Here is a 115,343-nt window from a genome sequence, read left to right on the forward strand (position 1 = left end):
AAACGCTCACGATGCGCGTGCCACAAGCTCTGGGTCGCGGGGTTGTCCGAATAGGCGGTCAGCGTGTCCTCGTAGGAGGTCGCTGGCCGATGAGGCACCCCAGAGCGCCGCTCGATCCGGCGGATGGCTTCTTCGCGCGAGGGCCAGGGAACACGTCCGGCGTAGACGGCTGCCACTAGGGCTGCGGCCGCAAATAGTCCGATCACAAGCGCGTGGGTCTGCGCCGACATCGTGGCGAACACACCCGAAAGCGACAAAACGAGCAACAATGCTCCGATCGCGACCAGCAGCCACAGTCGCGGCCAAAGACGCTCAAAGAACAAAGCCCACGACGACAGGCGCACTTTGCGTGCAAAGACGCGCGAAAGCGGAGGCTCGGGAAGATTTGGATCAGGGTTCGCCATGTTGTCGAATTTATCATGGGCACCCAAGCCCGCACCTTAACAAACCGCAACAATAGCCCCCGACAGAAGCACTAGCCGGAAGCCCGATTTCAGGGCGTTTTGGGGCAACCAACGCTGTCGGATTTGCGACTGCGGGCGGCTCAACCCCGACTTAGCCAAGGTGCGAGTACGTCGGCCCCGATCAGGTCTTCGTAGGATGGGCGCGGGCGCACGACGGCATAGGCGTCACCCTTTACCAAAACTTCCGGGATGAGCGGCCGCGTGTTGTAGGTGGACGACATGACCGCGCCATACGCCCCCGCCGTCATAACCGCCATCAGGTCGCCGGCCACAAACGGCGGCAACGGGCGATCCACAGCGAGATAATCCCCTGTCTCGCAGACCGGTCCCACAATGTCCTGCTGCACCGGAGCCATATCACCAGCCTGCTCCACAACCGGCCAGATATCATGGTGGGCCTCGTACAGCGTGGGGCGAATGAGATCGTTCATCGCGCCATCCACGATCGTGAATGTCTTGTCCGCGCCTTCCTTGACATAGATGACGCGCACGATCAGGACGCCGGCGTTGCCGACAATCATGCGGCCCGGCTCCAATACGATCTTAAGCCCGAGGTCGCCAAGCGCCTCCCGCACGACGGCTGCGTATTCATCTGGATGCGGGGGAACATCGTTGACACCGCGATAGGGCACACCTAGTCCCCCACCGATGTCGAGATGCTCAAGGGCATGACCATCGGCTTTGAGGTTTAGCGCCAGTTCGCGCAGAAGCCGGAACGCATCGCGAAACGGCTGCAGATCCGTGATCTGGCTGCCGATGTGCATGTGAATGCCCGCGACCTTGATGCCGGGCAGTTTAGCGGCCTGCGCATAAAGCGCGCGGGCATCGGTATAGGGGACGCCGAATTTGTTTTCCGACTTGCCGGTCGAGATCTTTGCGTGCGTCTTGGCATCGACATCGGGATTGACGCGAATGGCGATGCGCGCGGTCTTACGCATGGCATGCGCCACTTCGCTCAACGCCAGCAACTCAGGCTCGCTTTCGACGTTGAACCCAAGGATTTGCTCCTCCAGCGCATAGGCCATCTCACCGCGCGTCTTGCCGACGCCCGCAAAAATAATCTTGGACGCAGGAACGCCAGCGGCCCGCGCACGGCGCAATTCGCCTTCGGAGACAACGTCCATTCCAGCGCCCAGCCGCGCCATGGTCGCAAGCACCGCCTGGTTCGAATTGGCTTTGACAGCAAAGCAGATGAGCGCGTTCTGTCCGGCAAACGATTTCGCCAGCACCTCGTAATGCCGTTCCAGAGTGGCGGTCGAATAGCAATAGAACGGCGTGCCGACGGCTTGCGCGATGTCCGCGAGGTTGACGTCCTCGGCGTGCAAAATGCCGTTCTTGTAGTGGAAGTGGTGCATGGAGGAACCTGCTTGTTCGGTTCCGAGCCCATACACCAGTTCGTCAGTCCTGCGAAAGGGCAGGATTGCAAACGGGTTAGCGTTCGTTGCGCGCAAACAAAAAACCGCCGGGGAGCTGTGTAGCTCCCGGACGGTCCAGCACCTGTTACAGCGCCTTACGAGCGTTGAGCGCCCGTATGGGACAAAAAACACCCGACGCAGCCTTTTGTTCCCTGCTGCGTTTCACCTTCTGGCAGGCACACAGGCTTGGCAAAGCTCTTCATGTATTTCGGAGGTGAGCGATGCAATCGATCGAACAAGGCTACATGGCATTTTTTCGCGAAGGCACCGAAGGCATCGGTGCGGTGACCGACGTCAGCAACGACGAAGTCGTGGTGTACGTTGAGAATTTCGGACCCTTCACCGTTCCGATGTCGGCGGTCAGAGAGGTCCACGACAGCAAGGTTATTCTTGAAAAAGAGCGCGTCAGCTCGATGTTTCTCAAAGCCGTTGCACACGCGCACGACGCTGAAGATGCCAAAACGGCAGGCTGATTTGGACGAAGCCGGGAGCTAGCGCAGCAGCGGATCGAGGATAAAGTCTTCATGCGGCTTGGGCGGTGCCGCTGAGTTTTCGCCCGAAGCGCCTGCCTCGGCGGATTTGGCGACGCCTTCCGCAGATGCTGATGGCGGGGGATCCAGCGGACCGCGCACGCCGCACCCGGCTATGCCAGCCGCCAGGGCCAGCGCCAGGACAAGACCAAAAGGCTTTGCGTCAACGCACTTCAAAGTCTGCCAATCCCAACTCGCGATTGGGGAATTCCGGCTGGTGCCAGCATGACCGGCGACGAGCTCATGGTTCGCGGAATTTCCCCCTAGTCAGCTCAGTCTTAGACCTTCCCCCGGTCCTTTTCCAACTTCTTGAGCCAGGCCCGCGCCATTTTTGTGACGTTCTGTGGCGCGGTTCCCCCATAGCTGGTCCGGCTTTTGACAGAATTTTCAACGGAAAGCACCGAAAACACGGCTTTCGTGATACGCGGCTCGACCCTTTGCATCTCTTCGAGTGAAAGGGCGTCGAGGTCGCACCCCTTCGTTTCCGCCAGCTTCACAATCGAGCCGGTGACGTGATGCGCGTCACGGAAGGGCATCTTAAGCTCCCGCACCAGCCAATCGGCGAGATCGGTCGCCGTCGAGTAACCGCGACCAGCCGCGGCCCGCATCTCTTCGGGCATGGGCTTCAGATCGCCCACCATGCCGGACATTGCGGCAATCACCAGTTTGAGGCTGGCGAGAGCGTCGAAGGTGACCTCCTTATCCTCCTGCATGTCCTTGGAATAGGCCAGCGGCAGGCCCTTCATGACCATGGCTAGGCTCTGGAAAGCGCCCGCGATGCGTCCAACCTTGGCGCGCGACAGCTCGGCTGCGTCCGGATTGCGCTTTTGCGGCATGATGGAGGAGCCGGTGGAGAACTTGTCCGACAGCTTCACGAAGCCGAACTGAGGCGTCATCCATATGATGATCTCCTCCGATAGCCGCGACATATGGATGGCGCAGATCGTCGCCGCCGCCAGCGTCTCAAGGGCGAAATCGCGGTCGGAGACACCATCGAGCGAGTTGGCCATCGGCCGGTCGAAGCCGAGTGACTGAGCCGTCATGTGCCGGTCGATGGGAAAAGACGTGCCAGCGAGCGCGGCAGACCCGAGCGGACTCTCGTTCAAGCGCTTGCGCGCGTCGGCGAGCCGTCCCCTGTCGCGCGCGATCATCTCGACATAAGCCAGCAGATGATGCCCGAATGTCACCGGCTGGGCGGGTTGCAGATGCGTGAATCCAGGCATGACGACGTTGGCGTGAGCTTCCGCCTTACGTGCAAGCTCAAGCTGCAGCCCAGCGAGCGCGGAATCGAGTCCGTCGATCTGATCGCGGACCCAGAGCCTGAAATCGGTCGCGACTTGATCGTTACGCGAGCGCGCGGTGTGCAGCCGCCCCGATGCCGGCCCGATCAGGTCCCGCAGCCGGCTCTCCACGTTCATATGGACATCTTCAAGCGCCCGCGAGAACGCAAACTTGCCGCTTTCGATTTCCGACAGAACCTGGTCCAGTCCCTTGGAAATCTCTCGCGCATCGGTCTTGGTAATGATGCCTGCCTCGGCCAGCATGGCCGCGTGCGCCTTGGAACCGCGGATATCTTGAGGCGCCAAAACCTTGTCGAAGCCGACGGAGGCATTTATCTCCTCCATGATCTCGGCGGGCGACATGGAGAAGCGGCCACCCCACATCTTGTTGGCGGATTTGTCGGTCACGAAAATCTCTCCATTGGCGCGAAACGCTAGCGGCTAGGAAGGTGCACGGTGCAATGAACGATAAGAGCGAAGCAAACGGTTCGGCCCCCAACGGCTCAGGTTCGATTGGCAAGAGCTTGGGAATACTGGCGCTCTTCGCGCTCATCGGCTTTGGCGCGGTATACGTTACGTTGGGGCGGCCTGACAACGCGGCAATTCAGGAAAAAGCCGCTAACAAGGTCGGCGAAGGGGGTGAAACCGGCAACGCAGACGCCAAGGATGCGCCAGGCGATAAAATGGCGGCTTTCGTGCGCAAGAAGACGCCCGAAGCACTGCCCGAGATCACGTTCAACGACGCTGACGGCAAGACGCTCACGCTCGCCGATTTCAAGGGAAAGACGATCCTTCTCAATCTGTGGGCAACGTGGTGCGCGCCTTGTCGCGAGGAAATGCCTGCACTCGACCGGCTTCAGTCGACGCTGGGCGGCGATGACTTCGAGGTCGTCGCTCTGAGCCTGGACCGCAAGGGCGCGGCGGCCAGCAAGAAGTTCCTCGACGAAACCAAGGCCACACACCTCAAACTCTACACCGATGCGAGCGGAAAGCAGGGGACTGTGCTGAAAATCGTCGGGATGCCGACCACCATCCTGATAAATAAGGAAGGCCAGGAGATTGGACGGCTTGCCGGACCTGCGGAATGGGACTCGCCAGACGCGAAAAAGCTCATCGAGGCAGCACTCAAGTGAGGGCCCCGATGAGCTCAAGTCTAATTAGACGGAGGACCGTTTAGGCCTTTTTCTTCTTAACTGCTTTCTTTTTGACTTTTTGCGTCAGCGCAGAGGCCGCGACCGACTTCGCCTCTTTGGAGGCCTTGGGATCCTTGAGGATCTTGGCGGCCTTGGAGGCAACTACTTTGCCCGTGGTCTCCTTCGGGCTATTGGTCTGCGTCAGCGCGGAAGCGGCAACCGCTTTCTCCGCCTTGCTCGCAGTCTTGCTCTTCAGCACCTTGGCCGCAGCCGAGGAGACATTTTTGCTGGTCGTTTCAGGTTTCTTCGCCATGGATGGATGTCCTGTTAGGAGCGGGAATCACTGACACGCCCGTCGGGCTCTCTCATATCGAGATTCGCAGAAATCCGTAAGCGTTCTGTTGGCCATTCGAACCGAGCACACGAACCATTGGCCATTTCTCGGCACTCCATCTCATTTCAACGATCGTATGATGCACCCCAACAACGCATAATCCCAATCTTGTCCGCCTCGCGTCCTCGATGACAGAAACGGCTTGGCCCCGCAGGGGCTGCCTCGTAGGCAAGATTAGCTAAGTACGTACCTAGTCGAATCATCGGGGTTACTCACGGCATGATTGCGTGGGGTATTTCCCGTGTAGCGCGGGTTGTCGCGTTGGCTCTACTCGCCTGCACGTTCGCCATACCGATGCCAGCGGCCGCCGCCGATCTGGGCGGTTCCTGCTGCGCCGACTTGGAACAGCGCATCGCCGAGCTTGAGGCCGCCACCGCGCGCAAGGGGAACCGGAAAGTTTCCCTTACGATATCCGGCATGGTGACGTGGCCGCTGATGGTCTGGAACGACGGCGCCCAGACCGGAGCCTTCGTCGTGTCCGACGAAATGAAGCGCCCGCGCCTTCGCTTTGCAGGCGAAGGCAAGATCAATTCCGATTGGAGCGTGGGCTATGTCATGGAGATTGGCCCGCACACGGACCCGATATCGCCCATGGACCAGTATGCCTACGATGGCTATCGGGGCGCGCTTGAAATGCGCTACTCCTATTGGTCGGTGAAGAATACTGAGCTAGGACAGCTCTCCATGGGTCTGCAATCGCAGGCAACCGATGGCATCACTGAGATCTCGCTCGCCAACACGTCCACCGTCATGACACCCGGCTTGCCACTGATGCTGGGATACGTTTCGCACGGGTGGTACATGCGCCGCGACGCGGACAAGGTGCTCACCGGTCTTCGCTTCGGCGACATCCTGCTCAGGGGCCGCACCGACATCTGGGGCGAAGGTCATCGCTGGAACGTGGTGCGCTACGACACACCAACGCTGGCTGGCTTCACGCTCTCGGCCGCCTGGGGCGAGGACGATGTCTGGGACGTTGCCCTGCGCTACGCGGGCCAGTTCAGCCGCTTCAAACTTTCTGCCGGAGCGGGATTTGCAAAGTGGACAGGTGACGGCATTCCAAACGAACGAGGCTGCGCACGGCCTGCAGGCACCACCAAGATCGACTGCTGGGAAATCGGCGGCGCGCTTTCCGTGATGGACACCGCAACCGGATTGTTCGTCAACGCCGCTGCGGGACTAGGCGACGACAAGAAACTTGAATCCCTCTACGACTATGTCCCCGGTATCGATAAGACGCTGAATTTTTATTATCTGGTCGGCGGCATCGAGAGGAACTGGCTTCCTTTCGGAAAGACAACGCTGTTTGCGCAATACTGGCGGCGCAACATGGGTGCAGGCGTGCTCTACAACGGCAATCGCATCGATGCGACGCCGCTCGGCGCAAATCCATTGGTGTCGGGCGCTGAAACTTCGATCTGGGGAGCTTCGGTGGTCCAGGAGCTGGCCGACGGCGTCGAAGTCTATGCCTCGTTGAACCGCACGCAGATGGACATCTCGACCAGCGCAACAGGCGGCGTAGGTGGTTCGGTTAACACCAAGATCGCACCCTTCGATTTCCTTTTTGCGGGCATGGCCGTGCGGTTCTGAGCGCGCTCATCTCACGTGCCCGGTTGACACCCGCGCGGTTTGCACGCCACAAGGCGGCTTCGATTTACCCAGAGAATGGAGCCGCGCGGCCATGGCGCACACAGCCTTGCAGAAGACCATCGAAGAAGCCTGGGAGGCGCGCGACACCATCGGCTTGGGAACCAAGGGTGCAGTGCGGGAGTCCGTCGACTATGCCTTGGGCCTGCTCGATGCAGGCAAGGTTCGCGTGGCCGAAAAGCAGGACGGAACCTGGCACATCCATCAGTGGCTGAAGAAGGCCGTGCTGTTGTCGTTTCGACTGAACGACATGGAGACGATCAGCGGCGGCCCGGCAGGAAGCTTCTATTGGGACAAGGTGGCGCCGAAGTTCAAAGGCTGGAACGACGAGCACTTCCGCAAGAGCGGATTTCGCGTACTGCCTGGCGCGTACGTCCGCAAATCTGCCTATATCGCACCGGGCGTGGTGCTGATGCCTTCATTCGTCAATCTCGGTGCTCACGTGGACAGCGGTACCATGGTTGATACCTGGGCCACGGTCGGCTCATGCGCGCAGATCGGCAAGAACTGCCACATCTCCGGCGGCGCGGGGATCGGTGGCGTACTGGAACCTCTCCAGGCAGGCCCGGTCATCATTGAGGACAATTGCTTCATCGGCGCGCGCGCCGAGGTGGCCGAAGGTGTGCAGGTTGGCGAGGGGTCGGTGTTGTCCATGGGCGTCTATCTGGGCGCATCGACAACGATCATCGACCGCGCAACGGGCGAGAAATTCTTCGGCAAGGTGCCGCCCTATTCGGTGGTGGTTTCCGGCACCATGCCAGGTAAGCCGTTGCCCAACGGTGAGCCGGGCCCCAATCTCTATTGCGCCGTCATCGTGAAGCGCGTGGACGAAAAGACCCGCAGCAAGACATCAATCAACGAATTGTTAAGGGACTAAGTAATTAGGATCAAAAAGTGCCACGGTAAAGTTGCGTTTACGGTCGTTCGGTAACATTTTCAGAATTCTGACGCTGAAACGGATTGTCCAACCGTGAAATTGTTCAAGAGACTTTTTGATACCGCTGAACCTCCTCAGTTCAACGCCGAGGATCCAGAAGAGATGCCCGCCAGCTTTGCGGCAGCCATCGAAGCCATCGATCGGGCTGCGCGTGAGCATCAGGCGCAAAGCGAGAGGCATTTGGTCGACCGCCGCGTCGGCGCTCCCGACACGCGCCCGGCCGGCTCGCCAGAGCGCCGCAGCGGCATTGACCGTCGCTCGGGACCGGCTCAGAGCTTTGGAAGACGCCGCGCCACAGCCTAATTGGTATGTAGTTCGGTTTTACTCAGCCCACGCAACAAAATCTTAGGTGCGCCCGTGCGACCTTGTCGCCATCACGCGACACTGTGGGCTTCCGCGATATGTCTTGGATTGAATTGTTCTTCGGATTTCATGGGCGGATCGGCCGCAAGACCTTCTGGGTTGCGTCGATCCCACCGACCGTCGTCCAGGTCGTCGCGTGGGTTGGATACGGAAGTTTTCCCGTTCCTCCTCCTGTATTGGCATTCTCCGCAGGTGTTGCTGCATTCGCGATGGCGATGCTCAATACCAAGCGCCTACACGATGTTGGCAAATCAGGATGGTGGCAGATCATCTCTTTGCTAAGTCTTCCTCTGATTGCCGGTGCTTATGCGGCCCTGTACCAGGACAGCCCGGTTCTCGCGCTCATGCTGTCGCTTGCCGCCACCGTGTTTTCGCTCTGGGGACTGTGGATCCTCTTTGAGATGTGGTTCAAGCAAGGCCACACAGACAATAACCGTTTCGGGGCTGCCCCAAAAATCGAGAACGTCGAACAGCGGCTCAACGACGAAATCAGCCAGATGCAGCCTACAACGGCAAGGCTTGCTCTGATCAATATGCCCCCTCCCAGCGGCGTTATCGACCGCAAGGCGAAAGTGGCGGCGCGAATGTCCAGAGAGAGCGGCTTCGGGCGGCGAGACGCACGCTCCGGCTGACGCTTTCCGCGCCATTGACCGCAACAGTCTGCTGGCGCATTGATGGCGCATGTACCTCTACCGTCGGCTAGACCCCAATCAAATAATCAAGACGCTCGTGACGTTACACGGGCGCGTGGAAACTCGTTTTCCCAAATCCGGCCTGAGCCGCGTATGCTCCGAGCTTATTGACGTCGCACGCGAGACCGAGGCACGCGTAAACGAGACGGCCAAACCGAACCTGGTGTTGCGTCTTGCAATTTTTGCGGTGCTCGCCCTGGGCATATTCATGCTCTCAAAAATCAACACCATCGTGGAACTCAAGCGCGAGAGCGAAAACCTTTCTGGGATTCTTCAAGGCATCGATTCCGCCTTCAATATCCTGCTGCTGATGGGCGGTGGCATGATCTACCTGTCTTCACTGGAGGCGCGCTGGAAGCGTCACAGCGTAATGCGCCAGCTGCATGAATTGCGCTCCATAGTCCACGTTATCGATATGCACCAATTGCCGAAGGATCCAAGTTCGGACCATCCCGCAACGGTCGCGACCGGCGGGCCCGACAATGAGCAACGTCTGATGTCGTCATTCGAACTAGGGCGCTATCTCGACTATTGCTCTGAGTTGCTGTCGCTCACCGGCAAGGTCGCCGCGCTCTATGCTCAAAACACGCAGGATTCCATCGTGGTCGATGCTGCCAACGACATCGGCCAGCTTACAAACAGCCTGTCCAACAAGATCTGGCAGAAGATCACACTGGTCCAGGATCGCGAAGGTCTCGACGTACCGCTGCCGTCTGCAAGCGTCATGATCCCTTCATCCGCGCCGCTGCCTCAGTCACATATCTCCCGTCCGGAAAGCGTCTGACAAATGACATTCGATCCTACCGACGTGGTGCAACTCACCCAAGCCCTTATCCGATGTGAGAGCGTAACACCCCACGAGGGCGGTGCGCTCACGCTGCTCCAGAACGTGTTGGAACCTGCCGGCTTCCAGTGCCATCGCCTTGTGTTCAGCGAACCTGGAACACCCGATGTCGATAATCTCTATGCGCGGCTCGGCCAGGGCCGTCCGCATCTGTCATTTGCCGGGCATACCGACGTTGTGCCCGCAGGCGACGAGGATGCGTGGACGTTGCCGCCTTTCGCCGGCGAAGTCCGCGACGGTATTCTCTACGGACGCGGCGCCGTGGATATGAAGGGATGCGTTGCCGCTTTTACCGCAGCAGCTATGCGCTATCTACATCGCCACGGCGGATCATTGCCGCGCGGATCGCTCTCGTTCCTGATCACGGGCGACGAAGAAGGACCGTCCATCAACGGCACTGCGAAAATTCTGCAGTGGCTTAAAGACCGCGACGAGGCCATTGATGGGTGCCTGGTTGGTGAGCCTTCAAACCCGAAGGCGCTCGGCGACGAAATCAAAATCGGTCGACGCGGTTCGCTCAACGCGGAGATCGTCGTAAAGGGCAAGCAGGGGCACGCCGCCTACCCACAGCTTGCCGATAATCCCGTGCCCAAGCTCGCGCGCATCATCGACAGGCTGGCTTCGCAAGAACTCGACAAAGGCACCAGCAATTTCCAGCCGTCGAACTTACAAGTTACAGTGATCTGTGTGCCCAATACGGCAACCAACGTGATCCCTGCATTCGCCACTGCCAAACTGAATGTCCGCTATAACGACGCATGGACGCGGCAAAAGATGGAAGCCTGGATCCGGGAGACAGCCGCGACAGCTGCCAAAGAAGTCGGCGCCGAGTTCGACATCTCGTTTGCAGGAACGGGGGACGTGTTCCTTACCAAACCCGGCGTGCTCGTCGACACTTTGAAGGGAGCGGTGAAATCCGTTACCGGGCGCACACCTGCCTTGACCACCGGCGGAGGAACTTCCGATGCACGCTTCATCAAAGACCACTGCCCGGTTGTCGAGTTCGGTCTCGTGAACGCGACGATCCATCAAGTCGATGAACACACGAGCCTGAAGGATCTTGAGCACCTCACCGAGATTTACGACCGCTTTATCTCAAACTTTTTCACCAGCGAGTGATTGCGCTGACCAACGCACATCCGCACTGACATCGAACATACATGCGCAACAAAAAAGGGCCGCTCCATTCGAGCGGCCCTTTCGTAATCTGACACAAGAGCGATTGATTAGATCGACTCTTTGAGTTCCTTGGCGGCGCGGAACGCGATCTTCTTGGACGCCTTGATCTTGATAGCTTCGCCGGTTGCCGGGTTACGGCCCATGCGAGCAGGACGCTTGCGGACCTGAAGAACGCCGAGGCCGGCAACGCGGATACGAGCGCCCTTTTTGAGGCTCTTCGCGATCTGCGCGACCATGTCTTCCAGCATCGCAACAGCCTGCTTCTTGGGCATCTCGTGCTGCTCGGCAAGCGTGGCCGCGATGTGCTTGAGCGTAATCGTTTCAACTTTCTTGGGTGCGGCAGGTGCCTTTGCCATGTGGGTTATTCCCTCTTGAGGTACGAATCATTCGATGAAGCGGAGAATACATAGATCGTGCAAGAAAACTCGCGTTTTCTGGGGGCTTTTTAAACTCCCTGGTCAAAAAGCCGCGTTTTGTGGCCGTAAAACACGATTTTTGCACCGCGGGGGCTGAGTTTTAGGGCTTTTGCATGCTCTTCAGGTAGGCAGCAAGTTCGTCGATCACCTTGTGGGAATCGCTTCCGACCTCCTCATTGAAGACCTTACCCCAGGCCAGCATCGCCATCATGCCATGGCCCTTGGGGCCTCCCTTTTCGATGATCTCCTTGACCCGCGCCTCGGGGAAAGTGCCGTCATTACGGGCTGCCAGTTTTGTAAGGTCAGGCGGGGGTGTCTGCAGCGACTCCGTCAGCGGCCCGTCGCCGGTGGCGCTTAGCCCATGGCAGAGCGCGCAATAGCGCACAAAGGTCCGCCCGCCGGCCTCGATCGTGGCCGCGTCATCGTCGGCAAACGCGGGAAGCGCCACCGTGGATGCTGCAAGACTGAAGGCAACGGCAACGATGAAACGCTTTGGATTTTCGCGCTTCGACATGAATAGGCACTCCCCAAATGGCTGTCTGTCTGACTGGCTTTGAAAATTCCAGGCTTGAAGAACGTGCTCGTAGAACAAGCCAGCTACCTCATGCGCAATTAATCTTAGACTATTCCCAGCTTGCGCCGCACCTTCGTTCATAAACGTCAACCATCGTGCGGCGGTCCACTTCCGCCCCCATCTACTTAAAGTGTTTGGACAGTTTAAGGCCCTGTCCCTGATAGTTGGAACCCAGATCCCTTCCATAGATGATGTCGGGCACCTCGGTCATCCGTTCGTAGATCAGACGGCCGATGACCTGCCCATGCTCCAGAATAAACGGCACCTTGTGCGAGCGCACTTCCAGCACGACGCGCGATCCGTGCCCGCCCGCCGGTGCATGTCCAAAACCGGGATCCATAAAGCCCGCGTAATGCACCCTAAACTCACCAACCAATGGATTGAACGGTACCATCTCAGCTGCGTGTGACGGCGGCACATGCACCGCTTCCTTGGAAGCGAGAATATAGAATTGATCTGGGTCAAGAATGAGCTGCTGGCGTCCGCCCGTCACGTGGATCGGATCCCAATAATCGACAACAGGGCAGCTTGCCGGCTTATCGACGTCCACCACGCCAGTATGACGCCGTGCGCGAAATCCCACTAGTCCGTCCCCATCGCCCTTCAGATCTACCGACAGCGCGATACCGCCTGCGATATCCGCAACCTCACTGGCGTCCTCGGTAAAGACCAGCTTTTCGCGCGCGTGCAGTTCTGCCAATTGAGCGTCCGTATCGCTCGCCGGGCCGACGCGGAAGCGGATCTGCGACAGGCGCGATCCTTTTCGCACAACGATAGGAAATGTCTGCGGACATATCTCCGCGTAAAGCGGTCCGGAGTAACCGGCCGGCACCTGATCGAACGCGCCGACACCATCGGCGATCACGCGCGTGAACACGTCAAGCCGTCCAGTGGAGCTCTTGGGATTGGCGGCTGCCGCCATGTCGGGAGGCAATGCGAGGCTCTCAAGCAAAGGCACGATGTAAACGCAGCCGGTCTCCAGCACCGCCCCTTGGCTCAGCGAGATCGAGTGCAGTTGCAGATGATCGAGCTTGGACTGCACGGTCGTCCCCGGCCCCGAGAGGAACGAGGCTCGTACCCGATAGGCGACATGGCCCAACCGCAAATCGATGCTGGCCGGCTGGAGCTGATTTTCCAGCATCGGCTCGGCAAGCTTCAAGCCGCCGGTCTCGATCAAGCCGCGGATTGCCTGGCTCGGCAGAATGCCCGCCCCTGTCAAAGCTTCACTGCCAGCTTCTGACTTCGAGATCTGCTGCTTCTTTGCGCTCGATTTCACTTAGCTCGCCCTTATGCATGCCCCCGCTCCCGGTATGCGCCGAGATCGAGAAGCGTGGAAGGCCGCTCTAGCCGATGCTGGCGGCCACGCCAAGAGTCCGAAATCTGCAAACCGCCATGCACTTTTGCGCAACGACCGGTCGCAGACCATCGGTCAGGACAATGACATCATAGACGAAGGCAGCGTTTTACCAGCAAAAACCTTCATTTTTTTAGGCGCAATCGATTGGACCAAAGGCCATGGCGGGTTCGATACGCGCAACGCTTGACGCAGACCGAACGTGCCGGTAATCCCCAAGGTCATCTCCTTCGTGGTCCTTTGGCCGGCCGGCTTGCAGCCACGTTAAACAACTCGCTAAAGAGGCCGTGCGCGCCCGGTTTCCCGCGCCCGGCCTATCGGCCGGAGCCAGATGTGGAGCCGGTTTTTTATTGCGCTCAAGGACGCCTCGTTCCGATGACAAACGCTTCAGACAGCAAGCCGCGCTGGCAGCCCGAAACCGAGCTGGTTCACGGCGGGACCCTGCGTTCCCAATGGGGTGAAACGTCGGAAGGAATGTTCCTCACACAAGGGTTTGTCTACACCTGTGCCGAACAGGCCGAGGCGCGTTTCAAGAATGAAGATCCTGGCTTCCAATACTCGCGGTTCGGCAACCCCACAGTCGCGATGTTCGAGGAACGGCTGCGTCTATTCGAGGGCGCTGAAGCTTGCCGTGCGACGGCAACCGGCATGGCTGCGGTGACGGCTGGCATCCTCTCCTACCTCAAGACCGGCGACCACATCGTTTCGGCGCGCGCTTTGTTCGGCTCGTGCCGCTACATCGTGGAGACGTTGTGCCCGCGCTTCGGCATTACCTGCACGCTTGTTGACGGCCGCGATCTCGATGCGTGGAAGGCAGCGGTGAAACCTAACACCAAGATGTTCTTCTTCGAGACGCCCTCCAATCCGACACTGGAGCTTGTGGACATCGCGGCCGTTTGCGCACTCGCCAAGAAGCACGACATCCTGACGGTCGTCGATAACGTGTTCGCAACTCCCTTGCTGCAACGACCGCTCAAGCATGGCGCCGACATCGTCGTCTATTCCGCCACCAAGCACATCGACGGCCAGGGCCGCTGCCTTGGCGGCGCGGTGTTGTGCAGCAACGACTTCCTGACCAAGTATTTACAGGACTGGGTCCGCCAGACCGGGCCTTCGCTGAGCCCCTTCAACGCCTGGGTCATGCTCAAGGGACTGGAGACCTTGCCGCTGCGTGTGAGGGCCCAATGCGCCACCGCCGCGAAACTCGCCGATCTCCTCGCTCAAACGAACGGCGTCACGCGCGTGCTCTATCCCGGGCGGGCCGACCATCCTCAGGCGGATCTGGCCGCCAAACAGATGCCCGGCGGCGGTCAGATGATCGCGTTTGAGGTCGAAGGCGGCAAGGAAGGCGCATTCCGTTGCCTCAATGCCCTGCGCCTCATTTGCATCTCCAACAACTTGGGCGACGCCAAGAGCCTCGTGACCCATCCGGCGACCACCACCCACCAGCGAATTGGGGCGGAGGCGCGCAAGGAACTGGGGATTACCGACGGCATGATCCGCCTTTCGGTTGGGCTTGAAACCTATGAAGACCTCGCAAGCGACCTGACTGCCGCAGCCGCTGCGGTTACCGGCCGATCTTGAACCTGCTTGGAAGCGAACCTAAAATTGTCACGACGGAAATCTAGAAAGAAGGCTGCGGCCATCATTACGGGCGAGCACATGTACGAGGCCATTACCCGCGGCATCCGAATTCGTGTCGAGCCGCAATACATGGAAGAGCAATCCTCGCCCGACGAGGGTCATTTTGTCTGGTCGTATGAGGTGGAAATCTCCAACGACAGCAGCGAAACCGTGCAGCTAAAGACACGCGCCTGGCGCATCACCGATGCGTGGGGCCGCACCGAGGAAGTGCGCGGGGCGGGTGTTGTCGGGCAGACGCCGGTCATCCCGCCGGGCGGCACGTTTTCTTATACCTCAGGCTGCCCCCTCAAGACGCCGCAGGGCATCATGGTGGGCAGCTATCAGATGGAGGACGAGGATGGCAAATTGTTCGATGTTGCCATCCCGGCATTCTCTCTCGATAGTCCATACACCCAGCGCAGCATGAATTAGCGGCTGCCAGAAACCTTGCAAACAGCACGGATTAAAGAGGCCTGATGGCGGGACCATCTTACACTGCGATCGAATTGCTTGCCCGCCTCGTGGCCTTCGATACGACGAGTCACAAGAGCAACCTCGAAATTATCGCCTTCATTGAGGACTATCTGCTTCAGCATGGCGTGCGCAGTCATCGCATCGTCGGCGACGAGAAGCACAAGGCCTGCCTGTTTGCCACGATAGGACCGGATCATGTCGCAGGCGTCGCGCTGTCGGGACATACCGACGTCGTGCCGGTAGACGGCCAAACCTGGACCAGCGACCCGTTCGTCTTGCGTCAGGAAGATCACAAGATCTATGGCCGTGGCGCGTGCGACATGAAGGGGTACCTCGCATGCATGCTCGCCTCGGTGCCCGACTTCAAAGCGCGCAGGCTCAAGGTGCCAATCCATCTCGCGTTTTCCTACGACGAGGAGGTCGGATGTCTGGGCGTGCGTCCGATGATCGCCGAATTCGGCAAGACGCTGCAGACACCGCGACTGGTCATCGTGGGCGAACCGACCAATATGTTGGTCGTTGATGCCCACAAAGGCCCTGTGCGCTGGCAAGTCGAAGTCACCGGCAGAGCAGCGCATTCGAGCATGGCGCATCTCGGCGTCAACGCGATCACCTATGCCGCCCGCATGATCTCGGAGCTTGAGCGCATGGAGGCGGAACTCAAGATCACCTCGCGCAACGAGCGGTTCGATCCGCCCTATGCGACGTTGCAGGTCACCAAGCTCGAAGGTGGCACTGCGAGCAACATCATTCCAATCTTCTGCCGCTTCGGCTTTGAAGTTCGGGCTCTGGCTGGAGTCGACGTCGATGCTATCGAGCGACGGTTGCGCACGTTCGTCGGAACGCAATGCTTGCCTGAGATGAAGGCTGTCGCGCCGGAAGCGGACATCACCATCACGCGCGTCAATACGGTGCCGCCTTACGCTGCCAGCGAAGGCTCTGAGGCGACGTCGCTTGCGCTACAACTGACCGGCCAGAATACCACCCACGCTGTCTCGTACGCCACCGAAGCAGGTCTGTTCCAGGACGGCGGCGCGCCATCGATTGTGTGCGGGCCCGGCGACATCGCGCAGGCGCATACGGCTGACGAATGGATCCTGGAAAGCGAAATAGAGAAGTGTATGGCTTTCATGTCGCGTCTAGCCGACTGGGCGGAGCGCTGAGGTTTCAGGCGTTCGTTCCGTGTTCGCCAATGCGCTCCAATGCTTCTTGCAGCGCATCTCGATCCATCTTCTCGACGGGAAGCGCGACCATCTCTCGAATGCACTCTTCAAGTCGCGCGTAAGCCCTTCGGAAAGCGTCGCGCTCGGCGGGGAGACCGCCTGCCACTCCTGCGGGATCTGCAATGCCCCAATGCACGCTGACCGGAGCGCCCTCCCACACAGGGCAAGTCTCGGCTGCCGCCGCATCGCAAACCGTAATGACGATATGCATGCGCGGGGCGCCCGGTTCTGCGAAAACCTGCCAAGACTTGGAGCGCAACGCGCCGGTAGGATGGCCTTTGGCCTTCAGCAGCTCCAGGGCCAACCGATTTGGCGTGCCCCTGGGATGGCTTCCCGCAGAGAAGGCGCGAAACCTGCCCTTGCCCAACTTGTTCAAAATTGCTTCGGCCAGAATCGATCGCGCCGAGTTGGCGGTGCACAAAACGAGGACGTTAATCATGCCATTCCGCTTGAAGCTGACGTAACCTGACAACCCAATACCAAACACCTACAAAAGGACGGATATGGTCTGCGCAAGACCTCCACAAGATGTGACACTGTTGCGACACAGTTGCAGGTGTTTACAATCTCCCCAACTGGGTTAGCCCTTTGCCACGACCGCGCGGCAATTTCCGGCTAGAGGGACAAGAATCGACACACTAATGCGGCCAATCCAGGCCTGCAGGGAATTTCGCTCATGGTTTTGCTCGACAAACGTATGATCGCGCTTGCTGCGGCAGTCGCTTTGCCGATGGCAGCAGGCGGATGTTCAGGCGCCAAGCTGCCGAGCGTCGGATCGATCAATCCATTCAGCTCCAGCAAATCGATTTCAGATACCGATCGCGTATTCCTGATGGCGGCTGGAAGCTGGGACCGCAATCGTGACAACCAAGTCACCTGCGACGAGTGGAAAGCCTATGCCAACGAACTGTTCGACCGCGCGGACGCCAACGGCGATGGCGAAGTGGATACGACTGAATGGGCCAGCATCGTTGCCGTTGACCGCATGTTCGTAACCGCCAATCTCGACTATTTCGACACCAACCACGACAACAAGGTCTCGCGCGCCGAATTCGTCGATCGTCCCAATCCGGCCTTCACTCTGCTCGACACCGCCAACACATGCGTGTTGACCGGCGATCAAGTCGCAGGCGCGCGCTCCCAGACCGAATACGACGTTTCTGGCAAGCCGAAGGAATCACAAGACCCGACGGCCACGAAAAATCCAGACGTGCTTAATCGCGACTAAGCGCGAGTTCGCTTAGTAAACATTGGTGTCTGTCCTGCCTATTCGCGGCTACGCGCCCAGACACCACGCGAGAATGGCCTTCTGCGCATGAAGGCGATTCTCCGCCTCGTCCCAAACGACGGACTGCGGACCTTCAAGCACGCTTTCGCTCACCTCCAGGCCACGATAGGCCGGAAGGCAATGCATGAAGATGGCGCCCTTGGCTGCCTTGCCCATCAGTTTGGCGTCGACTGCGAACGGCGCCAGCGTCTTCTTGCGCTTGGCGGCATCCGACTGGCCCATGGAGACCCAAGTATCAGTGACAACGCAATCGGCGCCTTTGACCGCCTTCTCCGGATCGTTCGACAACGAGATGTCAGCCTTCTGCGCTTTCGCCCACTCAAGGGCCTCGTCCTCGGGCTTCAACTGATCGGGGCAGGCCAGACGCAGCGAGAAGCCGAACCGGGCAGCAGCATGCATCCACGAGACGGCCACGTTGTTGCCGTCGCCGATCCAGGCCACGGTGCGGCCCTTGATGGATCCCAGGTGCTCCTCGAAGGTCATGACGTCGGCCATCACCTGACAGGGGTGACTCTTGTCCGTCAGGCCGTTGACAACCGGAATGGTCGCGTAGCGAGCAAGCTCCAGCAACGTATCGTGCGTGTTCGCGCGGATCATGATGCCGTCCGCATAGCGCGACAGCACGCGGGCCGTATCGGCCACGCTCTCCCCGCGACCAAGCTGCAGATCAGTATGATTGAGCGACAGCGCACCGCCTCCAAGCTGACGCATGGCGATATCGAAAGATACCCGCGTGCGCGTCGACGGCTTCTCGAAGATCATCACCAAAACGAGGTTCTCGATCCCCTTGGGGCGCAGCGCGGCGGGAACACGTTTGCCCGCTTTCTTCATCGCATGCGCGTTGTCCACGATGCGGCGCAGGGTCTTGCTGTCGAGTGCTGAAATATCGAGAAAATGACGTGGGCTTTTTTGAACGGCCATGGCTTTCTTACGCCCGTTTTGCGGGCGGTTCCGACACTTAAGAGTTTCGTTGGGTTTCTAGCTGGCTAAAGGCGCGCGACAGGCGCTCGACACCTTCAGTCAAATCCTCGTGCGTGACATTGAGCGGCGGCAGCACGCGCACCGTATTGTCACCCGCTCCCACGAGAAGCAGCTTTTGCGCATTGGCAGCCTTGACGACTTCCGCAGGTGTCACGCTGGCATTAAGTCTCAGGCCGGTCAGCAGACCGCTGCCACGCACCTCCTCGATCAGTGCCGGAAACTGATCGCGGATGGCCGCAAGCTTCTGCTTGAGCCGCAGAGCCGTCTCCTGCACGTTGGAGAGGAAATCAGGTTCCGCAACGATGTCGATCACCGTGCCTGCCACCGCCATCGCCAGCGGATTGCCGCCGAATGTCGATCCGTGGGTGCCGGGCGTCATGCCTTTGGCGGCTTCTGCCATTGCGAGAACCGCGCCGACCGGGAAGCCGCCGCCGAGCCCCTTGGCAACCGCCATAACATCGGGCGTCACGCCCGCCCATTCGTGCGCAAACAGCTTGCCGGTACGCCCGACGCCCGTCTGAACTTCGTCGAGAACAAGCAGCAGGCCGTTATCGTCGCAAATCTCTCTCAGCGCCTTGAGATCTTGCTCGCTCATGGAGCGCACGCCACCTTCGCCCTGGATCGGCTCGACTAATACCGCAGCGGTTTCGGGACCAATCGCGGCTTTCACGGCCTCCAGATCGCCGAAAGGCACTTGATCGAAGCCGTCCGCCTTGTGGCCAAAGCCTTCAAGATACTTCTCGTTGCCACCGGCTGCGAGCGTTGCCAGCGTGCGGCCATGAAAGGCGCCCTGGAACGTAATGATGCGCCAGCGCTCCGGATTGCCGGACACGTAATGATAGCGTCGCGCGACCTTGATGGCGCCTTCGCACGCCTCCGCGCCGGAATTGCAGAAGAAGACCTGCTCGGCGAACGTGAGACGTGTCAGCTTGTCGGCAAGCGCCTCTTGCCCCTCAACACGATAAAGATTGGATGTGTGCCAGAGCTTGGCAGCCTGTGCAGTCAGCGCCTCAACCAAGCGAGGGTGAGCATGTCCCAAAGCGTTGACGGCGACGCCAGAGCCGAAATCCAGGTATTGATCGCCCTCGGCGGTAAAAAGCCAAGGGCCTTCTCCGCGCGTGAAAACCACGTCTTGACGAGCATAAGTGCCCATCACGGCGTTGTTCGACCTGCCGTCTTTCGAGACTGTGGCCGCGCTCTGGCGCGTCGCCTCGGACCCAGACATAACCGCTTCTCTTCCCACCTGCTCAAAATCAAAAAGCCGCCAATCCTGGCGGCCCATGCGGCATTTTGATACGAAAGCAGCGCCGTCGTGTCAATGAAATGCGCGAGATCGGCTCCACTGCCTCAGCGCAAGTGAAGCCATGACGCAATCTTGGTTTCCCCGTTGAAAACTTGGCGGCCCCCTCGGAACGCGCCGGGTTTATTGGGCGGCGGCGAATCGATTATGTGGCGCATCCGCAACTGGCGCATGTCAATGCCCGTGTTGAGCAGCACGCTCGGCTTGTAGGCCTAATTCATGATGTTGTAAGTTCTCCTCGTTGGGCCACGAGATGTGGCGGCCAGTTGGCTGCTCTCTTCAGCGTAAATAGGTTGGCCCACCATGCCCCGGCGACCTTGTCAGGTTGCCAGCGTACCTCAAGGGCATGTTGTAGCTGCGTCTCCATCGAGTTTTTGCGTTCACCACCACGGCCGGGTTCGTGCCCTCGACCGCGCAGTCGTTATGCGCATCAGCGGGTTCGTTCGTGGCCGATCAAGCGGGCACCGGGGGGTGTTTTCCGCACGCGCGGCTCGATAAGGAGCGAACACGATTATGTCTTGGACGGATGAACGCGTGGAGCTGTTGAAGAAGCTCTGGGGCGAAGGTTTGAGCGCAAGCCAGATTGCTGGGCGACTGGGATCGGTTACCCGCAACGCCGTGATCGGAAAGGTCCATCGCCTGGGTCTGTCAGGGCGCGCCACGACATCACGCATGAAAACAGTCCGACCGCGCTCGCGCATGGCAAACGCCAAGCGCGCCGCCACGAAGCCGCGCTTTGCCCAGATCGGCAATCCCGCCGTCCGCGCACTTTACCCGGCCGATGCCGAGCCGGCGCTGCCGGTCGTCGAGGAGCTCGTCATCCCGATGGCGGAGCGCAAGACAATTCAGACACTGACCGAGTGCAGCTGCCGCTGGCCGATCGGCGATCCGCAAACGCAGGAGTTCCACTTCTGCGGCAAGAACAAAGTCGCCGGCCTGCCATACTGCGAATTTCATGCGCGCCGCGCGTTCCAGCCGGCCGTTCCTCGCCGCCGCGAGCGTGGCGATGTGGAAGCACCCGCACAGATCACCACGGCAACGGTTCCAGCCAAGGAAACGGCCTGAACACCGTTTGAGGGCGACAGACGTGCCACGCATGTCTGTTCGACGGGGGAGAGAGCCGGTGGCTGGGGGGCCGCCGGCTTTCTTATTTTGAGCTGACCCCAAGTCTCGCTCGACTTGACCATCGGCAGAGCTGCGGCGGGCCCGGAAACCATGGCGCCGCCAGGTCATGCGATGCTAGCCTGGACCGACATAACCAATAATCGTTGGGCCAGGAGACTGGAATGGGAAAGAACGGCAAGGACAAGTCCAAGGACAAAGACAACGGCAAGGACGAAAAGTCCGCTTCATCCGGCGCTATGCCGGCAGTTCTCGACCAGCCAGTCAAAAATGCCGTCATTGCCTATCCTGGCCTGCCAAACGGTTTTGATCTCAACGATCCAGAATTCCCGAAGCTGCTCGATGACGCCGCGTTGGGATCGGGGGGCTATCCCTACGACAAGCGGATGAAGAGGGAGGAATTCGAGCAGAAACTCGAACTGCTACAGATCGAACTCGTCAAACTGCAAGCGCACAACCTGAAGACCGGCGGCCACATCCTCAGCCTGTATGAGGGCCGAGACGGAGCGGGCAAAGGAAGCTGCATCGGCGCGTTCGTCGAGCACCTCAATCCACGCAACACACGCGCCGTTGCTTTGACCAAGCCGACAGAGACGGAGCGCGGCCAGCTCTACTTCCAACGCTACGCGGTGCATCTGCCAACGGCAGGTGAAATGGTCCTGTTCGACCGCTCCTGGTACAATCGGGCAGGCGTCGAGCGGGTCATGGGTTTCGCCACCCCCGATCAAATCGCGGCATTTCTGCGTGAAGCGCCCGAATTCGAAGGGCTTCTGGTTCGTAACGGGATCAAGCTGTTCAAGTTCTTTCTGGCAGTAGGGCGCGAGATGCAGTTCAAGCGCTTCCACGAGCGCCGCCATAATCCCTTGAAGCGCTGGAAGCTGTCCGACATCGACCTTGCCGCGCTCACGCGGTACGATGATTACACTGCGGCGCAAGTCGATATGTTTCGCTTCACGCACACCGCCATCGCGCCATGGACAGTCGTGCGCGCCAACGATCAGCGCCGCGCACGATTGGAGACGATCCGCGTCGTGCTTTCGGCTCTCGACTACGAGGGTAAGGATCCAAAGGCGGTTGGCGAGATCGATCCGAAGATTATCGGAACCGGTCCTGAGTTCTTCTCCAGCTGACCTAGTGGGTCCACAGACTACAAGGGCCCTGCCCTAACGGACAAGGAGAACCGGGGCTTGCGCGAGAGCGACTGTGCGAGCCAGGGCGCGCGCATTCGGAAGCAAGGTGCCACCGAGGCGTGCCACGATGAAGCTCGTTTTCAACCCGCGCAACGCTTCATCCAAGGCCCCTGCGACGCCCATGACAGGAGAGGCCGTTTCCACCACAAGCCCGCGATGGTTTGCAGTCGTCAGTCGAATATGCGCTTCCAGCTCTTCCATGTCCTTGCGGCGGTCGGCGGCAACAAGAACATGGACCCTGCCGCAAAGTCCCTTGAGGCGGCTCGCGGCTCGCAGCATTGCGGGCAGGCGCTCTGCATCCTCAACGACGATGGCGATCGGGCCCGCATCGTGCGCGATCCGCTTGGGCGCAGCCACGACCCCGGTCGCGCCACTCACATTGGCGAAAATCGTGCTGGCTGCGTGTCCCGACGCTTCACAGGCCGGGCGCGACAGCACAACAACGTTCCACGGTCCTCGGCTCAAGCAAAGTCCGTCGAGCTGGTCGATTACCTCGCCTGTGACCGCGGTGTGATAAACCGGAACGCCTTGGCGGCGCGCGGCCCGTTCGATGGCGCGCAGCTGTCGCATCTGCAAAAGGACATATTCGGCGATCGAAGGTGCCTCGTTAGCAGCGGAGTTTGGACGCGCGGGGCACCAAGCCGCCACCGGCAACGAGCAGGCACGATCCAAGGCGTCGGTGTTGACGATGACGGTTTCGATCTCGGCATTGAAGGCGGAGGCAAACCGGCTTGTGACCTGAGCCGGTATTGAAATGTCGCCGCTGCCCGGCTCGATCACGAACAGCACCCGGCCGCTGGCTTCGGAAGCTTCCGCAACGTGGGCCATCATGTCAGGCGCGCCTCCCCGGCCCGCTTTGCCGCAGTCTCGATGTCGTGTGCCCGAATGTGAGAGGCGCCAGATGCCGCCGCTTCCACATCCGCATCATGAAGAAGATTGACGAGCGCGTGCGTGTCGAGTTTCAGCTGATCGTTGTCGCCACTATCGGCCAGAGCCGAACGATAAAGTGCTTCTGCGGCGTTGGACGCAATCGAGCGCAGGCCCGATTGTTGGGCGACCCGGGCGGCGAAGGCAGCATAGTCTGCCACATCGAAAGCCGAGCGCGGCAGACTCGCGCGGAAGCGGACGACGTGCGGAAAATGCCGGCGCGCTCCTGGATCGAGGGCAAGGAGTTTGTTGTGGGACGCCTCGTCCGCCACCACGATGAGGCGGCCGGAGAACGGCAGAGCGTCTACTTCAAGCATGAGCCCGCCGCGCACGAGCGGACGCATGGCGCCTTCTGCGAGTACACGGCTGAGCACGCACCAAGCGGATGGATCGGCAACAAGCCGCCAAGCCTCAAGGACAAGATAGCCGCCATTGGCGCGTGCAAGGGCGCCCGGAGCCAACACCAACTGCCCAGCGGCATCGACACCGATTTCTCCCAGTAAACCGGCCGGTGTCACATCCTGCGCCAAGACAACCGGAGCAGGCTGCGAAAAATCTGCCGCCGTCTGCACGTTGAACACCTGAACAGATGCCAGCGCCGCCGGAAGGGTGCGTGAACCAACTCCCTCCGCACTTCGTTGCGCTGCTGCGGTTGCTGCAATGAGTGAAGCCTGCAACTCGTCGACGAAATCCGAACAATCGTTGAAGGCAAGTCGCACGGGCTCCAAGTGGGGCTTCACCGCGCGGGCGGCGGCATCGCGGTTGAACGATGCAATGCGCTCGGCGTGGTGAGTGTCATCGTCGGGAATGGCCTCGATAAAGGCTTTCAGTTCGCCTTCCAGATCGGCGATCTTGGCTTCCACGTCACGTTGGAGTTTTTCAGGCAGCGCGCGAAATACGTCGTTGCGCACAACCTTGCCTTCATGCATCGGCGCCAGAACGAAGCCATCCGGCGTCTTCACCAGAGCGATATTCTGCTCCTCGGCGCGGCGCTTCAATGTCTCTAACGTCTTACCTGACTTGTGGCGGAACTCTTCGTCAATGATCTCCAGCCCAAGTCGGAACTCGTCACTCGCGACGAGACGTTCGTGATTTGCTCTAGCTTTGGAAATGGCCGCTTTCGCCTCGCGCGCCAGCAACTTGCCTTGCCCATGCGGCATCGCAAACGACCGCAACCGCCCGCCCTCCGCCGCAGAGACGACATACAGCCAGTCGTGAGGCCGAGGCATCACATCGCGATGCCGTTCAAGTTGCGTTTCGATTGCCCGCCGACGGCCCGAGCCCATCGGGCCGAGCACGAGGATGGAACCAGCGGCCCGAGGATTGGCAAGTAGACGGTCGAGCAGGTCATAGGCGGCTTCCTGTCCCGGTAGCGGCCCGGCCGCGCGCGGCGTGATGATGTCCGCATCGTTGGCGACGGTGGGCATTGGCGAGGGCGCGCGTTGCGGAACACTGGCGACAGGCTCGCTTGGAGTTAGCGTTGTTACCGTTTTCACCGCAGCCGCGGCGATCCGCTCGGTCAGACGCGATGGCTGAAGCGCGACCACATTACTTTCGTGCGCCGTTCCAGCGCTGTCGCTGTCATTTCGCGAGGCATCCTGCTTCTCAGCGTCTTGCTTCGCGTCGACTTCGGAGTTCTCGTTGGCGGCAGGCGCTTGGCTGTTGGCCATGTCGCCTTTTGAACCAGCCTCTTGTGTCGATTCGGTCGTCTCCGACGCCCCCTCATCGGCTGCGTCGCTCTGCGTCTTCAATAACGCCGCGCTTTGCGCGTCGTCTCTCTTGGCGCGCCAGAAAAATTTCACAGTCTATTGCCCCGTCATCTGCAGCTTGTTGCTGAGCTTCATACGACGGCCGCCCCCGCAGGTGGCCAAATCCAGCTTGAGCGCAAACATCTCACGGCCATAATGGCGGCACCATGACCAAGCCTCCGCAACAAGTCGCTTCGCGAACAGAAATCGAGATCGAGGCCAAGTTGCCGCCGGCAGCCCAAGAGATCCTGCGCGGTGTTCAGAGGCTATTGAGAGCATATGGCTATGAAAGCTTGTCTGAAGTCGTGCTCGCGAACGGCAGACGGGCAGATGTGATGGCGCTTGGTCCCAAAGGAGACTGCTGGATTGTTGAAATCAAATCGAGCATTGCGGACTTTCGCTCAGACTTCAAATGGCCCGAGTACCGCGACTATTGCGACCGGCTCTTCTTTGCCGTGGCGCCAGAATTTCCAAACGAGATACTCCCGCCTGACACAGGTCTGATCCTGGCCGACCGCTATGACGGAGAGATTGTTCGGGACGCGCCTGAAGCTCGTATGGGCCCGGCGCGCCGCAAGGCTGTTACCCTGGCATTTGCCCGAGTTGCCGCCGCGAGATTGTTGAACGCGACCGAACAGCCGATTCCAGCGTTGTCCCAGTCCACGTGAAACATGGCCCGTAGGCAATCAGCCTCGGGAGGCAAAGAGCGGAGTTACGCGAGAAGGCTAGCCTACTTGGGCGCTCGCTTTGCCAAAATACGCTGGAGGGTTCGCCGATGCATGTTGAGACGGCGCGCCGTCTCAGAGACGTTGCGGTTGCACAACTCATAGACGCGCTGAATGTGTTCCCAACGCACCCGATCCGCGGACATGGGGTTTTCTGGCGGGGGCGCTTTGGAATCGGCCGGTGCAAGCAAAGCGTCGGTCACATCGTCGGCGTCGGCAGGTTTGGCGAGATAGTCGACCGCGCCGAGCTTCACCGCGCTGACCGCCGTCGCTATGTTGCCATAACCCGTCAGAACGATAGCCCGCGCATCCGGCCGCGCGCGCGCCAGCTCGGCGAGCACATCCAGACCGTTCCCGTCTTCCAGGCGCATATCAACGACGGCAAAGGCCGGCGCCTTCTGTCGGATCAGGTCAATTCCCTCGGCGACCGAGAAGCCGCTACGGACCTCAAACCCGCGAGTCTCCATGGCTCGCGCGAGGCGCTGCAAAAATGCGCGGTCGTCATCGACGATCAATAGCGATCTGTCTTCTGGCAACTCGTCCTGGCGGAATGAAAGATCTTCGGTCGTCACGTTGAGCCTCCGCGGGCCATTTTTGTTGTTTGCTCCGATGAAGCGCCTTTGTCCTACGTCAACACACCTAGCGCAATAGGGTCAAAGACGGAAAATAGTTAAGGACTACCGACTTTTGCGCGCGCGCCGCTATAGATTGCGGCGCAAAACAAGGCCTGGCTCAAAATTTCGTTCGCGCGCCTACATGGTTCGCAGGAAAATATTGCGCCGCTCGAAGGCCTTGCGCGGCCAGGTTACTACGATGACAGCACCGTGCTGCGGTGCCGGACGGTTGGAAAAATTAACGCTGGCGCCAGACCGTTCCAGCAAGGTTTTGGCAATAAAAAATCCCAACCCCAGCCCGGAATGTTCTTTTTCACGCTTTTCGTGCAGCCGACGTGTGGAAACATAGGGCTCACCGATGCTGTCCATCAGGTCCGGCGAGAAGCCAGGGCCATCGTCCGCGATGGTCACCGAAACGTCTTCCGCGCTCCAACGCGCCGAGACCTCGACCTCGGATGCGGCGAAGTCGATAGCGTTCTCGATGATGTTGCCAAGTCCGTATATGACACCCGGCTTGCGCTCGCCGACCGGCTCGAGCCGGCCATCACCCTCCGCTCCCAAGATCGGATGCGCGCTAACCACGATACGCTTGCTGGAAACCTTATGAGATTCGACGCTCTCGTCGATAATTTCACGCACGGTCACGCTGGCGTGCATTGGATCCTGCTCGTCGGGCTTCTTGGTCAGTTTTTGGAGAATCTCGCGACAACGCTGCGCCTGCGAGCGCAAAAGCGTCAGATCCTCCCCGTAGCGGCTGTCCGGGCCAAGCTCCCGTTCGAGTTCCTTGGAAACCAGAACGATCGTGGACAATGGGGTACCAAGTTCGTGCGCGGCGGCCGCGGCAAGACCATCGAGCGCGTGCAGACGCTGCTCGCTGGCCAGCACCATATCGGTTGCGGTGAGCGCAGCAGACATCATCCGTGCTTCTTTGCTTATCCGCCAGACGTAAACGGCCGTGAAGATCATGGATGATGCGATTGCCGCCAAGAGGCCGATCTTGTAGTCGCGCGGCAGCTCGAAGCGGAAACCTTCGATCCAGGGTAGCGGATAGTATTGGGTGACGAGAAATGTCACGGTTGCGAGGGTAATTACCCCAAGCAAAATCGTGGAGCGGCGCGGCTGGGTCGCAGCCGATACCGTCACGGGTGCGACGATCAGCGGAGCAAACGGATTTTGAATGCCGCCCGTGAGGTAGAGCAGCGCTCCGAGTTGGAGTGTGTCGTAAGCTAACAGCGCCGTGGCGAACCGGGTTCCGATGCGATAACGCGCCGGAAAGCGGATAGACAAGTAAACATTGAGCCACGCCGAAAGAGCGATGAGAACAAGGCAGATACCCACCGGCATGGCAAATCCGTAGAACCCCGTTACGATCGCAACCGCAGCCAGCTGTCCGAGGATTGCGATCCAGCGCAGACGCACGCTCGTCTGCAGCCGGAGCTGGCTTTCGCGCTCGCTTGCGATGTCTCTTAGAATCTGGTCGTCCTGTCGCAGTTCCACTGTTCTTTTTCTCTTTTGACTCGAACGACACAACCCGTAAGAAGGGATCCGATTTCGGAGCTCGGCAGGGTGGGACACTAGCACAGCTTGCACCCATGCAGCCAATCCCCCACGTTCGGCAGAAGCGGCAGGACTTCTGTCTCAAGAGACTGCCAAACAACTGTTTTTTGACCATATGCCGGGGTCATAACAAGCGCGCAAGATCTACTACTGAAGGCGACGCGCACCTCACAAACCAGGGAGTGTTTTGACAATGACCAGTCGCGGTCCGCTGTTGGCTATTGCTGGATTGATCATCGGTGGTCTCGCCGCCGTTCTCCTCCTGGCACCGTCTTCGACAACACTGCCGCAGGGAAGCGTCGAAACCGGCAAGGCTCTGGTCGGTGGTTCCTTCACGCTAATCGATCAGACTGGCAAACGGGTCACAGACAAGGACTTCCGTGGCAAATACATGCTGGTCTTTTTTGGTTTTACACATTGTCCCGACATTTGCCCTTCCGCTCTCCAGGTGATTTCGGCCGCACTGGGCAAATTGGGTGATAAAGCCAAGGACATCGTTCCGGTTTTCATAACGCTGGATCCCCAGCGCGACACGCCTCAAAAGCTCGGCGAATATCTGAGCAGTTTCGATGCTAAGTTCGTTGGCCTTACGGGAAGCAAAGAAGAAGTAGAAAGCGCGGCCAAGGCTTATCGGGTCTATTATCAAATCGTTCCGGACGACAAGACGCCGGGCGAATACACCATCGATCATGCTGCGATCATCTATCTGATGGGCAAGGACGGCGAATTCGTCACCCATGTGCCTCACACAAACGATGTCGATCAGGTCGTTTCCACACTCGACAAAGCGCTGTGAGAATCACTGCGCATCATCACGCAACTGAAACAATTCGTGCGTCCGCAACGCCACAGTTGCACCACACGCGAACGTCACGCTACATTCTTGCTTGGAGACACGCGCGTAAGCTTGCTAGTTGATGCGTTGTAGTCCTGAGCTTCGAACAATTCAGATCGCGATCGAAACGCGGCACGGCAGCGCCAAGAGTTCTCTGGCGCATGAGGTTCGGCACTTCCTATTTTGGGGGCACTGCAGATGGCGAAGTCCAATGGATCGGTTTCGTTGCGGAAGCGATCTGGCGGGATCGAGGATGTGGGCGCGCGAGTCGAAGTTCGCCGCCATCCCGGCGCGCGCCGATTGACCTTACGTGTGAGCCGTACGCAGCGCGCCGTTATCGTCACCCTGCCTCTGCAATGCGATCTTGACGAAGCCGGCTCTTTCCTTTCGCGTCACATCGATTGGGTCCGTGAGCGTCTCGACAGCCTCCCCGATCCTGTGCCTTTTGCCCACGGCATGGCGATGCCGCTGCGCGGCGAACCCCACGACATCGTCTTTACCGGCGCGACGCGCACACGTCTCGTCAGCGTGCAACCCGGCCAAAACAATCGCCGAGAGATCAGTGTTCCAGGCAGTCTCGACAGCGCACCGCAACGGTTGCGTAACTGGCTTGTCGATGAGGCCAAACGCGATCTGGACGGCCGCGTTACCTTCCATGCCAAGCGGCTTAACGTGCAGCCCAAACGTATTGCCGTGCGCGACCAGGCGAGTCGCTGGGGCTCATGTTCCACAACACGTGTTCTATCTTTCTCATGGCGACTGTTACTGGCGCCGCCCGCGATTCTCGATTACGTGGCCGCCCACGAGGTGGCGCATCTGGCCGAAATGAATCACGGCCCCCGCTTCTGGGCCCTGGTCCGCAAGACATTGCCCGACTACGAAAGCGCCAAGCGTTGGCTACAGGTCTATGGACTTGATTTGCATCGCTATGGCGTCTCGGCCTTCGACGAGGCCTGAAGCTGCGCCCGATTCGGGAAGCGATGGGCCATCGGAACCGATCCTTTCGAATCACCACCATCCACCGAGAGACATCATCCCTCTGGGCCGATCTGGCGCCGGAAGAGGAGTTTTAGTTGCGTCGGCGACGACTTCGCCAGAATTTTCCTCGGTACCTGCTAGCGCACGGGTAATGAAATCGTCCGCAATCCCTTCTTCCGGGTGCCGGGACTGGTTCGGGTCCGTTCCGAAGTCAGCAGCTTGACGATCCAGCGGCTTATGCTGCCGCTTAGCTGGGACAGGTGCGGGTGGAGCGGTCTGCTGAGGCTGCGGCGGCGTGGCAGCATCTGACGGGGCCTCCACCGCATCCGTTGAGGAAACCAACGCAGCCGGCGGACGTGTGGCGGACACTGTACCGGGAAGCGCGAGCGGTGCTTTTCCCGCATGTGCCGTCATCATGAGTTCGTGCCAGATCTCCGCCGGGAGACCTCCGCCAACCGCGTGCTTCATAGGCGCGCCATTGTCGTTACCGACCCACACTCCTGCTGTGAGATGCGCGGTGAAGCCGACGAACCAAGCATCGCGAAAGTCTTGTGTGGTGCCAGTCTTGCCGCCAGCGGGATGCCAGGGGATCGCCGCACGCCGTCCCGTCCCGCTCATCATCGCGCTGTTGAGCATCGAATTCAGCTCCCCCACGAGAGCCGGATCGGCGACCTGCCGTATATTCATTCCAGCACGCGCAAAGACCACGCGACCCGAACTTAAGCGCACGCGGCGGATGGCATAGGGCTCCACCGACGCGCCGCCATTGGAGAACACCGCATAGGCGCCGGTAAGCTCCAAAAGCGAAACCTCCGATGTGCCCAGCGCAATCGAGGGATCCTCTCGTAGATCTGACGTGATCCCCAGACGCCGCGCCACACCGATTGTGCGCGTGGTGCCGACAGTCTGATTGAGTTGCACAGCTACCGTGTTGATGGATTGGGCCAACGCCTGCCGCAGCGTGGTCTTTCCCGCATAAGCACCGTTGTCATTCCGGGGTGACCAACCATCGATGTTCAATGGCAAATCGTAAACGGACGTCTCGGGCAACATGCCACGCTCCAATGCCGCCAGATACACCACCGGCTTGAACGCCGACCCTGGCTGACGACGCGCCTTTACGGCGCGATTGAACTGACTTTCAGCATAGCTGCGCCCGCCTATCATGGCGCGGATGGCGCCTTCGGAATCGAGTAACACCAATGCCGCCTGCGAGGCGCCAAGCCGGCCGCCTTGTCGCGCCAGTGCCCTTTCGACGACTTCGCCGGCCTTCTTCTGCAAGCCTGAATCCAGCGTCGTTTCCACGATCACTTCGCCGTGGCCGCCACCAATAAGAGGCGGCAGCCGCTCGAGAACGAAATCGATCGCATATTCGAGACCATCGGGAGCGGAGGCCGCCTGCGGGTTGGCGAAGGCGACCCGTTCAGCAAGTGCCATACGCGCTTGCTGCGCCGTGATAACGCCTGTCTCAGCCATTTTTTCAACGACGACGCGCGCGCGCGCGCGCGCCAGATCCGGGCTCGTGAACGGCGAATACTTCGATGGGGCTTTCAGCAGGCCCGCAATCAACGCTGCTTCGCTCACAGAGAGTGCGCGCGCAGACTTATCGAAATAGCGTTGGCTTGCCGCCTCGATGCCATAGGCTCCGGCCCCGAAGTAAACGCGGTTGAGATATAATTCCAAAATTTCAGCCTTCGACAGGCGCAGCTCAAGCCAGAAAGACAGCGCCAGCTCCTCCAACTTGCGCGAGAAAGTCCGTTCCGGCGAGAGAAACAGGTTCTTGGCAAGCTGTTGGGTCAGGGTTGAACCACCTTGCGCGAGACGGCCTGCGCGTAGATTGGCCATGACAGCGCGCGCAAAGCCCCATGGATCGACGCCATAATGATCGAAGAAGCGGCGGTCTTCGATGGCAACCACAGCGCCGACGACGTGCTTGGGCAGCAGATCGACGGGCATGTAGTCGTGCGCCGCCCCACGCTCCGCCAGCACCGAACCATCTCTCGCGAGGATACGGATGACGGGCGCGCGCTCCTTGGCGCGCATCACCAAAGGATGCGGGAAGGAGACGGTGTAGTAGACCATTAAGAATGCAAAAACGGGCACACCGACTGCTAGACCGGCAAGCGGAAGACCTATGAGAACACGCCATTTCCACGACAGACGCCGAATAGTTTGGGCGATCAATTGACGGATGCGGCCCCACTTGGGTGCATCAACGCCACGCAACGGCGGTTCGTCAGCAATGTGAAGTGCATCGAAGGGAGGCGGCAGCGGGGAGTGCGGGGTAGCATCCGATATAGCAGCCGGCGCGCGCATAGATGCACCGTCGCCACCGGCACGGCTCCGCCATAACGCCAAAATCGCCTCTAGGAATCGCATTCTCTGTCTGCCGCGCCCAACAGATGGCGCTCGCCCAGCGCCCAATAAGGTAAATCTAACCGCCAGCGACTAAGCTCCGGTTAACCACCGCGGGAAATCTTCCCCGCTCCTCCACGACGCCGCCGCTTCACGTCAACCTGGAGGTGGCATCCGGTTTCAACACGAGCGCAAGTTGCGCGGAATTTACCAATGGTGGGAAGAGCCCGACTGCGTGATAGTACGCATAGAGGAACTGCGGGGGAGAGATGTCCGGCACCGAGGATTTGACCAGCTACAAGGATGCTTTGTTGATTTTGGGCACCGCCGGCGTCGTGGTGCCGGTGCTCAGCCGCTACAAAATCAGCCCGGTTCTTGCCTATCTGATCACCGGAGCCGTGCTTTCCCCCAAAGGTCTGGGCCTCCTGGCCTGGAAGTTTCCGATAGTTAGCTGGCTATCCATCTCGAGCCCCGAGCAAGTGGCAAACCTCGCCGAGATGGGCGTTGTCTTTCTGTTGTTTCTGATTGGCTTGGAGCTCTCGTTCGAGCGATTGATGACGATGCGCCGCTTGGTGTTCGGCCTCGGTGCGGCGCAGGTCGTCATATCCGCGATCCTCATCGCCATTAGCGCGATGTTCGGCGGCCTCTCTGCAAACGGATCGATCGTGGTCGGCTCGGCGCTGGCCCTGTCGTCGACGGCCATCGTCGTTGAGCATCTCTCGGGGCAAAAGCGGCTGGCGACGGCAACCGGGCGAACGACATTCTCTATTCTGCTGTTTCAGGATCTTGCCGTCGTGCCGATCTTGTTCATGCTCAGCATCCTCGATCCGGAAGCCGGCAGTTCGCTTGCCGCAGGATTGCTCAAGGCGTTCGGGCAAGCCGCAATCGCCCTGGCCATCATCATTGTCGTGGGGCGCTTCTTGCTGCAGCCCCTGTTCCGCCTGGTCGCCCAGACGGGCAGCCACGACATGTTTATTGCCACAACGCTATTCGTGGCGGTCGGCACCAGCTTCATTACTGCTGCGGCCGGACTTTCGATGGCTCTGGGTGCGTTTGTTGCTGGCCTGATCCTGGCGGAGACCGAGTACCGCCGCGTTATCCAAACGATCATCGAACCTTTGAAGAGCTTGCTCCTGGGTCTGTTCTTCTTTTCCGTCGGCCTGAGCATTGATCTCAATGTGCTGATCGCCAATCCCATCGTGATTGTGGCGGCGACAGCGGCAGTGATCGTTCTCAAAGCCTCCGTTGTGTTCTTGCTCTCGCGCGCATTCGGCATCTCAACGGCGGCGTCCGTAGAATCGGCAGCGCTGCTCGCGCCTGGAGGCGAATTCGCCTTCGTCATTCTTACGCTTGCGCTGTCTTACGGACTGGTTCGGCCTGATGTGGCATCTTTGATGCTCACCTCGGTAGCCATTTCGATGGCGTTCATCCCCATTCTGGGCACGTTGGCCAAGAGCTGGGGCAAGCGCAACGCGCCGGAGGCTCAGATCGATCCGGCGTTGCTGGAGCTTCCCGCCGATATAGGTGGGCCAAAGGCAGTGGTGATCGGCTACGGCCGTGTCGGCCAACTGATCTGCCAAATGCTGAAAGAACATAAAGTTCCTTATATCGCCGTCGACCGCACAGCCCGACTGGTCAGCGAAGCGCGTCACGCGGGGGAGCCTGTGTATTTCGGCGACGTACGCGAGCTTGATCTGCTGCAAAAGTGTGGATTGGATACGGCCAAGGCCGCGATCGTCACCATCCATACTGAGAAAGAGACTGACGAGATCGTCCAGTCCCTGCGCGCCGCCTATCCCAATCTCGTGATCGTCGCGCGCGCCAAGGACGCTCTGCACGCACGCAACCTCTACAAGCTCGGCGTCACGGATGCGGTGCCTGAGACGATTGAAGCGAGCCTTCAGCTATCAGAAGCGGCGCTGGTCGGCCTCGGCGTGCCGACCGGTTACGTCATAGCCTCCATCCATGAGAAGCGAGACTCCTTCCGTGCCGAGCTTCAAGGCGCCGCCGAAAAGGCCGGTACAGCGACGCGAGCGTTCCCTCGGCGCACCAGTCAGAAGTAGGCAGCTAAAGCCGCCCCGCTGCAGCGGACCCACTCAGCCCAGATTGAACACGCGCGTTGGATGCAAAGCGCCCTTATCCAATTCACCAAGAGCGATCAGACGCCCCTTGGAGGTTGCGAAAGCCGGGCCGGTCAGAACGGGCGCGTCGCGCCCTCGGATCAGAATCGCCTGACCGCGCACCAAGCTCGCCGCGTCGGATGGCGAGACCATCAGCTCAGGTAGATCAGACAGAGCCGACTCGACGGGCTCCAGCAAACGCGAAAGCACCGCGCCGCCGTCTTCCGCTTTCATTGCGTCTTCGATTTCCTCCACGGTGACGGCGCGATCCTCATCGAAAGGACCGACTCGGGTTCGTCGGAGCGCAATGACATGGCCAAAGCAACCAAGAAGTCGGCCCATGTCCCGGGCGATGGCGCGAACATAGGTGCCGCGCCCGCATTCGGCCTCGAAGACGCTGGTTTCCGCATCAGGCATGTCGATGAGTTCAAGCCGCTCGATGTAAACGGGCCGCGCAGCCAAACGAACTTCCTCGCCATCACGCGCCAGATCGTAGGCACGTTCGCCATCCACCTTGATGGCTGAGAACTGCGGCGGCACCTGCATGATCTCACCGATGAAGCGCGACAAGAGCCCCTCGATATCGGTTTGAGACGGGCGGATATCGCTGGCGTTGAGAACTTGGCCTTCGGTGTCGTCCGTGGTCGTCTCGATGCCCCAGCGGACCGTGAATCGGTAGGCTTTTTCTCCATCCACGGCATAGGGCACGGTCTTTGTGCCTTCGCCCAGAGCGATGGGGAGAATGCCGGTCGCCAACGGGTCGAGCGTCCCCGCATGACCGGCCTTTTGCGCGTTGAATGCACGCCGCACGAAGCCCACCGCCTGGGTTGAAGTCATGTTGAGCGGCTTATCGAGTACGAGCCAGCCGTGAACCGGGTTGCCTTTTTTGCGTCGTGCCATGTGTATTCCGATTGTTCAGTCCATCAAGCCAAAGAAGTGTCTCACTTCTTCTGCGTATCCTGGCGCACCTTGGGGCTGTCGAGCAGGCGATCAATGCGCGTAGCCTCCTCGAACGTTTCGTCCTCGCGGAAGCGAACGTCCGGCGCGTACTTGAGGTCGAGGGTGTGCGCGACCTCGGCGCGGATGTACTTTTTGTTGCGCGTCAGGGCCTCGATCACCGGCTTCATGTCAGCGCCGCCGAGCGGCATGACGTAGACAGTGGCGATCTTGAGATCGGGCGACAGGCGGACCTCGGGAATCGTGATCGAATGACTGGCGATGATGTCATCATGGATATCGCCACGAACCAGCATTTCCGAAATTTTGTGTCGGATCAGCTCGCCCACGCGAAGCATACGCTGCGAGGGGCCTTTTCCGGCGCTAGATCCTTTGCTTTTTGACCCGCGGCTCATCAGGGAGCTTCCTTATTTTCGTTTTTGTTGCCGATCTCGTCGTCAGCATCGCGTCCGGCGGCTTCGGCGAAGTCGGCGAAGGCGCGCATTTCATCCGGACCCGTGAATGCCCTCAGCGGAATAATGACCGCATCTCGCGGCGTGTAGGCAAGAATGACGTGCGCTTTGCCTGAAACCACGGTCAAATCATGCCAAGGAAAAGTTTGCACGCCCGCGCCCTGCTTCACGACGATGCGGTCGGCATAGGCCTCGAGCGAAATGGGTGAAGTGGAAAGCGGCGTGGTTCGGATACGATGACGCGCTCTCGCCGTCAGCAAGATGAGGCTCAACGCGTAACCGATGGCAATAGCCGACACGACGCTCGCCACCTGCCCCAATTTGGTTGTCGGATCCCAAGGCAGGTATGGCGCCAATTGGTCCTCAAACAACCCCACCGCCGCGCCGCAAAGCAGAATGGGGCCAAAAAGCCAGAGCTTCTCGGCGCCTTGCAGTTCATGCGGCATCAGCTCGTAGGCGGCGATATCCTCGCGCACGAGCGTGTAGTGGAGCTGATAAACAGGGGTATTGCTTGTTTCGGTCATAGGCTCTCGGCGACCGCGGGATTGGACCGCGCATTGCCTCTGGTAACGGTGAAAATCAAAGTCCGCGCGGCGCAGAGGCCGCGCGGACAAATGTGTCGTTTCTTACAGCGAACGCGCGATCGTTTCGATCTGGAAGCATTCGATCTGGTCACCCTCGCGCAAGTCCTGGTAGTTGGCAAACGACATGCCGCACTCCTGACCTTGCGTGACTTCCTTCACGTCGTCCTTGAAGCGTTTCAGGATCGACAGCGAACCTTCGTGGATCACGACGTTGTCGCGCAACAGACGCACCTTCGCGCCGCGCTCGACCTTGCCTTGCGTGACCTGGCAACCGGCAACCTTGCCGACCTTCGAGATGTTGAAGACCTGCTTGATGGTCGCGTAACCCAGGAACACTTCCTTCTTGGTCGGCGCCAGCAGGCCCGACATCGCCGCCTTCACCTCATCGACCAAGTCATAGATGATGTTGTAGTAGCGGATCTCGATGCCCTGTGCGTCAGCGGCACGCTTTGCCTGCTCGTTGGCGCGCACGTTGAAGCCGATGACGACGGCCTTGGAAGCGGCTGCCAGCGCAATATCGGATTCGGTGATGCCGCCAACGCCGGTATGGATGATCCTTGCCTCGACCTCATCGTTGCCGATCTTCTTAAGCGATCCGGCAATGGCTTCGACCGAACCTTGAACGTCACCCTTGATGACCAGCGGGAACTCCTTGCGGCCAGCTTCCTTAAGCTGCTGCATCATCTGTTCCAGCGTGCTCTTGCTGCCCGCAGAGCCCAATGTCTCACGGCGCTTGCGCACGCGATAATCGGTAATTTCGCGCGCACGCGCCTCGTTTTCAACGACAGCGAATTGATCGCCGGCTTCAGGCGCAGAGTCGAAGCCGAGGATCTCAACGGGGACCGACGGGCCCGCCGTGGCGATGTTCTGTCCATGGTCGTCGATCAGTGCGCGGACGCGGCCCCAGGCAGAACCTGCAACCACGATGTCGCCGACCGAAAGCGAACCGCGCTGAACCAGCACGGTGCCAACCGGACCGCGGCCACGTTCAAGCTTCGCCTCGATCACGATGCCCTCAGCCGAACGATTCGGGTTGGCCTTGAGGTCGAGAATCTCCGCCTGAAGGTGGATCGCTTCCAGCAACTTGTCGAGGTTGGTGCGCTTCAGAGCCGAGACTGGAACTTCCAGCGTATCGCCACCCATGCTCTCCACCACGATCTCGTGCTGAAGCAGGTCCGTGCGTACGCGGTTGGGATCGGCTTGCGGCTTGTCGATCTTGTTGATGGCGACGATCATCGGAACGCCTGCCGCCTTGGCGTGGTTCAATGCTTCCACCGTCTGAGGCATGACGCCATCGTCGGCGGCAACCACGAGAACAACGATGTCGGTGACCTTCGCACCACGTGCACGCATGGCGGTGAACGCCTCGTGGCCGGGCGTGTCGATGAACGTGATCTTGTCTCCATCGGCCGTCTGCACCTGATACGCGCCGATATGCTGCGTGATACCACCGGCTTCGCCCGACACCACGTTGGTGGAACGAATGGCATCAAGCAACGAGGTCTTGCCGTGGTCGACGTGGCCCATGATGGTCACCACGGGTGCGCGCGGCTCCAGATGATCGTCAACGTCCTTGTCGCCAACAAACCCGATTTCAACGTCGGCTTCGGATACGCGCTTGGCCGTGTGACCGAACTCCTGAACGATCAGTTCAGCAGTATCGGCGTCGATCACGTCGGTGATCTTATGCATCGCGCCCTGCTTCATCAGGTACTTGATGATATCGACGGCGCGCTCCGTCATACGGTTGGACAATTCCTGAATGGTAATGGCTTCCGGAATCGTCACCTCGCGCGCAATCTTCTCGCGCGTCTGCGACAACCCCATCGCCTTCGCCTTCTCCTTTTCGCGCTTGCGCTTCAAAGAGGCGAGCGAACGCTGCTGAGCTTCGCGATCGAAGTTCGTAATCGTGATCTTGGTACGCGCACTGCGGCCTTCGTTGAGCTTCACGGCCGGGCGCGGAATTTTCACCCCTGGACCACCACGCTTGGCGGCCGGCGAGTCTTCGTCGTCCATCATCTGCTTGGCGGCAGGTGCCATGCGCTGAGAGCGTTTTGGCGCTTCAGGTTCGGTAGAGGCTGGCGCCCCACCGGCACGACGCGTCGTCGGCAATTCGATCTCGCGGGGCCTGCCACCTTCGCGTGGCATGAAAGCCGGGTTTTGCGGACGCGCACCTGCAGGGCGGCCGCTCTCACGCGGTCGGCTTTCCTCGCGCGGCCCAGGCGCGCGCTCCGCGGCGGGCGGCTGTGGCGCTTCGGCCGCGGGCTGCGACTCGGGCTTGGCCTCGACGACGGGCGCAGATGCGGCGGGCGCCTCTGCCTGCGGAGCCGCCGAGGGCGTCTGTGCAGCCACTGGAGCCGGAGGCGTTTCTGGCTCGGGCGGGCGTACCGGCTCAAAGCGAACAGGAGCAACCTCGGGCGCACGCTGCGCCTCACCGGCACGCGCCGCTGCAAGTGCTTCATCCCGCGCCTTGCGCTCGGCTTCCGAAAGGATGCGCTGCGCCGGCCGCGCGCGCTGCGGCTGCGACTGTGCAGCCGGAGGCATATCGCCTGCCGGTCGTTGCGTGCGGGGCTTCTCTATGACTGGCGTCGCCACGGCCGGGGTCTCGGTGTGTTCCGCACCGGGCGGACCAAGCTTACGTGTCCTCTTCTTCTCGACGACGACGCTTTTAGATCGGCCATGGCTGAAGTTCTGACGCACATGGCCCGATTCGACCGTCTTCTGCAGGGTCAGCGGCTTGCGTGCCCCTGTCCGCACGGTCTTATCGGTCTGGTCTTTTTGTTCGCTCATGCGTTTTCCGTTCAGCCTTTAAGTTCGAGATTCAGTGGTGGAGACTGGCAATTCGGGCGCGGCCGAGGAGGTCCGGTAGCGCACAAGACGCTCCGCCTCCCTCAGAAACCGCTCCGTCAGTCCTCCGGGTATGAGGGCAGCATGTACCACACTTGGCCTACCCATGGCCAAGCTGATTTCGTTTACCGTCAGCGCTGTGACGATGGGCGCATCCCGGCCAAAATTTTTTTGAATTGCCCGGAATTTCCGGTCGAGCTTTTGACAGCCATCGAGGGCCGCTTCGGCGCCGTGCACAACGACCGCCACAGTGCCCTTTTCCAGCGCGCTCTCAACCTGTTGGAACCCGGCGGAAATCAATCCTGCCTTGTTGGCCAGCGCCAGGGTTTCACTGACACGGCGGACCAGAAGCTGCTCGATCCGGTCGGCCAAATCCTCGGCGGCGGAAACATTGGCCTTCATCCCGCGGGAAAAGACCTTGGTTTTTACCGCTTTTTCCACAGTCTCGTGGGTCGCCGTCAGCCACACGCCGCGCCCAGGCAAGCGGCGGTCGATATCAGGCACAATTGTCCCGTCAGGGGCGGCGACGAAGCGAATAAGCTCCTCGGGCGCCCGGTGCTGGCGGGTTAGCGCGCACGTGCGTTCAGAGCCCGTTTCTGGGCTCTCCTCGCCGTGTTTTGTGTGCGCCTGCTGTCTTGCCACTTCGCCTCGTTTGCCTGGGGTCTCATGGGACTAAGCCTGAGGTGCAGGCTCTTCGCCCGCATTCCCGGCCTCTGGTGTCATTTCCGCTTCGCCTTCCCCTTCTTCCGCAGGGGCTTCGGGCTCGATCCAGCCAAGAAGGACGCGCGCGGCCAAAATCATGTCCTCGGCATCCTTGCGAGACAGCTCAAACCCGTCGAGATAACCCTTGTGGCGGATCGGCTCGGCGTCTTTTTCCTTCTTGCGCTCGGTCCAGCCGACCAGCTCGTCGGTTGCGCAATCTGCGAAATCTTCCACCGTCTTGATGCCGCTTTCGCCCAGCGCCACCATCATGGCGGTGGTCATGCCTTGGATATCGGCCATGTCGTCGGCTACACCAAGCTCGCGGCGCTTCGCGTCGCGCTCGGCTTCCTGCTGCTCAAGATATTCGCGCGCACGGTTTTGGATTTCCTGCGCGGTGTTTTCGTCGAAGCCTTCAATATGGGAAATCTCAGACAGATCGACAAATGCGACTTCCTCGATCGTGGCGAAGCCTTCGGTCACGAGCAGCTGGGCGATAACCTCGTCGACATCCAGGCTCTCCATGAGAAGCTGGGTGCGCTCGGCGAATTCCTTCTGACGGCGCTCGCTTTCTTCCTGCTCGGTGAGGATATCAATATCCCAACCGGTGAGCTGAGATGCGAGCCTGACGTTCTGGCCACGACGACCGATGGCGAGCGACAGCTGCGCCTCGGGCACCACAACCTCGATGCGGTTTGAATCTTCATCGAGCACCACCTTGGTAACTTCCGCAGGTGCCAGCGCATTGACGATAAAGCTCGCCGCATCCGGGTTCCATTGGATGATATCGACCTTCTCGCCTTGAAGCTCGTTGACGACGGCCTGCACGCGCGCACCACGCATACCGACGCACGCACCGACAGGATCGATCGAGCTGTCCTTGGAAATGACCGCGATCTTGGCGCGGCTTCCAGGATCGCGCGCCACCGACTTGATCTCGACGACACCGTCGTAGATTTCAGGCACTTCCTGAGCAAACAGCTTGGCCATGAATTCCGAACGCGCGCGCGTCAGGAAGATCTGCGGCCCGCGCTGTTCGCGGCGCACGTCATAGATGTAGGCGCGGATGCGGTCGCCGAGACGCACGTTCTCGCGCGGGATCATCTCATCGCGGCGAATGATACCTTCGGCACGACCGAGATCGACGATGACGTTGCCGTACTCGACACGCTTAACGGTGCCGTTGGCGATCTCGCCGACGCGGTCCTTGTATTCGGAAAACTGGCGGTCGCGCTCGGCTTCGCGCACCTTTTGGACGATTACCTGCTTGGCGTTCTGGGCGGCGACGCGACCGAATTCCAGCGGCGGTAGCGTCTCTGCGATCAAATCGCCGATCTGTGCCTGCGGATTGCGCTTTTTTGCGTCTTCGAGATTGAGCTGGGTGGCATCGTTCTCGACTTCTTCGACAACGGCCATCACGCGAGTGAGGCGTGCTTCGCCAGTCTTAGGATCGATTTCGCAGCGGATGTCGTTCTCAGCGCCGTAACGGGACTTTGCCGCCTTCTGGATCGCGTCCTCCATCGCCTCTATGACGATCTTCTTGTCGATCGTCTTTTCGCGCGCGACAGCATCCGCGATCTGCAGCAACTCAAGCCTGTTGGCGGAAATGCCTGCCATGGCCATGGGATCAGTCCTCCACGTCGTCGTTCAAGTCGTCTTCATCCATTTCCGCGCCGTCGCCAGGGCGTTCAGCATGACGCTTCTTGGCGCGTGCCAGCGCTTCGCGGATCAATTCGTCGGTCAGAACCAGCTTGGCATCCGCCACGAGGTGAACGGGTAGCCCCAGGTGCTGCAGACCAAGCTCGCCGAGTTCGGTGGCGATACGTACTTCGCCGTCTTCGAAACCTTCAAGCGTACCTTTGAAACGCCGCCGGCCATCGACTGGTTCTTTCAATTCTATCTTGGCAACGTGGCCAGCCCAATCTTCAAAATCGGAAGGGCGCACGAGCGGACGATCAATACCTGGTGAAGAAATCTCAAGCCGATAGGCGCCCGGAAGCGGATCGGCGACATCGAGCACCGGCGACAACGCTCGCGAGATCGCTTCGCAATCGTCAATTGTGATGCTGCCGTCGGGACGTTCGGCCATAATCTGTAGAATGCGATCCTCGCGTCCGCCTGCAACCGCGACACGCACCAACCGGAAGCCGAGATCTTCCAAGACCGGCTCGGCAACGGCAGCAATGTCAGCGGCTAGGCCCGTCTCGCGCATGAAGCGCTCGGCAGAAACCGCTGAGGGTGCAAGTTCTTGAGGCTCGGTGGCCATTCGCGAGACGTCGTCTTTCTTTACTCGAGGACTTTAATGACCGTTTGGAGCGGGCCCGGAGGTCCACTCTAGAAGTCTTCAGTTTGTTATTGAATTGGCGCGTACATAAGCGAACTGCGGAAGTTTTGCAAGCGCCGCAACACCTGCCGCGCGGATCAGACCCGCAAAAAGCGAAAATAGTAGCGTATGCGGCCCTCACGCTCGGCCTTCTGCTCATAGCGTGTTTGGGGCCAATCCGGGGGCCGAATGCGCCAATCGGCGGGGCTTTCCGCCTGCCAGGCAAAATCGGATTGCACGCGGAAGGCCTGTAACATTGTTCGGGCGTAATCGCCGATATCCGTGCCGATACGCAGTTCCGCGCCCGGCTTCATGATCCGGGCGAGCAATTTTAATGTGGCAGGGTTAACGAGACGGCGTTTGCGGTGCTTTCGCTTAGGCCAGGGATCGGGAAACAGGATGAATGCACGGCTAACCGAGGCCGGCATAAGCCATCGCAGCACATCGCGGGCGTCGCCCATGTGCACGCGCACATTCTCCAGGCGATCTTCCTCGATCGCGCTCAGGACTTTAACAACACCGTCTTCGAAGGGCTCGCAGCCGATCAGCGAGACGCCAGGATTATGCTTGGCTTGCCAGACGAGATGCTCACCGCCGCCAAACCCGATCTCCAGCCATATTTGAGCGGCGCCTTCCGACTCCCCCACGGGGAGCCGGCCGGAAGGCGCGGTAAGATCGAGCGCAACGCGAGGCAGGAGATCGCGCTTTAGAGCTTCTTGACGGCTCGAACCTTTGCGGCCGCGCCGGCGCCCATAAGAGCGCAACTCCCTTTCGTCATCCGAGCTCATCACTCAAGCCTTGCGCCATATCGCAAAGACGAACGGCCGCCTTTCGAGCGGCCGTTCGCACGATCAGAAAAACATTCAGCCCGTTCAGGCAATCGCCTTCTTGATAGTGTCTGCCAAATCCGTCTTTTCCCACGAGAAGCCGCCATCGCTGTCGGGCTTGCGGCCGAAGTGACCGTAGGCGGAGGTCCGCGCATAGATCGGCTTGTTGAGGTCAAGATGACCGCGGATGCCACGCGGGGTAAGGTCCATAGACTTCGCCAAGGCCGCCTCGATTGCGGCCTCGTCAACTTTGCCTGTGCCGTGCGTATCAACGTAGATCGACAACGGCTTGGCGACGCCAATAGCGTAGGACAGCTGGATCGTGCAACGATCGGCAATGCCTGCGGCGACGACGTTTTTTGCCAGATAGCGAGCGGCATAAGCCGCTGAGCGGTCCACCTTGGTGGGATCCTTGCCGGAGAATGCGCCACCGCCGTGGGGCGCTGCGCCGCCGTAGGTATCGACGATAATCTTACGGCCCGTGAGCCCGCAGTCGCCGTCGGGGCCACCGATGAAGAACTTGCCGGTCGGATTGATGTGCCAAACGGTGTCCTTGGTAATCCAGCCGTCGGGCAGCGCCTTGCGCACGAACGGCTCGATGATGTCGGCAACCTGCCGCGAGCTCAGGTCTTCCACAACATGCTGATGGGATACGACGATGGCGGCAGCGCCGACCGGCTTGCCATTTTCGTAGCGCATGGTCACTTGGCTCTTGGAATCGGGCCCAAGTTTCGCTGCTTCACCCGACTTGGCTTTGCGAGCCGCAGCAAGATCCTGAAGGATCTTGTGGCTGTAGTAGATGGGCGCGGGCATGAGATCCGGCGTTTCGTTGCAAGCGTAGCCGAACATGATGCCCTGGTCGCCGGCACCTTCTTCTTGGTTGGTCGGCTGCTTGGCGTCGACGCCGGCTGCAATGTCAGCCGACTGGCCGTGCAGCAACACTTCGATGTTGGCGTTCGCCCAATGGAAGCCGTCCTGCTCGTAGCCGATGTCCTTGATGGCGTTGCGGGTCAACTCTTCGATGGCAGCCACTGTCACGCCGCGCGGTCCGCGATATTCGCCCGCGATGATCACTCGGTTGGTCGTGGCCATGGTTTCGCACGCGGCACGGATGATCCAAGGATCGAGCCCCTCCTTGGCGCCCTCGCGATAGAACGCATCAACCACTTCATCGGAGATCCGGTCGCAAACCTTGTCGGGATGCCCCTCGGAAACGGACTCGCTCGTGAAGAGATAGGACTTACGTGCCACAATGGCCCCCGTATATTTCTTGCGTTTGAATTGCGAAACGCCGGACGATTTCGCGGAGAAAAGGAGTGGTTCGCACACCGGCAAGGAAGACTGTGGGTGCGAATTCGCGGGGTTGTTGCAGCCTTTGGAGCCACGGTCAAGCACGAGCCGGACCGAAATCCCGCCAAAACCGGGGCTGCCTGTCACACCCCCGGAGCGAAACTCAGTTCTCTTCACCAGCCAGTGATTTCACCAGATCACATACCGCCTTGCGGACCTTGGGATCGGAAATACGCGAAAAAGCTTTGTTAAGTTCAAGCCCTTCGCGCGTCCCAAGGAAGTCCACGACGTAGCTGTCGCTTGGACGCTCGGCGAAGCCCGGTGCCGACAAACCGGAAACCCCTGTGGGCGCTTCATCATAAAAGAATTGGACCGGCACTCCGAGCACCTTTGCCAGTTCAAATAGGCGGCTGGCGCCTATGCGGTTGACGCCCTTTTCGTACTTTTGAACCTGCTGGAATGTCAGCCCGAGCTGCTCGCCGAGCTTTTCCTGGCTCATGCCGAGCAACATGCGACGCATCCGCACGCGGCCACCAACATGCACATCCATGGGGTTCGCGCGGCGGGAATTGCGCTCTGGCTCTTCAATGTCGTCCAATGCTTCGTCCGCCATTCAAGCCCTGGCCCCTAAATTTCGTCACGTCATCGCCTGCAATTGGTAGGTGCAGAGCACCAATTCGTCAATCGCAGGTCACATAGCAACGGATACTCAAACCACAACCGGCGCTTGAACCGTTGACCTCGCGCTTTTTATGCCTGTCTGGGGCTCCACTTCAATAACAATATGACGAGCAATATCAGCTCCAGCCCAAGCAGCACCCAATCGCGGTACGTGCCATAAACGGTTACCGCGATCGCTTCCGGCAGTCCGGCGTCAATCACGGCTTTCTGGTTAAGGCCGGCATATCCCTTGATCCGGCCCAGAGGACCGATGACCGCCGAGATCCCGTTGTTGGCCGCCCGAATGAGCGGTAGCCCCTCTTCGACGGCCCGCACACGGGCTTGATGGAAGTGCTGGCGCGGGCCCGAAGTATCGCCAAACCAACCATCGTTGGTGACATTGACTAGGAGCTGCGGACGGTGCGCGTCATCGATAACCGCGCCTGGAAACAACACTTCATAGCAGATCAACCCACCGACGGGCGGCAGACCGGGAACGGCAATCGGCTTACGCGGCAGCGATCCCGTGTCGAAAGAGCCCAGGCCGCGCGTCAGCTTTGACAGGCCGATAGCTGACAGGACCGGCTCGAAGGGTAGATACTCGCCAAAGGGAACAAGATGGATCTTGTCATAGGTGGCGACGAGACGGCCCGTATCGTCAAACGCCATGATCGAGTTGTAGCCCTTTTGACCACCTTCAAAAACGTCGCGACGTAAGGCGCCTGCAATCAACGACGTCCCAGGCGGAAGCATCAATCCGATGGCCTGCAACGCTTCTGGATGTTCGAGCGGCAGAAACGGCATCGCGGCTTCCGGCCAGATGACGTGGGTTACGCCTTTGAGATCGTCGCGCACGCCTTGGGTGTTCGTCACCGACATCGCCAGATGCTGCTGGAAGATCTCGCGCTGCTTGTCGGGCTGCCATTTTTCACGCTGAGGAACGCTTGGCTGCACTATGCGCAATTGAATGCCAGCCACATCCCGCGGAGGATTAGATCCTAGCCGCCATGCGCCATAGGCTTGCAATAGCAGGAGAGGAGCCAGTGCAATGACCGCGGCGGTGAGATGCGTTTTAGCGGACGGCTGAGGTGCGTCCGCGGCGATTACGAGCGGCAACGCGAAGATCACAACCGCGGGCACACCCAGCGCATAGACGCCGAAGAGCGCCGCGCTTTGCATGAGAGTGAGAGGATACGTCAGTGCATAGCCCAAAACATCCCAAGGCAATCCCGTTAGCACGTGACCGCGCAGCCATTCGACTGCCGCCATTATTCCAGCAAGCACCAGCACGCGGCTCCAATCGGATCGCCAGAAATACTTGCATAGTGCGATTGCAGCCGACCAGAACAACGCGATACCTGCCGGCAGGAGCGTGACCGCGAACGGCAACAGCCAGGCGAATTTCTCTGCTTCGACGAGGAAAGCCTCGCCGATCCAAAACAGGTTCAACAGGAAGAAACCGAAACCGTACCACCAACCTGCGACCGCAGCGTCGCGTGGGCTGCGCGCGCCATCGATGAGCCACACCAGGACCGGCAACGTCAAAAATAGAATTGGAAATGCGTGAAATGGCGCAAAAGCCAGAACACTGATAGCACCCGTAACGAACGCCAATCCAGCACGGCGCCAACCCGACAGTCTGCGCACGCCGTCACGCAGACGCTGGAATACGGGAACGCCCGCCTCGGTGGCGACTTTCATTCAGATTTGGACGGCGCCGAGCCGCTGGTGCGCGCGGTGGAAGCGGATCGCGGCACGTGGATCTTCAGTTTCTTGACGCGGCGAGGGTCGGCATCCAAGACTTCGAACTCAAGTCCGCTCGCATGGCGGATGAGTTCTCCCCGCGTCGGCACCCTGCCCAGCAGGGTGAACACAAGCCCGCCTAGCGTATCGACATCCTGATCGTCATCCTCGTCCAGGATCTTGATTCCGAGATGCTCTTCGAGCTGCGAGATCGGCGTGCGCGCTGCGGCGATCAAACCCTGTTTGGGGTCGCTGACGATATTGCATTCTTCCGCTTCGTCGTGCTCATCCTCGATGTTGCCGACGATCTGCTCAACCAGATCCTCGATCGTGACGAGACCGTCGGTACCACCGTACTCATCGACGACAAGCGCCATGTGATTACGCGATGACTGCATCTTAATGAGCAGATCGGCCGCCGGCATGGAGGGCGGAACATAGAGCACCTGACGGCGGATCTTTGCTGCCGAAATCGGCCGGCTGAGATCGACACTTCCCAGGTTGAGCAGCGCAAGAGCGTGCGCAGCCGCACCATCTCCGTCGGTCGGCTTATCCGAAGTCGTTGCGCTGCGTCCCTTGGCTTCCGAAACGAGCCAGCCGAACAGGTCTTTGATGTGGACCATGCCGCGCGGATCGTCGAGCGTCTCGCGAAAGACGGGAATGCGCGAAACTCCTGCCTCTATGAAGGTATTGAGCAACTCAGATAGCGGCTCGGTCTCGTCCAGCGCCGTGATGTCGGCGCGAGGAACCATGATGTCGTCAACCCGGCTGGCGCCAAAGCGCAGCAAGCGTGAAAGCATCCCACGTTCCGCGTCGGAAAAGGCAGCGTTCGTGTCCGGTGCTTTCAGCACGCCTTCCAGCGTGTCGCGCAGCGTCTGCGGCCCGGTCAGTCCAAGCTTGCTACGCAAGACCTGTATCCAGCCTCGCTGCTCGTCAGGCAAGGCATCGGATGAACTTTTGTCGTTCGACGTATCACTCATGGGTCTTCGTTCGCATGACGCGGTATCAACTTTTAGCCGTATCGAGAGGCGCAGTGTAGGGGTTTGCGATGCCAAGTCTCGCTAGAATGCGAATTTCCAGTGCTTCCATGCGTTCAGCATCGACTTCCGTCTCATGGTCAAAGCCCATCAGATGCAGGATGCCGTGCACAACCAAGTGCTGGAAATGATGCTCGGGCGCAATGCCTTCATCCGACGCCTCGCGCTGCAAAGTCTCGCAAGCGATGATGATATCGCCGAGATTTCCAGCCTCAGCACCGCTCCCAGCCGGAAACGATAGCACGTTGGTCGGCTTAGGCTTGCCGCGAAACTGTCCATTCAAGGCGCTGACATTGTCATCGTCGGACAAAACGAGTGTGAAACTTGCCGGCTGGGGCGCGATGTCGTCCGCCTCCACCTGCGATGCCGCCGCCTCAACCAGGGCGGTCGCGTCCTTCAGGAAAGACCAATCCCCCGCGTCCTCGACAACATCGGCGGTCAGCCTGGGGCGTCTTCTAGCACGTCCTTCGGACATTGGCCTTCTCAGACCGCCTTATCGTAAGCGGCGACGATCTTGGCGACCAGATCTCGGCGCACGATGTCGGCTCCGGTGAAACGGATGGCAGAAATATCGTCCACACCATCGAGCAACGAAACCGCCTCCTCCAATCCAGACCTCATGCCGGGTGGCAAATCGATCTGTGTCGGATCGCCCGTCACGACCATCTTGGAACCTTCTCCAAGGCGGGTGAGGAACATCTTCATCTGCATCGAGGTGGTATTCTGCGCCTCATCGAGAATGACGAATGCATTGGCCAGGGTGCGGCCGCGCATGAATGCCAACGGCGCAATCTCGATCACGCCGGTTTCCAGATCGCGTTCGACCTTTTCCGGCGGCAAAACGTCATAAAGCGCATCGTAAAGCGGACGCAGATAGGGATCGACCTTCTCGCGCATGTCGCCGGGCAAGAAACCCAGACGCTCGCCCGCCTCGACAGCGGGACGGGAAAGAATGATGCGTTCCACAACACCGCGCTCAAGACAGTGCGCTGCAAAAGCAACCGCGAGGTACGTTTTGCCGGTGCCCGCAGGGCCAATGCCGAACACGAGATCGTGCTTCTCGACGGCACGGATGTAATTGCTCTGCATGGGTGTGCGGGCCTTCACCACGCGCCGACGAGTCGCGATCTGGGCCTGACCATCGGCGCTTGGCTCTTCGGACCGCGCGTGGCGGATCAATCCGTCGAAGTCACCCGCGCCGATGCTTTCGCCTTTGGCGATGCGTGCGTAGAGCTTTTCCAGCACATCGCGGGCAAGCGTACACGCGGCGGCGGGGCCGGTGAGAATCACGACGTTGCCATGGGCATGAGCATTGATGCCGAGCCGGTCTTCGATCAAGGCCAGGTGGCTGTCGTACTCGCCAAGGAGGCGGGTCAGATGGCGGTTGTCCTCAAAGGGGACGACGATCCGGGCGCCCTGCGCCTCGGTCTTGCCCTCGCGACGCGAGGCTGAAGCGGGAAGCCCGCGAAAACCTGCCAAGTCCGGTATCTCCTTCAACGGCCAATCGGATCAGCTTACGACCACCGCAGGGACGGGAAGCGAATCGCAATCACGCCCGCGTTGCAGAACGAATTTAGTGCGCTCAGGTTGCCACGGGAAGTGTGGCGGGAGCAACAAACGCGGTAAACCGCGATTATGCCGCTGCAATGACACCCGACAGCGTCAGTTGACTGGCCGAACGCACAGCAACCGGCTTTATTTGCCCGATAAGCTCGGGGGCGGCGTCCGCGTGAACGAGTTGGAGATAGGGTGAGCGCCCCACGATCTGGCCCTCATGACGCCCCTTACGCTCAAAAAGCACGGGCAGAACGTGCCCTACCAGGGCGGCATTGAAGGCTGCCTGCTGGGACTCAAGCAGGTCCTGAAGGCGGGCCAGACGCTCCGTCTTGACCGATTCCGGCACTTGATCCTCTGCGCTGGCCGCCGGAGTTCCGGGCCGGGCTGAATACTTGAAAGAAAAGGCCTGTGCGAAACCGACTGTGCGGACCAGATCGAGCGTGCATTCAAAGTCGGCGTCAGTCTCGCCCGGGAAGCCGACGATAAAATCGCTCGACATCGCAATATCGGGCCGGGCTGCGCGAATGCGCTCGACCAGCCGCAGATATTCCTCTGCCGTGTGCTTGCGGTTCATTGCTGCCAGGATTGCATCCGAACCCGACTGCACCGGCAAATGCAGGAACGGCATGAGCTTTTGATTGTTGCCATGCGCCGCGATGAGGTCATCGCTCATATCCCGGGGATGGCTTGTCGTGTAGCGTAGCCGGTCCAGCCCATCGATCTCACTTAAGATATCGAGAAGTCCGGCGAGACCCACCGGACGGTCGTTCGCGCCTTCGCCGTGATACGCGTTGACGTTTTGTCCCAAAAGCGTGAGCTCGCGCACGCCCGACTGAACGAGCTTTCGGGCTTCCTTCTCGATATCTCCCACCGGTCTCGAAACCTCGATGCCGCGCGTATAGGGCACAACGCAGAAGGTGCAGAACTTGTCGCAACCTTCCTGAACGGTCAGAAACGCGCTTGGGTTTCTTTGCGCAGCGCGCTCGGGAAGCGCCTTGAACTTATCTTCTTCGGGAAACTCCGTTTCGACGATGCGGGATTCCCCGCGCGTGACGCGGCCGATAAGGGCGGGCAAGCGATGATAACTCTGCGGGCCGATCACGAGATCGACGGCGGGTTGGCGGGTGGTGATTTCCACGCCTTCCGCTTGCGCGACACAACCGGCCACGGCGATGACCGTCTGCTTGCCGTCGACACGCCGCTGCTCCTTGAGTTGTCTCAGCCGCCCGAGTTCCGAATAGACCTTTTCGGCGGCCTTTTCGCGGATGTGGCAGGTGTTGAGGATGACGAGATCGGCACTGTCGACGTTTTCGGTGACGCCGTAACCCTCGCGCGCCAACGCCTCCATCATTCGCTCGCTGTCGTAGACATTCATCTGGCAACCGAACGTCTTGATATACACCGCCTTGGGCTGCTGCCCTGCCGTGTCCTGGCTGGCGGCTGAAGACTTCGTGCTTGCCGTGATGTCGAGATCAGATGTGATGCCCATGCGCTTCGGGCTCCGTTGCAAATGACGTGATAGCTTGGGCGGCTGCGATAGCACACAAGATGGGGGTCATGTCCATTTTTCGCCCTCAACTGCGCCCGTAGGCCGAACTTTCCGGTCCTCTGGCCGTGGCTCCACGGGCTTAAGCGCTTCTTCGGGCTTGCGATCACGCAGGATCCGGTGGACGGCTTCGCGAACGGTGCGCTCGCTCGAAATCGCCAATGTCTTACGGTCGGCGAAATCGCTCAATGGCACCGGCGGCGACACATCGATCGTAACGGCCAAGGGGCCGCCGCCCAAAAGCGCCCAGGCATGCGACTGCATCTCCATATCGCCGTACCAGCCGACACGGGGTCGGTCGGCCCGTCCCAACGGCAAGCCATGCAAATGCGTGTAGACAATCGCCAACGTCTGCACCATCGGCGGGGCATCGTTGACCAACCCGGGCGCCGCCGACTGCTTTTCCTCTTCCGTCCTTGACGGCTTCACAGCGGCAAACAGCGACGTCTTGAATGGCAACACGCGGTTTCCATCACTAGACGTGCCTTCGGCGAACAGCACGATCGCATCGCCCGTCTTCAACCTGTCCATGATTTCCTGTGCTGTTTGACCTGCCGCGTGTCGGCGCGTGCGATCGACGAAAACGGTGCGCTGAAGACGCGCCAGCGAAGAGACAAATGGCCAGTTGCCCACCTCTTTCTTGGCGACGAACGACACCGGGGCCACCGCCGACAAGACCGGGATGTCGAGCCATGACGTATGATTGGATACGAGCAGGACAGGAGAGTCGCGCACTACCGCACCGTTGATCGTCAGCTTGATGCCGAGCACGCGACAGACTTGGCGATGATACCAATGAGGAAAGCGGCGCGCTGCCTTTGGCGACATCTTCAACAAGAGTGCCTGAACCGGCATCAACGGCACGGTCAGCGTCATGAAGGCTGCAAGAACGCAGGATGCGCGAAGCCTGCTGAATTCCGGCTGTGCCGGGATCCGTATCTGCTGTACCGGTATGCTTGCGCTTTCCTCGCTCATGATCTGCCCGCCGCGTCAGCCGTCGCCTGCGGCCTTCTTCTTGGGGAGCGGAATGCCGTAGAGCTCGAGTCTATGGCCAACAAGTGTGAAGCCAAGCTCACGGGCGACGCGCTCCTGAAGGGCCTCGATCTCTTCGTTTGAGAATTCGATAACGCGGCCCGTTTCCACATCGACGAGATGATCATGGTGACGGCGCGAGGCCTCTTCGTATCTGCCACGGCTGTGTCCGCCTTGACCGAAATCGTGCCGCTCCAAAATCCCTTTCTCGGCAAACAACTTCAGTGTCCGATAGACGGTCGAGAGCGAAATTCTGGAATCGACAGCGCTGGCGCGGCGATGGACCTCCTCCACGTCGGGATGATCGCGCGCCTCGCTCAAAACGCGCGCGATGATGCGGCGCTGGCCGGTCATTCTCAGGCCCTGCTCGCTGCATCGCGCCTCTATGCGCGTCGGACATTCTTGGCGCGTTGCAGACATGACGGTTTGAGTATCGGACCTGTTGGGCGTTCAAGGTGTGTGCGCTCATCCGACTTATAGGCATAGGCCGCCGATGGCGTCCACCATATGAGGAGACGACGCCCGCGGCTGGACGCATTAGTGTCTGAAAACAACCGACCGATCGGTTAGAGCGCGAGCACAAGCGTCAGCGCATCGACGGCGCCCTTTGGGCGATGATAATAGCCCTTGCGACGTCCGGCCTCCTGAAAGCCAAGCCTCAAATAGAGCGCGCGTGCGGCCACGTTGTCATCCGCCACTTCAAGAAAAATCCTCTTGGCCTCGCCCCTTTTTGATGCTCGCGCCAAGCCCTGAAGCAGCAGAGTGCCCAAGCCCGCACGCTGCCAATCCGGCGCGACTCCGATGGAAAGGATCTCAGCCTCGTCGGCTGCCAATTGCGCAATCACGAAACCCTTAACCGTCTTTGGATCGCCTGTGACTGCGATAAGGGATGTGGAAGCCGGATGCTCCAGCAGCGACTTTATCGAGTTTTCATTCCAGGCTTCTTCGAAAACCTTTGCGTGCAACTCAGCCACCTCTCCCGACCGCTCGGGCGCTGCCCATAGCAGCGAGACGTGCTTTACGTTGCGGAAAGGAGTGACATTCGACGTCATGCCAGAAGTCCTATGCGATGACCGCATTGATTTGCGGTTTGGCATCGGGCGGACGCAAATAAACTGCCTGAACGCTGTTAAAATGCCTCATATGGATGGCGCGGAAAAGTACGTCCACGGAATCAGGCAAAAGGTGTGGCTCAATAGCCCTAATGCTCCTGCCCGTTGCATTCGCTGCCTTGGCGAGTGCTTCCGCGCCTGAGCCCGCAGCCAGGACGTCGCGCTCTGGAAGCTGCTGCACCGCCTCATCAATTGCGAGAGCAGCTGCTGGAGCGCGCGAGGCCAAAGTGCGTGGATCGAACCGTTCGATATACACCTCGCCGCGTCGCGCATCGGTGGCAATCACAAGTTCACTCGCGCCGATCACATGAAGGGACGGATTCATCGCCATTAGATGCAGCGTCGAGACCGGCACTATGGGCGTATTTGCGACGAGCGCCAGGGCGCGAGCCGCGGCGGTGGCAATCCGCGTGCCGGTAAACGTCCCAGGCCCTCGCGTAACGGCAATTCGATCAAGATCGAGGACCGACATCCCGGTTGCCGAAAGCGCTTCAGAAATCATGGGCACGAGACGCTCCGCCTGCCCGCTCGACATTGGTTCATGGAATGCAGCGATCGAAGGGGAAAGACTGAGCAGGCCGCGGCCAGCGGCGACCGAGCACGCATCGAAGCAGGTATCGAAGGCAAGAACGTTCATAATGCCTGGACTTTTAAACTATGCTCGCCATCTCGTCGAAGCTAAAGCGCGGGCTGCGCGGGCGTAGCGCAGATGCATCGCCGTAGCCAAGATTGCAAAGGAAATTCGATCTTACTTCAGTGCCGGCAAAAAAAGCCGCGTCCACGCCAGCGTTGTCGAAACCTGACATCGGTCCGCAATCGAGACCCAACGCGCGCGCAGCGACGATGAGATAGGCACCCTGCAAGGAAGAATTCCTGAAAGCCGTCTCGCGGATCTTATCCTCGTTTCCGGCAAACCATGAGCGCGCGTCGGTATGGGGAAACAACTTCGGCAAGTGATCGTAGAAGCGCAAATCCTGGCCAATGATCGCCGTAACTGGCGCCGCCATTGTCTTGTCGCGGTTACCTTCGCTCAAATGGGGTTTCAGGCGCTCTTTGGCGTCGCGGGACTTGACGAATACGATGCGTGCAGGCGAGCAGTTCGCGCTGGTGGGACCAAGCTTGAGTACGTCGATGAGCTGGTGGAGCAATTCATCCGGGACGTCACGTTCGAGCCACTTGGAGTGGGTGCGCGCATCCAGAAAAATCGGGCCAAGCGCGGAAGCATCGATGGCATCACGTTTGAGCGTGGGCGTGGCGGTCATCTCGATTGGTCTCCTGTGGTCGGGAAAGATGGACCTCAAGTCCAACGTGCAAAACCCCGCGAGGCATCGCGGGGTTTCATATCTGCTAGGATATTCTTATCTTAAGCGCCCTTAACCTGCTCAAGAACGTCAGCAAACCTACCCCGGCTATACGGCCTGGACCGATTGCACATCCGGGCAGAAATGCTTGAGCAGGTTTTCGATGCCGTGCCGCAACGTAGCCGTGGAGCTGGGGCAGCCGGCGCACGCTCCGCGCATATGCAAATAGACAACTCCGTCACGGAAGCCGGAGAACGTGATGTCTCCGCCATCCTGGGCGACGGCCGGACGCACACGGGTCTCGATCAGCTCTTTGATGGTCGCAACGGTGTCCTCGTCGTCAGGATCATACGAGCCCTCGCCCGCATCGTTTGCGCCTTCATCGTCGGAGGCAGGCGCCCCCGACATGTAGTGTTCCATGATGGCGCCAAGCACGACGGGCTTTAGATGCTGCCAGTCGATATCACCCTTGGTGACAGAGATGAAGTCGGAGCCCAAGAAGACACCCTTGACGCCATCGATGTCGAACAGCCGCGCCGCGAGCGGCGACTTTCCAGCCTCGTCCCGAGAACGAAAATCGGCGGTACCGGAGTCCAGCACCGATTTGCCGGGCATGAACTTCAACGTAGCTGGATTAGGGGTCGCTTCGGTCTGAATAAACATGGCAGCAAGCCTCAATTACCGGACACGGCTCCGCAGACGCACCGGTCACACCAGCCATCCGCGCCACCGTTAGAATTGTTCTAAGATATATGCCGATGCGCTCCGTTTGTCGAGGACGGACGACCTAAAATCAAGCCAAAGCCTTGATTTCATCAAGAGAAAGTTTGCCCGGAACGATCGTGATGGGGATCGCGAACCCACCTGCAACCTTGCCGGCAGCCAGCGAAGACACCAGCGGCCCCGGCCCCTTGGCGTCGGTCGCGGCGCCCAACACGAGAATCGCGACGTCTTCATCCTCGCTGATCTGCTGGACGATGGCCTCAGCAGGCGTGCCCTCGCGAATGATCTCCTCGGAGGGGACGTCTTCAAAGCCCGCCAGGTTGAGTTTGCGGCGGAACAGACGGAACAACGCCTTGGCCTTTGTGGTCTCTTCCTCAAGCTGCTTCTGGCGCACGCCAACCCAGTGCTGATATTCACCGGGCTCGATTACGTAGAGCATAGCGATACAGCCCGAGGAGCGCTGCACGCGCGAGGCTGTGTAGTAAAGCGCGCTCTCGACTTCCTGGCTCTCGTCCACGACGAGTAGAAACTTGCGCGTGTGGCCAGCCTCGAAGGAACGCCTTGGCTTCATGTCTGTCACGCTGCCGCCCCTTCCTTATCGATGCTCTTGGACAATCCCAGTATCCGCGGCTGTCACGAGCGGACGAACCCGACGATGTCCTTGACCTGATCCATGATCGGTTTGGCGATGGCACGCGCTCGCGCCGCCCCGTCGGCCAGGACCTTATCAATCGCCGCGGGGTCTGCCATCAGCCTTTTCGCCTCGCCGCCGATGGCCCCCATCTTCTCGGTGGCGACCTCCGCAAGCGCCTTCTTGAAGCTGGAGAACTGCTGGCCGCCAAAATCCTTCAACACCGCGTCCACGGACTGATCGGCCATGGCCGCATAGATGCCCACAAGATTTTCCGCCTCGGGTCGACCGGCGAAGCCCTCCTTGTCGGTGGGAATGGGCTCCGGATCAGTCTTCGCCTTCTGGATCTTCTTGGCGATGACATCGGCGTCATCGGTGAGGTTGATGCGCGACAGGTCAGAAGGATCGGACTTCGACATCTTCTTGGTACCGTCCCGCAGGCTCATGACGCGGGTCGCCGGCCCCGTGATGACTGGATCGGGCTGGGGAAAGAAAATGCCATCGGCAAAGCCCGCAGCGATGATCTGCTTTGAGAAGTCGTTATTGAACTTCTGAGCGATGTCACGCGCCAGTTCCAAGTGCTGCTTTTGATCCTCGCCCACGGGCACGTGCGTTGCCCGATATGCGAGAATGTCGGCAGCCATCAGATTTGGGTAGGCATACAGCCCAACAGAGGCGCGCTCCTTGTCCTTGCCCGCCTTTTCCTTGAACTGCGTCATACGGTCGAGCCAGCCCAGCCGCGCGATACAATTGAAGATCCAAGCGAGCTCGGCGTGCTCGGACACCTGCGACTGGTTGAAGAGGATGCTCTTCTTCGGATCCAGTCCGGCAGCCATGTAAGCGGCGGTGACGAGACGGATCGAGTTGCGCAGCTCCTCCGGATCCTGCCAGACCGTGATGGCGTGCAGATCAACGACGCAGTAAATGCACTCGTGCGTGTCCTGCATCTTGATCCAGTTGACCATGGCGCCAAGGTAGTTGCCCAGATGCAAGCTGCCGGTCGGCTGCATGCCCGAGAAGACGCGCGGAGTGATCTTCATTTCGTCCACCAGTTATTGGAATTCCGGCGCGGGTTATGGCCCGCCCAGACGGGTGTGGCAAGCTCTAGCGATTATTGGCCGGCGCGGCGGCGAAACCTTTGTAACTGGGCCGGCGATAAGGCGCCCGTGATCAGGATCATCACCCCGAAGGTCAACAGACCTACGACGACCAGGAGCCCGAGTGCGCCGCTTTGCACTAAAAAGCCCTGCTCGCGAGCCAGATAGGGCTCAAAAACGAACAATCCCGCATAGAGCGCACCTGCCATCGTTGCGCTTGAAAGAAGGATCAAAGGAATATTGCGCTTGAAGCGCCGGTCGATCTCGAATTCGCCGCGCTTGCTCAGCGTCGACCAGAGCAGCCAGGCATTGAGCCAACCACCGAAAGAGGTGGCAATCGCAATGCCAAGCTCCGGCGCCCAGCCGATGTTTCGGAACACAAAAAACAGTGCAATCGACCCAAGCGTGTTCGCGATCAGGCTGATGGTCGCATACTGCATGGGCGTCTTGGTGTCTTCACGGGCGAAGTATGCGGGTGAAAAGACCTTGATCATGACAAAGGCCGGAAGCCCGATGGCAAACAGAGCCAGCACGGCGGCCGTCGAAGCGGAATCGCTTGCGACAAAAGCCCCACGCTCGAACAACACGCGCACGATCTGTGACGGCATAACCGCAATCGCCACCGCCGCGGGGACTGTCAACATCATGGCAAATTCAAGCGAGCGGTTCTGGCTGTCCATCACCGAGGCATGATCGCCCGAGCGCAAGCTGCGAGCGATGTCGGGCAACAAAACGACGCCGACAGCAATACCGACAATTGCCAGAGGAAGCTCATAGATCCGGTCGGCATAATAAAGGTGCGAAACAGCGCCCGGCTGCATCGATGCTATCACGGTGCCAATTGCAATGTTGAGCTGGGTGACGCCGCCCGAGATGATGCCAGGTACGCCCAACTCCCAAAGCCGCCGTAGATCGGGTGTCCACCGCGGCCATCGGAGTTTCAGCGATAAACCGTTACGGCTCATCCCCCACATGAGTAGCAAAAGCTGCAAAATACCGGCTGCAAACACGCCCCAGGCCTGAATAACGCCGGCTTCGGGCTCCGCTTTGTATCCCCACCAGATCGACAACAACGTTGCCACCATCATCGAAAAATTGAGCACGATGGAAACGGAGGAGGATTCTGCGAATTTGCCGACCGAATTCAGCGCGCCGGACATGAGCGCGACTAGCGACATACACAACAGATACGGCATCGTGATGCGCGTGAGCAGGACCGCAAGCTCGTACTTTTCCGGCTGAACGTCGAAGCCAGGCGCCAATGCGTACATAAGCACCGGCATGGCGATCTCGGCAACGATGGTCAAAATCAGGAGAACGAAGACGAGTCCGCTCATCGCCTCTTCGGCGAATTGCCGGGCTGCCTCTTTGCCCTCGCCTTCGAGCTTCTTGGCAAAGATCGGCACGAAGGCCGAGTTGAATGCACCTTCGCCGAACAGACGGCGAAACAGGTTCGGGAACCGGAACGCGACGACGAAAGCGTCCGCCACCCAACCCGATCCCAGCGTCGCGGCGATAAGAATATCGCGCACGAACCCCAGGACCCGGCTCAGAAGCGTCAGGCCGCCAACCGTTACGAAGGAGCGATAGAGTTTCATGGACCAGCGAGGTAACGGGGTTCGCAACCACTAGCAAGGCCCAGAAGCAGTGATGCCAACAGGCCGCAACATCAGCCCCCGCCTTTTGTTGCCGCTATCCGTCCGAAACGGCCTCGCCGGCAAATCAAAGACAAAGCTTACAGGTTGGTGCAGAGGTCTTCTTTGAGTCTGTCCAAGCTCGGATCGACAAATTTCTCCTCGGGTTTCGACTTTCCGTACAAAGGCGCAAGGCTCCAATACCGCCCGTCACCTTCGATCGGATCGGTGGGGTAGGGCTTTTCATTGAATTTTCCCTTGGTGCCCGCAAGCGCCGTGCGGCGCTCGGGCGTTGCGCGCCGGACTGCAGAGCGCCCGGACTGTCCCTGCTTGAGAATATGCACGATGTCCTCAAGCACGGATGCATCATTAATGAACGCCGCATGATAGCTGCCGCACATGTTGCCAAACATGTAGCGATGCTCCGGCTCTCGGGTGATGTCGATGACATCAACACCGTTGCTGCGCATGGGGGTGCCATTCTGAATGTAGCCCGCTCGCGGCACATTCCCGCGCAACAGGCTCGAAAGCGCCAAGACACCGTCGTTGCCCGATGCGTACACGGTGATCCGGTCAGCGAAATACGTAAAGGGCTGCACTTTCTGCGCGAACACGATAGAGGAAACATCGGGTGCCGCGAAGACGATCTGGCCGAGACGGAAGCGGTCATAACGACCGTCCTTCGACAGTCGCCGATCCAGCATCGGGCGCAATCCATCCAGCGTTCTCAGCAGTATCTGGGAACCCATGGAGTGGGCGACAATGTCGAGCCCGACCAGATCGCCGCTCGATGCGATCGCCTTCAGGAAAGCGGACAAGTGCACTTCGGATTGTTCCGCCAAATCCATATCCGGCGCATAGTTGAGCACCCTCTGCGTAGAGGGCCAACTGAACATGTAGATCTGTCCGTAATAGTCGGATGAGGCTGCGATATTGGCGACGTGGCGTACCGCATCTTCAAAGCCATTGTTGTAGCCGTGAATATAGAGGAGCGCGCGTTCGTATCCGCTCACCTCGTCGCTGCGAAACACCAAACGCTTGGGTTGAGAAAAATCGATCGGCGGCTCAAACGGCGTAAACTTCACCGCCTTCACCGGCTTGTCCTGGATGCGCTGCTCAAACAAACTCTTGATGCCGGAGCCATAGGCCCCGACGGCTTCCGAGGATCCGGGACTGCGAACCTGAACCTCCAGGCAGCCCAGGTGTAAGCGGGTGGAGTCCAGCTCCGAAGAAAACATCGCCGACAAGTCGTAGGGTTCGGCAACGGGTGTCTTGAACGTCGGCTGACGATCCGTCGCGTAAAGAATGCGCACGGTCTTTACTGCACCCATTTCGCTTGTCTCCACGCCTGCGCAGGACTGACGGGAAATGGGCTTGTAACTGTCCGTCTCGTTATGGCGCGAAGCAATCAGATTACGCAGGATGCGGATGACAGCGCGCCAGTTCTCCTCCGGCGTGACCGTGCTGCCGCTCGCCGCAGCACTGGCTTGCTCAGATTTGTCGACCACCAGAATAGTGGGGACACTCAGACCGGCCGGTGGCTCCAAGGCGACCCGAAGACCATAGCCTTGCACCTTCCCCTTGATCTCGCGTGCGCCGAAGGCCACGTACTCGCGCCCTGTGCGATCCTTATTCAACGCAGACGCCTCGATCTTGAAACTATCTCCTGCAAGCTCAAGCGCGTCGAACTGGACGTCTTTGCGCCGCTCCATGAGCAACGTCGCGAGAGAGACCGGCGTTTCCGCGCGCAAAGTGTAGTTGATCTGATCAACTCTGATCTTGTTGTCGGCTGAAGAATACGTCGTCCACGATCCATCTGAATCGTTTGGATCGTCCGGGTCGGCGTCGTGTTGCTCTCTGACGAGACCTAGCGGGAGGTACACAGGCATCTTCGCCTTGGCGTTCATCCGCTCTTCGAAGCGGGCGAAGGCATCAATCTCTTTCTCGCTCGCATCAAGCTGCGAGATCTCATCTTGGGACAGCATGCCGACAATCTGAGAGCCCGTTGCCACCCGAAAATTCACAACGGCCGCGCGCAACTTGTCGAGCGCGGCGTTGCCGACTTCCGCTTTCAATGCACCCGACGCGATGAGTTTGCGCTGATTGGGCGGATCGGTGAGCCACGCCTTGAGCTGCTCACGCTGTTGGCGCACGGCGTCGGGATCATCCAAAAGTTTGCGCTCGGCGTCCGTCGGAGAAGCTCCGGTGTTGGGCGAGGCAAGCCAGCGACGCAATCGACGCAGCGCCTGCCTTTCGGAATCTGTTTCATGGGAGCGCAAGGCGCCCGCCGCTTCGAGCTTCCTGGAAATGGATTTGGATGAGGCCTTGGAAGCGGATACACCATCTTGGGTCGATGTCTCTTGCGCCCAAGAACGCGATCCGCACAAAATAAGGCATAGTCCGGCAATCAATAGAGTACGCACGCCACCCCCCAACACTTCGTAAGCCTGCCAGAAATGACTAGCACGAAGGCGGAGAATTTTGAACCTGGCAAGTCCTGCTAAAAATCGCGGCAATGCTCCGCGTTTAGATTAGAGAAGCGCTTAGCGAACTAAGCTTCCGATTTTTCCTCAACATCCTGGTCCGCAAGAACCTTCACCAGGTGATCGCGTATCGATTGCTGACGTGCCTCACTTACGATTTTCTTTCCCGTCAAATCTGTCACATAGAAGACGTCAACCGCCTTCTCACCGAATGTGGTGATGTGTGCGGAGGCGATGTCGAGAGATAGATCCGACAGGCTTGCCGTCAGATCATAGAGCAAACCGGGCCTGTCGCGGCCGGCAACTTCAATAACGGTCAGACGTTCCGAAAGAGCGTTGTTGATCAGCACTTCCGGTTCGACCGTGAAGGCCTCGACAGCGCGCGCGTTCGGCCGCCTTTTGCGCAGGAGGCTCGCCAGCCTTTCCTTGCCCAGCAAGAGCCGGTCAATGGTTTCGCCTATACGCTTGCCCCGCCGGATCTCATCCTCGTCATGCTCGAACTCGCGATTGAGCAAGAATGTGTCGAGCGCAAAACCATCACGTGTCGTGGTGATCATGGCGCCGGCAATGTTTGCTCCAGCGGTTGCGCATGCGCCAGCAAACAGCGCCAGCAAACGTGCGTGGTTCGGTGCAAAGAACGTCAGCTCGGTTATTGCCGTGAAGGCGTCGGTTTTCACCCGGGTTGCCAATTTCTTGCCCGCCATTTCAGCACCGAGCAGAAGCTCGGCGTGCTCGATCTGAGTGGCGATGTCGGTCTTGAGCCAATAGTTAGGATAGTGCCGCTCGACAAAGCGTTCCACATCTTGAGGCGGCCATTTGAACAGCGCCGACCTCAGCGCAGCCTGAGCCTCCTTAATGCGTTCTTTGCGCTGGACCTGTGTATGGCCGCCCGCCACAAGCGGCTCGGTTTCATGATAGAGCGTGCGTAACAGCTGACCTTTCCAGCCATTCCAAACGCCGGGACCAACCGCGCGGATGTCGGCCACAGTGAGCAGGAATAACAGTTTCAGGCGCTCTGGACTTTGAACACGCGCTGCGAAATCCTGCGCCGTTTTAGGATCAGAGATGTCGCGCGACTGCGCGACGTTGCTCATCGTGAGGTGTTCTTCTATCAACCACGCAACGAGATCGGTCTCGCTCGGGGACAGGCCAAAACGCGGACACAGTTTGCGCGCGATTCTGGCGCCGACGATCGAATGATCTTCCTTCCGCCCCTTGCCGATGTCGTGCAGAAAAGCTGCCACGAACAAGGCCCGGCGATTCTTGATGGTCTTGATCAGGCGCGTAGAGAGCGGCAGCTCGGCGGCCATCTCCCCCTTCTCGACGTCTATCAAATTTCCAACCGTGCGCAGCAGATGCTCGTCCACCGTATAGTGGTGATACATATTGAATTGCATCATCGCCACGACGCGACCAAACTCCGGCACAAAGCGGCCGAGAACGCCCGCCTCATTCATGCGCCGCAAGGTCGCTTCCGGATTACCCTTGGAGGTCAGCAGATCAATGAAAATCCGGTTTGCCTCCGGATCGTTGCGTAGCTTGGTATTGATGAGGCGCAGCGAGTGCCTGAGCAAGCGCACCGCATTCGGATGCAGAAATCCGCCCGCCGTCTCGGCGTGAGCAAAAAATCGGATGAGGTTGACGGGATCGCGCTTGAAAACGTCCGGGTCGGCCACGTTCAGGCGATCGTTGTCGGCACGAAAATCCGTCTTCTGGCGCAATTCGCGCCGACCGGCCCATCCTAGCGGCTTTAGGAAGCGGCTGAGACTCGGCGCCGTCTTGAGCTGCTGCATTTCCAGTGCGCCGCACAGGATCGTCGAAAGATCACCGACCTCTTTTGCGATGAGGAAGTAGTGCTTCATGAAGCGTTCGACGGCGCGAAGACCGCCATGCGCGTTATATCCGAGCATCTTAGCCAGCGGCGCCTGGTACTCGAACGTCAGGACCTCCTCGGCGCGACCGCGCATGAAGTGCAAAAAGCAGCGGACCGTCCAAAGGAAGTCCTCGCAGCGTCGAAACGTGAGCGCTTCCTCGGGCGTGAAGATGCCGGCCTCGACTGCCGCGTGTCCAACCTCTTGTCCAAAAATGTATTTCGAGAGCCAATGCAGCGTGTGCAAATCCCGCAAGCCGCCTTTGCCGTCTTTGACGTTAGGTTCCACCTTGTAGCGACTTTCGCCAGAACGCCTCAGACGTTCGTCGCGCTCGGACATTTTCGCATCGATGAATTGCCGCGCTGTACCGGCCACGACTTCAGAACGGAAGCGGTCTTCCAGCTCTGCAAACAGCTGAGCGTCACCATGTATGAGGCGAGCATCGAGCAACGCTGTGCGAATCGTCATATCCGATATCGACAGCTTGATGCACTGATCTATGGTTCGCGTCGCGTGCCCGACCTTAAATCCCAGGTCCCACAGAATATAGAGCATGTATTCCGCAACGCTCTCGCCCCATGGGGTCTGTTTGTAGGGAAGCAGGAACAGCAGATCGATATCGGAGCCAGGCGCAAGTAATCCTCGTCCATACCCTCCTGTCGCGACGATGGACATCCGCTCAGCATCGGAAGGGTTGGTGGCACGATAAACGTGAGCCACAGCGTAATCGTAAATCAAACGAATAAGCTCGTCCTGAAAATATGAAAGCGCTGCCGCACATGCGCGGCCATTGCAGGACTTTTCCAGATTGAACCGCGCCGATTCCCGCCCGACCGCGACAAGCTCCTTAAGCCGCTCGAGCACGACCGGCCGGGCATCTGCCGGATTGCGCGCATCGTGATAAATCTTGGTCAGCTCCTGGCGGAGCGCGACGGGATCGAAATACGGCGGTGTCTTTTGCATCTCTTCAGGTCTATTTGGTCTTGTTGGACACCGCTAGGGCTTTCAACTCATAGAGCTTTTCTAGCGCCGCCTTGGGAGATAACTCGTCAGGACGGATGTCCTCCAGCGCCTTATCGACCGCTGATGGCCCCGCCGAGGGCTGGAAACTTTTGGGTCGCGCGGCCGCGAACAGTGGAAGCTCTTCTAACGCCCCCTGTCCCGCGCCGTTCGACCGCTGATTGCCCTTTTCCAGAACGTCCAACACTTCGCGCGCTCTTACAATAACCTCTTGAGGCAATCCGGCGAGTTTTGCGACCTGAATGCCATAAGAACGGTCCGCCGCTCCTGCCTTAACCTTGTGCAGGAAGACGATCTCGTCGTGCCATTCTGCCACGTCGATGGTGACATTGGCGATGTTGGACATGCGCCGGGCCAGGACCGTGAGCTCGTGATAATGCGTGGCAAACAGTGAGCGCGCCCGCACATGGGTCGAGAGGAATTCGACAGTTGCCCACGCAATCGACAATCCGTCGAACGTTGCGGTTCCGCGGCCAATCTCGTCCAGAATAACGAGCGAGCGAGCGGACGCTTGATTGAGGATCGCTGCCGTCTCCACCATCTCCACCATGAAAGTCGAGCGGCCCCGGGCCAAATCGTCGGATGCGCCAACGCGCGAAAACAGTCGATCCACCACACCGATATGCGCAGAGCGCGCCGGGACGAAAGAGCCCATCTGAGCAAGAACGGCGATCAAGGCATTCTGTCTGAGAAAAGTGGACTTGCCCGCCATGTTCGGGCCGGTCACGAGCCAGATGCGGGCTTCTGGCAACTCGTCGAACCCCGGTGGCGCCGATGGCGCAGCCGCACGACCAAGGACACAGTCGTTCTCGATAAACGCTCCAGACTGGGCCTTTGAAAGCGCTTGCTCCACGACAGGATGCCGTCCGCCGCGAATATCGAAACTCTCCGAATTGTCGACTATGGGTCGAACGTAGTTCTGTTCCAGTGCAAGCACCGAAAGCCCCGAATAGACGTCCATTTCCGCGAGGGCCGCAGCAATTTGCGAAAGCGGATGCTCAAGCTTGGAAATGGCGGCCTGAAGTTCTGCGAAAATATCCTGCTCAAGATTGAGGGCGCGTTCGCTGGCCGAAGCAATTTGGCCTTCGATTTCGACAAGCTCCGTCGTGCTGAAGCGAACAGCATTGGCCATGGTCTGGCGATGACGAAAAATCTCGTTCAGCGGCACCGACAACAAGGGCTTGGCATTGAGCTGGGTGACTTCAATGAAGAAGCCGAGAATATTGTTGTGCCGGACCTTCAGCGTCTTGACACCGGTATCCTCGATATAACGCGCTTCGAGCCCCGCCATCACGAGGCGGCTATCGTCACGTAACGCGCGTGCCTTGTCGAGATCGGCGCTATAGCCTGCCCTGATGAAGCCGCCATCGCGTTTGAGGTGCGGCAGGTCCTCGCCAAGCGCTGCCGAGAGCGATATCGCCAGCGTATCTGCTTCGGGAACTTCAAGATGCGCAACGATGTGCGCCAAGGCAACAGGCAGGCCAAGAGCGTTGGCCGCTGCTTTCAACTCCTTCGCGCATGACGATGCCGCCGCCAGGCCATCGCGGATAGCACCTAGATCGCGCGGCCCTCCGCGATTGAAGGCCAGACGCGAAAGCGCGCGGGCAATGTCGGGAGCGGCGCGCAATGCAGCCCGCAATGTATCAATCAGCCGCTGCCGCTCTTGCAGGAAACTGACAGCATCAAGCCGAGAGTCGATCTCCGATGGATCGTTGAGAGGAGACGAGACGCGCGCCTGTAACTCGCGGGCGCCGGGCGCCGTCACCGTGCGATCGATTGCGGCAAGCAGGCTCGTCGCCTTTTCGCCAGACGACGATTTGACCAGCTCAAGGCTGGTGCGGCTTGCAGCGTCAATCGCCATGACGCGGGCAAGACCCGACTTGCGCGGCGCGCGCAGCAACGGCTTGCGCCCCATCTGCGTCAGATCGATGTACTTCAGTAGAGCGCCGGCAGCGGCGAGTTCGGTGCGCGAAAAGCTGCCGTAGGCAGCCAGCTCGCGCACGCCAAGAGAAGCTTTGAGGTCGCGCTCACCTGCCGCGCTATCGAAATATTGCGCAGGCAAGGGCGTCTCTTTTCCCCCTGCGATCTCGACCCATTTCATCAATCCCTGGTCGGCCAGCAGCACGTCGGAAACCAAAACCTCGGTCGGAGACAGTCGCACCAGCTCGCCTGGAAAATCACTCGCCGAGATCTCGCCAATCTCACATTCGCCAGTCGAAATATCGAGAGAGGCGAGCGCAAATGTTCCGTCACTGTCGCGTGCATTGGCCGAGGGCGGGGCCTTGAAAATGGCCGTAAGATAGTTTCGCGCCTTAGCATCAAGCAGAGCTTCCTCTGTGAGCGTGCCAGGTGTGACCAGTCGCACGACGTCGCGTTTCACGACCGCCTTGGAACCACGCTTTCGTGCTTCCGCCGGGTCTTCGAGTTGCTCACACACGGCGACGCGAAAGTGCTGGCGGATGAGTTTCTGGAGATATTCATCTGCACGATGGATCGGAACACCACACATCGGGATGTCCTGCCCATGGTGCTTACCGCGCTTGGTCAGCACGATGCCCAGGGCTTGCGAGGCGGCTACGGCATCCTCAAAGAAGAGCTCATAGAAGTCGCCCATCCGGTACCACAACAGGCAGTCCGGGTTGGCCGCTTTGATTTCGAGAAACTGCGCCATGGAAGGCGTTACGTCGCCCGAGGCGCCTTCAGCAGCCGGTCGTATCGGCTGTGTCGTCCGACCCTGCGAACCGTCGCTGCCCGGCAGATCGTCGCAGGCTTCGTTCGCCCCCGAATCTCCCTTTGATGTGCGCTGCTTTGCCATGGCGCTCCGGCGATAACCCTGTTGCAATCAGACAGTCAGACTTGGCGGTGGCGGCCTTGCGGGGCAAGTCCCGCGATACTACGAAAGCGTGGCCCTTGCATAGGTTGTGCAGTCGGGCGGCGCAACCTAGTGTGCCAACCGATTTCACTGCCAATTTTGGCCGAAAGGCCATGTCTGGCGGATTTCCCGCAGACACACCACCCAGACAGGTTCAACGCATCCATGGCGACACAATTCCGCGCGGCGCGCTTCACGGCGCAAGAGGCTCTGCAGTTTCATGCCAGCGGCAAGCCGGGTAAATTGGAGATCACGCCCACCAAGCCGTTGGCGACCCAGCGCGACTTGGCCCTGGCGTATTCGCCCGGTGTCGCCATTCCGGTCCAGTCCATCGCGCAGGATCCCGCCGATGCCTACAACTACACCAGCAAAGGCAACATGGTCGCCGTTATCTCGAACGGCACGGCCATTCTCGGACTTGGAAACCTCGGTGCCCTCGCCGCCAAACCTGTGATGGAAGGCAAGGCTGCCCTATTCAAGCGCTTTGCCGATATCGATGCCATCGACGTTCTTGTCGACACCCAGGAAATCGACGCCTTCATAAATTGCGTGCGATACCTTGGTCCTTCATTCGGCGGCATCAACCTGGAAGACATCAAGGCCCCTGACTGTTTCATCATCGAGGAAAGACTTAAAGAGCTTCTGGATATTCCCGTCTTTCACGACGATCAGCACGGCACGGCGATCGTCGTAGCAGCCGGCATGCTCAATGGCCTCAAAGTCGTCGATAAGAAAATCGAGGACGTCAAACTTGTCTGCGCCGGGGCAGGAGCCGCAGCTCTGGCCTGTCTCAACTTGCTGCTGAAGATCGGTATGCAGCGCAAGAACATCACGGTGTGCGACGTCGAAGGAGTGGTCTACGAAGGCCGAAAGACGCTTATGGATCCTTACAAGGCACCATTCGCACAGAAGACCAAAGCGCGGCAATTGAGTGAAGTCATCAAAGGCGCGGACATCTTTCTAGGGTTGTCGGCAGCGGGCGTGGTGTCGCGCGAGATGGTTGCCTCGATGGCAGAAAAACCCATCATATTCGCCATGGCGAACCCAAACCCGGAGATTACGCCGGAGGACGTTCAATCCGTTCGCAGCGACGCCGTCATGGCAACGGGGCGCTCCGACTATCCCAACCAGGTCAACAACGTCCTGTGCTTTCCCTTCATCTTCCGCGGCGCGCTCGACGTGCAGGCGACAACGATCAACGACGCCATGAAAATTGCGGCGGCCGAAGCGATTGCGGAACTAGCGCGTGCGGAAGTGCCAGATCAGGTCATGGCTGCGTTTCATGGCGAGCGCCCGACATTTGGTCCGGGCTACATCATTCCGGCTCCATTCGATCCGCGCCTGATATCTCATGTCCCAGCAGCAGTGGCGAAAGCTGCAATGGACTCCGGTGTTGCGCGCAAGCCGATCGTGGATCTCGATGCATACGTTTCGCGATCGAAAGGCCGCCTCGATCCGGTCGCGGGCTGGCTGCAGTCCACCTTCGATAGGGTGCGCAGCGAGCCCAAGCGCGTGGTATTTGCAGAAGGCGAAGACATGGCCGTTATCCGCGCGGCCCACAGCTTCTACAATCAGGGCTTTGGAATTCCGGTGCTTGTGGGAACACGCGACCTCGTCAAGCAGCGCTTTGCCGAGGCAGGCGTTCCGCTTCGTACCGACTATGAACTAATCGACACGCGCACTTCCGCCCACGTAGAGGAATTCACCGAGTTGCTTTACGCGCGATTGCAGCGGCGTGGTTATTTGAAGCGCGACTGTGCGCGTCTCGTTGCCAACGAGCGCAACGTCTTCAGCGCACTCATGGTCGCGCACGGCTATGGCGACGCCATGGTCTCGGGCGTCACGCGCAACTGGACGACGGTCTATCGCGAAATTCACCGCGTGCTTGACGAAAAACCTGGGCGGCACGTTATCGGCGTCTCACTGGCGCTGTGCCGTGGCCGCGCAGTCCTCATCGCTGATACGTCGATCCATGACATGCCGACACCCTCGCAACTCGCCAACATCGCGACCGAGGCAGCCAACGCTGCGCGCAATTTCGGCATCGAACCGCGCGTCGCCCTGCTCGCCTACTCCACCTTTGGACAGCCACGCGGCGAACGCTCCGACGTCGTGCGCGAGGCTGTGAGCATTCTCGACGAGCGTCAGGTTGATTTCGAGTACGACGGCGACATGGCGGCTGACGTTGCGCTCAACAAGGACTTGATGAAGCACTATCCCTTCTGCCGCCTCTCCGACACGGCGAACGTGCTCATCATGCCGGCATTCCACGCCGCGTCGATATCCACAAAGATGCTGAAGGAACTTGGAGGCGCTACGATTATCGGACCGATCATCGTTGGGCTTTCGCATTCCGTGCAGATCTGTTCGTTCGGCGCAACCGATGCGGACATCGTCAACATGGCTGCGCTGGCGGCGTACGGCGTCGACCGGACCTGAGCGCACAAACTCAATGTGTGGTTTGGCGGCCGCGTTCCACTTTAGGCGCCGCCGCCAGACCGCGCACCGCACTAGCGGTTCTTACACCTTTCACGCCCAGATCATGTCCAGATCGGGCACTCTCCTGGTGAAAATTCGTCCTCCGGTGTCTTTGAAGGCAGCGAATCACTCGTCCCCGCGCCTAATCTTCCCGAAACAGCACATCACGCAGCGAGCCCGGCGTGCTCGCGCGCAAGGCAATTGTCTTCGAACTAGGCAATGGGATGTACGCATGCGATCACCCAAATGGCAGATCGGTTTGGCAGGTCTCTTAATGTCGGCAACCGCAATGAGCGCTGCTTTCGCCGACGAACAGGCCGGACTGAAGCAAGCCACGGACGCAATTCGGCGCGGCAACTTCTCCCAAGCAGTACAGCTTTTGACGACCGAGCTGGAGGCGCAAAACCGTTCCGTCGATGAACGCGCACGAACGTTCTATTATCGCGCAAAGGCCTACGCTGGACTGAAACAGCCGGGACGGGCACGCGCTGATCTCAATGCGGCGATTTGGCTAGGCAAATTACCCGCTAGCGAAGCAGCCGAGGCAGGTCGCCTGAAGACGCAACTTGAGACTTCCGACGACGCGGCCGGCGAAGAAACGGTGGCGGTCACACCAGCACCCCCCAAACCACCCGAGCCGGCAAAATCGGAACCGCCGCCGAAGGTAACGGCCGCTGCACCGCAACCCGCACCACCTACCAGCTTCGCAACGACAGTGGCGGCCACCCCGCCGCCTCCACCACCACGAACAGAGGTGAGCCGCGAAAAAGCAGCCGCTCCTTCTTGGTCACAGCAATCAGTTTTGCGCGCAGCGCTGCCGGAGCCAAAGCCCTCGCCGTTTATCAAGACCTCGCCTGCCTTTGCCGCCGCAGCCGCGCAACAACGAGCCGAGCCCCCACAGGCAAGCGAGGTTGTTACCGGGTCGTTACCACCTGCACGAGCGGCGAACCCGCCATCCAATCCAAGTCCGGTTGCGGCTCACTGGGAGACGGACGTGGCAACCAATCCGTCGCCGCCAGCTAGGTCTGCGCCTCAAGTGGCGGCTGCACAGCCCACGCCTCCTGCAGCGCCAATGCCCGCACCACAGGCCACCAAGGTAACGATGTCCCCAGCGGCTCCCGTCATGGCCCCTCCACCCGCAGCGCAGGCCACCACTCAGCCTGCGCAGAGTGCGCAATCGGCGGAGGCTGCATCGTCGTTCGGTCTATCGCAAGACAAGAGCACACCCGCCGACACGCAGGACCCATCCCAAGCTTCCAGCGTACCGTTGATCGGATGGATGTTTGAGAAGTCGTCGTCGACCTACGACAAACAAATCGCAGATGCAGACGACTTCCAACGCCGGTATGTGGAGAAAATTCGGCGGTATAATCAGGAGCGGCAGGCCGCTACCAGCGGGGCGCAGCAATAAGAGTTGAAAGCGCCGCGTGCGGGATCCGCGCTAAGCGTGCGCTGAAATTCGGCTCTTCTTCTCGTCGGGTGCGCCATAGTATTCGAAATAGCGCGGATCGATGCGCTCGACTGGTAGCACGATCAGCACGTCCGTCGTTCCGAATTGACGATCGATCACCGCGCCATCTCCTACACATGCACCAAGTCTCAAATAGCCCTTGATGAGCGGCGGAATAGCCTTGAGAGCTGCCTTGGCGTCCACCGCCTCTTTGGGCAGCAGGTTCATGGGGACGTGCAAACCTTCACGCGCGCGGCAATGCCATTCAGGCGGCGCACCCGCAAAGTGATGCAGGAAGCTGAGCGCCATCGCGTGCTCTTGCGGTTCCGTTCCCTCAAAGGAGGCGCATCCGAGCATCACGTCGATACGATGCTCGCGTACGTAGGCCCACAGCCCATGCCACAGCAGCTCGACGGTACGCTTATTGCGATAAGGAGCGAGCACACAGCTCCGACCGAGCTCCATGAAGCGGTAGCCCCCCTTCGAAGCGATCAACGGCGAGATGTCGTACTCGCCGGCAGTATAAAAACCAAGACGCTGATCGGCGATCTCTTGGCGCAACACACGGTAGGTGCCGACGACCTTGGGAACATCCGGCCGCTGGCGGGCACGCCTATCGGTATTGCTTACGTCCACAACAAGCAGATGATCACAGAACGCATCGTAGGCGTCCTCATCGCGTCGGCGAAATTGGGCAAGTCGGCTCGGAACGGCCGACATTTCTTCATAGAAGACCTGAAACCGCAGACGCTGCGCTAATTTGATCTCAGCACGCGTGCTGGCAAGTCGAACCTCAAGGTCGCCGACCCGGCCGTACACTTTTGGCTCGGGCCGTCGCACGAAGGGCGCGGCATTTGCCGAAAGTTCAAGGAATCTCAATGCTCTATGAGCTGCGGCCCGGCTGCGAAGTGCGAGCTTCGCGGTCGCTTCAACGTTATTCGCTTCCTGCATCGTGCTGTATGGCCCCGCTTGACGATCCCGCCGCGAGAATTGCTAACACGATTCCATGACGCTTTTTCGATTGTCGGGTCCTGGTCCTAGATCTGGGACCTCACGCGGCGGAGTTAGCCTCCGGCCGCAGACGGGCAGATTCCGTATCTTCCGTCCAATGCAACAGCAGTCGCTTGAGGTCCTGCACATCGAAGGGCTTGGCGAGATAGTCGCTCATGCCGGCCTCAAGGCAGCGCCTGCGATCCTCGGCAAAAGCATTCGCCGTCAGCGCAACTATGGGCGGTGGAGTGCGCGGCGAGGGCAACTGAGAGAAAGCGCGAAGAATTTGCTGGGTCGCCTGCAGGCCATCCAGTCGAGGCATAAAGACGTCCATTAGGATGAGATCAAACGCCTTGCTCTTACCATCCGCAAGCGTGCGATTGACGGCTTCAACTGCCTCGACCCCATCACGTACGAGTACCGGTTCGCAATCGGCACGCTCGACAACGCGCAAAGCCAGGAGGGCGTTGACCTCGTTGTCTTCTGCAATGAGAACGCGCGGCCGCTTGCGGTCGGAACTCATTCCAATGGCGGCGTCATGCCGTGATTGGACTTCGCCCGCCTTGAGCGCCAACAGCCCGGATTGAGCCGCGCTCGCTTCACCGTCCGCCTGCGGCGACTTCGCTAACAGCAGCCGGGCGGTGAACGTTGCGCCCCGTCCGGGAGCGCCGTTTGCAGTGATGTCGCCCCCCATGGCACGCGCCAGACGTTGAGAAATTGCCAAACCAAGGCCCGTGCCACCATTGCGTCTGTGGAGCGCGGCATCCGCTTGCTCGAACTCTCTGAAAAGACGCGAGATATCCTCAGGCAATAGGCCTATGCCCGTGTCGATTACGCTTATGACATATGCGGCATCCTCACCGGCTTCCAGCGAAAGGTGAACGCTCACCGACCCGGCATCGGTAAATTTGATGGCATTGGAAACGAGATTGAGAACGATCTGACGCACACGTTCTTGATCGCCAACAACGGTGGGCGGCAAACCTTCAGCTGCATGAAAACTGATCGTGAGACCCTTTTCGCGCGCGCGAGGCGCCAACAACCGCACCGCGCCATCAACCGTCGCCGAGAGCGAGAAGGGCGTCTTCGCAAGCTCTAGCTTGCCTGCTTCGATCTTGGAGAAATCTAGTATCTCGTCGATCAGCGCTAGCAGCGCATGCGCGGAGCCGTCGATAGCCGACAGATATGTTTTCTGCTCGCTGTTGAGCTCTGTTTCGGAAAGCAGCCCTGCCATGCCGAGGATGCCGTTCATAGGCGTCCTGATCTCGTGACTCATGGCTGCCAAGAACCGAGACTTGGCGCGGTTAGCGGTCTCCGCCTGATCACGTGCTTCCGTCAGCGCGGCTTCTGCTTCACGCTCTTCTGTGACATCGCGACCGACGCACTGAACCTCATAAGAGGCGGTCGCCGACGAGCGCACAAGATGTTCTTCCCAGACGATCCAGCGTGGCCCTGTGCTCGTCGCTACAAGCTCCTCATAGCGACGGCGTTGGCCACGCTCGGCGGCAAGCGGCGCGTGCACCTGGCCATCCAGCACGTCTGGGCGGAAGCGTTTTCCTATGATGTGTTGGGGCGAGAGGCCGAAGGCCCGGCAGAATGCATGATTTACGAACAGATAGCGGCCGTCGCTGTCGCAGCGTGAGATCATGACGTCCTGGGAATCCAGAAGATCCCGGTAACGCGCTTCGTTCTCACTCAGCTCCCAGTGTGCATCCTTGATCTCTTCAAGATGGCTGTCGATATGCTCGCCCTGCATTCGCGCTCGCGCGTTCGCATCCGCTTCAGCCTTCAACCGCTCCGACATAACCGCAAATGCGTTGAGCGCGAGATGCACGGCAAACAATGCGGCGACGGAGCCAGCGATAAGCGCAGCGCGGACCGTCAGATGCAATTCGCTGGATGCGATCAATCCTCCGGCCAGCAACAGCAGTCCACCGGACGCAAGCACCCGCACCGCAAGAACGCCGTCATCCCCGCAAGATTGAAGCGTACGCGGCTGACGGCTCTTAGGCGCGATCGAAGCTTTAGATCCGCTGAGCTTCGCTGGCAAAGATTTCGTTGTCATTCCCAACACATAACCCAAGCGGGGAACGACGCGGAAGATTTGAGAAAAAATTGAAAAGAAGGCAGTTAATCGATTGCTATTACTTGTTTCGATCTAAAGGGCGGTAACGTAAACGGGCATCTCATAAACCATCGCTATCATCAAGTGGACGCGCCGCATCCGCAATGAGCAACGGCACACCGCTTTTGATTGGAAACGCCATACCGGCAGCGCGCGATATTAACTCCTGACGCGAAGCATCATATTCGAGCCGCGTTTTAGTCAGAGGGCAAACCAAAAACTCCAACAATTTCGGGTCGACCGCAAAGCTATCCGCACCTGCCTTCTCGCCTTCGGTTGGCACCTCGCCAGAAGTCTTATTTTCAGGTGCGTCGTCTTCAGGTGTCGTGTCTTCAGGTGTCATGCGCTCGCGATTCCCGACTATTGCAAGGTGGAGCCATTACCACTGTTGGAAGCAAGCTCGATCTCAGCCAATGCAACCAGCACCTCCGCCCGCGTTTTCAGGTCGACAGCTTCAAGAAGCGCCTGCTTTTCCTCTGGGCCGTAAGGCGCCATCACGGAAAGCGCGTTGATGAGATACTCGTTGGAGGCCCGCGTCACCGCTGTCCAATCTGTCTTCAGCTGATTGGCTTCCAAATACGCTTTCAACACACGCAGAAGGTTGTCTCGGTCCACACGTTCTTCGCCAAGGCCTTCCGTGAAGTCGGTCGCAAACCGGTCATAGCTGGCACTGACGACACGATAGGGCTTGTCGGTCTCCGCTTCTCCAACAATTTCAAAACGCGCCACGCCTGTCAGTGTGATCACATAGCGGCCATCGTCCTGCTCCTTGTAGGAGGTGATGCGACCAACACATCCTACCTTGTGAAGACCGAATTGTTTACCCGGAGGACTTTCCATTTCGTCGTCGGCCAGAGCTGTGGGCTGCAGCACACCCAGCACCCTGTTAGATGCCATGACGTCATCGATCATAGCGAGATAGCGGGGCTCGAAAATGTTGAGCGGCAACGTCGCTCGCGGCAACAGGATCGCCCCCCGCAGCGGAAAAACCGGAATGCGCGGTGGTAGATCTGCCGGGCGGCGATAGCGCTGTCCAAGTCCCACGTCCTTTAGATCTCCTGGCTATGCTGCTCAAAGGCGCGAGCGGGTGATAACTCGAAACCTCACCATATCAACTGAACAGAATGGAGGACAGCCGCCTTCGACCTTCGGAGACGAGGGGTTCTTTTGCTCCCCAAGCCTCGAAAAACTGCAAGAGCTGCTTTCGCGCGCCGTCCTCGTTCCAAGTGCGATCGCGGCGCACAATTTCAAGCAGGTGGTTCATGGCTTCTTCCCTCCGTCCCATTCCTGCGAGAGCGATCGCCAAGTCAAAGCGCGCCTGATGATCGGCCGGGTTGGCGTTTATCCTCGCTTCCAGATCGCCTAACTCGCCAAGCCCCGCGACCTTTTCGGCCAGATCAAGTTGTGCCTGAACAGATTGCACCGTCGGCAGATCGCGCTTGTCTGGAGGCACCAGAGCGATTGTTTGGCGTGCGCGCTCTGTGTCGTTGCTTTTGATATAGCACTGGGCAAGCCCGGCGAGGGCAGCCGCATTCTCACGATCCTCTTGCAGGACCGCCGCATAGATTTCCGCAGCTCCCTGAAGGTCGTTCTCTTCCAGAAGCTCATCGCCGGATTTGAGCACGTCATCGATGCTTGCGGAGGCTTCATCGCCCAGAAGGCGATCTATCAGTTCGCGCACGGCGCTTTCGGGCTGAGCTCCCATGAAGCCATCAAGCGGACGACCATCGCGAAAAGCATAGACCGTCGGAACAGACTGAATTCGCAACTGAGCGGCGATCGCCTGATTGGCATCGACGTCGATCTTGACCAGTTTCACCCGGCCGCCGTAGCTGCGCACCACCTTTTCCAAGACCGGCGTCAGCTGTTTGCACGGACCGCACCAAGTGGCCCAGAAGTCCACTAAGATCAGCGCACCATGAGAAGCCTCGATGACGTCTTTTGCGAAACTCGCCGTCGTCGCGTTTACTATAACGTCGCCGCTTGAAAAGCCGTCGGAGTCTGGCTTGTGATTGCCGAATTCCATCGTTGATTTCTCCTCGTCACCTGTGGGACGAATGACATCATGAGCCGGTGACGATCATGATTTCGGGGTCATGTCCAGTGCCGCGAATGAAACTTAAAAGATCGGGCAATGCAATGTTTGTCGTGGCTGTATTTTCCATCGGATGACAGTTGATGGTCTCGTGCGCCGTCAGCTCGTTGTCGAGTACTACGCGCACGCGTTTGCCCGTATCATTGATAATGGCAAAAGCCGTCACTGAACCGGGCGTCACCCCGAGCGTCGCCATCATCAGCTCCGGCTTGCCGAAAGACAATCGGCCCATACCCAATTCGCGGCCCAGGCGTTTGAGATCCACCCTGGTGGAACTTTTGGCAATGACGAGCAGAAGCGCGCCCTTGTCATCCTTGAGAAACAAATTTTTGGTATCGGCGCCGGGTAGTCCGAGATCCATCGACGAACTCTGTTCGACGGTATGCACGGCCGGGTGGTCAACGGTTCGGGTTTGAATACCTAGCCCTTCTAGATACGCCAGCAGCTCTCGACGGCCCTTGGTACCGACTGGCGAGGTGGGGGAGGAAGGTTCGTTGTGGCTGCTCATAGTGCCTTGATTTGTTAGCGGCAGAGTTCGGAACCGTGGTCCGCCACCGGCTGGTTGCATGATCAAAAGTGCGCCTTGGCGCCCTTTATCCGCCTCAAGCGTTCCGCTCCACAACGGAGCTTGCAGCGAAATCCCGCCTTTTTGCGTGGTTCCAGCATTTGCCTAGCGGTGTTTTGAAGCGGTGCTCAAGGCCTCTTGCAATAGCGCATCAGTTGCGCCATAAGGCGGGTCTCGCGGCGCCACGTGCGTCGACCCCCTTAAAGGACGCGGGTGTAGCTCAGGGGTAGAGCACAACCTTGCCAAGGTTGGGGTCGAGGGTTCGAATCCCTTCGCCCGCTCCAATTCAGCCAGACGGCAGATTCTGCCTCAAGGCTGGGCACACAAACAATTCAAGCTCGGTTCTTAGGGCACGCTAGGTTTGCGATTCTGCACACCGGCGCCATTGCGCTCGTGCCTATCCGCCCCTCAAAAAACAACGGACGCCCTTGAGGCGCCCGTCGGTAACTTAGTTGAGAGATGGTAGGTAGCTCAGCGAACGCGCTGCCAATCATATCCGCCGCGGCGAACCAGGATGTTTTCGTGCCGCATGGTCACAAGAGGGGGCGTGCTGACTACATACTCACGTGCCGGCTTCAACACCACTGGACGGGTCACCCAGCCGCGCACGGCCGGATGGTAGACCCTTTCAACCCCACCTGCGCTGACCATCACCTTGCGTGTCACATTCTCGTAAACCGCTGGCGTCGTCTGAGCCACGCGGCGAGCTGGCGTTACAACGACCTCGCGCGAAATCTCACGGGTGACAGCCGGGACGACGACCTTGCACATCCGCTCGCCACGTCCCAAAAAACCGCGTGTGCGTTCCCAGCGCACGCTCTCAGGCTGCACGACGACCGTCTCTCGTACCACTTTCCTAACAGCGGGCTGCTCGACATATGTGGTTTGAGCGGGTCTGACCATCACACGCTCGATCTTGGTATCCCACACAGCAGGACGACGGATCGTCTCCCAACGCGCCGGCGCGACTTCGATGCGCTCAGCACGCGCGCCCATTTCGGCCGGGCGTCGATAAATGTGCGTCATTGCCGGGCGAACAATAACGGAGCGCATCCTTGATGCGTAGACGTCCGGCATTCGCACCTTCTCGTAGCATTCGATCGCGCGGCCGCGCCCGCAACCACTATCAAAAGCGAGCACAGGCGATGCCGACGCAACAGTAGCAATGGCAAACCAAAAAAGTCGTGTCGGCCGCATGAACAATCCTCTCTGTTGACGCTCAAGCCCACTCACGGCGCCAAACAATAAATTAAGAGATCGAAACCTCGGACCTAAGAGCCTTCGGCCCGACGATCGGATTTCGCACTGTCTCTACGCAGAAAGAATAGCTCTCTTTCCCGTCCGCAGGAGGACTAGCGGCCGGCGTGGTAAACGGTTAATCGTTGCATGAGCCGATGCCGATGTGGCGCTGCTGTGCTAAATCGTTGCCTTACAGTCATCCGGCACAAGTTAAGGCATCCAATCGGAGCCCCTGCGCGTTAAGGATTTCGTGTGTCTAGGGAAGGATTTCGAAACCATGTCGACGACAACTGCGGTCTCACCGGTGCGCATCCTGGCGCTCTTGGCGGCTTTGATGGCCGCGCTCGCCACCTCTGGCTGCGGCATCAACAACATTCCGACATACGAACAGCAGGCAAAGGCCGCATGGTCTGAGGTGCTGAGCCAGTATAAGCGACGCAGCGATCTCATCCCCAACCTGGTTGAAACCGTGAAGGGCTTTGCCGAGCAAGAGAAGTCCGTCTTGACCGACGTTATCGAAGCGCGGGCCAAAGCGACCTCGGTGCAGCTTCCCGTCGATAAACTTTCTGATCCTGAAGCGATGAAGAAATTTCAGGAAGCCCAGGGACAATTGACCGGCGCGCTCGGCCGCCTGATGGCTGTCATCGAGCGCTATCCCGACATCAAGAGTGGACAGAACTTCCTTGCGCTGCAAAGCGCCTTGGAGGGTACGGAAAACCGCATCGCAATTGCACGCCGCGACTACATCGAAGCGGTGCGGGTCTACAATACCGAGCTTACGACAATTCCAGGACGCTGGTGGCGTGCCTTCATGTATCCCTCGTCAAAAGAGATGGCCACATTCGACATCCCTGCCGAGGAACAGCAGGCTCCCAAAGTCGACTTCAACACGAAGAAATAAGCCTTGCGCGCCAGGTCTCAAGCGATGCTTGAAGGGGATGCGATTAGCGCACGTCCCCTTCCACGACGGCAGTGCACGGGTTTCCATGCACCTGGGATGATGTCCTGGGCCGCGTGGCTGCCGGCACTGCCGATATGCCTCGTTATCCTGATTGTCGTATCGCTCAACGCAGTCGCGGACCCCAAGTTGCCCGAACTCTCAGGGCAAGTGGTCGATAACGCCGGCCTGCTTTCGGCTGAGGATCGCGCCGCCATCCTCTCCGAGCTTCGGGCACTGGAGCAGACCTCAACCGATCAACTTGCGGTCGTGACCGTGCCGTCGCTCGATGGCTACGCCATCGAGGACTACAGCATTGCGCTGGCGCGCAAATGGCAACTCGGACAGAAAGACAAGGACAACGGCATCCTGCTTCTCGTCGCGCCCACCGAGAGAAAGGTACGCATCGAGGTCGGCCGCAGGCTCGAACCGATGATGACCGACACCATGTCGAAGATCATCATAGAAAATGCCATCCTTCCGCATTTCCGCCGGGGCGACTACGCGGGCGGAATCCGGGCCGGGGTGCGGGACATCAAAGACGTTCTGCTGGGTGATGCCGAAGCCGTGAAAGATCGCGCGCGCGTATCCCGAACGCCGCAAAGCGACCCAACCGTATTCATACATTTGGCCCTATGGATCGCGATTGTGCTGTTTATCATATGGCTCAATTCGCGGGCCGAACGGCAAATGGCCGACAACATGTCGCCCTCCGATCGCCAGCGCGCGGCACGCCGCAGGCGTAGCTCGGGGCCCATCATCATTGTGCCGGGCGGTTCGAGCGATTGGGGCGGCGGCTGGAGCGGCGGAGGTGGAGGCGGCTGGTCCGGCGGAGGTGGCAGCTTTGGCGGCGGTGGCGCATCGGGAGGCTGGTGAAGCGTAATGACGACAGAGCAACGAGGCGACACGACCTTGTTCACGCGCGAGGAAGAACAACGCATCTCCGCCGCCATTACGGCTGCGGAGCGCAAGACCTCCGGCGAGATCGTCGCCGTCGTCGCTGAATCAAGCGAAAGCTACCATTACGTTCCCTTCCTGTGGGCGGCGATGATAGCACTTCTGGTTCCTTGGCCGCTCATCCATTTCACCTGGATGAAGGTTCAATACATATTTCTCATCCAGTTGCTGGTATTCCTCGTGCTGCTCGCGCTTCTGTGGCCCAAGCATATCCGCGCCGCGCTGGTGCCTCGCTCAATTCGTAACGGCCACGCTAAACGCCGCGCGACAGAGCAATTCCTGGCACAGAACCTCCACACCACCAAAGGTCGGACCGGTGTCTTGATCTTCGTCTCGGTCGCAGAGCGGCACGCAGAGGTTCTCGCCGACAAGGCTATCGACGACAAGGTTCCGCTAGGAACCTGGCAGGATATCGTTGACACCTTGACCTCGGAGATTTCGCAAGGGCGCGCCGAGGAAGCGTTTATCCACGCAATTGCGACAACGGGTGAGCATCTGGCCCGGCATTTTCCACCGGGAACGGCCGACAAGAACGAATTGCCCGATCATTTGATCGTGTTGGACGGCTAGGTGCTTCAAGTGTGCTATCACTGCGCGCACTCGGGCGGGCAGGGGGATCTATGTATGACAGCCGTAGAAGCAATGACGAGCGCGCCGGAAAATGGCGTCGTGGTCCGGGCTCCCTTGCGAGCGAGGGTATCCTGGATGCTGTTCGACTGGGCGGCGCAGCCCTATTACACGCTGGTGCAGACATTCTTGTTCGCCCCCTACTTCGCCAACATGGTCGCAAACAGTCCGACTCACGGGCAGACCATGTGGGGCTATGCCGCCGCCATCGCGGGCTTGTTGATCGCGATTATTTCGCCGTTCCTGGGAGCGGTCGCGGACGGACACGGCCGCCGCAAACTTTGGATGCTGATTATATCGCTGGTTTTCCTGACCGGACTTTGCACGTTGTGGCTCGCAGTGCCCGGTGCGTCGTCGTCTACGATCTTCGCCGTCTTGGCCGGCTTCGTGCTCGCCACGATCGCGGCCGAGTTGATGACCGTGTTTTCAAACGCCATCATGACCGGCTTGGCTCCCAAGGACGAATTGGGACGGTTGTCCGGTACCGGTTGGGCCGTCGGCTATTTCGGCGGCCTGGCAAGTCTTACCCTGGTCGCGGGTCTCCTGGTTCCGCTTCCTGGCCAGTCGCAAACGTTGCTCGGCCTGAACCCGCTGCTCACGCTCGATGCTGCCTCACACCAAGGTGATCGGCTGACGGGCCCGTTCGCGGCGGTATGGTTTGTCATCTTCATTTTACCGTTCTTTCTGTTCGTGCCTGATCGCCGCGCCACCAAGGCCCCCATGCACACAGAGCGATCGCCGACCGCGGAACTCTGGGACACCATCAAATCGCTGCCCGCTCTACCGAGCCTGATGATCTTTCTCATCGCGCGGATGCTCTACACTGACGGACTGACGGCAATTTTCACGTTCGGCGGAATTTATGGAGCCTCGGTCTTCAATTGGGGACCGACGGAACTTGGCATCTTCGGCATCGTGCTGACGCTCGTCGGCGCAATCGGCGCATTGATCGGCGGCAGGCTCGACGACAAGCTCGGAGCGAGAACCGTCATTATCGGATCGCTTGTTATCCTGCTCGTGGCCGCCACAGGTATTCTGTCTGTCGACAAAACCCACGTACTCTATTCCGTAGCGGTGCCCGAGAAGATTGCGGGATCAGCGCCTTTCTCATCTACAGGCGAGAGAGTCTTCCTCGCCTTTGCGATTATTGTCGGGCTGGTGGCGGCCCCTGTGCAGGCCGCTAGCCGCTCGCTGCTGGCGCGCATCGCACCTGCCGACAAGATCACGCAATTCTTTGGGTTATTCGCGTTCTCGGGCAAGGTAACCGCATTTTTGGCACCGTTCCTCGTCGCATTCGTCACGCAAGTTTCCGACAGCCAACGCATCGGGATGTCGGCGGTACTGGCATTCTTGATCATCGGCGGCTTGATGATGGCGTTTGTGCGCGTCAAGCCCGCGCCATCGGCAACATAGCGGTTCTGACAAGCTCTCCCTATCTTTCTTTGGGAAAGCGACCCCGCCATTAGCTGGAGGCGGCGCAAGCGAGCAGAAAGATGACGATAGCAGGCGTGCTTCTCGATCTTGCGGGCGTGGTCTACCAAGGCCGCGAGCTTCTTCCCGGTGCCCACGACGCAATCGGCAAATTGCACGCGGCCGGGCTTCCCATCCGTTTCATCACCAACACCACCAGATCCACCAAACAAATGATCCTCAAGGATCTGCAGGGCCTCGGCCTTGAACTTTCCGATAGCGAGCTGTTCACTCCAGCGCAGGCCGCACGCACCTGGTTGACGCACCACAAATGTGCTGCGTCGCTCCTCGTTCATCCTGCGCTGGAAACAGAATTCGCAGGACTGCGCACGCGCGATCAACCAAGCGTTCGTGTGCACGCTGTCGTTGTCGGAGATGCGGGAGAAGCCTTCAGCTTCGATGGCTTGAACCGGGCGTTTCGCGAGCTGATCGCAGGCGCGCCGCTACTTGCACTTGCAAAGAACCGGACGTTCAAGGATTACGACGGACAGCTCAGCCTAGATGCCGGTGCATTTGTCCAGGCCTTGGAATTCGCAAGCGGGAAAAAAGCAATCGTGCTTGGAAAACCCTCTGCCGAGTTTTTTGAGGCGGCACTCGCAAGCATGTCATGCTCGCCCGAGAAAGCCGTCATGGTCGGCGACGACGCCGAGGCTGATGTTGCGGGCGCGCTGTCAGCGGGATTGGCGAGTGCCTTACTGGTGCGTACCGGAAAATATCGTACAGGCGACGACGACCGTTACTATCCACGTCCTACGCGAACAGTAGCGGATCTTGTGGAAGCTGCCGAATGGATCATCGCACAACATCGCTAGTCCTCTGCTTCACACCCGCGTGCGGTGGCTGCGTTAAGACCAGTCGACAGACTTGGAAGCTCCTCGACAAGGTGGAGCTGCCGATCCCGGATTGAGGAACTGGCGCACTGGGTGCGCGAGCGAAGCCGTCGCAGGTTTAGTGGCGGAAATGGCGCATTCCCGTCAACACCATGGCCAGCCCCTTTTTATCGGCCGCCTCGATCACTTCGTCGTCACGCATGGATCCGCCCGGCTGAATAACCGCAGTGACGCCTGCTTCGGCCGCCGTAAGCAGCCCATCGGCGAACGGGAAGAATGCGTCCGATGCTACGACCGATCCGCGCGTCAACGGCTCAGCCAGCCCTTGGGCCTTGGCAGCCTCTGCGGCCTTCCATGCTGCGATGCGAGCTGAATCCACGCGGCTCATCTGGCCAGCGCCCACACCAACCGTCGCGCCACCTTTCGCGTACACAATTGCATTCGACTTGACGTGCTTTGCCACGCGGAAGGCAAACTTGAGATCGGATAGTTCAGTATCCGTAGGCGCGCGTTTGGTGACGACCTTAAGGTCCAGATCGTCAACATTTCCAGCGTCGCGCGATTGTACGAGCATACCACCAGCTATCGAGCGGAACGTAAGTCCGCCGGAACCCGGATCGGCACGACCTCCCGTCACGAGCAGGCGAAGATTTTTCTTGCTTGCGAATATGGCTTTGGCTTCCTCGGTCGCGTCAGGCGCAATGACGACCTCCGTGAATATCTTAGTGATCTCTTCCGCGGCCTTGCCGTCGATCGGCTGATTAAGCGCGATGATGCCGCCAAATGCGCTCACCGTGTCGCAAGCGAACGCCTTCTGGTAGGCCTCAAATAGGGACGCTCCGGTTGCGACGCCACATGGGTTGGCGTGCTTGATAATCGCAACGGCTGGCGTCTTTGCGTCGAACTCGCTGACCAATTCGAAAGCCGCGTCCGTGTCGTTGATATTATTATAGGAGAGTTCTTTGCCCTGGAGCTGACGAGCAGTCGCAACGCCGCGGCGCTGTGCGTCGGAGACGTAGACAGCCGCCTCTTGGTGCGGATTTTCGCCATAACGCAGCGCCTGTCCAAGCCGACCGCCAAATGCGCGCCATGCAGGTGCCGGCGTCTTCAATTCTTCCGCAAACCAGTTGCTGATAGCAGCGTCGTAAGCCGCGGTGCGCGCAAAAGCCTTGGCTGCCATCTTCTGCCGGAAGCGCCGCGTCGTAGCGCCACCGTTCGCCGACAGCTCCTCGAGCACGCCCGAATAATCTTCCGGCTCGACGATGACCGTCACGCTGTCGTGGTTTTTGGAGGCAGCGCGGATCATGGCCGGACCGCCGATGTCGATATTCTCCACGCACTCATCGTAACCGGCCTTTTTGGCCACGGTAGCCTCAAAGGGATAAAGGTTGACGACGAGCAGGTCGATAGGCGCGATGCCATGCTCGGCGGCGGCCTTATCGTGCTCTACATTGCCGCGAATGGCCAGTAATCCGCCATGGACCTTCGGGTGCAACGTCTTTACGCGCCCGTCCATCATCTCAGGAAAGCCGGTCAACTCGGAAACGTCCTGAACCGGCAGACCTGCAGCCTTGAGAGCGGCCGACGTTCCGCCGGTAGAGACCAGCGCAACACCGTGCGCATTAAGGGCCTTGGCGAAGTCGATCAGTCCCGACTTGTCCGAAACCGAAAGCAGTGCGCGGCGGATCTTTTGTTCGGCCATGGTTCGCGTGCCCTCCCCAGCTAAGTGTCGCGATGGCCGGTTATCACGATCCGGAGCCCTAGAACATCACTCAAGCGGACCAACGCGCGCACTTGCCGCAATGTCTTCAAGTCTTGGCACTCGGACGCGCGGCCATCGACTTGGCATCAAGGCTCCAGCGCACCTCAGATTCGCCGAACGTCACGCCTCGAAGCACAATCTGCAGACCTGGGCGCGGGCCGGAGCTTTCGGCGAAGAACAGGCTTTCTTCGAGCGTCATGTCGGCACCATCGGCCCGGAAGGCAATAGTCCGGCCGTGCCGCATGGATATGCGACAACATCCCTTTTCTTCATCTTCCAGGCTTGCCGTGCAATCGGGATGGAGATGAAAATGGATGGCGAACGGAATATCTTGTCTGAGCCTGAGCCTACCGCTCGGCGGTTCCAGTCGATCAACTCCCTCCAGCAGAAGGCCGTCGTGCGACAGCGCAAGCCGGCGGTTGTGCATCAAGCCGAACCGCTTGAGGTAGCCGTCATGGCCGGCCGAGAGAACCACTGCATCGTTCTCTCGCGAAATTTGCACAGCGGCAAGATCAGGTCCACGGATCGGCAATCCCCCAGCAATCGCTTCCAGCTTCTCGTGGCGCACAAGCCGCGAAGACGATGTTTCCGACAGACACAACGTATTGTGACTTGCGGTCGCGCGCGAAACCGCAAGCCAGTCGTCGTCGGCTGGCCCTGGCGTGCCGCCGTTGACCAACACCATCTCGTTGCCGAGAGAGAATTCGAACGATAGGCATCCAGCCTGGGCCTGTGTCGCGAGTTCGATCTGTGGCGGCCCCCCGACATCGGCGATGAGAATGCTCGCGCCTTGCGCGAGGCGGACATAGCCCGAATACTCGGACTCCTCAGAGGGCGAGAGCTCGCTGTCCGCATAACCAAGAACGGTTGCCAACGTGGCTGGCGATCCGACGCTAACGCCATTGAAGCGGGCCAGCATTCCGTTCCCCATCCGCATGAAGCCCAGGAACGTCAGCGCATTCTTGACGATGGCCGCAAATTCCGGCGGCGGTGGATGTCCGCGGGCATGGAAGCATTGGCCGAGCGGCAGCAGGTCCAGCACGATGTCCGCCAGCACGCTGGCATTGCGGCTGACGTGACCGCCATCTGGAAGGATCTGGCGCGACAGCTCAGCCAACAACAGGCTTTGCGCCTCCTTGAGGTTACGGTCATTTCCTGAGACGGCAAGATTAGACAGCACAAGTGCGATCAAACAGTTGAGGCGAGGCACGCCATCGGGCGCATTGCGCCATGTCGCGTTGAGCGCCACCAGCTGTTCGCCAAGCGAAGACATGATGCGCGAATAGGTCTTCGCGTCAGTGCCCTCCAGCAGCATGTTGGCCTGTGCGATCCATGAGGTGACGCGACGCGCGATTACCGCTGGCTCGTAAGTTATACCAGTGGGGCGTCGTTGCACGCTGATCCAATCGAGCACAAGGGCACGCGCAGCATCGAAGGCTTCCTCCTCCTCCGTCGCAGCGAAATGGCGAAGCCAACCAAACCCATGAAGCTCGCGCGCCCATGACGGGCTTGGCGGCGGCACCCGAAAGGGAGAAGCCCCCTTTAGAGCGGTGCTGTGCGCAGCAAGCCCGAAATAACCTTCAGAATACTCCTGCCAGAAGCTGGGGTCTGCCATGCGCAGTTCCTGCGGAACAATCAGGATCTGGTCCATGGCCGCGCCGCCATAGCGCCAGCGCAGGAATGGCGAGGACAGGGTGCGCGTCACCGCGCGGCGGCGCGACTGCTTGGCCGACAGCGCACGGATCTTCAGCCGCTCGCTCAGGCTCAATGTCGTCAAGGCATGTCCCCCTGCCGTTGCAAAGTGGAAAACGTCCTGAATTCGACTAGCCGCTCCCTGGCACCAAAACAAGGCGTAGCGGCCAGTGGACAGTGGACCGACGCAGCAGTCGGCGCCACTTACGTGTTTTTGCGTGCCACAGCGGCATAAAACCCGTCCATTCCCTTCAGACCGGGTTCAAACTCATCGAAAAAATGCGGCAGCGTGCGCAAGTCGCCATCTGGCGTGATCCAGTCCTGCAGAGCTCCAATGGAGGCCGGATCTATTGGAAGCCGGGAAAAGTTGGGATTGGCGGCAAGGAAAGCAGCAAACTGAGCCGGCCCCTCTTCGGCCTCTAGCGAACAAGTGCAATAGACGAGCCGTCCGCCTGGCTTGAGCAAGCGCGCCGCTGCGGAAAGAATGGCGCGCTGAATTTCCGTCAGTTGATCCACGTCCTGGGGACGCTTCAGGTGCAAAATATCGGGATGACGGCGCATCGTGCCTGTGGCAGTGCACGGCGCATCGAGCAGCACAGCATCAAACTGACGGCCGGGCGACCAGTGAGCAGCATCCGCCACCACAGTTTCGGCAGAAAGGCCTAAACGAGCCAGGTTCTCATTCAATCGCGCCAATCTTTGCGCGGATTGATCGACTGCGACGACACGAGCGCCGAGTGATGCGAGTTGCGCAGTCTTGCCGCCCGGCGCCGCGCACATGTCCGCCACGTCGAGACCACGGACATCTCCAAGAAGTTTAGCGGGCAGAGCAGCGGCTGCATCCTGAACCCACCATGCGCCTTCGGGGTAACCTGCCAGATCCTCGATGCGCCCGCCGGATCTCATTCGGATCGAACCCGTCGGCAACACATGACCGCCCAAGTTGGCTGCCCACGCCTCGGCGGTCGACGCATCTTTCAGCGTCAGGTCCAGCGCAGCCTCGGTTAGGGATGCCTGAGCGATCTTGCGCGCTGTCTCGGCGCCGTAAGTCTTGCTCCAGCGCGACAGCATCCAATCTGGAATATCGTGCTTCTGGCGATCGAGAGCCCCCAGGATAGCCTCGCCACGCTCCGACACGCGCCGCAGCACGGCATTGGTAAGCTTGTCGAAGCGGCGCGCCTTGCGATCTGCGCGTGTTTGATCGACCGCAATAGAAATCGCTGCGTGCGGCGGAGTTTTGAGAACGAGAAGCTGCACAGCAGCGCAAAGCTGTATCGCCTCAAGCCTTCCGGTATCTCTGGGCAATGGCTTATCAAGAAAATTACCGATAACCGTTTGAAGGCTGCCGCGGTACCGGAGCACTGAAGCGGCGATGGCTCGCGCAAATGCGCGATCTCTGCCAACCAAGCCCGCCCGATCCGCGCTGCTGGCGAGCGCATCTTCGAAAGCCTTTCCGTCTTTCAAAACAAGGCTTACCGCCTCCACCGCCGCATCACGCGCCAGCCGCCCTTCCGATTCATCAGATCGCGCTTTCGATTTGCGATCGTGTATGTCCCTTGCCCCCGGTCGATGGGAGCGTGCGGAACCCTCTTTTGAAATGCGATTTGCCGAGCGCGTCGCTGGCGCGGATGTTCCAGACTTCGAATGATCTGCCACGTCAGGATGCCCACGGTCCGCGTCGCTGCGCGTTATAGCGGCGTCCCGCAATCCAAACATCGCCTCCGCGTCCCATCTCGGGCGCCGGCAGTTGCTCATCGAACGCCGGAACTGAACCACCCGCTGTTATGCCCATCTCTCGCGCCAATGCTTCCAGCTCCGCGATGCGATTTTCCGGATTGGGATGGGTAGAAAACAGATTGTCGACGCCGCGCCCCGACAACGGATTGACGATGAAGACGTGTGCGGCACCAGGGAAAGTCTCAGCACGATTGTTGGGAATTCGGCGCGCAAGAACGCTGATTTTTCGCAGCGCCGAGGCAAGCCATAGTGGATTGCCTGAAATCATGGAGCCCAGCCTGTCGGCTTGATACTCGCGCGAGCGGCTGATGGCCATTTGCACGAGCATGGCCGCCAACGGCGCGACGATCATTGCAAATAGCGTTCCGATGAGGCCAAGCCCACGATCGTCATTGCGTGCGCCACCAAAAATGAAACCAAATTGCAGATACTGAGCAAACATCGACACTGCGCCACCCATCGTTGCCGCAACCGCCATCGTCAGCGTGTCGCGGTTCTTGATATGAGCGAGCTCATGCGCCAGCACCCCTGCAAGCTCTTCGCGATTAAGGGCTTCAAGTAGGCCCGTGGACGCGCAGACGGCCGCGCGTGAAGGGCTGCGTCCGGTTGCGAAGGCGTTTGGTTGCGGCGTGTTCATCACGTAGACGCGCGGCATTGGCAGTTGCGCTCGCTGCGCAAGCTGGCGCACGAGGCCGACGAGCTCAGGAGCTGTGCGGTCATCGACCTCCTGAGCCTTGAACATCTTGAGCACCACAGTGTCTGACTTCCAAAGGCTCACGAGATTCATGCCAAGCGCCATCACAAACGCCAGGACGAGGCCGGAGCGTCCTCCAACCGCGGCGCCAACAGCCACGAAAATGGCCGTCAGAGCAGCAAGCAACAGCGCAGTCTTTGCATAATTCATCGGCATGCTTCTGAAGTCCCTTGTCAAGCAGCCGAGTACGAAGCGCGCTAATGTGCGCTCCCCATCCGGCTCCGCGATCTATATAAGATCAATCTAGGCCCGGGATAAGTCCCGGATGTCGGCAAACTCTGGTCCTGAGCATTAACGAGAACCGCCCCGGACCGAGGGCCGCTGCGTGCTGAGGCCCTGGACTTGGAAAATCGGAGCGCGACGAACTCGATCATGGCGAATGAAGAGAAAAATCAGGCAGCCGAACAGGCAGCGCGGCCATTGCCGCCTGAGGCACAGCGAGCGTTAGCGGAGGCCGAGGAGCGCCGTCGTCAGCAAGCCGAACAAGCAGCCAAGTCCGCTCAAGTCAGGGAGATCGGTGGCCGCGAAGGTCCTGATCCGGCCCGCTTCGGCGATTGGGAAAAGGGCGGCATCGCGAGCGATTTTTGAACCACCTCGCGAGGTCATCGCTTGCAGCTCAAAAAAGGGTCTGGACCGGCTGGCACGCCGGCCCAGACCGCGTACGGGAGATGGCGCGATCTCCCGAACGCCTAGAAGGCGAAATTCACCCCGGCACGGATCAGATCCACTTGGTTGTCGAACGAGAAAGGTTCGTTGTTGGCGCTGAACCCATAATATTTCCCGAAATCCAAGTGCAGGTACTCGAGCTTTGCCGTCATGCCAGGTGAAATCACGTGTTCTACGCCAGCGCCCAGGGCATAGCCTGTGCGCCAATCCTCGTTCACAGCAGTCTCTCCCGGCGTGTTTCCGATCGAAACTTCATCGACATCCATGAACGCCACGCCTCCGGTGCCGTATACGAGAGTATCTCCGAATGCGTATCCAGCACGCGCACGAAGCGTGCCCCACCACGGGCCAAAGCGCGTCTTGTAGATGTGCCCATCGTAGACGATCTTGTCGTCGGCGCTCACATCCATCAGTCCGATATCGCCTTCCGCACCAATTACGAAGCCGTTGCCAAGAGCATAGTTGTAACCCAGCGTGAGTGCGCCGAGCCCACCACTGGGAGATGTGGACGCCAGGCCGTGATTGTTATTGCGTTCGTAGTCCTGCTCCGAATGTCCCCATCCGTAGCCGAGCGAGAGTCCGGCATAGAGACCAGTCCAAATGGCGGGCGTGCGCGTAACGATCGCGTCGTCTGACCAGCTTGAAGTCGGCGGTGGCTCGTAGTGCCGCTTCTTGGATTTTCCCCCCGCATGCGCGGACGCGCCGAAGTCGAAGATGGCTGCGAAAATAAGAACTAGGCATGCTGCCCCCTCAATTGTCCGATCCGACATAATGTTCCCCGTGCCCAAGGCTGTTGTCCGACAACCTCCCCCAAGCCCCGGCACACATAAGCCACTGATTAAGTGGCAAAAATTCGGCTCAGAAATGCTCCTGGCGTTCGCAAGCATGCGAGCACAATATGTTCACACAGCTGTATTTCAGATGGCGGATCTATCGATGTCGCGTCAGTCGGCTTTCTCGCGCGAAAGCGCATAGATCGCAGAAGAAGCCAGAAGCAATCCGGCAAGCACGATGTGGAGAACCGAAAACAATTCGACCGAATCCAAACCACGCATTTTCAAATGATCGACAAGGATACCGGAGCAGACCTGTAATATACCTGCGCCGCTCATGCAGAGGAAATTGGCGAACGTCATGCCGCGTCCGAGCAACTCATCGGGCAGAAACAGCCGTACGTGCGCCATGATCGTTCCATACGTCATCGCGAAGAAGCCGAAGACGCAAAGCAGCACTGTCGCAGTTTCAATCGACGGCGTCGGCAACGTGGCAAGCGCACCGAGCGCGGCGACCGCAATCACAGAACCAGCCAGCGCAAGAGATTTGCGACGACGCAACCAGCCTTCCAGAGGGCCATACGCAAGTGCACCAAGACCAATTCCCGCCGCCATCAGGAAAATAACATTGCCGCGAGAAATAGGCGTCAGCCCGTAGACTTCCGAAAGATATGGCCCCACCCAAAGACCGCGCTCGACAATCAGAACACCGTAGCCGAACGCCATGATCGGCCAAACCGGCCATAACTCGCGAATCGCCAAAACATCCCGCAGACCGCTCAGAACGCCCCCGCCCTTGCCTGCCTTTTCGTTGGCAAGGGTCGGCGGATCTACGATCAGAATCGCGACCAGGGACGCTGCAATGAAGGTGATCGCGGCCAACACGTAAAAGACGTTACGCCATCCAATAGCGGCAGACGCCAATGCCAGAGGCGTACCGCCCAGAAGATTGCCTAACGTACCCAAGCCGATAATCAGCCCAGACAGCAATGCGAACCGGTGTGGTGGCGACGTGCGCGCGAAAACGAAGAGCGGCCCCATCAACGCCGCAGAACAGCCGATGCCGATCAGTCCCATCGCAATCATCGCGCCATAGGCACTTGTCGCACGCGCAAAAACGATCGCGCCGGCGACGCCTGCGAGCATCAGCACTGGAAGTGTTCGCCGCGGACCCTGCTTATCGAGAGCTGCACCGACGAAAAACTGCGAAAGGGCAAACGTCGCAAACCAACAGGCGGAAATGTTGCCAAGATCCGTCGCCGTAAGATGAAGCTGGGAAGACAGCTCCGGCGCGATGACGGCGAGAAAAGAACGATAGAACTGGGATAACGTGTAGCCGATGAGGAAGACGATGAAGGCAAGCATATCATGAGGCCGGCTAGATGATGCCGGGCACTGCCTGGCGAGGCCGATATGGTGTCCTACAAACGCTCACCGCGCCACTATCCAAACGGATTGTGGTCCAAGCCTTAGCCGATTAGGCGGCGGTCCCTCGCATGAAAGATCGTGCAGTCCCGAACTTCCTGGGCTGCGGTATCATCGATTTCCTCGCCGGTCCATTCGAGGACCTGGCGGTAGATATCGTCAGCCTTCTGGTAGAGAGGGTTATTGCGAACCAGCTCCAACACCTTCTCGCGCTCGCTTTCCACGTTCGACGAATTTATCTTGCGATTGAGAGGAGCAAGGCAATCATCGCACCATGGTTCGTCGACGAATTCGAGTATGTCGCCAAAGAATTTTCGCGGATCGGTCGCGATTTCCTCGAACTTCGCTACATGAACGAGCTGCTTTCCGAGTGCCTTCTGCGCGAGCAGCGCCTGATAGGTGTGGTCGATCCAGTTTTGGATGCCTTCATCGAAATTATGCCGGACCCCGCCCACTTCATTGAAGTTGGCAAGCGAGGCCACGACCTCGTGTGGCCGACGCACGAGGTGAACGAACCGGGCCTCGGGAAAGATCCTCAGCAATCCCCAAGTGTATGCGCTGTTGAGCGGTGTGCCATCGACCCAACGTTTCTTGGGATCGTTGGAATGCCGGCGCAGCAATAGTTCGGGCGTGGGACTGTTCGGCTTGTTTCGGATCACACCCAATTGGCGCCAATCGCCGTACATGCGCGTGCAACGCTCTTCGAAAACGTCACATACGGACTTGTGCACAGCCTCGCCAATTCTGCGCAAGAATGGCTCGGGTGGATAAGAGACATTGGAAAAGTGCGAAAATCGGCCACGCTCTGAACCAACATAGTAGGCCTGCTCGGCCGCAACCGCCATTATCGCGATCCAACCGGTTTCTGGTACCGGCTGGATGTTTGGATGCTGGCCCAGCGCCCAAGTCGAAACCGACGTTCCCGAACGCGGTGCGCCAATGATGAAGATTGGCCGAGGCGGCGAATTGAACACAGGCTTTGAACGTAGCGAATCAGGCGCCCAGTTCGGAACGGCCTCCTCCGGCCTCTTGATGGCATCTAAGATCCGTTTAAGTAAACTCACGTCTGCCCGCTCCGATATTAAAGTTCTCTATGAGGACAACCGCACAACCAATAAAGATGCAGTGACTGATTCGCTTGACGAAGCTTAGCAAATTGACCGCTCAACGCGCTACTTGGGGGGCTAACGTTCGATCCGTTTGTGAATTTGTGGGTAACCTCAGTTCGTAAGTAACGTTGCGGTTCCACTTAGGGCAATACGTTGCAGATCCGCGAAGCGCTAAATCAGGGACGCGCGGGGCTATACCCCGTCTGAGAAAGCTTAGTGTACGATGATTTGAAATCCGCCTTAGCGGCGCCCGGGGCATGGCTGTATTCGGCCTGGGTGATCTTTCTGATCAAATACCGCAAGACCACACTTGGTCCGCTGTGGATTATGATCGGGCCTGCGATGTTCATTCTGGTGTTGGGTGAACTATTCAGAAATGTCGCAGCGAACTCAAACGACATGTTCGTCCCGCATTTGGCTGCGGGCCTCGTATTCTGGAACTACGTTTCGTCGATCGTGACCACCGCACCGCGTCTCTACGTTCACAACCGGCCAGCCCTGCTTCATGGGGCAGTCAACCACTTCAATATCATCCTCAAGGTGATTTGCAGCGCGCTCATCGTCCTCGCGCATCAGCTGGTGATCGTGATTGGCGTGATGATCCTGCATCGTGTCGCCCCCACCGCGAGCCTTATCCTGCTCATTCCGGCAGCCGCACTTGCGCTTGTACATAGCGTGTGGGTACTCATCGTCCTAGGCATCCTTGGTGCACGCTACCGCGACCTAGCGGAGGTCGTGGAAATGATGATGCGCATTGCCTTTCTTGCGACCCCCATCATCTGGATGGTCGGCGATCACGGACGCGGCTCCGTGGTCGGGCTTTATCTCGCCCTGAACCCTTTCTACCACGTCATTGAACCGCTTCGTGGCGCGATTATCGGAACCCCGATCTCGCCGTGGAGTTGGGTGGTCTCGACAGCAATTGCCATCATTGGCGTCGCTCTTGCCGCCACGATGTATCGCCGCTTCCGCCATCTCGTTGTCTTATGGACCTGATCGTCTCACCGACAACGACGCAATTCTTCGGAATGAGGCGTGACTATCGGAGTGCGGATTGCCGGAGTGCGACTTGGGAGATGTCTTTCAAAAACGCGCGCATAGATCGCGTAGGCGCTGAAGATACCAGCTTGGCGGAAATGCTATTATAAAGCTCGGGTGTTTGCGCAAGCCGCGCAATAGCTGCGCTAAGCGCCTGGCGTGAGGCTTCCTTCGCAAGGACGCCAGTCTCGCCGTCCACCACCTGCTCCACAATTCCACCCGTCGGCATAGCAATAACCGGCATGGCGTGCGCGAACGCCGTCGCCGCAACACCGGACTGACTGGCCTCTATATGCGCGCACGCAACAGCGTCGAAACGTTCAAGCAAAGGGGTGATTTCCTCATCCCCAATCCAACGATTGATAACCTCGGCACCCAGGCTGTTCAGCATTGCGCGCGTTCGTGCGCCAATCTCGCCAGAACCTGCTACCGCAAGCTCCACCGGAACCCCTGCCTGACGCAGATCCTCCACCGCTTCGACGAGAAGATCGAGGCCCTTGTAAGCCATGATGCGCCCAAAAAAAAGCAGCCTCAAAGGACGATCACCTGCCCATGTCCTAGGCGTCCCCTTCGCGCCAAAGCGCAAATCAGGATGAAACAGAACGTTGATGTCTTTGTCGGTGGCAAATTTTCTGTCTGCCAACGAATGAGCAACCGCCTCACTCAGAGTGACAATCCCGTCGGCGCGCCGCGCTTCGCGCAAAAGCCACTGGTTGATTCGTGCGGTGGGATCTCCAGGGTGCGCCACCGCGTCGTGGACTACCGTCAACACACGCACGCCGCGTGCCTGCGCCACCGCAGTCAGCAATGGCGACCAGACGTGGGCCATCAGATTGACGACAACCTGGGGCTTCACAACGTCCAGATGTGCGATGAATTGGCGGCGAGCCCGCAGATATCCGCTTGTTAAAGCAAGCGGCGTCGGCCGAGAGAAGGTTTCGACGCTGCGCACTGAAAGGCCACGCGCTGCCGCTTGTGTCACAATATCATTATTTGCTGAGACGACGAATTGCGCGAACGGCTCAGGGAAGGATGCCGCAGCGTCAGCCAACTCCAGCGTAAAGCGCCCGAGTGCACCGAACCGCCCCAGATATACGAACAAAATAGTCTGTCGCGTATTCTCGTCTGGCTTGTGTAACACCTTTGATCCCTGAAAAATCCAGAGTGTCTACAATGAGCTTGAATATCGAACTGTGCAGAGCGGTGCCAGCTACTGACCAGTGGATTGCGTGGATGAACGAAAAAGAATAGAAGCGCGTGTGTGCTTTGGGACCCTATCGCCTCCGAAGCGTGGCCCAAAGTTACGGGAAAGTCTAAGCAGTCGAGTGACACACCGCCTTGATCAGGAATGATATCGACTGATTCCGCGCGGGTCTGGGCGGCTCGCAAGAAGATCCAGCACCTATCACAGACATTGGATTTTTCTGACGATGGAAACCCTAGTATTGATCGATGCATGCAAAGTCGGGTTCAGCATGCCCGTGTATTTACCCCAGGAACGCAACATCCTGGCTAACCCGATGTCGCTTCTGACGGACTTCTATACGAATCAGCATGCGCGACGTATCCGCGAAATTCTGATCGACGTTACATTCAAAGTACATGCTGGCGAACGACTTGGCGTGATTGGCCACAACGGAGCAGGTAAGTCGACGTTGCTGCGACTTCTCGGCGGAGTCTACCAACCAACGAGCGGACAACTGACGCTCAATTGCAGCCCTAAGGGGCTATTTGAAATTTCCACCGGCTTCGTTTTCGAAGCGACGGGTCTCGAGAATATCTATCTGCGCGGTTTGGAAATGGGCATGTCCATGAAGGAAATCCGCGCAAAGATACCCGAGATCGTCGAATTCAGTGGACTAGGCGACGACATCGACAAGCCGTTTAATACCTATTCCCACGGAATGCGCTTGAGACTGGCCGTCTCGGTAGCACTATGCCAACAGCCAGACGTCATGCTCCTCGACGAATGGATCGGATCTGGCGACGCTACCTTTCAAACCAAGGTTACGGCTCGGATGAACGCTCTCGTCGATGGTGCGCGCGGCCTAGTGCTGGCCTCTCACAATGATGGACTTCTAAAGCGTGTCTGTACACACGGTCTCGTGATGAACCATGGACGTTGTGTGTTTCATGGCCCCGTGAGCGAGGCGCTGGATTATTACCATACCCACATCGGCAAGGACCCTGGCGCCGGCCGTGATACGGTCAAGGCAGATCCTCAAGTCATCATGGCAAATGGAACTTCATCTGCCGCGAGGGCTTCAGGCGGAATGGCCGGAAAGGCTTGAAGCGCGGTTCGTAGGCATGAATTTCGAAGGGGTGATCCGCTGGATGCAGGCGGGCTGGAAGATTGCCGGCCCAAGATTTCCCGCTCTCTTGATGCACCATTTGCGATTAGCCGCACTCAATCGCACATCACGTTCACGCCCGATCGCGACAGCGCCGCGCACACTTCCGCTGAGTGCCGACGAGATGGAACGCGCTGACGCCGCACCGGCGTCGGGCGATGTCGTTATCCCCGTCTACAATAACTTCGACGATACGCGCCAACTTTTGGAAACGCTCAGCACCGAGCAGTCTTTCGATGGGGCGATCATCATCGTCCATGATGCCAGCACAGATGACCGCTTGGCCCCCATGCTTAGGGCGTTCGCCGCACGCGACAGACGGGTCAAGCTGCTCGATAACGACGTCAATCTCGGATTCGTTCAGACTTGCAATCGTGGGCTCGCAGCTTCGCGCAGCGACAGCGTCATTCTCAATACCGATATCGAACTTCCTCGCGGCGCGGTCGGCCGGATCTTGCGCAGGCTGCAAGCTGCCGACGACATCGCAACCGTCACGCCGTTTTCTAACAGCGCTTATGGCGTGGGACTTCCTGACCTCGTCTACAACAACGCACGGCCCTTCGGCGCAGCCGTCTCGACCATCGATGCGTGCCTGCAGGCTTTAGGACGCACAAATGACATTGCGCTCCCATCCGGAAATGGTTTCTGCATGGGGATTGCGCGCTCCGCGCTCAATGCCATCGGTGCGTTTGATGCATACTTCGGACGCGGATACGGCGAGGAAACCGACTTCTGCATGCGTGCGCACAAGCACGGCATGAGACATGTCCTAGCAAGCGATGTCTACGTCGGTCACAAAGGCGGACAGAGCTTCGGCGGGTCATGGGAGCACCGGTCGCGCGAGGGACTTCTGAAAGTCCTCGATAGGCACCCGAAGTTCGTCGCTCTCGTTCAGTGCTATCTCGACAGGAGCGAAGCACGTGCGATCGCACTTGCAGCGATGCTTCGACTGGCCGAGACGCTATCGAATAAGCCTGTGATAATAGCGGACGATGCAAATGCGAGCAGCGATCAGGCTTACCATGCCGATGAGCCACGCCTGCACGTCAATCGGCAAGATGCGCAAATCCAAGCAACGCTTACATTCAAAGGCGAAAGCTATGAGTTCCGCTTTGCTGACTATGACGTCTTCCAGCAAGCCCTGCGGCTGTATGCGGCGGATCGCTAAGATCCGCAGACGTCAGCGCGATGCGGTCTTCGCCAACAGCCCGAGCCTTTCGCCCGCGTAACGCTTATCGCGCAGCGGTCCCCACCAAGCTTCATTCGCGAGATACCAGCGCACCGTTTTCTCCAGGCCGGTCTTAAAGGTCTCCTTTGCGCGCCAGCCGAGCTCTGTTTCAAGCTTTGTCGCATCGATGGCATAGCGGCGATCGTGCCCAGGTCTGTCGGTGACAAATGTAATGAGCGAACGCCGAGCCTTCGGACTTGGCTCGATACCGTCGAGCAAATCGCAAACAGTATTTACGACATCGATATTGGACTGCTCGTTGCGTCCGCCAACATTGTATTTTTCACCAAGTCGCCCCTTCTGAAGAATGAGAAAAAGCGCGCGCACGTGATCATCGACGTAGAGCCAGTCGCGCACGTTCTTGCCGTCGCCGTAGACGGGCAGCGGTTTGCCTTCGCGCGCGTTGAGAATCATCAACGGGATCAGCTTCTCGGGGAACTGAAATGGTCCATAGTTGTTCGAACAATTGGAGATTAGCGAAGGGAAGCCGTAGGTTCGGTGCCAAGCCAATGCCAAATGATCGGAGGCGGCTTTGCTGGCTGAGTACGGCGAACTTGGATCGTAGGGCGTGTCTTCACGGAACAGGCCGCGCTCACCCAGCGATCCATAAACCTCATCTGTCGAAACGTGCAAAAACCGGAAGGCAGATTTGCGCACAGCGCCCAAGGAAGACCAATAAGCTCGTGCCGCCTCCAACAGCATATAAGTGCCATTAATGTTGGTGTCGATGAACGCTGAAGAACCGGTTATCGAGCGATCGACGTGACTTTCGGCGGCAAGGTGAATAACGGCATCGGGGGCGAATTGTGCAAACGCCTCGTCCATGCCGGCGCGATCGCAAATATCTGCCTTTTTGAATTCATATCGCGGGTTTGCAGAAATCGAATCAAGCGAATGCAGATTTGCGGCATAGGTCAGCTTATCGACGTTCAGCACGCTGGTGCCGGTCTCGTCGACGAGGTAGCGGCAAAGGGCCGAACCGATAAAGCCGGCGCCGCCCGTGACCAGAATTTTCATGTCAGTCCCCTCAGCCCTTCAAGCGCTCAGATATCCGAAAGTCTTATGAGATTGGGCGCAAGACTCGCCGGTATATAAACGCATGACGTCCGCCTCTCCACAGTTTCTCGAAAGGGCGTGCACCAAAACCTTCCAATCAAAACAAATTGAGTGACACTATGACGCTCAAGGTGCACGCGCATGGCCTGTGGGCGTGTCCTTGCCGTCATTGACGCTCACAATCAAGCACATGCTATAAGGGCGTGCATTTTCGGAACAAAGCACCTTTGCAGCACCGCAGCGAGGAGAATCATTTTCCCAACATGACAATGATGTCCCGCCACCTCAAAGACTTGGAATCGGAAAGTCTCTTTATTCTGCGCGAAGCGGTCGCCCAGTTTCAGAATCCTGTGCTGATGTACTCGATTGGCAAGGATAGCTCCGTCCTGCTCCATCTGGCTATGAAGGCCTTCTATCCCGCACCGATTCCGTTCCCGCTGCTGCACGTCGACACCACTTGGAAATTTCGTGAGATGATCGCGTTTCGCGATCAGATTGCAGCAAAGTATGGCGTGCAACTTATTGTTCACGTCAACGAAGAGGGCGTGAACGCCGGCGTCAATCCAAACACCTTAGACAGCGCGCACTACACCCATGTAATGAAGACTGAGGGACTGCGCCAAGCGTTGGAAAAATTCAAGTTCGATGCTGCAATCGGCGGTGCCCGCCGCGACGAGGAAAAGTCGCGCGCAAAAGAACGAATTTTCTCCCACCGCACCGCCGACCATCGGTGGGATCCAAAGAATCAACGCCCCGAGATCTGGCAACTCTATAACGGCCGGCTCGTCCCGGGCGAGAACATGCGGATCTTCCCGCTATCGAATTGGACCGAACTGGACGTCTGGCAGTACATCGCAGCGGAGGACATCCCCGTTGTGCCGCTCTACTTCGCCGCCGAAAGGCCCGTGGTCTGGCGCGATGGCTCGATGATCATGGTCGATGACGACCGTTTGAAGCTGCACAATGATGAAACGCCAGAAATGCGCCTGGTGCGGTTCCGCTCGTTGGGCTGCTACCCGCTAACATGCGCGGTAGACTCCGACGCAAGCACCATCAGCGAGATCGTTGAAGAACTTATGGTTACGCGCGCCTCTGAGAGGCAGGGCCGCGTCATCGACCGCGACCAGGCAAGCTCGATGGAAAAGAAAAAAGAAGAGGGCTACTTCTGATGTCGCAAGGGGAAACGGACGTCGCAATTGCTCCGGCGGCCGCGACCGCATCGGTGGTTTCAGGCACGATGCCTATGTTGCGTTTTTTGACCTGCGGCAGCGTCGATGACGGCAAGAGCACGCTCATCGGCCGCTTGCTCTACGACTGTCAGACCATCTTCGAGGATACACTGCTTGCTGCCGAACGCGACAGCATGACCTACGGCACCACTGGCGAGCCGCTCGATTTTGCGCTGCTGGTGGACGGTCTTCAGGCGGAGCGCGAGCAAGGCATCACAATCGATGTCGCGTACCGCTACTTCGCAACGCCAAACCGCAAATTCATCGTGGCCGACACGCCAGGACACGAGCAATATACCCGCAACATGGTGACCGGCGCGTCGACATCAGATGCAGCCATCATTCTTATCGATGCGCGTAAAGGCGTATTGGTCCAAACGCGACGCCACACCTGCATCGTCCACCTGCTTGGTATCAAGAACATCGTCGTCGCCGTCAACAAGATGGACGCCGTCGGCTACGCGCATGACGTATTCGACGAGATCGATGCCGAATACCGTGCGTTTGCAAAACAGCTTGGGATTTCCAACGTCACGACCATTCCTGTCTCCGCACTTCGCGGCGAAAACCTCGTAAAACGCGCCTCGGCCATGTCCTGGTACGACGGGCCGACGTTGCTCGACTACTTGGAAAACGTAGACGTTACAGGCGACCGAGAGCAGCGCCCATTACGGCTTCCCGTGCAGTGGGTTTGCCGACCCAATTCCGACTTTCGCGGTTATGCCGGAACAATCGCCAGTGGAACCGTCAACGTCGGCGATCCAATCGTTTCGCTTCCCGCCAGCACAAGTGCCAAGATCGCCCGCATCCTGAACGGCGACGAAGAACGCCTGAGCGCGCAAGCGGGCGAGGCCGTTGTCGTGACGCTCGACCACGAGATCGACATCAGTCGTGGCGATGTCCTGTGCGCTCCGACTGCGCGCGCGGAAATCTCCGATCAGATTTCCGCCAACCTCGTATGGATGAGCACGCACCATCTCCTCAAGGGACGCCCATACATTCTGCGTTGCGGCTCACAGTCGGTCGTCGCCCAAATCAGCGAGATCAAGTACAAGCTCAACGTGGAGTCTCTTGAACATGTCGCCGCGCGCGACCTCTCGTGCAACGAGATCGGCTCGTGCAACATCTCGCTCAACAAGCCCATTACGTTCGACAGCTACGAGGACAATCGCACCACCGGCGCCTTCGTCCTCATCGACCGCATGACGAATGAGACGGTCGGTGCCGGCATGATCATGTTCGCGCTGCGCCGCTCACAGAACATTCATTGGCAGGCGCTCAATATTTCGCGTGAACAGCGCGCCGAACTCAAAGGCCAGCGCGCATGCTGTCTCTGGTTCACAGGACTGTCCGGCTCCGGCAAATCGACGATTGCAAACCTGATTGAGAAGAAACTGTTCGCGCAAGGACGCCACACCTACATTCTCGATGGTGACAATGTTCGCCACGGGCTCAATCGCGACCTGGGCTTCACGGAAGCAGATCGCGTCGAGAACATTCGCCGCGTCGCCGAGGTCTCGCGCCTGATGGTGGACGCCGGGCTAATCACCATCGTTTCCTTCATCTCGCCATTCCGTGCCGAACGGCAATTCGCACGCGAGCGCTTCCCGGATGGCGATTTCCTGGAAATCTTCATCGATACGCCTTTAGAATTGTGCGAGCAGCGCGATCCCAAGGGGCTTTACAAGAAGGCGCGCGCCGGCCAGCTCGCCAACTTCACAGGCATCAATTCACCCTATGAAGCACCTGAGAACCCGGAAATTCGAGTTCAGGGCGGAAGCGCACCGGCGGAAGTGCACGTAGAAGAAATTATCGACGCGCTCGTAAAACGCGGCTTCCTGCACGCACACTAGAACCGCGCATCGACTTCTCAAACGCAAGCTATCAGCCTGTAGCGCCTGCCAGCGTCGCGGCGTTCGGCGCGCCCGACCAAACGATGAACCCTGGGTTCAAATAGTCTGCGTCGCGTTTCGCATACAGAAATGGCGCGCCATCGGTGCGGGTCACACTTCCACCTGCCGCGAGTACAATCGCGTGCCCCGCCGCCGTATCCCACTCCTTGGTGGGTCCAAACCGCGGGTAAAGATCTGCCTTGCCTTCGGCCACGAGACAGAACTTCAACGATGAGCCGATATTGACGCGCTCCTTGACCTCGACATTGCGCAACCAGTCTTCCAGCTCCTGCGAGCCATGGGAACGACTCGCGACAATGGTCTGGGCGCCCGAATGAACCGGACGTGTCGTCAGACTTTCACCCCTGACATCGGTCAGCACCGCAGGTGCAGCTTCGCAAGAGACCGTCGCCTTAAAGGCCTCGTCTGAGCCGACCGTCCAGTAAAGTTGCGACATGGCCGGTGCGTAAATGACGCCGAAAACTGGCACTCTATTCCTGACCAGCGCAATGTTGACGGTGAACTCGGGTCTGCGGGCCGCAAACTCGCGCGTCCCATCTAAGGGATCGACCAAAAAGAACATTTCGCCCTGTTCGAGCGCTTGCCCGCGGCTGGCCGCCTCTTCTGCAATGACGGGGACGCGAGGGGCGATTTTGGCGAGCGCCGCGACGATGATCTCCTCGGCCTCGCAGTCGGCCGCGGTAACCGGAGAGCCGTCAGCTTTCGTCGAAGCCTCAGTTCCGTTGTTGAAATGCCGCATGATGCATGCACCAGCTGCAATCACCGACGGAAACAGCTGATCCGCCAACGTATTGGATTCGAATTCCTGCATAGATCCTCAAAATCTGGAGACTTATTCGTGACTCGCTGCAGGCGGGACGCTAGCGGGTGAAGACCCAGCATGCAATGCACCGAAGATCACACTCCAACTCGGTCAAATTGATATTGCTTGGCAATGCCTTGTCTAAGGCAATTTAGCAGTGGATAGAGCCTGGTTCGCAATGTTGCCCGGCGCAGTCGGAAGTGGCAGAAGCAAACAAACAACCGAATATCGCACGCGGACAAGAGATGCCAGCGCCCAGCAACAATTCCCGCTACCTCCTGATAATTGCAGGCATGCATCGCAGCGGAACGTCCTCCGTTGCTGGGCTCTACAAGTGCCTTGGGGCTGACTTGGGGCCATCTTTGATGCCGCCCGCTCCCGATAATCCTAAGGGATTTTTCGAGAATAATCGGATTGTTGTCGCGCATGACGCCTTGTTGTCCGATCTCGGTCGGGCATGGAATAGTGATTTGCCTTTGGACCCCGGTTGGAGCAATAGCCGTCCTGCACTTTCGGCTCTCTCACATTTGAAATTCATCCTGGCCGACGAGTGCCGGTTCGACTCGCCGGTTTGGCTCGTCAAGGATCCGCGCATCTGTCTGCTGCTGCCGATCTGGCACAAGATCGCCGCCGAACTTGAACGCGAACTGAAGATCGTCGTCGTCCTGCGTCACCCAGAAGCAATCGCCGCCTCGCTTAGAAGTCGCGAAGGCATACCCTTCGACGAAGGTATGCAGTTGAGCCTCAGGTACACACAGGCGCTTGCACGCGACGGCTTGCCTGAAGGCACTTGCGGACTCTTGTACGACGCGCTGCTTGCAGACCGCGAAAATGCGCTCGACATCCTCAATGAGGCGGCTGGTGGCATTTTCCCGTCTCCGAATGAAGCACAGCGTCAAGAAGCCGAATCTTTCTTTACCGACTCGCTTCGCAAAAACACCGCGTCCGGAGCGACGACAAAGCTCGGTCGGCTATATGAATCTCGACTCTCGGGAAAAAAGGCGCTCGTTGCACCTCAAGAACTCGCTCGCTTTCTCCAAGAGACGGCTTCTTTGCCTGCGGAACGCGTTGAACCGCAGACGGATTTCGATCGTGCTCGCAAGGACTACGAGGAACGCCTCAAACTTGCGTGCGCACGCACGAACTTGCAGCTACTCCACGCGCGCGAGCATATAGTCTCTTCAAAGGATTCGATTTACCGCGAGTTGAAGGCGGAGGCCGACAAAGCCCGCCAAGACTACTCCGAACGAGAAGAGGAACTTTTGACGGCGCGCAGAACATATCGCGCGCGCGAAGTCGAATTACTGTCGCAGATGACTGACGTGAAGGCGAGCTGGGAGCAACGCTACCTGCAAGCGGAAGCGGATTTGGCAACAGCGGTTCGAGATATCGAAATGCGCCTCACGCTTCAACGCAGAGACGCCGAAGCGCAGATGACTACGTTGCGCCAGGATTTGGAGGACGCGCAAACACTGAATAAGATTCAAACGGAACGCATCGAAAAATATGAGGCATTGCTCCGCTGGCAGGCACAAGCACCATTCCGCACCGGATTAAAGAGCTTTATATGGGGCTCTGCGCGGCTAGGATATCGCGCTGTGCCGCTCAGCGAGCGGCAGAAGCAAGCTCTTTTGACAAGATTCGGTTCGCGTCTTTCACGCTTCATACCTGGCGCTGCGTCGGTCGAGCTTCCCATCGCACCAAACATGCGGCCTGCCACAGAAGCCGAAGTGGCCGAGCCTGACTTTAGCTTCAAGGCCGTCGAAGCGCCGGAGGTGTCCATCATCGTGCCGGTGTATAATCAGATCGGCTACACGGTCAGATGCCTTCAATCGCTGGCGGAGCAGCGCACCCGGCACTCGTTCGAGGTCATCGTCATGGATGACGTGTCGAGCGACAGAACTTCGGAAATTCTGCCACGCATTCCGGGGCTCCGATACATCCGCAACGAGACGAATCTCGGCTTCCTCAAGAACTGCAACAAGGCCGCCGGGTTGGCTCGTGGCAAATACCTTGTCTTCCTCAATAACGATACGATCGTGCTTTCAGGATGGCTCGACGCGCTGCGCAGAACATTCGATTTGCATGGCGACGTCGGCCTGGTCGGCTCAAAGCTCGTATACCCGGATGGGCGCCTCCAGGAGGCCGGCGGAATTATCTGGAAAGATGCAAGCGGATGGAATTGGGGTCGGCTCGGCGATCCGACGCATCCGCGCTTCAACTATGTGCGCGATGCGGATTATCTATCCGGCGCTTCGATCATGATCCCCCGAGACCTTTTTGAGGAGATCGGACGTTTCGACGAGCGTTTCGCACCCGCTTATTACGAAGACACGGACCTTGCCTTCTCAGTGCGGGCGAAGGGTCGCCGCGTACTTTATCAGCCCAAATCGACGGTCATCCACTTCGAGGGTATCTCGTCAGGAACCGACGAAAGGCACGGCGTAAAGCGCTACCAAGTCGTGAACCGAGAAAAATTTGCAAAAAAATGGGCCGACGTTCTGGGCATCCATGGCACGAGCGAGGACGGTCCGCTCGCCTCCGCGGATCGTCGCTGGGCGCGCCATGTTCTCATAGTCGATGCTGTTACGCCGACACCAGACCAGGACTCAGGTTCGGTTGACATGGTCAATCTCATTCGCATCCTGACCTCACTGGGCCGCCGCGTTCATTTCGTCCCTCAAACCAACTACGCGCATTTCGGCCGCTATACCGATGAGCTTCAGGAGCTTGGCGTGGAATGCGTATATTTCCCACCTTACCGCACACTGGAACATTATCTCGAAGAAAACGGGCATCTGTTCGAAACGGTTTTCGTCTGTCGTGAACCCATTGCACGCGGCGTCATTCCACTGCTTGCCAAGAAATTGCCGAAGGCAAAACGTGTGTTCTACACGGTCGACTTGCACTATTTGCGATCCGAACGGCAGGCACAGCACAGCAATGATCCGCAAATCGCGCAAGCTGCGAAGGATACGAAGGCTTCCGAGCTTTCGTTGATGCGGCAAAGCGATGTGACCATTCTGCTTAGTGAAGTGGAGCAGAACATCATCGCCTCGGAACTACCGGAAGTACGCACTGCAATCGTCCCGCTAATCCGGGACATTCCGGGCCGGCGGACCGGCTTCAAGCAGCGCAGCAACGTGGTCTTCATCGGCAGCTTCAATCATCCGCCCAACAATGACGCCGTCGAGTGGCTCGTAAAGGAAATCTGGCCGCTGGTGCGGGCGCGCAATGTGAATGCGCGGCTGAGAATATGCGGCAGCAACATGCCGGACTCTGTGCGGGATCTGTGCGCGGATGACCCCGATATAGAAGCGGTGGGCTTCATCGCAAATCTTGGCGAGGTCTTCGACCACTGCCGATTGTCAGTGGCACCTCTTCGCTTTGGCGCCGGACTGAAGGGCAAACTTGCGACCTCGTTCGGTTACGGCGTCCCCTGCGTTGCAACCGGCGTAGCAATCGAAGGCATGTCAACCGAGGGGCTTGAGCCTTGCAGGCTTCAAGGAGAGACGGCCGAAGAGATCGCGGACTTGATTGCGCACTACTATAGGTCGGAGCAGGATTGGGAGCGCGCGTCTCAATCCTCGCTCGCATACGTCGAGCAGCAGTTCTCCTTCGGAGTGGTGCGCGACAAGGTCTCGGCCATTCTGGACAGTCTTGACGAAAAGAAGCGATGAGGGTTTGACGCCGAGCTAAGCGCGCGCCTAACAACATCGCCGGGCTTTACATTCGAAACGAAGCTAGACCTTGCAAGAGACGACGGCGAACGGTGCCTACCGGACGTTCGGGTCCGCGTAGCACTTGCGCATGTATTCGCAGCGGAAGCTGCCCGAAAAATGCATGCTGTCGCCCTTGGCTGGCGAAATGAAGTTGCAGACCTCTTCCAGGCCTGCCGGCGTTAGCCAGCCATAACGTCGGCCGCGTTGCACAGCGAAGCAGTCAGCCGTCTCTTCATCCGGGCCCCGGAATTGATGTCCACACTCGTGCGCGAAAATCCACTGCTTGACCGGTGTCGATACCTTGTTGAGGAGGCGCGGGTTCATAATCAGAAAACCGGGATAGGCCGCACCATAATCGTCAAGGGTGCTGTCGATAACGGTGGGGCGTTGACCGCACAGTTGCGCCCGCCCGTCCAGCTTGAACTGGCCCGGTGCCAGAAGCTTGGTGTCTCCACCGACCTGCTTGACGTATTCCTCCGGCGTCGGCGCGGAGTCTCCGCTGTGCGCAGCACGTGGAACTCCGATTGCCGCTATAGCCAGTCCAAGCACCATGCCGGACAATGCGTGTCGCATGCTCATCAATTCAATCTTCTTGATTGCCTTGCGCCCCAAATTCCGTTGCCCGGTAGAATGGCTCGAAAAGCCATCCGGCACAAGCGGCCTTCCCCTTAATTCGTCCCCGCTATCAAGAACCTGGGCCTGCAATCCGTATAGAACTGAAGCATTGGCCTCTCAAGCCGTCACGTCCATCTCGATATCCAGCATATCATCGTCTGAGAACCCGAAATGATGACCGATTTCATGGATTAGAACATGGGCGATGAGATGACCAAGAGCCTCCTCTCCTGAGGCCCACTCATCCAAAATCGGGCGACGGTAGAGGAAAACAAAGTCCGGCTCGCGTGGCATATCGGACACACTTTTCTTGTCGACGCTAACGCCCTGATAGAGCCCCGTCAGCTCGAATGGGTCTTCGATACCCAAATCTTCCAGGATCTCGTCATCGGCGAAGTCTTCCACCCGGATCACGACATCGCTTGCAAGCTCGCGGAAATTTGCCGGCAGCTTTTCCCAAGCCTCTCCCGCGAGAAACTCGAAATCAGCAAGCGACGGTGCCGATTTGTCTTTCCAATCTGAGTTCATTGCCCCCGCTCGTCTCCACCATCGACCACTTCACAGATAGTGTTCGACAAGGGCCCTTGCAATTGCGCGGAAACCTGACGCGCCAACCGTGGGGGACAAAAAAGCCGCCCCTCGTCGGAGCGGCCAATTTTGTTGTCCCTATGCGCTGTCGGCTTACGCGTTCGGCCAGCTGCGCACGTCAACGAAGTGCCCCTCAAGAGCGGCCGCAGCCGCCATGACTGGTGACACCAGATGGGTGCGGCCCCTGTAACCCTGTCGGCCTTCGAAGTTGCGGTTAGACGTTGAGGCGCAACGCTGGCCAGGCTTCAACTGGTCCGGGTTCATGCCAAGGCACATCGAGCAGCCGGGCTCACGCCATTCAAAGCCTGAGGCCTTAAAGATCTTGTCGAGCCCTTCGGCTTCCGCCTGTTGCTTCACCAGTCCGGAGCCCGGAACGATCATCGCATAATCAAGACGCGAAGAAATTTTCTTGCCGTCGACGACCTTGGCAACGGCACGGAGATCCTCGATGCGCCCATTCGTGCAAGAGCCGATCCAGACCACATCGAGCGGAATGTCGGTGATCTTGGTCCCCGGCTTCAACCCCATGTAGTCAAGCGCGCGCACCATCGAGGCGCGCTTGTTTTCGTCGTCAACCTTGCCGGGATCGGGAACCTCACCGGTGATCGAAACGACGTCCTCGGGCGAGGTGCCCCACGAAACTATGGGCGGGAGCTTGGAAGCATCGAGTTTCACGACGCGATCGAAGTGCGCGCCCTCATCCGTCTTCAACGTCTCCCAGTACTTCATCGCCATGTCCCAGGCGGCGCCCTTGGGCGCCTTGGGACGACCCTTGATGAACGCATACGTCTTCTCGTCCGGAGCGATCATACCCGCACGTGCGCCGCCTTCAATGGACATGTTGCAGACCGTCATACGGCCTTCCATCGAAAGCGCGCGGATTGCCTCGCCTGCGTATTCGATAACCGACCCAGTACCGCCTGCGGTACCGATCTCACCAATGATCGCAAGAATGATGTCCTTGGCGCCAACGCCATGCGGGGCGACACCGTCGACCTGCACCAGCATGTTCTTCGCCTTCTTCTGGATCAGCGTCTGGGTCGCAAGAACGTGCTCGACCTCGGATGTGCCGATGCCATGTGCCAGCGCGCCGAAGGCACCGTGGGTCGACGTATGGCTGTCGCCGCACACGATCGTCGTCCCGGGCAGCGTGAATCCCTGTTCGGGACCGACGACGTGGACAATGCCTTGGCGCTTGTCGAGCTCGTTATAGTACTCGACGCCAAAGTCCTTGGCATTTTTTGCCAGGGTCTCGACCTGCACGCGGCTCTGCTCATCTGCGATACCGTGCGAGCGATCCGTGGTGGGCACGTTATGGTCAACTACCGCCAGCGTCTTCTGCGGAGCATGGACCTTGCGGCCTGTCATGCGCAGTCCTTCGAAGGCCTGCGGGCTCGTCACCTCGTGAACAAGATGGCGATCAATGTAAAGCAGGCAGGTGCCGTCGTCGGACCGCTCAACCACATGATCGTCAAATATCTTGTCATACAGCGTCTTCGCCATGGGAACCTTCGCTCGCGATAAGGGAAATGATGCGCTCTGCGCAGCCGTTAGATAGCTCTGCCCTGTCAAAGAAGCAAATCAGCCGAAGTCGCAGACACGATCAGAAACCGTTGCCAGCCGATACCGAACTACCGACTTCCACCCAACATCCGCAATATTTTGATTTTGCTTGATTTATTTTGAGGCCGGTCGCTAATGCGCGCGCAGTTCCTTGCACAGCGCATTGAAGCGCTTGACGGTAAGACCGGTGTCGCGGGTCCAACCCAGATCGCATTGCTCGATCGTCACCGCGACCGGCAGGCTCCCTCCACTTCGCGGCGGAGCCATGCGCGGCGTGTAGTCCGGCGGATTGGAAGGTTTGAGCTCGTAGGCGCGCGGCAGGGTCGGCGTGCCGACGGCCCCGCCCGGCTTACCGGGATACATCGGAACCGTGGAGGCATAAGGATCACGCGGAACCCCCATCGGCGAAGGAACGTATCGGCCGTTGGCGTCATATTGCGCCAGCGCAGGGCTTAACCCAGCGCCGAGAGCAAGACAGGCAACGATTGTACGCGCGATCATAATCCTTACATCGGACGATTATTCCCGGCGTCAAGGCAAACCTGGACCGATGGTTGAGAAAAAGGCTGTCGCGATACCGCGCGCAAGGCCGTCCGGGCTAGGGACGCCCTACTTCCAGCCGCGCGTCTTTGAGACCAGAAAATCGCGCAGGAGCTGCACCTTCTTAGAGTTTCTAAGCTCCTCGGGATAGGCAAACAGAATGGGCATCTTCGGCGCCTCCATGTCGGGAAGCACTGGTACAAGATCAGTATCGTTCTCGCTCATATAATCGGGGATCATCCCGATACCTATGCCAGCGCGAACTGCGTACTTGATCGCCACCACGCTATTGACGCGCAGCACGGCGGACCTCGGTTCTCGGTTCTCCCGGCCTACCGTCTCCACCCAGTTCACAGCTGTCAGATGCTGGGCGGGCTGACCGCTATAAGAGATGATGCGATGCTGATCGAGATCGTCGATGGACGCGGGCGCTCCAAATCGGCGGATATAATTCACCGAGGCAACAGCACGCACTCGGCTTTCCAATAGTGGCCTGCGGATAAGATCTGCCTGGTCGGGCTCGCGCGTCCAGATTGCGACGTCGGCCGCGCGCATACCGATATCGACCTGCTCGTCATTGAGGATGAGTTCAACCCTGATGTCGGGATAGAGATCTGTGAATTCGCTGAGACGCGGCCCGAGCCAGATCGTGCCGAAACCGATCGGCGCAGTCACACGCAAGTCACCGGAAGGCTTGGAAGTGGAATCGGTGAGCAAAGTCTCTGCCGTCTGCAACTTGGCAAACACTTCCGAGACGGTGCGATTGAGAAGCTCACCTTGTTCGGTCAACACCAACCCGCGCGCATGGCGATGGAAAAGCGTCACCTTGAGGTCCGCTTCAAGCGCAGAGATCTGACGGCTCACGGCAGACTGGCTCATGTGAAGCTGCTCACCGGCGTGAGTAAAGCTTCCTGCCTCAGCGGCGGCGTGAAAAATCCGAAGTTTGTCCCAATCCATCCGGCGGTCATTCCAAATTGCGTCGAGCTTTATATTCTCGCATGGCAGCCATGCCGACGCTGGCGCGACTGTAGCTGGGATTTGCTGCAGTGCAACTCATTTGCGGGGAGTTTCAGCTAGATCGCATGCTATGCAATGTCCCGCCCGCTCTCTGATGGGCGGACTGACTGTGACCGGCCGGGGCGCAAACTCAACAGTTGTATTATAGTCCCGCTCGGCCTGTAGCCCTAAATACGGTTCGACTGTCTTGATCTTTGGCCGTCCGATGACGACCTAGGGCAAGTAAATGGCACAAAACGAGGTTCGCATATGAGCACGATTAAGAAACTTTCCTTGGCGGTCACTTTGGCTGGCGTGATGTCGGCACCGGCGTTCGCTGAGCCCACGAAGCTTTGGGAGGTAACCGGGTTGGCTGCGCCCGAATGCGCGCTTCCAGACGCGGCCTCCAGCACGATTTACGTTTCCAACGTCAATGGCGACCCGATGAAGAAAGACGGTAACGGCTTCATCGCCAAGGTTTCGCTCGACGGTAAGACAGTCGACAAGGAATGGTCGACCGGCCTCAACGCCCCCAAGGGCATGGCGATTTCAAACGGCCATCTCTTCGTCGGTGACGTCGATGAACTGGTTGAGATCAACCTTGCCGATGGCAAGATCGTCGCCAAGCACAAGGCCGAAGGCGCTGGCCTCTTGAACGACGTCGCTGCGGACTCCAAAGGCAACGTCTATGTTTCCGATACGGGCGCTGGCGGTGTCTATAAATACGCTGACGGCAAGATCGAAAAGTGGCTAACTGATCCGATCTTTGCAGGCGCCAACGGCGTTGCCGTGGAAGGCGACAACCTTATCGTCAACACCTGGGGAATTCTTACTGGCAACGGTTTTGAAACCAGCGCACCTGGCCGCATGGTGTCGGTTTCGCTTGCTGACGGCAAGTTCACAGAACTCGACGGCGGCAAGCCCGTGGGCAATCTCGACGGTCTGGCTTCCCTCGGCGGCGGCCAGTATCTGATTTCCGACTGGATGGCAGGCAAAGTCATGAAGTTTACGACCGGCGGCAAGATCGAGGTTTTGCTTGAGGACGGTCAGGGCACGGCCGATCTTGGCTACGACGAAGCCTCCAGGATCATGTACCTGCCCCAGATGATGAAGGGCACGCTCACAGCTTACCAGATGCAGTAGCAGAATTACGACCGAGCCGATTTACGAACTCGGTTCGTGAAGTCTAATCGAGGCGCAGGGAAGACTTCCCTGCGCCTCTTCTTATTGCTCCCGACTATTGCTGCAGTTGCAGCAATCTCGAAATATCCTGATTACTATATCGTCCTCACGATAATACTACCGATGCTGGGGTTTGCAGCACTTGTGAAGTCAACTAGGTTCGACGCATCAACTTCCCCCAATCGGGACAAGGAATGAAAGATGAAATCCCCTTTGTATTTTTCCTGCGCTGCACTTGTCGCAACGGCGCTCTCGCTCGGCGGCTTAACGCAGAAAGCTGCGGCGCAAGGCGCTCCAGGTGTCGCTTACATCACGAGCCAGGACGGCGACATCAGCGTTCTCTCGCTGGATACGCTCGCAATTAACGAAACGATCCATGCCGATGGCAAAGCTCCGCGCGGTCTCGGCGTGACGAGCGACGGCAAGTATCTCGTCACCGCCAATCGTGACGGCGGCGACATCTCTGTCATTGATCTCGCGACGAAGAAGGTCATCAAGCATATCCCGATCGGGAAGAACCCGGAGTTCGTGCGTGTGCAAGGCGATCAAGCGTTCATCAGCTTCGAACCCAGTTCAGTGGGCGGCCCACCTCCCAAGAAAGGTGAAAAGAAAGCCGAGACTAAGGATGATGATGACGATCTCCTGCCGGCGAAGATAGCGATCGTTGATCTAAAGAAGCTCGAGGTCATTTCGGAAGTAACAAGCGGCCCCGAGACCGAGGGCATTGAGTTCACGCCCGACGGCAAAGCGATGCTGGTCACCAATGAGGCTGACAATACCGTGACGGTGTACGAACTGCCGGACGGAAAGCTGATCAAGACAATCGACACTCACGAATACGGTGATCGTCCGCGTGGGATTAAGGTATCGCCTGACGGGATGACCTACGTCGTGACCCTAGAGTTCGGCAATAAGGTCCTTATTCTGGATAAGGACTTAGAGCCCGTTAAGTCGATCTCGACAGGTGAGAGCCCGTACGGCGTCTCCTTTGACCGCAGCGGAAAACGTTTGTTCGTTGCAGCCTCGAAGGCGAAGGAAATCCAGGTATTCGACGGAAAGACCTTTGAGCCGATCAAGAACATTCCGGTCAAGGATCGCTGCTGGCATTTCAGCTTCTCTCCCGACGACAGCAAGATCGTGGTCGCATGTGGTCGCTCCAACAATGTCCTCGTTTTTGATTCAACGAGCTATGAATTGCTGAAAGACGTGCCGGTGAAGGACATGCCTTGGGGCGTCGTCACCTATCCCAAGGCTATGGGTAGCCTCGATCAGCCCTGATTCGGCGGCCGCCTCAGAAGTCAAGAAATGCAAAAAACGCCGGAATTGCTCCGGCGTTTTTTCTATCCATCAGCTCGGCAAGATTTGCGCGAATTCTATTCCGCCGCCGCTGCATGAACCTCGTGCTTAGCGAGATAACGCTCGGTCTCGAGCGCCGCCATGCAGCCCATACCTGCCGCGGTCACAGCTTGACGATAAACTTCGTCCTTGACGTCGCCCGCCGCAAACACGCCGGGAATGACGGTCGCGGTGGAGTCGGGCGCGGTGATCAGATAGCCCGACGGGGTCATCGGTAGTTGTCCTTTGAACAACTCTGTTGAGGGTGCGTGCCCGATGGCTACGAACACGCCATCAGCGGCGCGCTCGGTGATGTCGCCCGTCTTGACGTTCTTGATGCGCAGGCCCGTTACCGACCGCGGATCACTGGTGCCGACAATCTCCTCCACGGCGCTATCCCAGATCACTTCGATTTTAGGATGCTTGAAGAGACGATCCTGAAGGATCTTCTCCGCGCGGAACGTGTTGCGGCGGTGAATAACAGTGACTCGCTTGGCGAAATTCGTCAGGAACAATGCTTCCTCAACTGCAGTATTGCCTCCGCCGACGACCACGACTTCCTTGCCTTTGTAAAAGAAGCCATCGCAGGTCGCGCATGCAGACACACCATGCCCTTTGAAAGTTTCTTCAGAACGTAGCCCAAGCCAGCGAGCCTGCGCCCCGGTGCAAATGATCAGCGCATCGCAGGTGTAGACGTCGCCGCTATCACCTTCGAGGCGAATAGGCTTGGCCTTGAGATCCACCTTGTTGATGTGATCCATCACGATCTCGGTGCCCATGTTGGCAGCCTGCTCCTGCATCTGCTCCATGAGCCAGGGCCCCTGAATGGCTTCTGCGAAGCCAGGGTAGTTCTCGACTTCTGTCGTAATCGTCAGCTGTCCGCCCGGCTGAGATCCCTGAATCAAAATGGGCTTCAGCATCGCGCGCGCGGCATAGACGGCGGCGGTGTATCCGGCCGGGCCGGAGCCCAGAATGATCACCTTGGTGTGACGGGCTGGATTGGTCATGAGTGGCATCCGTCTTCGTTTGCTTCGTTTGAGGCGTTATTAGGGGTTTGAACCTCTAAACGTCAATGTCGCTGCCTGGATTCTCAACGTTACATCCCGAGGGATGCGGCGCACTGGCACGGGTGCTAAGATACTGCCCAGCGCCTTAATTGGCGCCAAAAGTCGGGGGTGGACACTTGCATACGACCGCGAAGACCGATGCGCAGGATATGCGCCGACGGATAAAGGCCATTATTGTGGGCTCTTCGGGCAACTTGGTCGAATGGTACGATTTCTACGTGTACGCCGCCTTCTCGCTCTACTTCGCCCATGCCTTTTTTCCAGCGGGCGACCGCACCGCGCAGCTTCTTGCAACAGCTGGTATCTTCGCTGTCGGCTTCCTGATGCGCCCCCTCGGTGCGTGGGCTTTTGGGCGTCTCGCAGACCGCAGTGGTCGCCGCGTCGCCCTGACCACTTCCGTTCTTCTGATGTGCTTCGGCTCGGCTTTAATTGCGCTCACGCCGACGTACAGCACCATCGGTGTCGCGGCTCCGATCATATTGTTGGTCGCGCGGCTCATCCAGGGCCTGAGCCTGGGCGGCGAATACGGCACCAGCGCCACTTACCTTTCCGAAATGGCGACGCGCGAAAGACGTGGTTTCTATTCCAGCTTCCAGTACGTCACGCTCATCGGCGGACAACTCACCGCTATGCTCGTCCTCATCGTGTTGCAGAAGTTTGCCCTCACCGATGCCGAGCTCGAAGCGTGGGGCTGGCGCATTCCATTTTTCATCGGCGCTCTGTTGGCTGTGGTGGCCTATCGGATGCGCCGCGACATGCACGAAACAGATGCCTTCATGCGCGAGACCCGCCGTACCTCTTCGCTGAAGACGTTGATGGAACATCCGCGCGAGGTCGCCATAGTCATCGGCCTCACCATGGGCGGAACGGTCGCCTTCTATACCTACACCACTTATATGCAGAAATTCCTGGTCAACACCTCCGGCTTCGACAAGCGAACCGCCACCATGATCTCGGCATCCGCGTTGTTCATCTATATGTGCCTGCAGCCGGTGGTGGGCGCGTTGTCGGATCGCATCGGCCGCAGACCGATCCTAATTGCGTTCGGCGTGCTCGGCACGCTTTCCACGATCCCCCTACTGACCGCGCTGGAAGCAACGCGCGATCCCTGGATCGCCTTCGCCATCATCATGTTTGGACTGCTGATCGTGTCCGGATACACAGCGATAAATGCGGTGGTGAAAGCGGAGCTGTTTCCGACGCATGTTCGTGCGCTCGGCGTCGGCCTGCCGTTCGCCGTGACCGTGGCGCTATTTGGCGGCACGGCTGAATACATCGGGCTTTGGTTCAAGTCGATTGGGCACGAGACGTACTTTTATTGGTACATCACTATCTGCATCGCCCTATCGCTAGTGGTTTATGCCGGAATGCGCGATACGCGCAACGAAAGCGCCATTTCGACCGACTAGAAGAGAGCGGCAATACCCTTAGGCTGCTTGCCGCCTCCTAGAACAGCCGCAACGCGCGAAAACTTGCGTGTCCTTCGCGGCCTACGATGATGTGATCATGAATGGAGATGCCGAGCGGCTTGGCCGCCTCCACGATCATTTTCGTCATATCGATATCTGCACGTGAGGGCGTGGGGTCTCCCGAAGGATGGTTGTGCACCAGAATGAGGGCCGTCGCGGACAACTCCAGTGCACGTTTGACAACCTCTCTTACATAGACTGGCGTGTGATCGACCGTGCCGCGCCCCTGCACTTCGTCCGCTATGAGGTTGTTCTTCTTGTCCAGGAAGAGAATGCGGAACTGCTCGACGGTATCATAACCTTGCGCAATGCGTAGGTAGTCAACGACGCTCGACCACGACGACAACGCAGGTTTTGCGGTAATTTCCCTGCGCACAAGACGCGAGGC

General features: G+C 59.0%; 103 protein-coding genes, 1 tRNA gene and 1 riboswitch (2 of these 105 running past the window's edge). Of the genes, 37 read left to right on the plus strand and 67 right to left on the minus strand.

Features of this window, described 5'->3' with window-relative positions; translation table 11 throughout:
* Together R3D51_02655 and lysA are read right to left on the minus strand one after the other, a co-directional pair.
* Positions 1-404 carry the 5' portion of a TIGR02302 family protein gene (locus R3D51_02655; protein MEZ5898372.1) on the minus strand. Its footprint begins 2,260 nt before the window's first position, so the window shows 404 of its 2,664 coding nt (coding positions 1-404); its start codon is at positions 402-404; its stop codon lies beyond the left edge, outside the window.
* A 140-nt stretch (positions 405-544) separates the two neighbouring features.
* Positions 545-1,819, minus strand: coding sequence for a diaminopimelate decarboxylase (gene lysA, locus R3D51_02660; protein MEZ5898373.1), 1,275 nt, complete (start codon positions 1,817-1,819; stop codon positions 545-547).
* 281 nt (positions 1,820-2,100) lie between these two features.
* On the opposite strand from lysA, the gene R3D51_02665 reads away from it, so the two are divergent.
* Entirely contained in the window at positions 2,101-2,352 is a 252-nt protein-coding gene (locus tag R3D51_02665) for a hypothetical protein (protein ID MEZ5898374.1), read from the plus strand.
* Positions 2,353-2,370: 18 nt separating this feature from the next.
* Here the strand turns inward: R3D51_02665 and R3D51_02670 are convergent, their stop codons facing one another.
* Positions 2,371-2,586 (minus strand): lipoprotein, encoded by a 216-nt coding sequence (locus R3D51_02670; GenBank protein ID MEZ5898375.1) that lies wholly within the window; start codon positions 2,584-2,586, stop codon positions 2,371-2,373.
* Between the two features lie 101 nt (positions 2,587-2,687).
* The gene (gene argH, locus R3D51_02675; GenBank protein ID MEZ5898376.1) at positions 2,688-4,073 is read right to left on the minus strand and encodes an argininosuccinate lyase; all 1,386 of its coding nucleotides are present in this window, start codon (positions 4,071-4,073) and stop codon (positions 2,688-2,690) included.
* Between the two features lie 77 nt (positions 4,074-4,150).
* On the opposite strand from argH, the gene R3D51_02680 reads away from it, so the two are divergent.
* On the plus strand, positions 4,151-4,822 hold the full coding sequence (locus tag R3D51_02680; protein ID MEZ5898377.1) for a redoxin family protein: 672 nt from the start codon (positions 4,151-4,153) through the stop codon (positions 4,820-4,822).
* Between the two features lie 40 nt (positions 4,823-4,862).
* On the opposite strand, the gene R3D51_02685 is transcribed toward R3D51_02680, so the two are convergent.
* The gene (locus tag R3D51_02685; protein ID MEZ5898378.1) at positions 4,863-5,135 is read right to left on the minus strand and encodes a hypothetical protein; all 273 of its coding nucleotides are present in this window, start codon (positions 5,133-5,135) and stop codon (positions 4,863-4,865) included.
* Between the two features lie 300 nt (positions 5,136-5,435).
* Here R3D51_02685 and R3D51_02690 point away from each other — a divergent pair, with 300 nt between their 5' ends.
* From R3D51_02690 to dapE, 6 genes are all read left to right on the plus strand, one after another.
* Positions 5,436-6,806, plus strand: a complete 1,371-nt coding sequence (locus R3D51_02690) for a porin (protein ID MEZ5898379.1) — start codon at positions 5,436-5,438, stop codon at positions 6,804-6,806.
* A gap of 91 nt (positions 6,807-6,897) precedes the next feature.
* Entirely contained in the window at positions 6,898-7,740 is an 843-nt protein-coding gene (gene dapD / locus R3D51_02695; GenBank protein ID MEZ5898380.1) for a 2,3,4,5-tetrahydropyridine-2,6-dicarboxylate N-succinyltransferase, read from the plus strand.
* Positions 7,741-7,833: 93 nt separating this feature from the next.
* Entirely contained in the window at positions 7,834-8,103 is a 270-nt protein-coding gene (locus tag R3D51_02700; GenBank protein MEZ5898381.1) for a hypothetical protein, read from the plus strand.
* A 98-nt stretch (positions 8,104-8,201) separates the two neighbouring features.
* A complete protein-coding gene (locus R3D51_02705) occupies positions 8,202-8,795 on the plus strand; it encodes a DUF805 domain-containing protein (GenBank protein ID MEZ5898382.1) in 594 nt (197 codons plus the stop codon).
* A 97-nt stretch (positions 8,796-8,892) separates the two neighbouring features.
* Complete coding sequence (locus R3D51_02710) at positions 8,893-9,639, plus strand: hypothetical protein (protein MEZ5898383.1); 747 nt, start codon at positions 8,893-8,895, stop codon at positions 9,637-9,639.
* Positions 9,640-9,642: 3 nt separating this feature from the next.
* Positions 9,643-10,818, plus strand: coding sequence for a succinyl-diaminopimelate desuccinylase (dapE, locus tag R3D51_02715; protein MEZ5898384.1), 1,176 nt, complete (start codon positions 9,643-9,645; stop codon positions 10,816-10,818).
* A gap of 107 nt (positions 10,819-10,925) precedes the next feature.
* Here the strand turns inward: dapE and R3D51_02720 are convergent, their stop codons facing one another.
* The 3 genes from R3D51_02720 to R3D51_02730 all read right to left on the minus strand — a co-directional run bounded on the left by R3D51_02720 (position 10,926) and on the right by R3D51_02730 (position 13,087).
* On the minus strand, positions 10,926-11,234 hold the full coding sequence (locus R3D51_02720) for an HU family DNA-binding protein (protein ID MEZ5898385.1): 309 nt from the start codon (positions 11,232-11,234) through the stop codon (positions 10,926-10,928).
* A gap of 160 nt (positions 11,235-11,394) precedes the next feature.
* Entirely contained in the window at positions 11,395-11,808 is a 414-nt protein-coding gene (locus tag R3D51_02725) for a cytochrome c (protein MEZ5898386.1), read from the minus strand.
* A 181-nt stretch (positions 11,809-11,989) separates the two neighbouring features.
* Positions 11,990-13,087, minus strand: coding sequence for a 2'-deoxycytidine 5'-triphosphate deaminase (locus tag R3D51_02730; protein MEZ5898387.1), 1,098 nt, complete (start codon positions 13,085-13,087; stop codon positions 11,990-11,992).
* 91 nt (positions 13,088-13,178) lie between these two features.
* On the opposite strand from R3D51_02730, the gene R3D51_02735 reads away from it, so the two are divergent.
* From R3D51_02735 to argE, 4 genes are all read left to right on the plus strand, one after another.
* Complete coding sequence (locus R3D51_02735; protein MEZ5898388.1) at positions 13,179-13,412, plus strand: hypothetical protein; 234 nt, start codon at positions 13,179-13,181, stop codon at positions 13,410-13,412.
* A 32-nt stretch (positions 13,413-13,444) separates the two neighbouring features.
* A riboswitch (SAM riboswitch) is annotated at positions 13,445-13,523 on the plus strand.
* Positions 13,524-13,597: 74 nt separating this feature from the next.
* Positions 13,598-14,806 (plus strand): O-succinylhomoserine sulfhydrylase, encoded by a 1,209-nt coding sequence (metZ, locus tag R3D51_02740; protein MEZ5898389.1) that lies wholly within the window; start codon positions 13,598-13,600, stop codon positions 14,804-14,806.
* A 78-nt stretch (positions 14,807-14,884) separates the two neighbouring features.
* Complete coding sequence (gene apaG / locus R3D51_02745; protein MEZ5898390.1) at positions 14,885-15,277, plus strand: Co2+/Mg2+ efflux protein ApaG; 393 nt, start codon at positions 14,885-14,887, stop codon at positions 15,275-15,277.
* A 44-nt stretch (positions 15,278-15,321) separates the two neighbouring features.
* Complete coding sequence (gene argE, locus R3D51_02750; GenBank protein ID MEZ5898391.1) at positions 15,322-16,482, plus strand: acetylornithine deacetylase; 1,161 nt, start codon at positions 15,322-15,324, stop codon at positions 16,480-16,482.
* Positions 16,483-16,486: 4 nt separating this feature from the next.
* On the opposite strand, the gene R3D51_02755 is transcribed toward argE, so the two are convergent.
* Positions 16,487-16,981, minus strand: a complete 495-nt coding sequence (locus tag R3D51_02755) for an arsenate reductase ArsC (protein MEZ5898392.1) — start codon at positions 16,979-16,981, stop codon at positions 16,487-16,489.
* Between the two features lie 237 nt (positions 16,982-17,218).
* On the opposite strand from R3D51_02755, the gene R3D51_02760 reads away from it, so the two are divergent.
* On the plus strand, positions 17,219-17,770 hold the full coding sequence (locus R3D51_02760) for a histidine kinase (protein ID MEZ5898393.1): 552 nt from the start codon (positions 17,219-17,221) through the stop codon (positions 17,768-17,770).
* A gap of 48 nt (positions 17,771-17,818) precedes the next feature.
* Here the strand turns inward: R3D51_02760 and argF are convergent, their stop codons facing one another.
* The gene (gene argF, locus R3D51_02765; protein ID MEZ5898394.1) at positions 17,819-18,751 is read right to left on the minus strand and encodes an ornithine carbamoyltransferase; all 933 of its coding nucleotides are present in this window, start codon (positions 18,749-18,751) and stop codon (positions 17,819-17,821) included.
* Between the two features lie 37 nt (positions 18,752-18,788).
* Positions 18,789-19,964 carry an aspartate aminotransferase family protein gene (locus tag R3D51_02770; GenBank protein MEZ5898395.1) on the minus strand — a complete coding sequence of 392 codons (1,176 nt, stop codon included), beginning with the start codon at positions 19,962-19,964 and terminating at the stop codon, positions 18,789-18,791.
* A gap of 660 nt (positions 19,965-20,624) precedes the next feature.
* Between R3D51_02770 and R3D51_02775 the strand changes: the two genes are divergently transcribed.
* Positions 20,625-21,176, plus strand: coding sequence for a GcrA family cell cycle regulator (locus tag R3D51_02775; GenBank protein MEZ5898396.1), 552 nt, complete (start codon positions 20,625-20,627; stop codon positions 21,174-21,176).
* Between the two features lie 221 nt (positions 21,177-21,397).
* On the plus strand, positions 21,398-22,363 hold the full coding sequence (gene ppk2, locus R3D51_02780; GenBank protein MEZ5898397.1) for a polyphosphate kinase 2: 966 nt from the start codon (positions 21,398-21,400) through the stop codon (positions 22,361-22,363).
* 33 nt (positions 22,364-22,396) lie between these two features.
* Here the strand turns inward: ppk2 and R3D51_02785 are convergent, their stop codons facing one another.
* Positions 22,397-23,254, minus strand: a complete 858-nt coding sequence (locus tag R3D51_02785; protein MEZ5898398.1) for a hypothetical protein — start codon at positions 23,252-23,254, stop codon at positions 22,397-22,399.
* A complete protein-coding gene (locus R3D51_02790) occupies positions 23,251-25,152 on the minus strand; it encodes an AAA family ATPase (GenBank protein MEZ5898399.1) in 1,902 nt (633 codons plus the stop codon). The genes R3D51_02785 and R3D51_02790 overlap by 4 nt, the downstream gene beginning before the upstream one ends.
* 113 nt (positions 25,153-25,265) lie before the next feature.
* Here R3D51_02790 and R3D51_02795 point away from each other — a divergent pair, with 113 nt between their 5' ends.
* Positions 25,266-25,766: an MmcB family DNA repair protein gene (locus R3D51_02795; GenBank protein ID MEZ5898400.1), complete on the plus strand. Its 501-nt coding sequence runs from the start codon at positions 25,266-25,268 to the stop codon at positions 25,764-25,766.
* Positions 25,767-25,828: 62 nt separating this feature from the next.
* Here R3D51_02795 and R3D51_02800 read toward each other — a convergent pair whose 3' ends face one another.
* The gene (locus R3D51_02800; GenBank protein MEZ5898401.1) at positions 25,829-26,395 is read right to left on the minus strand and encodes an ActR/PrrA/RegA family redox response regulator transcription factor; all 567 of its coding nucleotides are present in this window, start codon (positions 26,393-26,395) and stop codon (positions 25,829-25,831) included.
* A gap of 180 nt (positions 26,396-26,575) precedes the next feature.
* The gene (locus tag R3D51_02805) at positions 26,576-27,934 is read right to left on the minus strand and encodes an ActS/PrrB/RegB family redox-sensitive histidine kinase (GenBank protein ID MEZ5898402.1); all 1,359 of its coding nucleotides are present in this window, start codon (positions 27,932-27,934) and stop codon (positions 26,576-26,578) included.
* A 253-nt stretch (positions 27,935-28,187) separates the two neighbouring features.
* Here R3D51_02805 and R3D51_02810 point away from each other — a divergent pair, with 253 nt between their 5' ends.
* Both R3D51_02810 and R3D51_02815 read left to right on the plus strand, forming a co-directional pair.
* Positions 28,188-28,790, plus strand: a complete 603-nt coding sequence (locus R3D51_02810) for an SCO family protein (GenBank protein ID MEZ5898403.1) — start codon at positions 28,188-28,190, stop codon at positions 28,788-28,790.
* Between the two features lie 237 nt (positions 28,791-29,027).
* Positions 29,028-29,786 (plus strand): SprT family zinc-dependent metalloprotease, encoded by a 759-nt coding sequence (locus tag R3D51_02815; protein MEZ5898404.1) that lies wholly within the window; start codon positions 29,028-29,030, stop codon positions 29,784-29,786.
* A 51-nt stretch (positions 29,787-29,837) separates the two neighbouring features.
* Here the strand turns inward: R3D51_02815 and R3D51_02820 are convergent, their stop codons facing one another.
* Positions 29,838-32,186 carry a PBP1A family penicillin-binding protein gene (locus tag R3D51_02820; protein ID MEZ5898405.1) on the minus strand — a complete coding sequence of 783 codons (2,349 nt, stop codon included), beginning with the start codon at positions 32,184-32,186 and terminating at the stop codon, positions 29,838-29,840.
* Positions 32,187-32,431: 245 nt separating this feature from the next.
* Here R3D51_02820 and R3D51_02825 point away from each other — a divergent pair, with 245 nt between their 5' ends.
* Entirely contained in the window at positions 32,432-34,225 is a 1,794-nt protein-coding gene (locus R3D51_02825; protein MEZ5898406.1) for a cation:proton antiporter, read from the plus strand.
* 33 nt (positions 34,226-34,258) lie between these two features.
* Here R3D51_02825 and truB read toward each other — a convergent pair whose 3' ends face one another.
* From truB to mutS, 27 genes are all read right to left on the minus strand, one after another.
* Positions 34,259-35,182 (minus strand): tRNA pseudouridine(55) synthase TruB, encoded by a 924-nt coding sequence (gene truB, locus R3D51_02830; GenBank protein ID MEZ5898407.1) that lies wholly within the window; start codon positions 35,180-35,182, stop codon positions 34,259-34,261.
* Between the two features lie 41 nt (positions 35,183-35,223).
* On the minus strand, positions 35,224-35,634 hold the full coding sequence (gene rbfA, locus R3D51_02835; protein MEZ5898408.1) for a 30S ribosome-binding factor RbfA: 411 nt from the start codon (positions 35,632-35,634) through the stop codon (positions 35,224-35,226).
* Positions 35,634-36,215, minus strand: coding sequence for a YcxB family protein (locus R3D51_02840; GenBank protein MEZ5898409.1), 582 nt, complete (start codon positions 36,213-36,215; stop codon positions 35,634-35,636). The genes rbfA and R3D51_02840 overlap by 1 nt, the downstream gene beginning before the upstream one ends.
* 102 nt (positions 36,216-36,317) lie before the next feature.
* Positions 36,318-39,065: a translation initiation factor IF-2 gene (gene infB, locus R3D51_02845; protein MEZ5898410.1), complete on the minus strand. Its 2,748-nt coding sequence runs from the start codon at positions 39,063-39,065 to the stop codon at positions 36,318-36,320.
* 18 nt (positions 39,066-39,083) lie between these two features.
* On the minus strand, positions 39,084-39,764 hold the full coding sequence (locus tag R3D51_02850; protein ID MEZ5898411.1) for an RNA-binding protein: 681 nt from the start codon (positions 39,762-39,764) through the stop codon (positions 39,084-39,086).
* Between the two features lie 30 nt (positions 39,765-39,794).
* Positions 39,795-41,444, minus strand: a complete 1,650-nt coding sequence (gene nusA / locus R3D51_02855; protein MEZ5898412.1) for a transcription termination factor NusA — start codon at positions 41,442-41,444, stop codon at positions 39,795-39,797.
* Between the two features lie 4 nt (positions 41,445-41,448).
* Positions 41,449-42,087: a ribosome maturation factor RimP gene (rimP, locus tag R3D51_02860; GenBank protein ID MEZ5898413.1), complete on the minus strand. Its 639-nt coding sequence runs from the start codon at positions 42,085-42,087 to the stop codon at positions 41,449-41,451.
* Positions 42,088-42,242: 155 nt separating this feature from the next.
* Positions 42,243-42,932 (minus strand): tRNA (guanosine(46)-N7)-methyltransferase TrmB, encoded by a 690-nt coding sequence (gene trmB / locus R3D51_02865; GenBank protein MEZ5898414.1) that lies wholly within the window; start codon positions 42,930-42,932, stop codon positions 42,243-42,245.
* Between the two features lie 84 nt (positions 42,933-43,016).
* Positions 43,017-44,222, minus strand: a complete 1,206-nt coding sequence (gene metK / locus R3D51_02870) for a methionine adenosyltransferase (GenBank protein ID MEZ5898415.1) — start codon at positions 44,220-44,222, stop codon at positions 43,017-43,019.
* A 202-nt stretch (positions 44,223-44,424) separates the two neighbouring features.
* Positions 44,425-44,874 (minus strand): helix-turn-helix transcriptional regulator, encoded by a 450-nt coding sequence (locus R3D51_02875; protein ID MEZ5898416.1) that lies wholly within the window; start codon positions 44,872-44,874, stop codon positions 44,425-44,427.
* Positions 44,875-45,011: 137 nt separating this feature from the next.
* Positions 45,012-46,622: an apolipoprotein N-acyltransferase gene (lnt, locus tag R3D51_02880; GenBank protein ID MEZ5898417.1), complete on the minus strand. Its 1,611-nt coding sequence runs from the start codon at positions 46,620-46,622 to the stop codon at positions 45,012-45,014.
* Entirely contained in the window at positions 46,619-47,644 is a 1,026-nt protein-coding gene (locus tag R3D51_02885; GenBank protein ID MEZ5898418.1) for a hemolysin family protein, read from the minus strand. Before R3D51_02885 ends, lnt begins: the two co-directional genes overlap by 4 nt.
* A 25-nt stretch (positions 47,645-47,669) precedes the next feature.
* The gene (gene ybeY / locus R3D51_02890) at positions 47,670-48,176 is read right to left on the minus strand and encodes an rRNA maturation RNase YbeY (protein ID MEZ5898419.1); all 507 of its coding nucleotides are present in this window, start codon (positions 48,174-48,176) and stop codon (positions 47,670-47,672) included.
* An 8-nt stretch (positions 48,177-48,184) separates the two neighbouring features.
* Positions 48,185-49,180, minus strand: coding sequence for a PhoH family protein (locus R3D51_02895; GenBank protein ID MEZ5898420.1), 996 nt, complete (start codon positions 49,178-49,180; stop codon positions 48,185-48,187).
* Between the two features lie 154 nt (positions 49,181-49,334).
* Positions 49,335-50,747 carry a tRNA (N6-isopentenyl adenosine(37)-C2)-methylthiotransferase MiaB gene (gene miaB / locus R3D51_02900; protein MEZ5898421.1) on the minus strand — a complete coding sequence of 471 codons (1,413 nt, stop codon included), beginning with the start codon at positions 50,745-50,747 and terminating at the stop codon, positions 49,335-49,337.
* Between the two features lie 66 nt (positions 50,748-50,813).
* Positions 50,814-51,779: a lysophospholipid acyltransferase family protein gene (locus tag R3D51_02905; protein ID MEZ5898422.1), complete on the minus strand. Its 966-nt coding sequence runs from the start codon at positions 51,777-51,779 to the stop codon at positions 50,814-50,816.
* Between the two features lie 15 nt (positions 51,780-51,794).
* Positions 51,795-52,256: a Fur family transcriptional regulator gene (locus R3D51_02910; protein MEZ5898423.1), complete on the minus strand. Its 462-nt coding sequence runs from the start codon at positions 52,254-52,256 to the stop codon at positions 51,795-51,797.
* Positions 52,257-52,402: 146 nt separating this feature from the next.
* Positions 52,403-52,888: a ribosomal protein S18-alanine N-acetyltransferase gene (rimI, locus tag R3D51_02915; protein ID MEZ5898424.1), complete on the minus strand. Its 486-nt coding sequence runs from the start codon at positions 52,886-52,888 to the stop codon at positions 52,403-52,405.
* 10 nt (positions 52,889-52,898) lie between these two features.
* Entirely contained in the window at positions 52,899-53,585 is a 687-nt protein-coding gene (gene tsaB / locus R3D51_02920) for a tRNA (adenosine(37)-N6)-threonylcarbamoyltransferase complex dimerization subunit type 1 TsaB (protein MEZ5898425.1), read from the minus strand.
* A gap of 13 nt (positions 53,586-53,598) precedes the next feature.
* On the minus strand, positions 53,599-54,210 hold the full coding sequence (locus tag R3D51_02925) for a malonic semialdehyde reductase (GenBank protein MEZ5898426.1): 612 nt from the start codon (positions 54,208-54,210) through the stop codon (positions 53,599-53,601).
* A gap of 147 nt (positions 54,211-54,357) precedes the next feature.
* A complete protein-coding gene (locus tag R3D51_02930) occupies positions 54,358-54,912 on the minus strand; it encodes a NifU family protein (protein MEZ5898427.1) in 555 nt (184 codons plus the stop codon).
* A 130-nt stretch (positions 54,913-55,042) separates the two neighbouring features.
* On the minus strand, positions 55,043-55,543 hold the full coding sequence (locus R3D51_02935) for a universal stress protein (GenBank protein MEZ5898428.1): 501 nt from the start codon (positions 55,541-55,543) through the stop codon (positions 55,043-55,045).
* 62 nt (positions 55,544-55,605) lie between these two features.
* Positions 55,606-56,643 (minus strand): tryptophan--tRNA ligase, encoded by a 1,038-nt coding sequence (trpS, locus tag R3D51_02940; GenBank protein ID MEZ5898429.1) that lies wholly within the window; start codon positions 56,641-56,643, stop codon positions 55,606-55,608.
* Positions 56,644-56,714: 71 nt separating this feature from the next.
* Positions 56,715-58,298 carry a murein biosynthesis integral membrane protein MurJ gene (gene murJ / locus R3D51_02945; GenBank protein MEZ5898430.1) on the minus strand — a complete coding sequence of 528 codons (1,584 nt, stop codon included), beginning with the start codon at positions 58,296-58,298 and terminating at the stop codon, positions 56,715-56,717.
* A 137-nt stretch (positions 58,299-58,435) separates the two neighbouring features.
* A complete protein-coding gene (locus R3D51_02950) occupies positions 58,436-60,757 on the minus strand; it encodes an alpha/beta hydrolase (protein ID MEZ5898431.1) in 2,322 nt (773 codons plus the stop codon).
* A 128-nt stretch (positions 60,758-60,885) separates the two neighbouring features.
* Positions 60,886-63,651: a [protein-PII] uridylyltransferase gene (locus tag R3D51_02955; protein ID MEZ5898432.1), complete on the minus strand. Its 2,766-nt coding sequence runs from the start codon at positions 63,649-63,651 to the stop codon at positions 60,886-60,888.
* 10 nt (positions 63,652-63,661) lie between these two features.
* The gene (gene mutS, locus R3D51_02960; GenBank protein ID MEZ5898433.1) at positions 63,662-66,523 is read right to left on the minus strand and encodes a DNA mismatch repair protein MutS; all 2,862 of its coding nucleotides are present in this window, start codon (positions 66,521-66,523) and stop codon (positions 63,662-63,664) included.
* Positions 66,524-66,745: 222 nt separating this feature from the next.
* Here mutS and R3D51_02965 point away from each other — a divergent pair, with 222 nt between their 5' ends.
* Positions 66,746-69,019: an NADP-dependent malic enzyme gene (locus R3D51_02965; GenBank protein ID MEZ5898434.1), complete on the plus strand. Its 2,274-nt coding sequence runs from the start codon at positions 66,746-66,748 to the stop codon at positions 69,017-69,019.
* Between the two features lie 271 nt (positions 69,020-69,290).
* Entirely contained in the window at positions 69,291-70,469 is a 1,179-nt protein-coding gene (locus tag R3D51_02970; GenBank protein ID MEZ5898435.1) for a hypothetical protein, read from the plus strand.
* 30 nt (positions 70,470-70,499) lie between these two features.
* Here R3D51_02970 and R3D51_02975 read toward each other — a convergent pair whose 3' ends face one another.
* From R3D51_02975 to R3D51_03000, 6 genes are all read right to left on the minus strand, one after another.
* Positions 70,500-71,459: a GNAT family N-acyltransferase gene (locus R3D51_02975; protein MEZ5898436.1), complete on the minus strand. Its 960-nt coding sequence runs from the start codon at positions 71,457-71,459 to the stop codon at positions 70,500-70,502.
* Between the two features lie 100 nt (positions 71,460-71,559).
* Entirely contained in the window at positions 71,560-73,563 is a 2,004-nt protein-coding gene (locus tag R3D51_02980; protein MEZ5898437.1) for an ATP-binding protein, read from the minus strand.
* 121 nt (positions 73,564-73,684) lie between these two features.
* Positions 73,685-73,966 carry a Trm112 family protein gene (locus R3D51_02985; protein MEZ5898438.1) on the minus strand — a complete coding sequence of 94 codons (282 nt, stop codon included), beginning with the start codon at positions 73,964-73,966 and terminating at the stop codon, positions 73,685-73,687.
* Between the two features lie 17 nt (positions 73,967-73,983).
* Complete coding sequence (locus R3D51_02990) at positions 73,984-74,667, minus strand: LON peptidase substrate-binding domain-containing protein (GenBank protein ID MEZ5898439.1); 684 nt, start codon at positions 74,665-74,667, stop codon at positions 73,984-73,986.
* 67 nt (positions 74,668-74,734) lie between these two features.
* Positions 74,735-75,649: a thioredoxin gene (gene trxA, locus R3D51_02995; protein MEZ5898440.1), complete on the minus strand. Its 915-nt coding sequence runs from the start codon at positions 75,647-75,649 to the stop codon at positions 74,735-74,737.
* A 37-nt stretch (positions 75,650-75,686) separates the two neighbouring features.
* Complete coding sequence (locus tag R3D51_03000) at positions 75,687-76,226, minus strand: prolyl-tRNA synthetase associated domain-containing protein (protein MEZ5898441.1); 540 nt, start codon at positions 76,224-76,226, stop codon at positions 75,687-75,689.
* Positions 76,227-76,492: 266 nt separating this feature from the next.
* Between R3D51_03000 and R3D51_03005 the strand changes: the two genes are divergently transcribed.
* Positions 76,493-76,567, plus strand: a tRNA-Gly gene (locus tag R3D51_03005).
* Positions 76,568-76,754: 187 nt separating this feature from the next.
* Here R3D51_03005 and R3D51_03010 read toward each other — a convergent pair.
* Positions 76,755-77,480: a hypothetical protein gene (locus R3D51_03010; protein MEZ5898442.1), complete on the minus strand. Its 726-nt coding sequence runs from the start codon at positions 77,478-77,480 to the stop codon at positions 76,755-76,757.
* A gap of 319 nt (positions 77,481-77,799) precedes the next feature.
* On the opposite strand from R3D51_03010, the gene R3D51_03015 reads away from it, so the two are divergent.
* The 5 genes from R3D51_03015 to R3D51_03035 all read left to right on the plus strand — a co-directional run bounded on the left by R3D51_03015 (position 77,800) and on the right by R3D51_03035 (position 82,325).
* Positions 77,800-78,423, plus strand: a complete 624-nt coding sequence (locus tag R3D51_03015; GenBank protein ID MEZ5898443.1) for a LemA family protein — start codon at positions 77,800-77,802, stop codon at positions 78,421-78,423.
* Between the two features lie 96 nt (positions 78,424-78,519).
* A complete protein-coding gene (locus R3D51_03020; protein MEZ5898444.1) occupies positions 78,520-79,335 on the plus strand; it encodes a TPM domain-containing protein in 816 nt (271 codons plus the stop codon).
* A 6-nt stretch (positions 79,336-79,341) separates the two neighbouring features.
* On the plus strand, positions 79,342-79,986 hold the full coding sequence (locus tag R3D51_03025) for a TPM domain-containing protein (protein MEZ5898445.1): 645 nt from the start codon (positions 79,342-79,344) through the stop codon (positions 79,984-79,986).
* 54 nt (positions 79,987-80,040) lie between these two features.
* Positions 80,041-81,456, plus strand: coding sequence for an MFS transporter (locus R3D51_03030; protein MEZ5898446.1), 1,416 nt, complete (start codon positions 80,041-80,043; stop codon positions 81,454-81,456).
* Between the two features lie 80 nt (positions 81,457-81,536).
* Positions 81,537-82,325, plus strand: a complete 789-nt coding sequence (locus R3D51_03035) for a TIGR01458 family HAD-type hydrolase (GenBank protein ID MEZ5898447.1) — start codon at positions 81,537-81,539, stop codon at positions 82,323-82,325.
* A 136-nt stretch (positions 82,326-82,461) separates the two neighbouring features.
* Here the strand turns inward: R3D51_03035 and purH are convergent, their stop codons facing one another.
* The 4 genes from purH to htpX all read right to left on the minus strand — a co-directional run bounded on the left by purH (position 82,462) and on the right by htpX (position 88,438).
* Complete coding sequence (gene purH, locus R3D51_03040) at positions 82,462-84,045, minus strand: bifunctional phosphoribosylaminoimidazolecarboxamide formyltransferase/IMP cyclohydrolase (protein MEZ5898448.1); 1,584 nt, start codon at positions 84,043-84,045, stop codon at positions 82,462-82,464.
* Positions 84,046-84,151: 106 nt separating this feature from the next.
* On the minus strand, positions 84,152-85,882 hold the full coding sequence (locus tag R3D51_03045) for a heparinase II/III family protein (protein MEZ5898449.1): 1,731 nt from the start codon (positions 85,880-85,882) through the stop codon (positions 84,152-84,154).
* A gap of 119 nt (positions 85,883-86,001) precedes the next feature.
* Entirely contained in the window at positions 86,002-87,453 is a 1,452-nt protein-coding gene (locus R3D51_03050; protein MEZ5898450.1) for a transcription antitermination factor NusB, read from the minus strand.
* Between the two features lies 1 nt (position 87,454).
* Positions 87,455-88,438 carry a zinc metalloprotease HtpX gene (htpX, locus tag R3D51_03055; protein ID MEZ5898451.1) on the minus strand — a complete coding sequence of 328 codons (984 nt, stop codon included), beginning with the start codon at positions 88,436-88,438 and terminating at the stop codon, positions 87,455-87,457.
* 222 nt (positions 88,439-88,660) lie between these two features.
* On the opposite strand from htpX, the gene R3D51_03060 reads away from it, so the two are divergent.
* Positions 88,661-88,876 carry a DUF1674 domain-containing protein gene (locus tag R3D51_03060; GenBank protein MEZ5898452.1) on the plus strand — a complete coding sequence of 72 codons (216 nt, stop codon included), beginning with the start codon at positions 88,661-88,663 and terminating at the stop codon, positions 88,874-88,876.
* Positions 88,877-88,977: 101 nt separating this feature from the next.
* Here the strand turns inward: R3D51_03060 and R3D51_03065 are convergent, their stop codons facing one another.
* The 3 genes from R3D51_03065 to R3D51_03075 all read right to left on the minus strand — a co-directional run bounded on the left by R3D51_03065 (position 88,978) and on the right by R3D51_03075 (position 92,216).
* Complete coding sequence (locus R3D51_03065) at positions 88,978-89,724, minus strand: porin family protein (GenBank protein ID MEZ5898453.1); 747 nt, start codon at positions 89,722-89,724, stop codon at positions 88,978-88,980.
* A 174-nt stretch (positions 89,725-89,898) separates the two neighbouring features.
* Positions 89,899-91,092 (minus strand): MFS transporter, encoded by a 1,194-nt coding sequence (locus R3D51_03070; protein ID MEZ5898454.1) that lies wholly within the window; start codon positions 91,090-91,092, stop codon positions 89,899-89,901.
* 104 nt (positions 91,093-91,196) lie between these two features.
* Positions 91,197-92,216 (minus strand): sulfotransferase, encoded by a 1,020-nt coding sequence (locus R3D51_03075; protein ID MEZ5898455.1) that lies wholly within the window; start codon positions 92,214-92,216, stop codon positions 91,197-91,199.
* A gap of 261 nt (positions 92,217-92,477) precedes the next feature.
* Between R3D51_03075 and R3D51_03080 the strand changes: the two genes are divergently transcribed.
* The gene (locus R3D51_03080; GenBank protein ID MEZ5898456.1) at positions 92,478-93,257 is read left to right on the plus strand and encodes an ABC transporter permease; all 780 of its coding nucleotides are present in this window, start codon (positions 92,478-92,480) and stop codon (positions 93,255-93,257) included.
* Between the two features lie 43 nt (positions 93,258-93,300).
* Here R3D51_03080 and R3D51_03085 read toward each other — a convergent pair whose 3' ends face one another.
* Positions 93,301-94,440, minus strand: coding sequence for a glycosyltransferase family 4 protein (locus R3D51_03085; GenBank protein MEZ5898457.1), 1,140 nt, complete (start codon positions 94,438-94,440; stop codon positions 93,301-93,303).
* Positions 94,441-94,729: 289 nt separating this feature from the next.
* Here R3D51_03085 and R3D51_03090 point away from each other — a divergent pair, with 289 nt between their 5' ends.
* Together R3D51_03090 and R3D51_03095 are read left to right on the plus strand one after the other, a co-directional pair.
* Positions 94,730-95,590: an ABC transporter ATP-binding protein gene (locus tag R3D51_03090; protein ID MEZ5898458.1), complete on the plus strand. Its 861-nt coding sequence runs from the start codon at positions 94,730-94,732 to the stop codon at positions 95,588-95,590.
* Positions 95,538-96,818, plus strand: a complete 1,281-nt coding sequence (locus R3D51_03095) for a glycosyltransferase family 2 protein (GenBank protein MEZ5898459.1) — start codon at positions 95,538-95,540, stop codon at positions 96,816-96,818. The genes R3D51_03090 and R3D51_03095 overlap by 53 nt, the downstream gene beginning before the upstream one ends.
* A gap of 12 nt (positions 96,819-96,830) precedes the next feature.
* Here the strand turns inward: R3D51_03095 and rfbB are convergent, their stop codons facing one another.
* Positions 96,831-97,895, minus strand: a complete 1,065-nt coding sequence (gene rfbB, locus R3D51_03100) for a dTDP-glucose 4,6-dehydratase (protein MEZ5898460.1) — start codon at positions 97,893-97,895, stop codon at positions 96,831-96,833.
* Between the two features lie 266 nt (positions 97,896-98,161).
* Between rfbB and cysD the strand changes: the two genes are divergently transcribed.
* On the plus strand, positions 98,162-99,103 hold the full coding sequence (gene cysD, locus R3D51_03105) for a sulfate adenylyltransferase subunit CysD (GenBank protein MEZ5898461.1): 942 nt from the start codon (positions 98,162-98,164) through the stop codon (positions 99,101-99,103).
* Positions 99,104-99,171: 68 nt separating this feature from the next.
* Positions 99,172-101,016 carry a sulfate adenylyltransferase subunit CysN gene (gene cysN / locus R3D51_03110; GenBank protein ID MEZ5898462.1) on the plus strand — a complete coding sequence of 615 codons (1,845 nt, stop codon included), beginning with the start codon at positions 99,172-99,174 and terminating at the stop codon, positions 101,014-101,016.
* A 31-nt stretch (positions 101,017-101,047) separates the two neighbouring features.
* On the opposite strand, the gene cysQ is transcribed toward cysN, so the two are convergent.
* The gene (gene cysQ / locus R3D51_03115; GenBank protein MEZ5898463.1) at positions 101,048-101,887 is read right to left on the minus strand and encodes a 3'(2'),5'-bisphosphate nucleotidase CysQ; all 840 of its coding nucleotides are present in this window, start codon (positions 101,885-101,887) and stop codon (positions 101,048-101,050) included.
* A 236-nt stretch (positions 101,888-102,123) separates the two neighbouring features.
* Here cysQ and R3D51_03120 point away from each other — a divergent pair, with 236 nt between their 5' ends.
* Entirely contained in the window at positions 102,124-105,558 is a 3,435-nt protein-coding gene (locus R3D51_03120) for a glycosyltransferase (GenBank protein ID MEZ5898464.1), read from the plus strand.
* Positions 105,559-105,654: 96 nt separating this feature from the next.
* Here R3D51_03120 and R3D51_03125 read toward each other — a convergent pair whose 3' ends face one another.
* The 5 genes from R3D51_03125 to R3D51_03145 all read right to left on the minus strand — a co-directional run bounded on the left by R3D51_03125 (position 105,655) and on the right by R3D51_03145 (position 109,863).
* Positions 105,655-106,179: a hypothetical protein gene (locus R3D51_03125; GenBank protein MEZ5898465.1), complete on the minus strand. Its 525-nt coding sequence runs from the start codon at positions 106,177-106,179 to the stop codon at positions 105,655-105,657.
* A 153-nt stretch (positions 106,180-106,332) separates the two neighbouring features.
* Positions 106,333-106,743: a metallopeptidase family protein gene (locus tag R3D51_03130; GenBank protein ID MEZ5898466.1), complete on the minus strand. Its 411-nt coding sequence runs from the start codon at positions 106,741-106,743 to the stop codon at positions 106,333-106,335.
* Between the two features lie 153 nt (positions 106,744-106,896).
* Complete coding sequence (gene leuC / locus R3D51_03135) at positions 106,897-108,306, minus strand: 3-isopropylmalate dehydratase large subunit (GenBank protein ID MEZ5898467.1); 1,410 nt, start codon at positions 108,304-108,306, stop codon at positions 106,897-106,899.
* Positions 108,307-108,498: 192 nt separating this feature from the next.
* Positions 108,499-108,867 carry a hypothetical protein gene (locus R3D51_03140; protein ID MEZ5898468.1) on the minus strand — a complete coding sequence of 123 codons (369 nt, stop codon included), beginning with the start codon at positions 108,865-108,867 and terminating at the stop codon, positions 108,499-108,501.
* A 108-nt stretch (positions 108,868-108,975) separates the two neighbouring features.
* Complete coding sequence (locus R3D51_03145; GenBank protein ID MEZ5898469.1) at positions 108,976-109,863, minus strand: LysR family transcriptional regulator; 888 nt, start codon at positions 109,861-109,863, stop codon at positions 108,976-108,978.
* Between the two features lie 309 nt (positions 109,864-110,172).
* Here R3D51_03145 and R3D51_03150 point away from each other — a divergent pair, with 309 nt between their 5' ends.
* Together R3D51_03150 and R3D51_03155 are read left to right on the plus strand one after the other, a co-directional pair.
* Positions 110,173-111,045: a hypothetical protein gene (locus R3D51_03150; GenBank protein ID MEZ5898470.1), complete on the plus strand. Its 873-nt coding sequence runs from the start codon at positions 110,173-110,175 to the stop codon at positions 111,043-111,045.
* 240 nt (positions 111,046-111,285) lie between these two features.
* On the plus strand, positions 111,286-112,362 hold the full coding sequence (locus tag R3D51_03155) for a beta-propeller fold lactonase family protein (GenBank protein MEZ5898471.1): 1,077 nt from the start codon (positions 111,286-111,288) through the stop codon (positions 112,360-112,362).
* A gap of 95 nt (positions 112,363-112,457) precedes the next feature.
* Here R3D51_03155 and trxB read toward each other — a convergent pair whose 3' ends face one another.
* Positions 112,458-113,426: a thioredoxin-disulfide reductase gene (gene trxB / locus R3D51_03160; protein MEZ5898472.1), complete on the minus strand. Its 969-nt coding sequence runs from the start codon at positions 113,424-113,426 to the stop codon at positions 112,458-112,460.
* Positions 113,427-113,602: 176 nt separating this feature from the next.
* Here trxB and R3D51_03165 point away from each other — a divergent pair, with 176 nt between their 5' ends.
* Positions 113,603-114,895, plus strand: a complete 1,293-nt coding sequence (locus R3D51_03165; protein ID MEZ5898473.1) for an MFS transporter — start codon at positions 113,603-113,605, stop codon at positions 114,893-114,895.
* Positions 114,896-114,932: 37 nt separating this feature from the next.
* Here R3D51_03165 and radC read toward each other — a convergent pair whose 3' ends face one another.
* On the minus strand, positions 114,933-115,343 hold the 3' portion of the coding sequence (gene radC, locus R3D51_03170; protein ID MEZ5898474.1) for a DNA repair protein RadC. 339 nt of this gene lie beyond the right edge of the window; the window shows 411 of its 750 coding nt (coding positions 340-750); its start codon lies off the right edge, out of view — the gene reads right to left on this strand; its stop codon occupies positions 114,933-114,935.

This window comes from Hyphomicrobiaceae bacterium, assembly GCA_041397645.1.
In the GTDB taxonomy this organism is placed as follows: domain Bacteria; phylum Pseudomonadota; class Alphaproteobacteria; order Rhizobiales; family Hyphomicrobiaceae; genus Hyphomicrobium_B.

Bases quoted from the DNA above. Each gene is read 5' to 3' on its own strand.
- R3D51_02975 (MEZ5898436.1), bottom strand. From the start codon at position 71,459: ATGCAGGAAGCGAATAACGTTGAAGCGACCGCGAAGCTCGCACTTCGC.
- lnt (MEZ5898417.1), bottom strand. From the start codon at position 46,622: ATGAAAGTCGCCACCGAGGCGGGCGTTCCCGTATTCCAGCGTCTGCGT.
- R3D51_02705 (MEZ5898382.1), top strand. From the start codon at position 8,202: ATGTCTTGGATTGAATTGTTCTTCGGATTTCATGGGCGGATCGGCCGC.
- trxB (MEZ5898472.1), bottom strand. From the start codon at position 113,426: ATGACCAATCCAGCCCGTCACACCAAGGTGATCATTCTGGGCTCCGGC.
- infB (MEZ5898410.1), bottom strand. From the start codon at position 39,065: ATGAGCGAACAAAAAGACCAGACCGATAAGACCGTGCGGACAGGGGCA.
- leuC (MEZ5898467.1), bottom strand. From the start codon at position 108,306: ATGGCGAAGACGCTGTATGACAAGATATTTGACGATCATGTGGTTGAG.
- R3D51_02825 (MEZ5898406.1), top strand. From the start codon at position 32,432: ATGTCCGGCACCGAGGATTTGACCAGCTACAAGGATGCTTTGTTGATT.
- trxA (MEZ5898440.1), bottom strand. From the start codon at position 75,649: ATGGAATTCGGCAATCACAAGCCAGACTCCGACGGCTTTTCAAGCGGC.
- R3D51_02735 (MEZ5898388.1), top strand. From the start codon at position 13,179: ATGCGCCGAGATCGAGAAGCGTGGAAGGCCGCTCTAGCCGATGCTGGC.
- R3D51_02725 (MEZ5898386.1), bottom strand. From the start codon at position 11,808: ATGTCGAAGCGCGAAAATCCAAAGCGTTTCATCGTTGCCGTTGCCTTC.
- rimP (MEZ5898413.1), bottom strand. From the start codon at position 42,087: ATGGCCACCGAGCCTCAAGAACTTGCACCCTCAGCGGTTTCTGCCGAG.
- R3D51_03145 (MEZ5898469.1), bottom strand. From the start codon at position 109,863: ATGGATTGGGACAAACTTCGGATTTTTCACGCCGCCGCTGAGGCAGGA.
- R3D51_02985 (MEZ5898438.1), bottom strand. From the start codon at position 73,966: ATGACACCTGAAGACACGACACCTGAAGACGACGCACCTGAAAATAAG.
- tsaB (MEZ5898425.1), bottom strand. From the start codon at position 53,585: ATGAACGTTCTTGCCTTCGATACCTGCTTCGATGCGTGCTCGGTCGCC.
- R3D51_02905 (MEZ5898422.1), bottom strand. From the start codon at position 51,779: ATGAGCGAGGAAAGCGCAAGCATACCGGTACAGCAGATACGGATCCCG.
- apaG (MEZ5898390.1), top strand. From the start codon at position 14,885: ATGTACGAGGCCATTACCCGCGGCATCCGAATTCGTGTCGAGCCGCAA.
- R3D51_02775 (MEZ5898396.1), top strand. From the start codon at position 20,625: ATGTCTTGGACGGATGAACGCGTGGAGCTGTTGAAGAAGCTCTGGGGC.
- R3D51_02685 (MEZ5898378.1), bottom strand. From the start codon at position 5,135: ATGGCGAAGAAACCTGAAACGACCAGCAAAAATGTCTCCTCGGCTGCG.
- rfbB (MEZ5898460.1), bottom strand. From the start codon at position 97,895: ATGAAAATTCTGGTCACGGGCGGCGCCGGCTTTATCGGTTCGGCCCTT.
- cysN (MEZ5898462.1), top strand. From the start codon at position 99,172: ATGCCTATGTTGCGTTTTTTGACCTGCGGCAGCGTCGATGACGGCAAG.
- R3D51_02690 (MEZ5898379.1), top strand. From the start codon at position 5,436: ATGATTGCGTGGGGTATTTCCCGTGTAGCGCGGGTTGTCGCGTTGGCT.
- argF (MEZ5898394.1), bottom strand. From the start codon at position 18,751: ATGGCCGTTCAAAAAAGCCCACGTCATTTTCTCGATATTTCAGCACTC.
- R3D51_03000 (MEZ5898441.1), bottom strand. From the start codon at position 76,226: ATGAGCAGCCACAACGAACCTTCCTCCCCCACCTCGCCAGTCGGTACC.
- R3D51_03125 (MEZ5898465.1), bottom strand. From the start codon at position 106,179: ATGAGCATGCGACACGCATTGTCCGGCATGGTGCTTGGACTGGCTATA.
- miaB (MEZ5898421.1), bottom strand. From the start codon at position 50,747: ATGGGCATCACATCTGATCTCGACATCACGGCAAGCACGAAGTCTTCA.
- ppk2 (MEZ5898397.1), top strand. From the start codon at position 21,398: ATGGGAAAGAACGGCAAGGACAAGTCCAAGGACAAAGACAACGGCAAG.
- metZ (MEZ5898389.1), top strand. From the start codon at position 13,598: ATGACAAACGCTTCAGACAGCAAGCCGCGCTGGCAGCCCGAAACCGAG.
- R3D51_02910 (MEZ5898423.1), bottom strand. From the start codon at position 52,256: ATGTCTGCAACGCGCCAAGAATGTCCGACGCGCATAGAGGCGCGATGC.
- R3D51_02785 (MEZ5898398.1), bottom strand. From the start codon at position 23,254: ATGATGGCCCACGTTGCGGAAGCTTCCGAAGCCAGCGGCCGGGTGCTG.
- R3D51_03095 (MEZ5898459.1), top strand. From the start codon at position 95,538: ATGGAACTTCATCTGCCGCGAGGGCTTCAGGCGGAATGGCCGGAAAGG.
- R3D51_02815 (MEZ5898404.1), top strand. From the start codon at position 29,028: ATGGCGAAGTCCAATGGATCGGTTTCGTTGCGGAAGCGATCTGGCGGG.
- R3D51_03140 (MEZ5898468.1), bottom strand. From the start codon at position 108,867: ATGATCGCGCGTACAATCGTTGCCTGTCTTGCTCTCGGCGCTGGGTTA.
- R3D51_02970 (MEZ5898435.1), top strand. From the start codon at position 69,291: ATGCGATCACCCAAATGGCAGATCGGTTTGGCAGGTCTCTTAATGTCG.
- rimI (MEZ5898424.1), bottom strand. From the start codon at position 52,888: ATGACGTCGAATGTCACTCCTTTCCGCAACGTAAAGCACGTCTCGCTG.
- murJ (MEZ5898430.1), bottom strand. From the start codon at position 58,298: ATGAAACTCTATCGCTCCTTCGTAACGGTTGGCGGCCTGACGCTTCTG.
- trpS (MEZ5898429.1), bottom strand. From the start codon at position 56,643: ATGAAGATCACTCCGCGCGTCTTCTCGGGCATGCAGCCGACCGGCAGC.
- R3D51_02755 (MEZ5898392.1), bottom strand. From the start codon at position 16,981: ATGATTAACGTCCTCGTTTTGTGCACCGCCAACTCGGCGCGATCGATT.
- R3D51_02680 (MEZ5898377.1), top strand. From the start codon at position 4,151: ATGAACGATAAGAGCGAAGCAAACGGTTCGGCCCCCAACGGCTCAGGT.
- R3D51_02760 (MEZ5898393.1), top strand. From the start codon at position 17,219: ATGGTTTTGCTCGACAAACGTATGATCGCGCTTGCTGCGGCAGTCGCT.
- R3D51_02665 (MEZ5898374.1), top strand. From the start codon at position 2,101: ATGCAATCGATCGAACAAGGCTACATGGCATTTTTTCGCGAAGGCACC.
- R3D51_02840 (MEZ5898409.1), bottom strand. From the start codon at position 36,215: ATGACCGAAACAAGCAATACCCCTGTTTATCAGCTCCACTACACGCTC.
- ybeY (MEZ5898419.1), bottom strand. From the start codon at position 48,176: ATGTCCGAAGGACGTGCTAGAAGACGCCCCAGGCTGACCGCCGATGTT.
- htpX (MEZ5898451.1), bottom strand. From the start codon at position 88,438: ATGAATTATGCAAAGACTGCGCTGTTGCTTGCTGCTCTGACGGCCATT.
- R3D51_02875 (MEZ5898416.1), bottom strand. From the start codon at position 44,874: ATGGCGGACGAAGCATTGGACGACATTGAAGAGCCAGAGCGCAATTCC.
- argE (MEZ5898391.1), top strand. From the start codon at position 15,322: ATGGCGGGACCATCTTACACTGCGATCGAATTGCTTGCCCGCCTCGTG.
- R3D51_03070 (MEZ5898454.1), bottom strand. From the start codon at position 91,092: ATGCTTGCCTTCATCGTCTTCCTCATCGGCTACACGTTATCCCAGTTC.
- trmB (MEZ5898414.1), bottom strand. From the start codon at position 42,932: ATGAGCTCGGATGACGAAAGGGAGTTGCGCTCTTATGGGCGCCGGCGC.
- R3D51_02955 (MEZ5898432.1), bottom strand. From the start codon at position 63,651: ATGCAAAAGACACCGCCGTATTTCGATCCCGTCGCGCTCCGCCAGGAG.
- rbfA (MEZ5898408.1), bottom strand. From the start codon at position 35,634: ATGAGCCGCGGGTCAAAAAGCAAAGGATCTAGCGCCGGAAAAGGCCCC.
- R3D51_03060 (MEZ5898452.1), top strand. From the start codon at position 88,661: ATGGCGAATGAAGAGAAAAATCAGGCAGCCGAACAGGCAGCGCGGCCA.
- R3D51_02925 (MEZ5898426.1), bottom strand. From the start codon at position 54,210: ATGACCGCCACGCCCACGCTCAAACGTGATGCCATCGATGCTTCCGCG.
- R3D51_03020 (MEZ5898444.1), top strand. From the start codon at position 78,520: ATGATGTCCTGGGCCGCGTGGCTGCCGGCACTGCCGATATGCCTCGTT.
- purH (MEZ5898448.1), bottom strand. From the start codon at position 84,045: ATGGCCGAACAAAAGATCCGCCGCGCACTGCTTTCGGTTTCGGACAAG.
- lysA (MEZ5898373.1), bottom strand. From the start codon at position 1,819: ATGCACCACTTCCACTACAAGAACGGCATTTTGCACGCCGAGGACGTC.
- R3D51_02930 (MEZ5898427.1), bottom strand. From the start codon at position 54,912: ATGTTTATTCAGACCGAAGCGACCCCTAATCCAGCTACGTTGAAGTTC.
- argH (MEZ5898376.1), bottom strand. From the start codon at position 4,073: ATGTGGGGTGGCCGCTTCTCCATGTCGCCCGCCGAGATCATGGAGGAG.
- R3D51_02770 (MEZ5898395.1), bottom strand. From the start codon at position 19,964: ATGGGCACTTATGCTCGTCAAGACGTGGTTTTCACGCGCGGAGAAGGC.
- R3D51_03035 (MEZ5898447.1), top strand. From the start codon at position 81,537: ATGACGATAGCAGGCGTGCTTCTCGATCTTGCGGGCGTGGTCTACCAA.
- R3D51_03090 (MEZ5898458.1), top strand. From the start codon at position 94,730: ATGGAAACCCTAGTATTGATCGATGCATGCAAAGTCGGGTTCAGCATG.
- R3D51_03025 (MEZ5898445.1), top strand. From the start codon at position 79,342: ATGACGACAGAGCAACGAGGCGACACGACCTTGTTCACGCGCGAGGAA.
- R3D51_02935 (MEZ5898428.1), bottom strand. From the start codon at position 55,543: ATGAAGCCAAGGCGTTCCTTCGAGGCTGGCCACACGCGCAAGTTTCTA.
- R3D51_02720 (MEZ5898385.1), bottom strand. From the start codon at position 11,234: ATGGCAAAGGCACCTGCCGCACCCAAGAAAGTTGAAACGATTACGCTC.
- R3D51_03030 (MEZ5898446.1), top strand. From the start codon at position 80,041: ATGACAGCCGTAGAAGCAATGACGAGCGCGCCGGAAAATGGCGTCGTG.
- dapE (MEZ5898384.1), top strand. From the start codon at position 9,643: ATGACATTCGATCCTACCGACGTGGTGCAACTCACCCAAGCCCTTATC.
- mutS (MEZ5898433.1), bottom strand. From the start codon at position 66,523: ATGGCAAAGCAGCGCACATCAAAGGGAGATTCGGGGGCGAACGAAGCC.
- R3D51_03015 (MEZ5898443.1), top strand. From the start codon at position 77,800: ATGTCGACGACAACTGCGGTCTCACCGGTGCGCATCCTGGCGCTCTTG.
- cysQ (MEZ5898463.1), bottom strand. From the start codon at position 101,887: ATGCAGGAATTCGAATCCAATACGTTGGCGGATCAGCTGTTTCCGTCG.
- R3D51_02795 (MEZ5898400.1), top strand. From the start codon at position 25,266: ATGACCAAGCCTCCGCAACAAGTCGCTTCGCGAACAGAAATCGAGATC.
- R3D51_03010 (MEZ5898442.1), bottom strand. From the start codon at position 77,480: ATGCGGCCGACACGACTTTTTTGGTTTGCCATTGCTACTGTTGCGTCG.
- R3D51_03155 (MEZ5898471.1), top strand. From the start codon at position 111,286: ATGAAATCCCCTTTGTATTTTTCCTGCGCTGCACTTGTCGCAACGGCG.
- R3D51_02980 (MEZ5898437.1), bottom strand. From the start codon at position 73,563: ATGACAACGAAATCTTTGCCAGCGAAGCTCAGCGGATCTAAAGCTTCG.
- R3D51_03120 (MEZ5898464.1), top strand. From the start codon at position 102,124: ATGCCAGCGCCCAGCAACAATTCCCGCTACCTCCTGATAATTGCAGGC.
- R3D51_02810 (MEZ5898403.1), top strand. From the start codon at position 28,188: ATGACCAGTCGCGGTCCGCTGTTGGCTATTGCTGGATTGATCATCGGT.
- R3D51_02965 (MEZ5898434.1), top strand. From the start codon at position 66,746: ATGGCGACACAATTCCGCGCGGCGCGCTTCACGGCGCAAGAGGCTCTG.
- R3D51_02820 (MEZ5898405.1), bottom strand. From the start codon at position 32,186: ATGCGATTCCTAGAGGCGATTTTGGCGTTATGGCGGAGCCGTGCCGGT.
- R3D51_02885 (MEZ5898418.1), bottom strand. From the start codon at position 47,644: ATGAGTGATACGTCGAACGACAAAAGTTCATCCGATGCCTTGCCTGAC.
- truB (MEZ5898407.1), bottom strand. From the start codon at position 35,182: ATGGCACGACGCAAAAAAGGCAACCCGGTTCACGGCTGGCTCGTACTC.
- R3D51_03065 (MEZ5898453.1), bottom strand. From the start codon at position 89,724: ATGTCGGATCGGACAATTGAGGGGGCAGCATGCCTAGTTCTTATTTTC.
- dapD (MEZ5898380.1), top strand. From the start codon at position 6,898: ATGGCGCACACAGCCTTGCAGAAGACCATCGAAGAAGCCTGGGAGGCG.
- R3D51_03150 (MEZ5898470.1), top strand. From the start codon at position 110,173: ATGAGCACGATTAAGAAACTTTCCTTGGCGGTCACTTTGGCTGGCGTG.
- nusA (MEZ5898412.1), bottom strand. From the start codon at position 41,444: ATGGCCATGGCAGGCATTTCCGCCAACAGGCTTGAGTTGCTGCAGATC.
- R3D51_03130 (MEZ5898466.1), bottom strand. From the start codon at position 106,743: ATGAACTCAGATTGGAAAGACAAATCGGCACCGTCGCTTGCTGATTTC.